Consider the following 115,343-nt stretch of genomic DNA (forward strand, 5'->3'; position numbering starts at 1 on the left):
GGTACACCAGCTGCAAAAATGAAAGATAATGTACCGATGGAAGTAAAGAAAGAACGTCTTCAACGCTTAAATACACTAGTAAATACGTTGGCAATTGAAAAGAATAGTCGTTACAAAGGTCAAATTGTAGAAGTGTTAGTTGATGGGGAAAGTAAAAATAATCCGGAAGTACTTGCAGGTTATACTCGTACGAATAAACTTGTAAACTTCGTCGCTTCAAAATCTTTAATTGGTCAGCTTGTGAAAGTAAAAATAACGGAAGCAAAAACTTGGTCTCTTAACGGGGAATTAGTTGAAGAGCCGATTGAGGTGAAATAATAGATGAAAGTATATTCGAAAGATGACATTGTTGAACAAGCGAAAGAATTAGCAAAAATGATTTCTGAAACAGAAGAAGTTGATTTTTTTAAGAAAGCAGAGGCGCAAATTCATAAAAATGAAAATGTAAAGCGCGCAATCGATGAAATTAAAGCACTGCAAAAACAAGCAGTAAACTTGCAACATTACGGGAAATGGGAAGCTTTAAAAAAGGTAGAAGCTGAAATTGATGCATTGCAAGATAAGTTAGACAGTATTCCAGTCGTACAACAATTTAAATCTTCACAAACATACGTAAATGACTTATTACAGTTAGTTGCTAGTACAATTTCTAACAACGTAACAGATGAAATATTAATTTCAACTGGTGGTGATGTACTAAAGGGTGAAACTGGCGCAGCGGTAGAAAGTAAAAAAGGAAATTGTGGTTGTTAAAGAGATGTCATATTGACATCTCTTTTTTTGTGGATTAAACGTAAGGTCTTCTCAAAAAAAGAATGACACATTCCGCTATTGTCACGCATATGATTAAGTGAATAGTGATTGAGGAGGGTTACGAATGTCCGAATTTAGAGAGATTATTACAAAAGCAGTGGTTGGAAAAGGACGTAAGTATACAAAGTCAACGCATACATGTGAATCGAATAATGAGCCAACAAGTATTTTAGGGTGCTGGGTAATTAACCACTCGTACGAAGCAAGAAAGAATGGAAAACATGTGGAAATTGAAGGTTTCTATGATGTGAACACTTGGTATTCATTTGATGGAAATACAAAGACTGAAGTTGTAACAGAACGTGTGAACTACACGGACGAAGTAAGTATTGGTTATCGTGATAAAAACTTTTCTGGTGACGATTTAGAAATTATTGCTCGTGTTATTCAGCCGCCAAATTGTTTAGAAGCACTTGTATCACCAAATGGTAATAAAATTGTTGTAACTGTAGAACGTGAATTTGTAACAGAAGTAGTTGGAGAAACGAAAATTTGTGTAAGTGTAAATCCTGAAGGCTGCGTAGAATCAGATGATGATTTCCAAATTGCTGATGATGAATTTGAAGAATTAGATCCGAACTTTATCGTTGATGCAGAAGAAGAGTAATAGAAAGCTAGGGAGAAGTTCTTCCTAGCTTTTTACTTTATATAAGTGGCGCTGAATGAACATGATTCTTTATGAAATATGTTATAATGAAGAAAGACTCCTGAAATAGGAGATAAGAGTGTCCGTGAAATGCGACATATATGAAAATAGATTATCATGTAAGAATTATGGAGGAAAAGTATGACTCAATATACGCCTATGATACAGCAATATTTAAAGGTTAAGGCAGATTATCAAGATGCCTTTTTATTTTTTCGCTTAGGCGATTTTTATGAAATGTTCTTTGAGGATGCTGTTAAAGCAGCCCATGAACTTGAAATTACATTAACGAGCCGAGATGGCGGTAGTAGTGAACGTATACCAATGTGCGGTGTACCATATCATGCGGCTAAAAACTATATTGAACAACTTGTTGAAAAAGGATATAAAGTAGCTGTTTGTGAGCAAGTAGAAGATCCGAAAACAGCTAAAGGTGTAGTACGTCGTGAAGTAGTACAATTAATTACGCCAGGAACGATGATGGAAGGGCGTACAATTGATGAGAAAGAAAACAACTTCTTAGCCGCATTAACACATTTTGAAGATGGATCATATGCATTAGCTTGTAACGACTTAACGACTGGACAAAATACAGTAACGTTACTGACTGGTTCAGTAGAAGATATTTTATTAGAAGTGTATGCAACTGGTTCGAAAGAAATTGTTGTTGATTCTTCATTTTCTAAAGATGAACTAAACAAGTTAACTGAAACATTGAAAATGACGATTTCGTATGAAGATGCAACGGCAATTCCGGAAGGATTAGAACATCTTGTGAAAAATGTTTCACAAGCAAAATTAATTAAAGCAGTTGGACGTTTATTTAACTATGTAATAAGAACGCAAAAACGTTCTTTAGATCATTTGCAACCAGTAGAAATTTATTATACGAATCAATTTATGAAAATTGATGTACATTCAAAGCGAAATTTAGAACTGACAGAAACACTTCGGACGAAAGAAAAAACAGGATCACTATTATGGTTATTGGACAAGACGAAAACAGCTATGGGTGGTCGTATGTTAAAACAGTGGATGGAACGTCCACTTATACAGAAAGAAAGAATTGAAGAGCGTTTAGAAATGGTTGAAACGTTTGTAAATGATTACTTCTTACGTGAAGATTTAAAAGAAAAGTTAAAAGAAGTATATGATTTAGAACGCTTAGCAGGAAAAGTTGCATTTGGTAACGTAAATGCAAGAGACTTATTACAATTAAGACGTTCATTACTTCAAGTGCCAGCTATTTTAGAAGCAATTAGTTTGTTAGATAACGCTTATGCATCGAGATTAATTCAAGGTGCAGATCCATGTGAAAGCTTAACAGAATTACTAGGAAGAAGTATTCAAGAAAACCCACCGCTTTCAATTAAAGATGGAGATATTATTAAAGATGGTTATAATGACAAGCTTGATCAATATCGTTACGTGAGTAAAAACGGGAAAACGTGGATTGCTGAGCTTGAAAAAAGAGAACGTGATATTACTGGAATTAAATCGTTAAAAATCGGATACAACCGTATTTTCGGTTACTACATTGAAGTAACGAAAGCGAATCTTGCAGCACTTCCAGAAGGTCGCTATGAACGTAAACAGACGCTTGCTAATGCTGAACGTTTCATTACAGATGAACTGAAAGAAAAAGAAACGTTAATCTTGGAAGCTGAAGAAAAAATCGTACAGCTAGAATACGATTTATTTACAGCACTTCGTGAAGAAGTAAAAGTATTTATTCCGAAATTACAACATTTAGCGAAAGTAATTAGTGAATTAGACGTACTGCAAAGTTTTGCGACAGTTAGTGAAGAAGAACAGTTTGTAAAACCTGTACTGACAACGAAGCGCGAAATCTTTATTAAAGATGGTCGTCATCCTGTCGTTGAAAAAGTATTGAACGGGAAATTGTATGTACCGAATGATTGTATTATGCCAGAGAATATGGATGTCTTTTTAATTACAGGGCCGAACATGTCTGGTAAAAGTACGTATATGAGACAATTAGCACTTGTAACGGTTATGTCGCAAATCGGTTGTTTCGTACCAGCAACAGAAGCAGTATTACCTGTATTTGATCAAATCTTTACGAGAATTGGTGCAGCGGATGATTTAATATCAGGTCAAAGTACATTTATGGTCGAAATGTTAGAAGCGAAAAATGCAATTGCAAACGCATCAGAAAGAAGTTTAATTTTATTCGATGAAATTGGACGCGGTACATCTACCTATGATGGTATGGCACTTGCACAAGCAATTATTGAACATATTCATGACCAAATTGGTGCAAAAACGTTATTCTCTACGCATTATCACGAATTAACGGTGTTAGAAGAGAGTTTAGATCAACTGAAAAATGTACACGTTTCAGCAATTGAAGAGAATGGAAAAGTAGTATTCCTTCATAAAATTCAAGACGGGGCAGCAGATAAAAGTTACGGAATTCACGTTGCGCAACTTGCAGAGCTTCCAGATAGCTTAATCGCCCGCGCGAAAGAAGTGTTAGCACAGCTAGAAGGACAGGAAGAAATTATTATTCCAAAACGAGTAGAAGTGAAAGTACAAGAAGCTGCTCCAGAACCTGTAGTTGTAAAAGAGGAAATAGCAGAAATACAGGAAACGAAAGTAGAGACTGAAGAAGAATCGCAACTATCTTTCTTTGGAGGAGAACAGTCTTCGAAGAAACAAGACAAACCTCTGCTAGATCAAAAAGAAACAGCAGTATTGGCGCAAATTAAAAAAATCGATTTACTTGATATGACACCTTTAGAAGCGATGAACGAATTGTATCGCTTACAGAAAAAGTTAAAGAAAGGATGAGTAAGTAGATGGGGAAAATTCGCAAACTCGATGACCAACTCTCTAACTTAATTGCGGCAGGGGAAGTAGTAGAGCGCCCTGCTTCAGTCGTAAAAGAACTTGTGGAAAATTCTATCGATGCGAATAGTACATCTATTGAAATCCACTTAGAAGAAGCTGGGTTATCGAAAATTCGTATCATTGATAACGGTGATGGTATTGCAGAAGAAGACTGTATCGTCGCTTTTGAACGCCATGCGACGAGTAAAATTAAAGATGAAAACGATCTGTTTCGCATAAGAACACTCGGTTTCCGCGGTGAGGCATTGCCGAGTATTGCCTCTGTTAGTGAATTAGAATTAATTACTAGCACAGGTGATGCGCCTGGTACACACCTCATAATTAAAGGTGGAGACATTATAAAGCAAGAGAAGACTGCGAGCCGAAAAGGAACAGATATTACAGTACAAAACTTATTCTTTAATACACCAGCGCGTCTTAAATATATGAAAACCATTCATACGGAGCTCGGGAATATTACAGATATCGTGTATCGTATTGCAATGTCACATCCAGAAGTATCGTTAAAACTGTTTCATAATGAAAAGAAATTGCTTCATACATCAGGTAACGGTGATGTAAGACAAGTACTTGCATCGATTTACAGTATTCAAGTTGCGAAGAAGCTTGTTCCAATTGAAGCTGAATCTTTAGACTTTACAATTAAAGGCTATGTAACATTACCAGAAGTAACGAGAGCATCTCGTAATTATATGTCAACGATCGTAAATGGTCGTTACGTTCGAAACTTTGTACTAATGAAAGCAATTCAGCAAGGATACCATACATTACTGCCAGTCGGCCGGTATCCAATTGGCTTCTTATCGATTGAAATGGATCCAATGCTAGTTGACGTTAACGTACATCCAGCGAAGTTAGAGGTTCGTTTTAGTAAAGAACAAGAATTGCTAAAGCTGATCGAAGAAACATTGCAAGCTGCATTTAAAAAAATACAGCTCATTCCAGATGCAGGCGTAACAACGAAGAAAAAAGAAAAAGACGAAAGTGTGCAAGAACAGTTCCAGTTTGAGCATGCGAAGCCGAAAGAACCATCTATGCCGGACATTGTTTTACCAACTGGCATGGATGCAAAACAAGAAGAACCGCAGGCTGTGAAACAGCCACCACAACTGTGGCAACCGCCGAAACAAGAATGGCAACCACCACAGTCGCTCATAAGAGAAGAACAAAGTTGGCAACCATCCACTAAACCGATAATCGAAGAACCAATTCAAGAAGAGAAATCGTGGGACAGTAATGAAGAGGATTTTGAACTAGAGGAATTAGAAGAAGAAGTTCGGGAAATAAAAGAGATTGAAATGAACGGGAATGACTTACCACCACTTTATCCAATTGGACAAATGCATGGAACATATATTTTCGCTCAAAATGATAAAGGCTTATATATGATTGACCAGCATGCCGCGCAGGAACGTATTAATTATGAATACTTCCGTGATAAAGTAGGAAGGGTAGCGCAAGAAGTACAAGAGTTACTTGTACCGTACCGTATTGATCTATCTCTTACTGAATTTTTACGTGTCGAAGAACAGTTAGAAGAACTAAAAAAAGTTGGGCTATTTTTAGAACAATTCGGCCATCAATCCTTTATCGTCCGCTCGCATCCAACATGGTTCCCGAAAGGACAAGAAACAGAAATTATCGATGAAATGATGGAGCAAGTTGTTAAACTAAAAAAAGTGGATATTAAAAAGTTACGTGAAGAAGCAGCTATCATGATGAGCTGTAAAGCATCCATTAAAGCGAATCAATATTTAACGAACGATCAAATATTTGCCTTACTGGAAGAATTACGTACAACAACAAACCCATACACATGCCCACACGGAAGACCGATTCTTGTGCATCATTCTACTTATGAGTTGGAGAAGATGTTTAAGAGGGTTATGTAGAGTGAATAAATTATATTTCAAAAGGGAGCAACATTTACTGTTGCTCCCTTTTCATATGTAGATTTAATAGTTAAACGAGAATATGGTGGAGTAATTTTACAGTTTATTTCTTGGTTGTGTTAGCTTAAATTTATCTATGTATAAAAAAGCGCTGTATACAGCACTTTTTAAAATGTGCATGAATTGTATCATTACTAACTAAATAACTATGCATGGCCAAATGTTGCTTCTTATTTGGCTAATTGTTATAAAGGTCTATACAATTACTTATTTTTATTATTATTAATTTTTTCAGTGTATAGAACTTGCTCTTTATAGTGCTTCTTAATTGGGAAGTTATGTGTACCTGTGCCGTTCTTGAATTTTTTATCAATGGGGTTCTTTAGAGGAACTGTTGTAGTTTCAGTAAATTCATATGGGTAATTTATTTTAGATTTATCTTCAAACATGAAAATGCCTCCTTTTAGGATCTCCTAAATTCTTTACTATAACATGATATGCATATAGATATTTTTTGGACTAGTTATTTATATAGGTTAATGGAATTTAATTACATAACTACTGAAACATTTTAAAGGAAAACAATTTGAGAAAGAAATGGTATGAATAGCTGTTGGCTCCTATTGTTGTTTTTTTGTTTGACAGCACAGTGAATTATGTATATAAATTCAGTATAGATTGTTTTTATAATATGGTTTATATGGGATTTTCCTGATAATATAATGTGGAATATTATAGTGTTATTAGGTTATTAGGAACATTTAATGCTGTTTCATAACTGAAAGGGAATTGAAAAAAAACTGAAACTTTTCTCATAAAAATTCAATCTAACTTGAAAAATGAAAGGAAAATGAAATTTTCCAAAAGATATTCTTTGTTAAGATAAAAAGCATACATACAAAAAGTATTGACATATCTTAAAAATGTATTTTCAAGATATAGTGGGGGAAAAGATGAGATTAGAAAAACAATTAATAAAAAAGATGTATTATGAAACATTCCTAATGGAGAATGCAACAAAACCAACTCTTGACGTACTTGGACAAGCTTATGTAAACGAAGAAAAAAATGAGATTTCTGATGGGTCTTATATTCGTTTTGCACAAGGTGAATTTTATTATCGTCATCAAGATTTTGAAGCAGCTATTTTTAAATGGGAGAAGGTTAGTAATGAATTAGCACCATGGGCACAAAAAAATATTGCGGATGCTTATTTCGAACTGAATCAGTTATCATTTGCTGAAAATATTTATACTTCTATTACTACTGATAATAAAATATTGATGACCGAAATTAGACTACAATTACTTTCTCTTTACATTGAGCAAAATAATTTTGACTCAGCTTTCGGTGTTATTAAAGAAGCAGTTTCTTTAAATCCTGATTATCCGAATGTCACAAAAATTGCCCGTTCCTTTTATGAGGAACAGCAAGATTTTGATAGTGCAGTAGAGCTTGCTGTGAATGAGTTAATTCGCATAGAATCGTATCCTTGGTTTGAGGTGTTAAAAGGATATATCGATAAAGGGTTTACTAAACATATTTCACCAGACTATTTTTATGATGCATTAGCTACATTAAATAATGTAGATCAAGTACAATTTACGCAAATGGTTTCATCACTCTGGAACAGTTATAAAAATGAAAAAAATTACTTATTGTGGCTTAACACAATAAATGAATTTTTCTTACATATTGAAATACATTCGTCCGATATATGGAACAAAGTTTCTGCTCTTTACGAAGAAACGTACTTTGCATTAATTCAAGGTCAATATACGCTTAGACAATTAAACGATATCATTCCAAATCTGTTAGCAAATTGGTTAAAGGTAGTCAATCCATCTTATGCTGTATTTCCATCTGCAGCTGTATTGGCATGGGATGAGATTTTCCCTTCCAAAATAGATTCAGCAAATATAGAACATGCGGAAAACTTACTGTCACATTCTATTAATCATGTAAATGGCTTAGATTACAGCTTACACCTTTTTGAATCTATTACACAGTGGGCACAAAAGCAGAATATAGAAATAGGTCACCGATTTAAATGGTTAGTTGACGAGCTCGCAGATTTAAGAACAAATCGTATTTTAGTAACGGGAACTTCAGGGAGCGGAAAAACTACATTTATTAACTCTATATTAGGAGAAAATATATTAGAAAAATCAATTTCAAATGTAGTAGTTTTAAAAAATGATGCTCATATAGAAATAAACGCTATAACAGACTCAGCAATTACAACAACGGAAGATGTCTCTGATTACCATAATATGATGTCTCAGCACTATCAAACATATAGAGATAGAGCGTGTGTTGAATTTAAATTACCATGTAGATTTTTAAATGAAAATAAACTTACATTTGTAGTGACACCTGGCTTTAATAGGAATAACGACACTAGAGATGAGATATTCGAATATTTAAATTCTGTAGACGAATTACTGTTCGTATTGAATGCGGATTCACCTTTTACTGATAAAGAACGTGACATTCTATTAAGTATTCAAGAGCATACGCCAAATTTACAAATTCATTTCTTATTAAATAAAATCGATAACATTTACAGTGAAGCAGAAGTGAAAAGGGTATTACATGATACGGCAACGAGAATAAACACATATTTCCCGTATGCGAGAATTGTCCCTTATTCCTCGTTATATACAAGTAGTCAACAATTAAATGATTTAACTGAGTTTATTCATTTTAACTTTAATCATAAAAATATCGATGCAGAACGTACTGAAAAGTTATTATTTTTCATTCGAAAAACAATTACATATCTTTTGGATAAACGTGTTGAGAAAGAAAATAATCTGGTGGATGCTATTAATTGGAATGAAGATATGCTAGTGAAACTAAACGGTAGCATTAATAACCTTACTACATTTGAGAGGGAAAAAATTCATTTCATTACACAATCATATCGTTCAATGAAGACTGAAATTACAAATGATCTTACTGAAAATATTCCGAAGATATTAAAGAGCTGTTCTAATTTAATTAGTGAAGAAAGTGATTTCGGGCACATGGATACGGAACTAAATAAAGCAATGAATGAAAGAGTGCATAAATATTTAGAACAAACTGTGTTACCTAATCTGGCTCTTTCTATGCAAAATTGGATTGCAACTTCTAATAATGAGCTTCTTCAAAGTCAAACGTATTTAGAAGAACTTAGTGAAGGGCTTAATTCACTATTTGGAGAAAATAGAATACAGTTAGAATGTGACTTTAAAGTACTTGATGACTGGCGCAGAGATACTGACAGGATGACGACTAGAATACAAATGGATGAAGTAAATATTTTACGTCGATTTACGCCAGCACAATTTTTACTGAAAAGTGCCGGTAAATTATTTGGAGTTCTTCCTAAAAATAAATCTATGCTATATAACAAATACAAACAGTATGTAGAAAATGAAGATTATACTGAAGTAACGGCTTCTATTATGAAGAAATTTTTCTTGCAATTTGAGCTGTTTGAAAACACACAAGAGCGAGATATTAATATATTCTTTAGGAATCCATTTAACTCCTTAAAGCAAGCTGTAGAAAACACGCATTTAGAAATACAAGAAAAACAAGAGATATTACATAAGATGAAATCAAATCCTGAAATCTATCACGATTCTATCATGCTCTTTGAATTGAGATTGCGTCAATGTGAAGTGATTTTAAATATAGGTGATGATAATACTTTTGCGGATGTAGTTTTAGAAACAAACGTAGAATAAAAAACCTGATGTGTTATAAGAAAGTAAAAAGGAGCAACTGTAATAAGTTGCTCCTTTTTCATATAGATTATTTTTCTGTTTCTTTAATTTTAGTTTGTACTTCGCCAGTTTTAATTTTATTACTTTCTGAGAAACGTAATAAATCGCCTTCAATAATTTTGTCAGACATTCGTAATTCATTTTGTGCACGTTTAATGAGGGCTTGAGCTTCTTTTTTTGGTAAATCTACAATTTCACCTGTTATACGGTCGTAGAAAGTGTTGTTTTTGTATGCATACTTATCTGTAACGAAGCTACCATCACGTAAAACAACAAAGCCAGTATATTCATCTGAAAACATATCATGGCCAAAACGGATATCATTCGTAGAATCAACACCTAATAAATTTAGAATAGTAGGTTTCATATCGATTTGTCCCGTAGGCTTTGAAATAGTTTGACCTTCTGTTTGTCCAGGAATATGAATATATAAAGGTGTACGTTGTAAATTTAAAGTATCAAATTCTGTTATTTGATCTTTTTCTAAAAACTGTGCCATTGCACGATTATGTTTTTCGGAAATGCCATAATGATCACCGTATAACACAATAATAGAATTATCGTAAAGCCCCTCGGCCTTTAGACGTTCAATAAATTTTTTAATGGATTCGTCTAAGTAACGTGCTGTTACGATGTAACGATCAAATACGCCATTACCAGAGTTGTATGGTTCAATGAATTTTGTATCTTCATCATACGTAAATGGATAATGGTTTGTTAAAGTAAGGAAACGAGCATAGAATGGTTGATTAACAGTTTTTAATATATCTACTGATTGATCAAAGTATTCGATATCTTTTAATCCCCAATTTAAATTTGTTTCTGGCGTGATTTTGTAATCAAGTTCATTATAGTAACGGTCATAACCAAGAGTGGAGTACATAATATTACGATTCCAAAATGTTGCGTTATTCGCATGAAATACAGAAGTGAAATAACCTTGCTGACGTAAAATTTCTGGAGTTGCAGTATAATCATTGTTACCGTGTGTAAAGAATACAGCTCCTCGATTTAATGGATACAACGACGTATCGATTAGAAATTCAGAATCAGATGTTTTCCCTTGACCAGTTTGATGGAAAAAGTTATCAAAGTAATAACTTTCATTTATGAATTCATTTAGGAATGGTGTAACTTCTTGCCCGTTCACTGATGCGCCTATTAAGAAGGTCTGCAAGGATTCAAGAGTGACGACAATTACGTTTTTTCCTTTCGCTGCACCAAACATATTAGGGTTTGGCTCGCTTTGATTTGCTTTTACGTAGTTTTCAGTTTCTTGTAATTTACTACTATCAGCAAGTGCTTTTTGTGACCCAGCTTTTACTTGCAGTGTTAAGTCATATACTTGGTGAGTATATAAGCCTAAATTTTTGACAAGCATGACTCGGTCGAATGATCTTGTTAATAATTCAGGGCGCTCTTTTTCTGCAAGATGTAGATTCGCAAAGAATACACCAATCGTTAAAAGAAAGTATAACAAGCGCGTAGAATGAGTTACACGTTCTGTTTTAAAGACCAATGATTTCTTTTTTAATAAAATAAAGAAGAAAACAATGTCTACGAATGCGAGTATAATTTTGTAGTTTAATATTTCTATAATACTGCCGCCTAATTGGCCAAAGTTTGAGGTTTGTCCAAGTACTGGTAATGTAACGAAATCATTATAAAAATCATAGAACATTACATTTCCAACAAGCACGATTGTTAATAAGAAATTAATACAGAGCGCTATATAATTTCGCTTTTCACCAGTTGCAAATAATGCTAATCCAACAAATGCTAATGATGCGGCTAGAGGGCTAATAAACAAAATGAGCTCTTGCGTCGAAGACTCGATTTTTAAATCAAAACTGAATCGCGTAATAAGATATGTTTTTAACCATACTGCTAAACCCATTATTATAACAAAACTTATATTTTGTATTTGTAAATTTATTTTGTTCTTCATTTTTACACCTTCTTTATATAATTTATTTAACTAAAGTTATATATTATGTTTTTATAACTATTAGAGTGTGATGAACCATTTAGATTTTGTTTTCTAAAGGGAATAATTTGAAGTATTCATATATATAATGGGGTTTTTTAAAGCGTAGTAGCATAAATATAACTCTTTTTGAGAAACGGGCAGAACAAGTCATAGTTGTAGTGAAATTGACTTATAGACATCCTACCATATTAAACACTATGATGATGTTACAAAATATCGAACAAATAAAAGTGAAAATGGATAGAGACTTTTAAAACGGTTGACATTCAATTTATTAGAATTGAATGTCAATCGTTTTAAATATACAGTTATATTACATATGTATTTTGTAAAATCAAAATCTTTTGTCTGTTAATCATTAGCCGTGAAGGGTAGGGGACTTATTAATATACTTTTACTATATAAGTAAAGTGTTTTGAAATTGAAAATATTTGATTGACATCTTAATGATAAAAATTAAATGTCAGATAAGTACTTTCCAACATACAGACCACTTGCAGCTGCTTGAGATAATGAATGCGTAACGCCTGAACAATCTCCAATTAAAAATAGCCCATGTACACTAGTTTCAAAATGATTATTAATTTTTATCGTAGGAGCATAGAACTTTCCATCAATTCCATATAGTAAAGTATGTTGATCGATAGGCTCTTGTATAAATTGTTCTAAACGTAATAAAAATTCTTTTAGCCCTTCAATATATAATTGAGGAATTTCTTGATTCAAATCTCCATAATCTCCCTGTAGTGTAGGTTGTATACGATTATGTTCCATGCTGTTTTCCACCGTAGGTTGTTTCTTTAGTAAGTCCTCTAAGCGCTGTATAACAATCCGATCTCGTCCTTGGTTAATGCCTTGAATAATTGAACTTGCGTATACATTTGCTTCTTTGAGAGTTGGAAAATAGCGAGGAATAAATAAAGTGAAATTTAAGTTAGAAGTGCCAGTTCCTTGCTCTCGAAAATTTTGACCGTCAGGCATAACTAAACCTTCTTCGTACTTTCGAATGATGCGTCCTTTTGGATTCATACAGTAAGTAGTTGCTATGAAATGCTCACCTTGATAAGAAAGTTTTGTTTCAAAAGTATCTTTTAATATAGAGCGTAATTGATGTTCTTTCATTTCTACTCTAATTCCTAAATCTACACGTGTTTGCTCCTGAGAAATATTTAGGGAACTGCACATTTCTTTTAACCAATCGGCTCCAGAGCGCCCAGTTGCTAATACTAGTTGCTTAGTTTGAACTGTTCCTTGATTTGTCTCTATTGTAAAATGATCTTCCTGTTTCAGAATATGTTGTACATCTATATGAAATTGGATCTTTATTTTCGTCAGTAAAAATTCATAGAGCTGCTGAAAAATGTTACTGGAAAGTGTAGTACCAAGATGTCTTACTTCTGTTGTTAGCATTTGTAAACCACACGCTTCAGCTCTCTTAGTGAGACTTGAATTTTCAGTAGAATATTTTGAAACCGAACTTCCACCAAACTGACATAGAATTTCATCTACTTCAGCCATGAGTTGTATAAAACCCTCTTTACCGACTTTTTTCTCAAGTTCTCCGCCAAATCCGTTTGTATAATTAAATTTCCCTTCAGATTTGCCTAAACCACCAAACCCGAAATATTTATCACATGTAGTACAATTGCACACTTTTCCTTCGTCTAAAGGACAATGGCGATCTTCTAGCGCTTTACCTTTATCAAGAATTAAAACTTTTTTGTTACTTTTAGCTAGTGAATAAGCCATAAAAATGCTACTTACTCCAGCGCCGATAATCGTAACATCATACATATTCTTCCACCTGCTAACGAATAGTTTGTTTTTTATTTTTCTAGTGTATAACAATTTTATGAAGTTAAGAAATAGCTTTTATTAATAAAGTGGGAGTTTTTGAACTTGATGCTTTATTAATTTCTACGAGTGGTGGAGTAAATACAAAAATTTTTATTTGAAAGAAAAAATAGTTTGAAAAATAACTATGTCATATGATTAATAACATCTTACATAGAAAAAAACAGACCTTTTAAGTGAAGAGGTCTGTTAATGATTTTAAATCTTATTTAGCAAACACATGGTTACCAATTACTGCTACTGTTTGACGTGTCGTAATCCACTTGTCTGTTGATGTTTTTGGATTGTAGAAATAAAGCCAGTCAGAATGTACTCCATTTGTGGAGATAGCCTCTTCTACAGCCATTTTTGCTTCTGCGCTTGCAGGCTGATTAATTCTTCCATCTGTAACAGGAGTAAATGCATATCCGTATTTAATAGGTTCATAAATAACGCCTGTTATTGTATTTGGAAAACCTTTTGCATTTACACGATTTAGTATAACTTTCGCTACTGCTACTTTTCCTTTATACGATTCGCCACCTGCTTCAGCAGTAACTAAGCGTGCCATTAAGTTTTTTTCTTTTTGTGAAATGGTTGAGTTGATTTTTAAATGTTGTCCTGTATAAAGCTTGTTTCCGACTGTATTGTTCATTTGTTTTATAGATTGGACAGTGACATTGTAACGCCTTGCTATCGTTTCTAATGAATCTCCCGGTTGTACTTGATAAATAATTTGTCCAGAAATGTTCGCTGGCTTGGCGTTTTGAGGAACAGTGATTTCATTTGATTTCACGGACCCTGGAATATGTAACTGTTCGCCAATAAAGGTTTGATCGTTTCCTTTATTATTAGCCTGTTTAATGGATTGTATTGAAACTCCGTATTGTTTACTAATGCCCCAAAGTGTATCGTTCTTTTTTACTGTATGAATGGTAGAAGCTTCAGCTGTGCTTTGACTACATACGAATGTAATTGCAGCTGCAGATAAAGGGATTATATGTTTTAGTTTTAGTAATTTCATTGTAAATCCTCCTAAGAAAAAATTAAGGTGAAACTATTAAGTAATGTAGTTTGAAATGTATATATGCGTAATATATTAATGTAAGTATATTAGCACATATAAAATAAATAATCACTATAAGTTTCATATTCGTGTAGTGTAGAGTCCGAATATGAAATATTGCATATGAAAATACATTGAAGTTCATATTTCTGATTACTATAATCTATTTAGTAGAAAGGGAATACGTTATAGAAATAAAATCATTATAGATTAATATAATAATTAATTATTAATAGGAGGATTAATGCAATGAAAATATTTCAAAAAATGTGTGCGTCAACTGTAATCATTACAGCACTTTTAGGAACAGGAGGTACTATCAATAGTGTACATGCTGATTCTATAGAACAGCAGATTAAATCAGGGATAGAACAAGAAACAGATAAGCAAATCATTGTAAAATTTAAAGCGGATTTGGATTTGCCATATGAAGATGGTATTGAAAAACAAATACAATCTCAAACGAATGATAAAGTAATAAAAGATCTTTTGACAGAATATCCAGATGTAACATTTACTCGTTTATTCACATCTGTAAGCCCGGAACAAATACAAAACCTTGAAGTGAAAGCACCTAATCATGTATCTACAAGTTTATTAAACTACTATATTCTTCAAAATCAAAATAGTGGGTATGAAGAAGAAATAGTAGATAAGTTAAAGGCATCTTCTTTAATAGAAGATGCATATATGAAGAGAAAAGAGAAAATAATGCCACCTGAAGTGCAATCATCAAGTGTAGCTCTTAATCCTAGTAACAATCCTAGATTTAAAAAGCAAGGTTATCTTGAAGCGGCCCCATACGGTATTAATGCGCCTTTCGCCTGGGAAATTCAAGGCGGTAATGGAAATGGTATCACTTTTGTTGATATGGAATACGGATGGCTATTAAATCATGAGGATTTATTACATCAAAATATTGAATTAATGTCTGGAAGAAATATAGATCAGCATGTCGGTCATGGGACGTCTGTACTAGGAATTGTATCCTCTGAGGACAATGAAGTCGGGAATATTGGGATTGCGCCAAAAGCGAAAGCAAAGGTTATCTCTCAAATAAGAGATAACGGACAGTATAATACGGCTGATGCAATATTAAGCGCTGTAAATCAGTTAGAAGCTGGGGATGTTTTATTGTTAGAGGCGCAAGCATCTTTCGATGGATATGGTGATAAATATTTACCTGTTGAAGTACAACCAGATATCTTTGATGCAATTCGTGCTGGTACAGATAAAGGGATTGTAATTATAGAGGCTGGAGCAAATGGGTGGAATGATTTAGACCAGTTCAAAGATAGAAAAGGTAAGCAAGTCTTAAATCGTAATAGTAAAGATTTTAAAGATTCGGGTGCAATTATGGTAGGCGCTGGCTCTTCATCTTTCCCTCATGAACGTATGTGGTTTTCGAATTATGGAAGCCGTATTGATGTGTACGGATGGGGAGAAAATGTAGATACAACTACAGCTGAACAAAGTAGAAGTGCTGTAAATCTTTATACTTCAAGCTTTAGCGGAACATCTAGTGCTTCGCCAATTATTGCTGGGGCAGCGACTTTAGTACAAAGCATTGCTAAAGAAAATTTAGGACAACCATATAGACCTAGTGAACTAAGAGCAATATTAAGCAACCAGAGCACAGGAACAAAATCTAAAGATCCATATGCAGATAAAATTGGTGTTTTACCAGATTTGAAGTCTATACTAGTAAACTTAGGCTATGAACAAAGAAAACCAAACGGTGGGAATGAATTACAAGTAACAGAAAATGAACCAAATAATGAGCCTAGACAGGCAAATAAAGTTAACTTTCATACACCGGTGAAAGGAACGCTACATAATAGTGATAGAGTAGATGTATTTACTTTCCAAATTGACTCGCCGGAAAATATTAATATTTCTTTACTAAATGAACAAAATATCGGAATGACATGGGTACTTCATCATGAATCAGATTTAAATAACTATGTAGCATATGGTGAAAATGAAGGCAATGTAGTTAAAGGAACTTATAATGCAAAGCCAGGTAAATATTATTTATACGTCTATAAATATGAGAATAAAGATGGTTCATACGTATTGAACATAAAATAAGTAAAAGGAACTTCAGATGAAGTTCCTTTAAATTTTTCTAATTTAGTATATGTGAATGATTTTTTAACTTTACTTCTATGCAATATTTCATATTGATGAAATGTTATTTATTTTTTCTGAACTAGCTTATATTATATTCAATAAGTTTGATATAAAAACAGAAAAAGAGAGGGATAATAATGAGCAATAAGAAGTTAATTTTGAAATTATTCATATGTAGTACAATATTTATCACATTTGTATTTGCTTTACATGATAAGCAAGTAGTTGCAGCTAGCTCTGTTAATGAGCTTGAAAATTGGTCGAAATGGATGCAACCTATACCTGATAATATCCCGTTAGCACGAATTTCAATTCCAGGAACACACGATAGTGGGACGTTCAAGTTGCAAAATCCGATTAAGCAAGTATGGGGAATGACGCAAGAATATGATTTTCGCTATCAAATGGACCATGGAGCTCGCATTTTTGATATAAGAGGACGTTTAACAGATGATAATACGATAGTTCTTCATCATGGGCCATTATATCTTTATGTAACACTGCATGAATTCATAAACGAAGCGAAACAATTTTTAAGAGATAATCCGAGTGAAACGATTATTATGTCCTTAAAAAAAGAGTATGAGGATATGAAAGGGGCAGAAGATTCATTTAGTAGTACGTTTGAAAAAAATTATTTTGTTGATCCTATCTTTTTAAAAACAGAAGGAAATATAAAACTTGGAGATGCTCGTGGGAAAATTGTACTACTAAAAAGATATAGTGGTAGTAATGAATCTGGAGGATATAATAATTTTTATTGGCCGGATAATGAGACGTTTACCACAACTGTAAATCAAAATGTAAATGTAACAGTACAAGATAAATATAAAGTGAGTTATGATGAGAAAGTAAAATCTATTAAAGATACAATGAATGAAACGATGAACAATAGTGAGGATTTAAATCATCTATATATAAATTTTACAAGCTTGTCTTCTGGTGGTACAGCATGGAATAGTCCATATTACTATGCCTCTTATATAAATCCTGAAATTGCAAACCATATAAAACAAAAGAATCCTGCGAGAGTAGGCTGGGTAATTCAAGACTACATAAATGAAAAGTGGTCACCATTATTGTATCAAGAAGTTATAAGAGCGAATAAGTCATTAATAAAAGAATAAAGATGATGAGAGTGAGAAGCGATAAAATATATCGCTTCTTTTTATTTTTAAAGTGGATGAGTAAAAAAACACGAAAGTGGTTGGTCCGCTTTTTACAAACATCTATTATGATAAGAGAAGAAAGGTAGTATGTTATCAACGTTTTAAAGAGGAAGGTTTTTATGTAAGTTCTTTAATTAAAATAGATGGGTCTTAGAGAGGTGAAAAGACAATGAGTTTTGCAATTTCACTAGTCGTTATTATTGTAATTGTATCGCTATTTGGGACTGTACTAGTTGCAAGAAACGTGGAGGAGAATTACGGAAAGTCTACAAAGAGAAATGTGAAAAACTTATCAACTATTTATATTATCCTTCTTTTTGTACTACTTGTTGGAGTAACGTGGTATGCAGTAGTGATTTAATAGTTTTTAAAGAAAAAGGTTAATATTGTGTATGATGGAGGAAGATGATTTTGATAAAAAATGAACGTCACGTTTTAATTGTTTTTCCGCATCCAGATGATGAGTCATATTGCGTGGCGGGTACAATTTTAGCTTATGTCCAGCGGAATGTTCCTCTAACTTATGTTTGCTTAACGTTAGGTGAAATGGGGAGAGCGATGGGAAATCCTCCTTTTGCAACACGTGAATCATTATATGCTATAAGAGAGAAAGAACTAAAGAGGGCTACAAATATTTTAGGTATTAAAGATTTACGTATGATGGGATATCGTGATAAGACCCTTGAATTTGAAATTCCTGGAGAGTTAAGACGTGTAATACAAAAATGTGTAGAAGAATTGAATCCTTCATTGGTCATTTCTTTTTATCCGGGATATGCAGTTCATCCAGATCATGATGCAACAGGAGAAGCGGTGGCTGCGGCTTTAGCTACTATTCAGGAAAATAAAAGACCAACGTTTTATGCGGTAGCTTTTTCAAATAATCATGAAGTGGAAATAGGTCCGCCACATTTTAAAAATGAAGTGAAAGAATATGTTCCAAAAAAGCTAGAAGCATTGCAAGCACATGCATCACAGTTTACGACTAAAGTAACAGAACTAAAAAGAGAGTATGAAGATGGTGTACCGGAAACAGTCGAGTGGTTAGAAAGAGAACCGTTTTGGATATATTCATTCAAAGATAAAAATAAGTGATGCTACAGCTGAAGGTGATGAATATGTATTTTGTATATAAGAATCGAAAGGTTTTTTATAATATAGAAGGATCAGGTCCAGTCATATTGTTTTTACATGGGCTTGGAGGAAACGCAAATAATTGGTTATATCAAAGGCAATATTTTAAGGGAAAATGGACAGTGATCTCACTTGATTTACCAGGACATGGAAAATCTGGAGGGCTAGAAATTAACTTTAAAGAATATGTAAATGTTTTGTATGAGTTATGCAATTATTTAAAGTTACAAAAAGTAGTCATTTGTGGACTTTCAAAAGGGGCTAGAGTAGGTGTTGATTTTGCTATCCAATATCCAGAATGTGTTTCTAGCTTAATTATTGTAAATGCATTTCCCTATTTGGAGCCTGAGGATCGAAAGAAGCGGCTTGAAGTATATGATTTGCTTAGCTTACATGATAACGGGAAAAAATGGGCGGATACATTGTTGAAGGCGATGGGAGTAGCGAATAATGAAGTAATTGTCAGGGGATTTTATCAATCTTTACAGTTTATTAATCCGGTGCATATTCAAAGATTATTTGCTGAATTAGTAGATTATGATCAAAGACCATTTCTTTCGAATATTACATGTTCCGCTTTAATTATAAGAGGGGAAAATGATGATTTTGTCCCCGAGAAATATGTAAGAGAGTTTGAAAGCCGTTTGAAAAATACAACTTTTATTGAGTTTAAAAATAGTGGACACTTACCTTATTTAGAAAAGCCAAGTAGCTTTAATATGACAGTAGAAAGATTTTTAAATCATGTAATTAATTAATTAATTAATTAATTAATACTATTATTACAGTCAATACTGTTATTAGTGAGTAAAATATAGTTAGTTTTGAGAGGGGGCAACTATATGGAATGGAAACCAAATCGTGCAGATAAGACACCTGTATATAAACAAATTGCGGATTATATTGAAAGAGGCATTTCTTCAGGCGAATTTCCTTCTGATAGTAAGTTACCTTCTGAGCGTATGTTAGCAAAGAAATTACAGGTGAACCGGAGTACAATAGTAGCTGCGTATGAAGAATTAAAATCACTTGGAGTAGTAGAACGACAAAAGGGAAGCGGAACACGGGTCAATACAGATATATGGGGTGTCTCACATAAACGAATACCGAACTGGGGTAGGTACGTGGAGGATGGATCGTTCTTACCTAACGTACCACTCGTTCAACAAATTCGAACGGAAACACAAAAAGATGATTTAATTAATTTAGCAAGTGGTGAACTGTCACCAGAATTAATTCCAAGTGATAGATTTCGAACAATTTTGTCGGAGAAAACATTTATGGAAAACCTCGGCTATGACCATCCACTTGGAAATGAGATGTTGAGAAAAACAATTGCAGCACATGTTCAGCAATATAAACAAATTGAAGCAGATTCAAGCTCTATTCTTATTACGTCAGGAGCACAACAGGCGCTTAATCTTATCGTTCAATGTTTATTAAAACCTGGCGATGCGATTGCGATTGAAGATCCGTCATATTGTTTTTCGCTTCCAATGTTTAAATCGGCCGGTTTAAACATATTTCATTTACCTGTTGATGAGCATGGAATGAATCCAGATGACTTAATAGATTTGCACAAAAAGCATCGCATTCGTATGGTATTTTTGAATCCAGATTATCAAAATCCAACAGGTACTGTGCTTTCATTAGCGAGACGTAAAAAAATTTTAGAACTGTCTTCTGAGTTCGGTATACCAATTGTAGAAGATGATCCGTATAGTTTAATTTCTTTTAATGGAGAAGTGAACCCGACATTAAAATCAATGGACCAAAATGGAAATGTTCTTTATATAAGTTCATTATCAAAAATTGTTGCATCAGGATTACGTATTGGATGGATAATTGGTCCTACACGTGTAATTGAGCGTTTAGCAGATGCAAAGCAACAAGTTGATTTTGGCCATAGTGTATTTACGCAGTGGGTAGCAAATCAATTTTTAGAATCAAAGGATTTTCATACACATATTACGATACTTCGTGGACAATTGAAGCAAAGAAGAGATGAATTAATTGCAGAGCTTGAAGGAACATTGGGAGACCGAGTTGAATGTTTCGTGCCAGAGGGTGGAATACATGTATGGTGTAAAGTGAAAGGAAAGTTTGATGAATATCACTTATTAGGTGAATCTATACGGAATGGTGTCGCATTTGTTCCGGGCAGTGTTTTAGGTTCGAAAAATGAATATATACGATTTACGTTTGGTAGAGCGAATATAGAACAAATTCAACTTGGAATTAAACGGTTTGCCGACACGCTACATGAGATTTCATAATATGGATGTGTGATAGTGAAATGAGGGAAAGAAATGAAGTACGTGACGCTTTTACTTCAAGTAGGCGTGCTATATGTATTTAGCCTAGTGGGTACGTGGATTCAAGGAGTATTCCATCTATCAATGCCAGGAAGTTTAATAGGGATGTTAATGCTGTTCCTGCTCCTTTCCACTCGCATTTTACCGTTAAAATGGTTTGAGTTAGGTGCGGAAAAGTTAATCGTATTTTTACCGTTATTTTTAATCCCTTCGACAACAGGGCTGATGGAATACGGGTCTTTTCTTTTCAGTAAGGGGAGTATTATATTCCTTTTAGTAGTTGCAAGTACTGTAGTAACTTTGATTGTTTCAGGGTATATAAGTCAATTATTAATAACAACAAAAAAATAAAATCGACAAGGTGCACGATTCAAATGGTCTTAATTATTATTACTGTAGCAATTTATTTCTTGGCGACAAAGCTATATGAAAAATTTACGTTTGCATTTACGTTACCGGTGTTAACAGTTACGGCAATTATGATTTGTTTATTTTTCATTTTTGGTATTTCTCATCATGAGTATAGGGAAAATGGAGGAGACATTCTTTCAAGCTTATTGAGCCCTGCAATTGTAGCATTAGCCATACCTCTATTTAAAGAGCGAAAGATACTTATGAAAAATTTTTTATCGATACTTATTGGAGTAGTGATAGGTATAGTGGCTGTAACGAGTATGAATGTAGTGATTGGCGGAATTTTAAATATAGATAAGGAACTTATATTAACTACTTTACCACAGTTAGCAACGATGCCTATTGCCCTATCATTAGCGGATCAAATTGGTGGTATTCCATCTATGACTTCTAGTTTTGTAGTTGTTGCAGGAATAACAGGCGCTATGATCGGACCAACAGTACTTAAGTTTTTCAGTATAACAAGTACGATTGGAAAAGGAGTTGGAATGGGCTGTGCATCACATATTATCGGTGTGAGCCGTCTCGTGAAGGAAGGCGAGAAAGAGGCGACAATCGGTTCGGTGACGATGATTGTAACTGGAATACTCATTAGTATATTCATACCGTATGGAACGAAATTTATATTTTAAAATGTAATGGAGATGATGAAAATGACAACATGGTTTATAGTTACATTATTTATTTTTGGCGCTCTTAAAGTGCTAGTTTCTAGTATGCCCACTTCTGTTGTAGAATCAATTATTAGTAGATTTGAATTGCATCAAAAGCTTGAGGCGGAAAATACTTCTATATCGATAGATGGAAAAAATATAGAGGGAGAAATGAAACTACAAGTTATTCATGAATTTAATGAGGCTTTGTTTTTAGATAAACATTATTTCCCGCCGCAAGGAGAAGGGACACCAATAGTCATTGATACGAAGAAAGGGAATAAAGAGATTAGATTTTCTCTATATAGCTATGAGGAACATGTTGATGTCATTAAGCAATATAAGAAGAAAGTCGTTGCCTATCGTTTACGCTCTAAAAGCCTTCAAACATTGGCACCAGTAGCAATAACGGAAGAGTATGCTTAAGAAGGGACCTATAATGGTCTCTTTATTTTTTTATCCAATTATATACGTTCCAAATAAAAGAATGAAAAATCATATAACCAAATAAAGAATATGTATGGTTCCAATTCGCGCTATGTACAAATAAACCTAAACTTTCAGCAACCTGTTCAAAAAGGCTAGCACAAATACCGATTGAAATAATAAATAAAATTCTAGAAACTTTAGATAATTTTTTTGAAATGTGTATAAAGATAACTGTTAAAATCGGCAGTACGAACAATGTAAAAGCTATATTAACCGAAAATGTGGATGAGAAGGGCCTAGCCGGAAAGGAATATATTTGTTTATGAACAAAAAAGGCATCTAAGCAAGTTCCAATAATAGAAGAGAGAAAGATTGTAACTACTAATGCTAGAAACTCATTCTTCTTCTCGGAGGAGGACATTTTTCTTTGCGAGAATGGCGAGTTCAATTTTTTCGAGTGTTTTGCAGTAGTCTTCTGTAATTTGTCCATTTATATTTTCCTCCTTATCAACTAAGTAATTTACAACTTGCCAATCGGTAAACCAATCTTCACTGTCAACTTCGTCATGCTTCATATCTCGCCATGCATAGATGAGTGCAGGGCTGTATATGCGATAAGCGCCATTTCGTAACTGGCATTTCTTTATTCGGCGCTTATAAAACTCACGGGAAAAAGATTCATTTACACTTGAAAATAAATGGGGCCAGTAATCTTTCCTTGATCCTGTATGTGGATGGTGTTGAGCCCAGCTTATTATTTGAGATAAAACATGTGTATCTCGAAATAATAATGAGTACAATCTTTTTCCGATTAATATCCGTTCATGTAAGGAAGTGAAATGTTTCATTGTATCACCAAATAGTAATACTTTTTGTTTCTTATCATTTTCGTAGAATGGGAAAAGAATATGATTAAACTGAAAGAAATCAAAGAGTTTAAATCCAATACTATTTAGTACAGTCTTTTTAAATTGTACATTTTGAATCACTCTTTTTTCTAAGTAGTTTTGTTCATTAATAATAGTTGCAATCGCTAAAGTTTTTTTGTTACCTGTTTTCCAAAAATGGTTCCACATCGTTTCCATAAATGTAGAAACATTTAGGTGAGAAAGAAGGTGAAATAACTTTTGTGATCTCTTTACACTTTGTTCGTAAAGTAAAAATTGAGGGTATACATCTTGGAAAATAAGCCAATTCCCTCTTTCTAAAAAAGAAAAAAATATGAATTGATCTTTCTCTGATAAAATTCTCGTATATAAATCCCCCTTTAAATCAGTCATATTCCAACCGCCGTTACGTGATACCATATGTCCAAGCAGTGCCCAATGTATTTCTGGATATTGAATGTAAAATTGGTAGTATGCGCGTGTTCTTGTAACATTATTTTTATTTAGCTGTTCTGTTTGTATTTTTATTTTGTTGATGATGAGTTGTTCTTCTTTCGTTAATTTATACATGGTGTCAGAAGGAATAAGCTTGCTTTTTTGTTTTAATTCATTTTTTACGTCGAATAGGGAGAGAGGCAGTGCTTTGGAAGGTCCGTTATATGTATGATTTGAATTGCTTCGGTCCATTCCGTTACCTCCCTTTTTCATAAATTTAAACATGATTATTGGCTATGAATCATTCTATTTATTTTATTACGAGTATAAGAAATAAATGAGCGGTGTTTTTTTACAAGGAATTTATTTATCATGCAAACAGTATAAAAAATCTTACTGTTGTGAGGTGAAATGAAAAACAGAAACTATGTTTAATAGTTTCTGTTTTTTTATTTTGTCAATTAAATGTAACAAACGACGATTATGATTTGAATCAATTGAAAATAATTCAATAAATATTATTTAAATTGAGATGTTTCGTAGGAGGAAAAAGAATGTTAAATAAAATAATTTTAATTACTGGTGGGACAGGTTCGTGGGGGCATGAACTTATAAAACAACTATTAGAAAAATCACCGAAAGAAATTAGAATTTTTTCAAGAAATGAAACGGTTCAGTTTGAAATGCAGCAAAAGTATATAAATGATGATAGGTTAAAATTTATTATTGGAGATATTCGTGATAAAGATCAACTAGTCTATGCTTGCCAAGGTGTACATTATGTGTTCCATCTTGCAGCTTTAAAACATGTTCCAGTATGTGAGTATTATCCTTATGAAGCTATAAAAACCAATATACATGGTACGCAAAATGTAATTGAAGCCTCTATACAGATGCAAGTTGAAAAAGTTATATATGTTTCAACGGATAAAGCAGCCGATCCATCAAATACGTATGGGATGACAAAAGCAATTGGTGAAAAATTAATGGTTCATGCGAATATACAAACGAAGAAAACAAAATTCATTTGTGTTCGTGGTGGAAATGTTTTAGGAACGAGTGGAAGTGTAGTACCACTTTTTAAACAACAAATTAAAAGATCTTCACAAGTAGGGATTACCGATGCGAATATGACTAGATTTTTCTTAACAGTTGAAGATGCTGTTGGATTGTTATTTAAAGCAGTATATCAAGGTAGAGGCGGGGAAATCTTTGTTATGAAAATGCCGGCATGTAAAATAACAGATTTAGCAGAAATATTAATTGAAGATTCAAAAAAAGAAAATATTAAGGTGAAAGAGGTAGGGATAAGACCGGGTGAAAAATTAAGTGAAATGCTTCTATCTGAGGTAGAGAGTAAAACAAGTATAAGTTTTGATCAAAATTATTTTGTGGTACTACCGACGATTCCTATTGAAGGACTTCAAGAATATTATTCTAGCTATCCGCTAGTGGATGTGAAGAGTTTTAGTTCTCAACAAGACTTGCTTGCAAAACATGAGGTGAAACAAATGCTATTAAAAGGAGGGTTTTTGCGATGAAAAAAAATGCGAGCCTTTTAATAACTGGTGCAAATGGTTTCACAGGACGCCATGCTTGCCACTATTTTTTAGAGCAGGGCTTTCATGTAATTCCTATGTTTCAAAATCGTGCACATAGAGAAAAAATTAGAAATGGTATTACGTGTAATTTAACTAATAAGAGCGAAGTAATGAAGGTAATGAAACAAATAAAGCCAGACTACGTATTGCATTTAGCAGGAAGGAATTCGGTTATAGAATCTTGGACAGCTGCTCTTGAGTATATAGAGATTAATGTAATAGGAACGTTATATTTATTAGAAGCAATTAAGCAAGAAGCCTCGCATTGTAGAACATTAGTTATAGGATCTGCTTTGCAAGCAGATAGTATGAACGAAATAAAAATTTCAAATCCATATAGTTTAAGTAAAACGATGCAAGTCATTATTGCAGAGGCTTGGGGAGGATTAATGGATTCAAATATTATCATTGCAAAGCCCTCAAACTTAATTGGTCCAGGGGAATCGAATGGCATTTGTTCGATTCTCGCAAAGAAAATGATAGATATAGAATCAGGTAGAAGTAAAGCCATTATTGAAGTAAACAGTTTGAAAGATAGTAGAGATTTTCTAGATGTACGTGATGCGATTAAAGCGTATCATGTGTTATTACGAGATGGAATAAATGGAAAACAATATAATATCGGATCAGGAGTAAAACAATCTTTATTAAATGTACTAGAACAATATAAAGAATTAACACAGCTAAATTTTTTTATAGAGGAAACAGGGAAAAGTGGGAGCGACTCAAATGAGAGTTTAGCAATAGAGGAAATAAAAAGGTTAGGTTGGATCCCAGAAATTGAATTTCATCAATCATTAAAAGATGTACTTGAGTATGCGAAGTGTAGTGACATCTGCATGCAATGAAAAACAAAAAAGGGTGTAAGAAATATATGAATGATTATGAAATAATAGATAATCAAAATACGCTATTTCTTTCAATTGTTGATACGTTGGATTGGAGAGATGAAGAAGCGCATGTATTGCGTCTGTATGAGGCAATACATAAATATCAAGCGTATGTAGAAGAAAAAAGGGTTAATCAAATAAAGTCAGCATTAGAGACGGAAACTAGGTATGTGATTCAAATCTTTGCTCAATACGAGTGTAGTGAGTATGGAAATGATTTTTATGAACTCATTAACGATCTTTTACAAGATATAGAGGTGGAGTTAAAGATTTATATAAAAAATAATAAGTTTATTTACATTTAAAAGGTAAAGAGAAAGCTAGATTTTTAATAATAAAGGTGGGTATAAGTTATGAGCAAAACGATTCTTTTTACTGGGGGCGGTACAGCCGGACACGTTATGATTAATATTGTATTAATTCCTAAATTTATAGAGAAAGGCTGGAGAGTCGAGTATATTGGATCCAAAAATGGAATTGAAAAATCATTAGTGCAAAATGTTAAATACAATAGTGTTTCAACGGGAAAGCTTAGGAGATATTGGGATTGGGAGAATTTTAAAGATCCTTTTAAAATTATACGCGGTTGTTTACAAAGTTATAATTTAATTAAGAAAACAAAGCCTGACGTTATCTTTTCAGCAGGAGGATTTGTTTCAGTTCCTGTAGCTATAGGAGCATGGTTAAATCGTGTGCCTATAATTATACGTGAACCAGATAGCACATTAGGGCTTGCCAATAAAATAGCATTACCTTTTGCTACAAAGCTATGCACAACATTTCCTCAGACAGGAGAAAATGTAAGTAATGAGAAGAAGGTTTATGTAGGACCAATTGTAAGGGAAGAAATTGAGAAGGGTAACGTATTACGAGGAAGAAGATATTGTGAATTTCAGCAAGATAAACCAGTATTATTAATTATGGGTGGGAGTCAGGGTGCTAAGTGGATAAATGATATGGTAAGGGAATGTGTAGATACAATACTATTAAACTTTAATATTATTCATATATGTGGTAAAGGGAAGGTAGACCCATCTATTGGCATGGAGGGATATATGCAATTTGAATATATAGGCGACGAGTTGCCGCATATACTAAATATGGCAAGTGTTGTAGTTTCTAGAGCGGGTTCTACTGCTATTTCTGAATTGTTATTTTTGAAGAAACCGATGTTGCTTATCCCGTTAACTAACAGTTCTAGTAGGGGAGATCAAGTTTTAAATGCTGAATATTTTTCACGGCAAGGATATGCGGAAGTTATACTCCAAGACAGAGTAAGTACGAATACATTTATACATGCAGTAAATAAGTTGTATACAAATAAGGAGAAATATATTCAAAACATGAATGGATATAAGAAAACAAATGATGAGGGAATTCATCAAATAATAGATATAATAAATGAAGTGGTGAAGTAATAGAAATGTAAATAGAAAAACAAAAGGAAAGAAGGTATCTTCTTTCCTTTTTGCTATATTTGTTCTAATTAGTTATGTACTATGGGTGAATGCCGTTTTCTAATAGCTCAGTAAATGCATGAATATGGATAGGTTTACTGTAATAATAACCTTGAATAAACTGACATTTATTTTTTTGAAGGAAATTTACGTGCTCTTTCGTTTCTACACCTTCAGCAATGACAGACATTCCTAATGTATTTGCTAATGTGATGATCGTTTTAATAATTTCCATTCCATCATCACATGTTTCAGACATTGTAATAAATTCTCTCGGGATTTTTAACGTATCAATTGGATACAAAGGTAAGTAGGCTAGCGAAGAATAACCTGTACCAAAATCGTCGATAGAAATGTGAATCCCTAAACTTTTTAGTGTACGCAGTTTTATCAATGTTTCTCGCTCATCCATCATTGCAATTCGCTCTGTTAATTCAAGATCAAGAGAGCTTGCTGGTAAACCTGTATTTGTTAAAGTAGAAGAAATAGATTTTACAAAATCCTCTTGTTCAAATTCTTTAGCAGATAAATTTACACCTATTTTTAAATGTGAATATCCGAGTGCGTGCCAACGTTTCATTTGCTTGCAAGCCTGCTCTAATGTCCATTTACCTATTGAAATAATTTGTAGTGTTTCTTCTGCAATCGGAATAAACTCGTATGGAGAAATAATACCTAATTCAGGATGATTCCACCTAATTAAAGCTTCTGCACCGATAATTTTATTAGATTCACTATCAACTTGAGGTTGATACAAAAGGAACAATTCTTCATTTTGTAGTGCGTTTGGTAAATCTTTTTCTAATCGTAATCGTCTTTCAATTTTTTTAGCGATTACATCGTCATAAATAGAGACAGAATTAAGCTCTTTTGCTTTTGCATCATACATTGCAACATTAGCGTTTTTCAGAAGTGTAGCGGTATCGATTCCGGAATGTGGATAAATAGCGATACCGATACTCAGTGATAAAGTTAATTTATGCTCATGTATGATAAATGATTTTTTCATGCATTCAAATAATTGGTTACATAATTGGAATAAGTAATCTTCGTCAGTATAGTTTTCAATTATGATTGTAAATTCATCGCCACCGATTCTTGAAAGATGAGTATGTGATGGAAGACATGATTGGAATCGCTTTGCTACTTCTTCTAAAATGTAATCTCCTGACGAATGTCCAAGTGTATCGTTAATTGCTTTAAAGCGATCTAAATCTAAATATAATAATGCAAACTCGCTTTCTGTTATTTTAGCATTTTTTATAACTCTCTTTAATTTCTTATGGAAAAAGGCACGGTTCCCAATTTTCGTTACAGTGTCATGGAATGCTAAATATTTTATTTCTTCTTGCTGTTTTTTTAGTGCAGTAATATCTTTCACCATAATATAGCTTCCTGAAATTTGTCCGTCTATTATAATAGGAATGATTGTAACGTATAAAAAATAAGTAAAGCCATCTTTATATTGAGAACTAAGTTGTAAGAATGCCGATTCTTGTTGTTTCACTTTTTCTAATGCCAATGCTAGCTTATGCTTATCTTCATCTAAAATGATCGAAAAACAAGTTTCGCCTAGTAACTCATCCGTTGGTGCCCCAAGTAGTACACTCCCAGCCTTATTTACATTTAAGAATGTTCCATTTAAATCAATGGTGAAAATAGGGTCAGGATGATATTCATATAATGATTTAAACTTTTGTTGTTTTTGAGAAAGAGCCTCTGATTTATGAACTAAATCAGACGTCCGTACAGTAACTTTTTCTTCTAGTTGGGCATTAAATGCCTGTAAACGTTTTGTTAAGGAATTGTTTTGCATACGTACGATAGAATGACGAATGAGTACGAAAATAAAAGTAATACAATTCCCTGTAATGAGAGTTGAAGATGATGTTTGTTCTTTTAATGTAAACCCGATTAGTATTGCAACAGCAAGATAGGGAAATACAACTAAAGCTTTTTTTCCTATTATAGGGTTTACAATGAAATAATTTTTATGGCTATTATGATCTTCTGAAATAGAGCCAGCTATTGCAATAAGTAATATAGGTATTCTATATAAAAGACGTAATAATATTATCGTTTCAGTTGATAAGTGGTTATTTAAGTAAAAATAAATATAGTTAAAAGTTGCAGAACTTATTAATACAAAAATAAAGATATAAATTTTCCGTTTGGAATTAAAAATTGTTGGACGGAAAAAGAGACTAACACCTAGCAGTAGAAATAATAAATCTGCAATTGGATATAAAAATGAAAGGAAAACATCTCCTAGTGAAAGAGCGAATATATTTAAATTTGGTTGATTAAATAAATACCATTCTAATGTAAATATGGAAGTAAGCACTATGCATATATCACAAATAAAGAACGCTTTTTCCCATTTATTGCATTCCTTTAAGATTTTATAGCAGAAAGCGATAAGACAGAAAAATAGAAAAAACATGTAAAATACATCAGAAATAGTAAAACGATCTATTGGAATTTCGAAGAAGCTATCTTGATATGTATATACTATTTTCCCTAATAAAAAACTACCAATTGCTATTGTAATACATATCCAAAATGGATTTGAACTGACTTTTTTAGAATATATAGAGTAAATCAGTGATACAAATGTAATAGCTTCGATGATAAGTGAAGCGAAGCGTACATCTGAATTTGAAAAATGAGTAGGGAACAGATAGAAAAACATAAAATAGATTGAATAGCATATTAATGTTCCGATTAATATACATAATTGTAAATTTTTATTTAATTTCAATGAAATCACCTTCTTTAATTATGCACTATGTTCGTTATATCTATACATAATAATATTATTTAAGAATTGTATCAGATTTCCTTATAAAAATCATGTTTATAAGGAAAGTGTTAAAGAGTGTAAGTATTCTTAAGGTTGAAAAAATATTGCGGTTGATAGTATAGACTGTATCAAGACTTTAAATAGAAATTGTATATTTAGTCATCCTTTGAATTGTAAAGTTTTTTTAGTGATTTGTAAGTGGAGATGCAAAATTGCATATAAAATGATGAGTATCTTTTTTGGTGAGCTTTTTATTTTTAATCTAAAAATTAATATTTGTGAAAATGTTGAGAAAAGATATAAAATAAGAACGTGTATTCTTACAGAGTGGAATAGTATTGCCACTAAATAGGGAGGCTTTTTTATGATATATCGAATTAAAGATGCAGAAATATACTATGAAATTGTGGGAGAGGGTAAACCGGTCATTATCATACATGGCTGCGCCCCTGACCATAGGTTAATGATGAAATGTATGGAATCAGTATTTCAGAAATATGAAGGTTATAAGCGAATATATATTGATTTACCTGGAATGGGAAAATCGAATGCTCCAAATTGGATAAATAGTTCAGATCGTATAGTAGAAGTGCTTATCACATTTATTGAGGAAATCATTTCTACTGAAAAATTTTTATTGGTAGGAGAATCATATGGAGGCTATTTAGCCAAAGGTATACTTACAAAGATGTTTGAGAGAGTTAGCGGATTATTATTAGTATGTCCTGTTGTTGTAGCGGAGCCAGAAAAAAGGATTCTTCCAGATAAACAGGTAATTGTACAAGATCAGGAATTTTTAAATACGCTCACTTCCGCAGAAAGAGAGGGGTTTTGTGAGTTAGCTGTAATAGCAAATGAATATACATATAAGCGATTTAAAGAAGAAATTAAGCCTGGGTTAGATGTTGCTAATTATGAATTTATTGAAAGGTTGCAAAAGAATTACTCTCTTGCTATGGATTTTCAGCATGAAAAATATGAAAATCCCGTTCTTTTACTGACTGGAAGACAAGATATATCAGTAGGTTATCAAAATATTATAGAAATTATTGAAGAATATCCAAGGGCAACATTAGCAGTGTTAGATATGGCAGGGCATAATTTACAAATTGAGCAGCCTGAATTATTTGAGAGTTTAGTAGGAGAATGGATTAGACGAACAAATCAGCACAGTTTATAAAGTATTTTAGTATTACCCCTAAGTGTTGAAATGGGATAAATGAACGTGATTTATTAACTTATCTCGCTATTTGCCGGGCAGCCCGATTAGTGAGGGCTGATTAAAGTTTCACTTTATAAAAAATTTTAAGGAGAAATTATGAGCACATATATTTATATGGTTAGACATGGTGAATCACCAAAACTAGAAGGAAATGAAAGAATGCGTGGATTAACTGAGAGGGGACATATGGATGCCCGTGGAGTAACTGACATATTAAAAGCGGAGAGGATTGATACTTTTATTTCCAGTCCTTATAATCGGGCTATGCTAACGATAGAGGAGTCAGCTAATTTCCATGAAAAAGAAATAGTAGTATATGAAAATCTTAAAGAGTGTATGTTTTCAAGTGAGGATCAGGTTATATCAGACAAGGAGGTGTATCCACTTGTACAGAAGATGTTCTCTAATCCGGACTTTGCACGAACGGAAGGAGAGTCATATGCAGATTGCCAGAGAAGAGTAGTGAAAGTATTAAAAGAAATCTTAATGGATTTTCGAGGATGCAAAATTGTAATTGGTACACATGGGCTTGTTATGACATTAATGATGAACTATTTTGATAAACAATATGGTTTTGAATTTTTAATGAATACGTCAAAACCGGATATATATAAGATGGAGTTTAAAGAAGAACAATTAATGAATATAAAGAGATTATGGAAAGCGGAATAAAATTAGTTGCATGGATTTTGTTGTAAAAGTTACTTTTATAGCAAAGTCTTTTTTTGAATAGAAAGCATCTTTATCAACTATTTTTAGAATGTTAAATCAATAAGTAATTATTCAGTATTTGAATAAATTATTGGGAAATTGGTTTAGGGAAACAATTTTAAATGTGTCAAAACTCCAAACGTTGGATTTATATTCAATAGGAGAAAAAGATGTAGAATTTTGTCTTACAGTCCCCGTTTACTTTTCATTTCATTACATATAGGCTTTGTGGTGTAAGGGAGGACATTACCTTTACGCAAAATCTATAAGGAGGTCATTGTAATGAAACAGATTAAAAAGTTTGCGGGAGTTGCTTTAGCGGGGACGATTGGATTAAGTGGACTACTGTTTTTAGAACCAAGTGTAAGCGTTGCGGAAGCACAGCAAGTGAAAGTAGAAAATTTCAATACAATTGATGTAACGATGAATCTAAATGAATTGTATGTATTAAGTGGCAGAAGCATTGATATTCTTTCTGGAGATAAAGAAGCAATTCAGGTAAATAAATACACAATTAGTTTTAATAAACCTGGGAAGTATGTGATTAAAGTAAATGGCTGTATTTATGATGATGTATATACTTTTATTGTAAATGAGTAGTATATATTCTTAAATTGCGAGATAAAAGCAGAAACACCCTATTTGCGATGAGAGTCGTAAATAGGGTGGATTTATTTGTATTAAGCTGTACTTTAAATATGTTCGCTAATTTTCTTTTTGCCATGTAAAGTATGTAAAAGTGTTTGAAACATCTTAAATGATTGCTGAAAGATTGGACTTTGAATAAAGGTGTACAGAAAAGTTACGATGAAAACAGGACCTCCTAGCATAAATCCAATAACTAGTACAATACATTCTACTATGATTCTAGCACGGCTAATAGAAAGTCCTGTTTTGTCTGAAATAGTAAGCATGAATCCATCACGGGGTCCAGCGCCAATCCCAGCCGCAACGTACATACCTCCCCCGATACCTGTAATGGCAATACCAGAAAATAAAATGAGTAAGTTTATCCATAAATAATTACTAGCGTCTGGAAGCATGTTTGATTGTAAGAAAAAGTCCATAATGGGACCGATAAGTAGTGCATTCAAAAATGTCCCCACATTTATATATTTTCGATCTACTAGTAAAGATATTAGAACGAGACATAACCCACATATGACACTCCACGTACCGATGGTCCATCCAAACTTTTGGTAGAGAGCCATATTTAAAACTTCCCAAGGGTGCAAGCCGAGAAATTTAACTTTGACTGCAAGAGCGTTTCCAAGGCCAAAGAAAATTAATCCTAAGAAAAAAAGAAAATAGCGAAAGAGAGTTAGCCTCATCTTTACAACCTCCCATATTTTATAATTATGTATGTTACCTGTTACAGTTTTAATGTACAAATATTATGTCTTTTTATCATTCGTTTAAAAGTGTTAACTATGTAAATGAAATATACATCTTCACAGTCAAAAAAGTTAAAATATTTCGTTTTAAGGATTATAATGGAGGGAGAAACATAAAAGGGAGTGAATGAACTTGAAACAAGAACTTATTGAAAGATTTACGAGATATGTAAAAATTGATACGCAATCAAATGAAGAAAGTCATACAGTACCAACAACACCAGGACAAATTGAGTTTGGTAAGTTATTAGTGGAAGAGCTAAAAGAAATTGGTTTAACAGAAGTAACGATGGATGATAATGGCTATGTAATGGCAACACTTCCAGCTAATACGGACAAGGATGTTCCTGTAATCGGATTTTTAGCCCATTTAGATACGGCAACAGACTTTACAGGGAAAAACGTCAAACCACAAATTCATGAAAATTTTGATGGTAATGCAATTACGTTAAATGAAGAGCTAAATGTTGTGTTAACACCAGAGCAGTTCCCGGAATTACCATCATATAAAGGACATACCATTATTACAACTGATGGTACAACACTTCTAGGAGCAGATGATAAAGCTGGTCTTACAGAAATTATGGTTGCAATGAACCATTTAATACATAATCCGCAAATTAAGCACGGGAAAATAAGAGTAGCATTTACACCGGATGAAGAAATTGGTCGTGGGCCAGCGCATTTTGATGTAGAAGCGTTTGGTGCATCATTCGCTTATACGATGGATGGAGGTCCATTAGGTGGTTTAGAGTATGAAAGTTTTAATGCTGCAGGTGCTAAGTTAACGTTTAACGGAACGAATACACATCCTGGAACAGCGAAAAATAAAATGCGCAATGCTACTAAACTTGCTATGGAGTTTAATGGGTATTTACCAGTAGAAGAGGCGCCAGAATATACAGAAGGCTATGAAGGATTCTATCATTTACTTTCTTTAAATGGTGATGTTGAGCAAAGTAAAGCGTATTATATTATTCGAGACTTTGATCGTGAAAATTTTGAGGCACGTAAAAATAACGTTAAAAATATTGTGAAGACTATGCAAGAAAAATATGGCGAAGATGCAGTCGTTTTAGAAATGAATGATCAATACTATAACATGCTTGAAAAAATTGAACCGGTAAGAGAAATTGTTGATATTGCATATGAAGCAATGAAAAGTTTAGACATTGAACCAAATATTCATCCGATTCGCGGAGGCACAGATGGATCACAATTATCATATATGGGATTACCGACGCCGAATATTTTCACTGGTGGTGAAAACTATCACGGTAAATTTGAGTATGTTTCGGTAGATACTATGGAAAAAGCCGTTCAAGTCATTGTGGAAATTGCAAGACGTTTTGAGGAGCAAGCTTAAAAAAGAACCAAGTAGTACGAATGTGCTACTTGGTTCTTTTAATATAGTACTCGCCACAAATAAAAAGTCGCATAAGACTCCCAATTAGCCCAGTTTGCCGCGAAATCTTTTATTTCATTTTTTGTCGGTTTATTTTCGGAACCTGTTATAAATTTAATTGCATTATGCAGACCAACATCATCAATTGGAAAAGCCGAAGGAAATCTTAAACAACGCATTAAAACATAGTTGGCAGTCCATGGTCCTATACCATGGATAGCAGTTAATTGTTTCTCAGCAACCTTTACATCTTGTGTTTGCAGTAAATCCTCTTTTGATAATTTTCTCTCTGTAATAAGCTTCGCAATACCGATTAAATATTCACATTTTCTAGTCGTCATTTTTAATTGTTGAAGATTTTCTACATGTAGATTTGCAATTGTTTCAGGTGATGGGAATATCCAATGTTTTCTACCGTCCCATTCTACATAACTTCCAAATTGCTCAACTAATCTCCTTTTTAGCGTATAAGCATATGTTAGGTTAATTTGTTGACCGATAATTCCCCAGGAAAGTGCCTCAAATAAGTCTGGAATGCCTAAAGTACGAAGGCCATAATATTGTTCAATTGGTCCTTGAAGGAGTAAATCATGTTTAGCTAATGTATAAAATGGGGCTAAATCAGTAGTTAAATCAAACCATTCTTTTACATAGTTAACTACAGCTTCACGTATCGATTTTTCAGATGTATATGGTTCTTCTAAACAACGTATTTGAATATTTCCATCTGTATTCACACTAATTTCAACTAAAGGATTTACATCTTGAACAGGGATAACTTTATAAATTTTGTTATCTTCAATATGGAACATACATTCATTGTTAGAACGTGATAGATAACGTAAATTTTCTTGGAAACAAAATTCTTTTGGAACTGCTATAGATAATGCGCTATTATATTCTGTTGTCATATGAATTCCACCTGCAACTTTTCTAATGTAAGCAATTTTTTCTTCATTTCTAATCCGCCCCTAAATCCGGTTAGTTTCCCATTCTTCCCAATAACGCGGTGACAAGGAATGGTAATAAGAAGAGGGTTAGCAGCAATAGCAGAAGCAACGGCGCGCACAGCTTTAGGTTTTTGAATTCTTTCAGCAATTTCTGTATAAGAATATGTCTTTCCATAAGGAATTTCACGTACCGTATTCCAAACAGATAATTGAAAATTAGTTCCATAAGCATCGATAGGAAATGTGAAAGTTTCTCGCTTGTTTTCTAAATACTCGATAACTTCTTGCGTATATATTTGCAAGTAATCTGGACTATGGGTCAATATATGTTGGGGCAGTTTTTTTCTAGCCCATATATTTAATTCTTCAAAGTTTTCGTCTTGTGATCCAATGAAACATAGTCCATTTTCAGTTGCAGCAATATGAAATCGCCAATTTTTATGTGTAAGTAGCGTCCAATATATATAATTATTTTTGTAGGAATTCATTATCGTATCCCTCTTTCATTTCGTTCTTTTTTCGATATTCAGTAGGAGTAAATCCGGTTTTCTTTTTAAATAAAGTAGCGAAATACTCTGGGTTTTCTATCCCGACAGCAGTACTAATTTCTTTAATAGATTGATTTGTTTGTAAAAGGTATTCGGTTGCTTTAAGAACCCTGAATTGTTGTATATATTCTATAGGAGTTAACCCTATTATTCTTTTGAAAGTACGTTGTAAATGAAAAGGGCTACCGTGACACATTTCCGCAAGCATGTCGAGAGTTAAGGATTCGTCATAATGCTTTTCGATATAGTCTTTAATTTGTTCTACCCACTCTTCATTAGGTAAAGTGATCCCATTTGGCTTACAACGTTTGCACGGGCGAAAGTTCTCACTTAATGCTTGCTCTGCATGATGAAAAATTCGTACATTGTTTCTATTCGGTATTCTTGATTTGCATGATGGTCTGCAAAAGATTCCAGTTGATTTCACAGCATAAAAGAATTTGCTATCATAGGAAGAATCATTATGAATAATTGCTTGCCAATACTCATTTGTTAATGTAACTCCTTCATTGTGCATAGAACATCACCTCTGAAATTAGTATAACCTGAATAAAGTGCGTATGTATGTATTCATAAATGTAAGAGCAAGATTACAAAGGTGAAAATATTGGATGGCGTTTAGATTATTTTGTTGTTTCGGAACGAATGAAAGACCAAATAACAGAAGCGAAAATTAATAGTGAAGTAATGGGGTCAGACCATTGTCCAGTTGAATTACATATAAATTTCTAAAAAAAAGAAGTATCTCCCTAATATTAGGGAGATACTTCTTTTTTTAATTCAGTTTGTTAAAATTTTTCAAATCATTCTTGAAATAATTTCATATTAAATATATACTTAGTAACGATAATCATTATCAGTGAAAATGATTATCAAGTGATGAAGGCGTAAAAGAATTATAGTCTAGGGGAAGTGAACGGGAATGAGTTCTGGATAAAATTATTAATCTAATGAAATATATATATGGGACAAGGTTCATATAGTTAAATTTTATTGAGAATATAGTTTGAAAATTCGAGAGGAGACATATAAAGATGAACAAGAAATTATTTACTTTAGGGATGGTTACAGTTTTAAGTGTAGGTTTAGCGGCATGTAATAGTGCGGATAAAACTTCAGGCGAGCAAAAACAACAGACAAAAGCTACGGAAACGAAAAAAGATGAAAAACGAAAAATCACATATTTAGGTAAAGAGTATACAGTGCCAGCAAAAGTAGATAAAATTGCGACAGCTAGTTTAGAGTCAATGGAAGATGCGGCAGTACTTGGAATTAAACCAGTTGGTGCCATTACTGTAGGTGGTAAATTACCAAAATATCTTGAAAAAGAGTTAGAAGGTGCTAAATCTGTTGGTGAGAAAATGCAACCCAATTTCGAAACATTACTACAATTAAAACCAGATGTTATTACATCGAGTACGAAATTCCCAGCAGAAACAGCTGAAAAGTTTACGAAAGTAGCTCCTACATTCCCGGTATCACACGTTTCAACAAATTGGGAAGATAACTTAAAGTTAATGGGAGAATTAACTGGTAAAAAAGATAAAGCAGAAAAAATTATTAAGGATTACAATTCGGACGCTGAAAAAGCAAAAGCAAAACTAGGAGATAAGTTAAAAGATAAAAAAGTACTTGTCATAAGACTAAGAGCAAATGAATTATTCCTATATCCAGAAGGAGTATACTTCAACCCTGTAATTTATAAAGATCTTGGACTAACTGCTCCAGAACAATTGAAAACTGTAAAAGCACAAGAGAAAATTTCATTTGAAAAACTTGCTGAACTTAACCCAGATTATATTTTCTTACAATATGAGGCAAGTGAAAATAAAAACCCGAAAGTGTTAGAAGAAATTGAAAGTAATCCAATTTGGCAAAGTATGAATGCTGCGAAGGAAAAGAAAGTATTTGTAAATGTTGTAGATCCAATGGCACAAGGTGGTACAGCTTGGAGTAAAACAGCATTCTTAAAAGAAGCCGTGAAAAATTTATCTAAATAATACAATAAGTAAGGTGCGTTGAATGATATGCAGAAAACAAATGCAGTACCAGTAACTATATTATGTATAGCACCCATACTCATCTTATTTACAATTATACTTTCGATTTTGTATGGGGCAAAAAGTATTGACGCTGAAACAGTGTGGAACGCATTATTTCATTTTGATTCAAGCGATGTAAATCATAATATTATTATTACTTCACGTTTACCAAGGGTAGTTGCAGCTCTTTTAGTCGGAGCATTTCTAGCCATATCAGGAGCACTTATGCAGGGGATGACAAGAAACTATCTTGCATCCCCTTCTATTATGGGTGTGACGGATGGCGCTGCCTTTGTTATTACACTTAGCATGATTTTTCTTCCGGGAATGTCATCAATTGGTATGGTTGTATGTTCAATGATTGGTTCTGCACTAGGAGCCGGTATCGTATTTGGTTTTGGTTCGCTCCTTCAAAATGGCTTATCACCAGTTAGGTTAGCGATTATAGGAACAGTTATTGGAACATTTTTAAGTAGTGTATCGGCTGCAATGGCTTCGTATTTCCAAATTTCTCAAAATGTTAGTTTTTGGTTTAATGCAAAGTTAGATCAAGTAGATCCTAATATCATTAAAATCACGATACCGTTTGGGATAATTGGAATAATTTTAGCATTGTTAATATCAAAATCAATTACCATTCTTTCATTAGGCGAAGAGGTTTCTATTAATTTAGGGCAACGTACAAAACTAGTTAAAGCGATGGCAATTTTATCGGTAATTTTCTTAACAGGAACAGCAGTTGCTTTAGTGGGGAAAGTTGGTTTTGTAGGTTTAATTATTCCGCACATTACGCGCTTTATAATTGGGGTAGATTATAAGTGGATTTTGCCATGTGCAGGTGTTATTGGTGGCGTTTTCTTAGCGTTATGTGACGTTTTGAGTAGATTTGTAAACTATCCATTTGAAACACCTATTGGAGTCGTTACCTCTTTAATTGGAATTCCTTTCTTCCTTTATTTAATCCGTACTAGAGGAGGAGAGAGACATGCTTAAAAGTTCAAGTCAACGTTTCGGAATGACGATGGGGATTATTATATTTTTAATACTATGTGCTATTTATATTAGTTTAACAAATGGTACGTTCGACATTACGATTACAGATGTATTTAAAACACTGTTTAGAATTGATCCAGTACCAGAACATGATTTAGTTATTTTTGAGTTTCGTCTTCCGCGTATCGTAATTGCTGGATTAGTAGGATTAGGCCTTGGTGTTGCAGGTGCTGTTATTCAAGGGATTACGAGAAATGGATTGGCGGACCCAGGTATTTTAGGCGTAAATGCCGGAGCGGGAACAGCGATTGTCATTTTTATGTTTTTCTTTCAAGGACAATTAAAAAGCACAGACTGGGTTTCTATTATGATGATGCCAATGTTTGGTTTAGTAGGCGGATTAGGTGCAGCTATCATCATTTATCTGTTTTCTTGGAAAAACGGTAAATTAGATTCGCAGCGACTTTTATTAACAGGGATTGCAATTGGATCGGGATTTGGAGCTTTTTCTATGTACTTATCACTCAAAATGAAGTCAACTGATTTCGAGATGGCTGCAGTGTGGGTGTCTGGAAGCATATATAGTGCGAACTGGAAGTATATTGTGGCTATGTTACCATGGCTTATTATCTTAATTCCACTTATACAAAAGAAAGCTTATTTATTAGATTTATTCCAATTGGAAGAAACGAGTATTACAAGTTTAGGTGTTTCAGTAGAAAGAGAGAAATCGATTTTATTATTAAGCAGTATCGGGCTTGTGAGTGCATGTGTTGCTGTTTCAGGGAGTATCGGTTTTATTGGCTTAATGGCACCGCATATAGCGAAAAGACTTGTCGGTATTCAACATAAGTATATAATTCCTACGTGCGGCGTAATCGGAATGTTTCTTGTAATTGCCTCAGACTTTATTGCAAAAACAGTTTTCACACCTGTAGAGTTACCAGTTGGAATCGTTATTTCTATTGTCGGTGTACCGTATTTCTTATATTTACTTTATAAGGCGAAAGCGTAAGAGGAGGAATAAAAGTGAGTATTTTAAGTGCAAAAAATTTAGAAACAAGTTATGAAAAGCTTACAGTGTTTCGCGATTTAAATGTGGAAATACAAGAAGGAAAAGTAACGACAATTATAGGGCCAAACGGTTGCGGTAAATCGACATTGTTAAAAACAATGGGAAGAATTTTAAAACAAAAAAGCGGAAAAGTATACTTGCAAGGGCAAGATTTACATACAATTTCAACGAAAGAAATTGCGAAGCAGTTAGCTTTACTCCCGCAAACTCCAATTGCACCAGGTGAACTTAAAGTGGAAGAATTAATTTCTTATGGACGCTATCCACATCGAAATAACGTAAATAAGTTAACCACAAAAGATAAAGAAATGATTGATTGGGCATTAAATATAACGAAAACTTCTGAATTTCGAACGAGACAAATTGCAAATTTATCAGGTGGTCAAAGACAAAAGGTATGGCTAGCGATGGCATTAGCACAAGAGACAGAAGTGTTGCTATTAGATGAGCCAACTACATACCTTGATATGTCTCATCAATTAGATGTATTACAAATTGTGGAGAAGTTAAATAAAGAACATAATTGTACGGTTGTTATGGTATTACATGATATTAACCATGCAGCAAGATTTTCAGATGAAATTATTGCAATGAAGGAAGGAGAAATTGTTACAACTGGTAGCCCGGAAGAAATCATTACAAATGAAGTGTTAAAAGAAGTATTTCATATTGATGCACGTGTCATGATTGATCCGTATAACGGGGCTCCTGTTTGTTTCGGTTATGATAGCGTTGTATCTGAAGAAGAAAAAATCGAAATATATGTAACAAGTTAAAAAAGAGGGGGAATAGGGTGAATACTACAGTTGAAAAACAGCAGATTATAACATCTAATACAGAGCAGTGGAAAATGTATTCAAAATTAGAAGGTAAGGAATATCAAATTCATATTTCAAAGCCGAGGCAACCAGCACCGGATTCAGGATATCCTGTCATTTACGTATTAGATGGCAATGCCTTTTTTCAAACATTTCATGAAGCAGTTAAAATACAATCAGTAAGAGCGGAAAAAACCGGTGTTTCACCAGCTATTATAGTAGGAGTGGGTTATCCAATTGAAGGCGCATTTTCAGGGGAAGAAAGGTGCTATGATTTTACGCCTAGCGTAATTTCAAAAGATGCCCCTTTAAAACCAGACGGTAAACCGTGGCCTAAAACAGGAGGAGCACATAATTTCTATACTTTTATTGAAGAAGAACTGAAACCACAAATTGAAAAGAATTTTGAGATTGATAAAAGTAAGCAAACGTTATTTGGACATTCTTTAGGTGGACTATTTGCTCTTTATATACTATTTACAAACTTAAATGCTTTTCAAAATTATTTTATTAGTAGTCCATCTATATGGTGGAATAATAAATCCGTACTTGAAAAAGAAGAGAACCTTATACATGAATTAAACAATGCTAAGTTTGAAACAGGAGTGTTCCTTACAGTTGGGTCACTAGAACGAGAGCATATGGTTGTAGGTGCAAATGAATTATCAGAGCGCCTTCTCCAAGTAAACCACGATAAACTTAAATTTAAGTTTTATGAAGCTGAAGGGGAGAATCATGCATCTGTTGTGCCGACGTCTTTAAGTAAAGGATTGAGGTTTATTAGTTACGTATAGGAAAAAAGGTTATGGATAAAACATTCCATAACCTTTTTTAATATGTAGAATTGTCCTTTTCGAAAGTTTTGTTTCAACTTTTCGTCTAAAGAGACAAAAAGTTGTCACAAATCGGTCACAATTAGCATAAACATAAAATAGACGAAATGAACTTATTTCCAAAAAGGCTTGGTTTATTTCAATCATGATTCGTAGAGTTGAAAAAGCATGGATTAAAAGTTCACTATATTCCCAAGGAGGTAGATCGTATGAAAACAATTCTTGCTATCGCTGGACTTATTTGGGTTTTATCGCATGGCATCCCAATTTATGAAGGAGAACAAATTCGCAGTGCTCTGAATAAAAATTTTAATGAATATCATATCATTAATCGGCAAGATAATGTTGTGACAGTTCGAGTGAATGATTGTTTTCATACGGTAACCGTTGAAGGAACTTCAGTAGTGAATGATACAAAAGTATGTGATCAGCAATAATTATATATGGAAAGAAAAATTCTAGGGTTAAATATCTGAAAATTAAAATTAAAAAATTATAGACGAAGAATAAGCGGGGGCGGTTAATCCCCGCTTATTCTTGTTTCACTTTATTGAATTTTGATGAGAGATATAATGATTTTGTGACAAAAAGGAAAGGGTATACTGAAAATTGAGATTAAGAAGCTAAGGAGTTGTTAAGAATAATCATAAAGTGTAAATATACTCTTATGGGGTATCATGCGTAGATATTTAATGCTATAATTGGTATACTCATAAAAAACAATTGTTTTATTGAATGAAGAGAAACTTTAAGAAGGTGATAATATGGATCATAAAGAGCATGAAGCAGTAACACATAGATCAGAAAAAGAAAAAGAACAGATTATAAATAGATTAAAGAGAATTGAAGGACAGGTCCGCGGTATTCAAAATATGATTGAAAATGATCGTTATTGCGTGGATATTTTAGTGCAAATTTCAGCGATTAATGCAGCGATGAAAAAAGTAGGAATGGGTGTATTAAAAAACCATACAAGTCATTGTGTTTCAGGTGCTATTAAAGATGGCAATGGTGACGAAGCAATTGAAGAATTAATGACTGTATTTGAACGTTTTTCAAAAGCGTAAAAACAAGCTAGTATGTCACTGGCTTGTTTTTTTGTTTACCTTCATAATAAGATCTCGGCGTATTGATATGAAAAAGTGTGTGTAAAATAAACTTTTAGAAAATAATTGAAAAATCATGATATAAAACCATTGATTACCTTAGGGGGGTATGGTAAGATGTAATTGTGATTAACAAACAATGAATAAACAAGAGGAGGATTTTAAATGGAACAGTTAACATTACAGGTTGAAGGTATGTCTTGTGGACATTGTGTAAATGCTATCGAAAGCAGTGTGAAAGAGCTAAACGGTGTTGAACAAGTGAAGGTTCAATTAGCAGAAGGAACTGTTGAAGTTACTATCGACTCGTCTGCCGTAACATTAAAAGATATCGTTGCTGTAATCGAAGACCAAGGATACGATGTTCAATAATTATTTTTAGATATGGAAATAAATCGTACTTTAAATGAAGTACGATTTATTTTGCTAATCATTATACCTCATAAGGGTATATAGAGGTGAGAGACATGAATGAAAAAAAAGAGGCCAATCTTCAAATATCGGGAATGACATGTGCGGCATGTGCAAATAGAATTGAAAAAGGTCTAAAAAAAGTAGAAGGTGTTCATGAGGCAAATGTAAATTTTGCACTTGAAAAAACAAAAATAATGTACGATCCAACTAAAACAAATCCGCAACAGTTTAAAGAAAAAGTTGAATCGTTAGGATATGGAATTGTAAGTGATAAAGCTGAATTTACTGTTTCAGGAATGACATGTGCAGCATGTGCAAATAGAGTTGAAAAGCGTTTAAATAAGTTAGATGGTGTGAACAAAGCGACAGTAAATTTTGCTTTAGAATCAGCTACAGTAGACTTTAATCCTGATGAAGTTAATGTAAATGAAATGAAGAGTACGATTACGAAGCTAGGATATAAATTAGAAGTGAAACCAGATGATCAAGATGCATCAACTGATCATCGATTACAAGAAATTGAAAGACAAAAGAAGAAGTTTATTATTTCGTTTATTTTATCTTTCCCATTATTGTGGGCAATGGTTAGTCATTTCTCATTTACGTCGTTTATTTATTTACCAGATATGTTAATGAACCCTTGGGTGCAACTAGCACTTGCAACTCCTGTTCAATTTATCATTGGTGGACAGTTTTATGTTGGAGCTTATAAAGCGTTACGTAATAAAAGTGCGAATATGGATGTTCTCGTGGCGCTTGGAACGTCGGCCGCGTATTTCTATAGTGTATATTTAAGTATTCAATCTATTGGTTCTTCGAAACATATGACAGATTTATATTTTGAAACGAGTGCGGTACTTATTACATTAATTATTTTAGGTAAATTATTTGAAGCGAAAGCAAAAGGGCGCTCATCAGAAGCAATTAAAAAATTGATGGGTTTACAAGCGAAGACAGCTACAGTTGTGCGAGATGGAACAGAAATAAAAATTTTGATTGAAGAAGTAGTAGCTGGTGATATCGTCTATGTAAAGCCTGGTGAAAAAATACCAGTAGATGGTGAGATTGTAGAAGGAAAGTCAGCAATTGATGAATCGATGTTAACGGGTGAAAGTATTCCTGTTGATAAGTCAATTGGGGATGTAGTAATAGGTTCGACAATAAATAAAAATGGATTTTTAAAAGTGAAAGCAACTAAGGTAGGAAGAGATACTGCATTAGCTCAAATTATTAAAGTAGTAGAAGAGGCACAAGGTTCAAAAGCTCCTATTCAAAGGGTAGCAGATCAAATTTCAGGTATTTTCGTACCGGTTGTAGTTGTGATTGCGATTATCACATTTGCAGTATGGATGATATTTGTTACACCTGGTGATTTTGGCGGAGCACTTGAGAAAATGATAGCAGTACTTGTTATTGCTTGTCCATGTGCATTAGGTCTTGCAACGCCTACATCTATTATGGCAGGATCAGGAAGATCGGCTGAGTATGGTATTTTATTTAAAGGTGGAGAGCATTTAGAAGCAACGCACCGATTAGATACGGTTATTTTAGATAAAACGGGTACAGTGACAAATGGGAAGCCGGTATTAACAGATGTAATTGTAGCAGATGGATTCAATGAAAATGAACTGCTTAGATTAGTAGGGGCAGCAGAAAGAAATTCTGAACATCCGCTTGCAGAAGCGATTGTAGAAGGAATTAAAGAAAAGAAAATTGATATCCCAAGTTCAGAAACGTTTGAAGCGATTCCGGGATTTGGTATCCAATCAGTTGTAGAAGGAAAACACTTATTAATTGGTACACGTCGATTAATGAAGAAATTCAATATTGATATTGAAGAAGTTTCTAAATCAATGGAAGCGCTAGAACGAGAAGGAAAAACAGCAATGCTTATTGCAATCGATAAAGAATATGCTGGTATAGTTGCCGTTGCAGATACTGTGAAAGATACTTCAAAAGCAGCTATCGCAAGACTGAAAAAAATGGGTCTAGACGTTGTGATGATTACAGGAGATAATACACAAACTGCTCAGGCAATTGCAAAGCAAGTTGGTATTGATCACGTAATTGCAGAAGTATTGCCAGAAGGAAAAGCAGAAGAAGTGAAAAAACTGCAAGCAAATGGTAAGAAAGTAGCGATGGTTGGAGACGGGATAAATGATGCTCCTGCTCTTGCTACAGCGAACATTGGTATGGCAATTGGAACGGGAACGGATGTAGCGATGGAAGCAGCGGATATAACGTTAATCCGTGGTGACTTAAATAGTATTGCTGATGCGATATTTATGAGTAAAATGACGATAAGAAATATTAAACAAAATTTATTCTGGGCATTAGCTTATAACGCGTTAGGAATTCCAATTGCGGCATTAGGTTTCTTAGCCCCTTGGGTTGCTGGAGCAGCGATGGCATTTAGTTCTGTATCCGTTGTATTAAATGCATTACGATTACAAAGAGTTAAATTAAAATCTTAAAAAGCTACATTAAGTAATTGAATAGAATTAAAAAACAATACTTGAATAAGTATTGTTTTTTTGTTCGTATAGAAATTAAAACGATATAATAAAGCAGAAATATAGAATCGTATGTAGTAGAAAAGTTAAGAGGTAGTTTGGTAAGGAGACTTATATATGTTAAAAGATATTATAATTAGAACATTCCAGAAAAAAGATTTAGATCAAGTATTACAATTGTTTTATGAAACAGTTCATACGGTTAATGCAAAAGATTATAATGAGTTACAGCTACAGGCGTGGGCACCGGAGCGACTAGATAGAGAAAATTGGTTACAGTCTTTAGAAAAGAATATTAGCTATGTAGCCGATCATAAAGGTATGATTGTGGGGTTTGGGGATTATAACGATGATCGTTACGTAGATCGTTTATTTACGCATAAAGATTATCAAGGGAAAAGAGTCGCTTCATACATACTACAGAAGTTAGAAAAAGAAGCAGTGAACTTGGGACATAGGGAGATATATACAGAGGCGAGCATTACCGCAAAACCTTTTTTTGAAAGTAAAGATTTTATTTGCATAAAAGAACAAAAGAAACAGCATAATGGTCAGATTTTTATTAATTATGTTATGAAAAAATATCCTTCTCATTTATGAGAAGGATATTTTTCATTATTTTACAGCTTCTTTTAGTTCTTTACCAGCTTTGAAAGCAGGTACTTTAGAAGCTGCGATTTGCATTTCTTCACCAGTTTGTGGGTTACGGCCTGTACGAGCAGCTCTTTCGCGAACTTCGAATGTACCGAATCCGATAAGTTGTACTTTTTCACCAGCAGCTAAAGTGTTAGTGATTGATTCTACTACAGTTTGTACAACTACAGTAGCTTCTTTTTGAGAAATCTCAGCATTTTGTGCTACGTTTTTAATTAATTCTGTTTTGTTCATGTTTTTCACCTCATATGTAAATAATGCTATTTAAGTTGTTATTATAACGTATAAAACATTCGAGAACAAGTGTACGTACATATATTCGCAAAAAAAATGAAATTTGTAATATTTTTAGGGTTCTTTATAGACATTCTATTTAAGCCGACAGAGATTTGTTCTTCATTTCAGTCTTCTCTTGATAAGAAGATAGTTTCTTATTATAAGATATGAAGTAAGGTAGTGCTACAAATAACATACCTCCTACTAAATTTCCAAAGAAAACAAAAATAAAGTTTGGAAAATATTCAGCCCAAGTGAAATGACCGGCAAAAATTGCGGCTGGGATGACAAACATATTTGCTACAACGTGTTGAAATCCAATCGCAACAAAAGTCATAACTGGGAACCAAATACCGATAATCTTTCCGATAAATTCTTTACTTCCCATACTGAGCCAAACAGCTAAACAAACGAGCCAATTACATCCGATTGCAGAAATAAATGCTTGCAATGGTGTATCTTGTAGTTTCACTTGAGCGATAGAAATAGTTTTCGCTAAAAAAGCTCCTTCAGTTAAGCCAACGATATGACCGAAAAAATAGGCTACAAATACAGCTCCTATGAAATTGCTAAATGTAACAATAACTAAATTTCGTATGAAATAAAATAAAGTAATTTTCTTTTGGAGCCAGGCCATAGAAACTGTCATCATGTTACCAGTTACTAGTTCACCGCCTGCAAGAATAACGAGAATAAGACCAACAGGGAATACAGCAGCGCCTAGAAAACTAGAAAATGATCCCCAATATTTTGGCATTGTCCCAATAACATGAATATCGAGTAAATACCCTAATGCGATAAAAGCACCGCCAAAAAAACCGAGAATTAGCATAGGGAGTAATGATAAATGAGCTTTTTTCCTTCCGGAATTCGCAGCAAGTTCCGTAATTTCTTCTGGTGTAAATACAGACATGAATAACCCCTCCGTAATAAAATGATGGAATGAATAGAAAAAATTTCGAAAATCTATGTATTATAAAAATATGTTATGACTTCTGTATAAAATTGTCAAAGTGAATAGAGAGGGAATTACATATTGATAACATTGTTCATGTTGTCACATGAATGTAACAATAAGGATTTAAAGTGTTTCTAGAGGTGAAAACATGAATACGAATCATGTAAAAAAAGAACGAAAAAAATCAATCGTAAAGATATTTATTATTAGTTTTATAAGTATATTAATGATACCAGTAAGTTTGTATTATTATGCGACAGAAATAGAACGAAAACTAGTAACAGTTACGTGGAATGAAATAGAAGCTTCTGCAATTCCTAAAGAATTTAATAATAAAAAAATGTTACAGTTTTCAGATGTACATTTAGGGCCAGAGTTTACATTGAAGCAACTTGAACATTTGGTGGAGAAGATGAATGAATTACATCCAGATATAGTAGTTTTTACCGGAGATTTAATAGATAAATTTGGTTCTTATAGTGCAGAAAGAGAGGAAGCGAAGGCTATTTTGCAGAAAATTTATGCTCCCTTAGGGAAATATGCTGTGTTTGGGAATCATGATAGGGGCGGGGGCGGTAGTTTATTTTACAAAAGATATATGGAGGAAGCTGGTTTTTCTGTATTAGTAAATGAAGTGCAGAAAATTAAAGTGGAAAACGGCAAATATATTACAATATCAGGTTTGGATGATTTTCTATTAGGGAAGCCGAAAATAGATTCAACTTTAAAAAACTTGAAACAAAATGATTTTAACATGTTATTAGTACATGAGCCGGATGTTGTAACCAAAATAAATCGTTACCCAGTTAATCTTCAACTGTCAGGACATAGTCACGGAGGACAAGTCCAAATCCCTTTTGTAGGTCCGTTAATTACTACCAAACTAGCTGAGAGCTATGTTGAAGGTATGTATGAAGTGGAGGGGAAGAGTAAGCAGTTATATTTATATGTAAATCGTGGTATTGGGACTACTAGGATGCCTGTTAGATTTTGTAGTGTACCTGAACTTTCAGTTTTTGTGTTGAAGCAAAAGAGTGACTAGAATATTTAACAATACGATTCCAAGGAACGTGCGATGTTGGGCGATGGAAAACAGTTTCTTGAAACTTTAGATGTGACAAAGTAGTTTTCATAAATAAAAAACAACAATAGGACCTATAAAGGGTCCTATTGCTGTTTTTATCCTGCATTGATTGCCCATAAATGTCCGATTGATGGGGGCTAATTATAGTTTTACTTTGTTATTTTTGCAAGGAAAGACCATCAAAATATGTTCTATAGTTATTTGAGAATTCGAAGTTGTTTTTTGCATCCCAATTAATAGACCAAGACATTAGGCCGCGGAATGCAGGATAGCCACTCTGGTTAGAAAGTTTATACTTTCCTCCGAACGGAACTCCTTTAATGATATAATTTAAAGCTTTTTTCATTTCAGTTGGCGAAATGTATCCACCACTTGGAGCTGCCGCTGGTGCTGCTGGAAGCCCAATCATGACTTGATCTGAACGAAGAGCTGGGAAAATGTTATTTGCATTACCACCTACAGGAAAACCATGTAAGAGCATATCTGCCATAGCGACCTCGTAGTCTGCAGTACCTTGATTGTAGTTATTACCGTCCATTCCAATCCCGCTACCAGCGTTGTAGTGTTGAACATGAATGTATGTTAGTTTATCTTTCACTCCGTAAATAATTGGTAAATATGCACCCCATATGCTTCCATATGCGCTATAACCGCCTTGAACATAAGCTGTTTCAGGAGCCATGCTTAATAGAAAATCTGGACCATAATGATCTGAGATTGTTCGAATAGCTGATATAAGATTTACGATTTGGGGAGTAGTTGGATTTTTGAAATTAGTATCATTTCCGTTTAAGTAAATACCTGATTCAAGGTCAATATCTATTCCATCAAAACCGTATTTATCGATTAGAGACTGTATGGAATTAATAAAACGATCCTTAGCGGCATTGTCAGGAAGTAAAACGACTCCATTTTGTCCACCTATTGAAAGAACTACTTTCTTTCCTTTACTTTTTAAATAAGAAATATCTGATTTGAAGTCTGCATCTGTACCATACACAGGAGAAAATTCAACAGTGGAACGATCACCACCAGTTTCACCAAAAGATACATTGATTACATCCCATTTTGGTGAAACGTCTTTTAATTTAATAATGCCAGTACCGTTATCAAAGTTATGCCAATATCCAACGAGTAATTTTGAACCTAAATTGTTTGCTGCTTGTGCTTGGAAAGGGGATAGCGGTAGAAGTAAGAACATTACTAAAATACAACAAAAAAATTTGAACTTGTTTAACATATCAACACTCCTATACAAAAAGTTGTCTAGATGTATAATCTTGTTTATTTAATAATATCTGAAAATTCTTTCTTTTGTAAGGGGACTATAATTTTCTCAACAATTGTGTATGGGAAAGTATTAAACCTAATGTAATAATTTTTGAAGAAGGTTGAATTGTAATTGTTAAATTCAGAATATTTTGATATATTTTAACGTATAGAACAAAATCTTTCGCACAGTACTCTTACATAAGTTTCAAAATTTAGTTTGGAAGGGGATGTACAAGATTTGGATAAAAATCTAAAGAAAGACCTCAAAATACGCCACATTACAATGATTTCAATTGGCGGCGTAATAGGGGCTGGTTTGTTTGTTGGAAGTGGTGCAGTTGTACATTCGGCAGGACCAGGTTCTATCGTTTCATATGCATTAGCAGGACTTCTAGTCATTTTCGTCATGAGAATGCTAGGAGAAATGGCAGCTGTTAATCCGACAAGTGGTTCATTTGCAACGTATGCAAGAGAAGCGATTGGTCCTTGGGCGGGTTATACAATAGGCTGGTTATACTGGTTTTTTTGGGTAATTGTTATTGCAATAGAAGCCACAGCAGGTGCTGGTATTATCCAATATTGGATTCCACAAATACCGCTTTGGTTATTAAGTTTAATATTAACAATTTTATTAACGCTGACGAACGTTTTTTCGGTGAAATCATTTGGAGAGTTTGAATATTGGTTTTCTTTTATTAAAGTAATAAGTATTGTTTTGTTCCTTTGTCTAGGTCTTGCTGTTATTTTAGGATTTGTTCCAGGAACAGAAGCACCCGGCACTTCGAATTTAATTGGACAAGGTGGATTTATGCCAAACGGTATAAGTTCGGTCCTGCTTGGAATTACTGTTGTTATATTTTCATTTATGGGATCAGAGATTGTAGCAGTAGCCGCAGGTGAATCTGCAGAACCTGTAAAAGCAGTAAAAACAGCAACAAACAGTGTGATTTGGCGTATTCTTGTATTTTTTATTGGGTCTATAGCGGTAGTTGTTACGCTACTGCCATGGAATTCAGCAAACATATTAAAAAGTCCATTTGTAGCTGTACTTGAACATATAGGAATACCAGCGGCAGCACAAATTATGAATTTTATCGTTTTAACAGCTGTACTTTCTTGCTTAAATTCAGGCTTATATACAAATTCAAGAATGCTTTTTTCAATGGCAGAAAGAGGAGATGCTCCAAAGTCATTTTTAAAATTGAACAGTAGTGGTGTTCCCGTTCGAGCGGTTTTATTTGGAACTTTCTTCGCTTATATTGGAGTTGTGTTTAGTTACATTTCTCCAGATAAAGTCTTTTTGTTTTTAGTGAATGCATCTGGCGGGATTGCGTTACTAGTTTATCTCGTTATTGCAGTTTCGCATTTAAAGATGCGTAAAAAAATGGGGAAAGTAGAACAACAAAATTTGAAAGTGAAAATGTGGCTTTTTCCGTATGTAACGTATGTTACAATTGCTGCTATTATAGCAGTTTTAGTTGCGATGTTCGCAATTGATACTTTACGTTCACAAGCATTTTTAACAATGTTTGTTACTGTTCTTATCATACTTTCTTATTTTATTTTTAATAGAAATAAAAATATCACAGTTTTGCATCCTAAAAGTAAGAATGAGGAATCTGTTTGATTCTAATTTTCTTATTTTCGAAGAGAGTTACACCCAATCATTGCTATAAAAGAATCATATATAATCATAGAAACAAGTAATTACTATTGTCATAGTGAATATAAACTTTTTTCTTGACTTTTTATACGAAGGCGAGCAAAATGGTAAAAAAGGAAGGGGGGATGATGATGGAAGAGTACGTATTAGAGCTGTATAACCTGTTATATACGACAGAATGGCAAGATATTGTTTCGTTTCTAGGAATCGTATTTTGCATGAAAATTGTAATTGTATATATGGAAGAGCAAGGTATGTTCTATTCCTTCTCATCTCCGTTCGATGTGCAGCGCGAGCCGTTGCTAAACTATGCCAATGTGAATTACGAACAATTTCCTTTTGTAGTTTTCTTTATGATTCGATTTATTACAGCAATTGTAAGGAAAAAGGAAAGTGACGATGAAGAGTGCCACTCAACTTGTAATATAGCGAATGTTTTTTAAGCTAAATACAAGGAGGAGATTTATATGTGGTTTCGATTTCTTATGATTGGTTTCTTTTCATTAACAGCAATTTCATTAATGGGATATCAAGTGTCTGAAATTTTTCAAGCATATAGCGATACATTTTTTAACAAAAACTAATCGCATTGCTATTTGAATAATAAAGCGATAAAATCCTTCTTAAGAAGTTTTATTAAGAAGGATTTTTTTCTTTGTCTTGTCTTGCTGTGTCAAACTATTGTCACATTTACACTGTGAATAATATGTTAAAATAGTGAGGTTATGTATACATACTTGAAGGAAGAGGGAGTGACCATTTTGGTGGATCAATCAACAAATCAGAAAAGCTATGCTCCTATTGTGATAACGCTTTCTGTAATTGTAAATGCGATTATTTTATTTTTGTTCTTTGGACCTGTTGGCTATGAAGGAGAAGTACATTTTGATGTAACGATTTTACCAATGTTAAACGCGATTTTTAATAGCTTTACGTTCGTATTTTTATTAGCAGCGTTATTCTCTATTATTAAAAAGAATGTGAAAATGCATCGTGGTTTTATCCTTGCAGCATTTACGACAACTTTACTATTTTGTGTGTCGTATTTATCGTATCATTACTTAGCACCGGCAACACATTTTGGCGGAGAAGGATTCATTAAATATGTGTATTTCATCATTTTAATTACACATATTATCCTAGCAGCAATTATCGTACCACTTGCATTGTTTGCGCTTGTATTTGGTTTTACAAATCAATTAACACGTCACCGTAAAATTGTACGTTGGACGATGCCGATTTGGTTATATGTAAGTTTATCTGGTGTTATTGTTTACTTAATGATCTCACCTTATTACCAATAAAAAAATCTCAGCCTGTAGGCTGGGATTTTTTTATTAAGCAAATATTTTTGTGAAATGAAAAAAATATGGTATACAAAAGTATAGTTGCTTTTCATATAGAAGGGATGGTAAAGAAATATGCAAAATTTTGTATTTCGTAATCCAACGAAACTTATTTTCGGTAAAGGTCAATTAGAACAGTTAAAAACTGAAATTCCACAGTTCGGTAAAAAAGTTCTTCTCGTATACGGGGGAGGCAGCATTAAAAGAAACGGTATTTATGATAATGTAATTTCTATTTTAAAGGATATTAATGCAGAAGTATTTGAATTAACAGGTGTTGAACCGAATCCACGTGTATCAACTGTAAAGAAAGGGATTCAAATTTGTAAAGAGAATGGTGTTGAATTTATTTTAGCAGTTGGTGGAGGAAGTGTAATCGACTGTACGAAGGCAATTGCAGCTGGTAGTAAGTACGATGGAGATGTATGGGATATTGTAACGAAAAAAACATTTGCTAATGAGGCATTACCATTTGGTACTGTACTTACTCTTGCAGCAACAGGATCTGAAATGAATGCAGGCTCGGTAATTACAAACTGGGAAACGAATGAAAAGTATGGATGGGGTAGCCCGGTTACTTTCCCGCAGTTTTCGATTTTAGATCCAGTTCATACTACTTCTGTACCGAAAGATCAAACAATTTACGGTATGGTAGATATTATGTCGCACGTATTAGAACAATATTTCCATCATGGAACGAATACAGAACTACAAGATCGTTATTGTGAAGCTGTTTTAAAAACAGTAATTGAGACAGCTCCTAAGCTTTTAAGTGATTTAGAAAATTATGAGCATAGAGAAACTATTTTATATTGTGGTACTATGGCGTTAAACGGCATTTTAGCAATGGGAGTAAAAGGAGATTGGGCGACTCATAATATTGAGCATGCAGTTTCTGCTGTTCATGATATACCACACGGGGGTGGCCTTGCGATTTTATTCCCGAACTGGATGAAGCATGTTGTAGAGGAAAATGTAAGTCGTTTTAAACAGTTTGCTATTCGAGTATTCAATGTAGAAACAGATGGAAAGACTGATCGAGAAATTGCGTTAGAAGGAATTCAGGCGTTACGTCAATTTTGGACTTCAATTGAGGCGCCAGTAACATTATCTGATTACGCTATTGGAGAAAATGAAATTGATTTAATGGCGGATAAAGCGATGGCGTATGGTGAATTTGGTAACTTTAAAAAATTAAATAAAGATGATGTTTTAAGTATATATAAAGCTTCTTTATAAGTGAATTTAGAAAAGAAACCTATTTGATTGTTTGATCGAATAGGTTTCTTTTTGCTGTTTATAAACGTTTTTGGATGTTTTTGATTATTTTTGATTGTTTACGGTTGATTTTTGTGACCGTTTTCATTATACTGTAATCAAAGAAGAGGTGAATAAAATGTTAACTCCTGAACGTCATCAAATGATATTGCAACTTGTAAAAGAACAGAAAGTTGTAAAATTACAGCAATTAGTTGAAAGAACAGAAAGCTCTGAATCGACAATTCGCCGTGATTTAGCGCAATTGGAAAAGCAAAGGTTATTAAAAAGAGTTCATGGTGGTGCCGCTGTTTTAACAGGAAAAGGGCAAGAACCAACGATGGTTGAAAAATCATCCAAAAACATTCAAATAAAACAACAAATTGCTAAGTATGCGGCTAGCGTTATTGAACAAGGTGATTGTATTTATTTAGATGCAGGAAGTACAACATTTGAAATGATTCCATTTTTAATAAATAAAGATGTTACTGTCGTTACGAATGGACTTATGCATATTGAAGCTTTAGTTGAAAATAATATTCGTGCGTATTTACTAGGCGGAATGATGAAGAGTAGGACGAAAGCTTTAATCGGTGCTATGGCACAGGAAAGTATGCAGAAGTATCGTTTTGATAAATGTTTTTTAGGTGCAAATGGTGTACATGAACAGCTTGGCTTTACAACGCCAGATCCAGAAGAAGCGCTCTTAAAACAAATGGCATTAACATTAGCAAACGAAGGATATTTCTTAATTGATGAAAGTAAGTTTTCAGAAGTTGCATTTGCGAAAATTGCAAATGTTGAAGAAGCAAATATTATTACAAACCATTTAGAAATTGATTTAGAAAAATATAAACAACAAACCAATGTAATTGAGGCTGATAAACAATGATCTATACAGTTACTTTAAACCCATCTATTGATTATGTAGTGCAAGTTTCTTCTTTTGATTTAGGAACAATAAATCGAGCGGAGAAAGATATGAAGTTTCCTGGAGGAAAAGGAATTAATGTTTCTCGTGTTCTTCAGCGTTTAGGTGTTAAAAATATAGCACTTGGATTTACTGGTGGATTTACTGGTCAATTTATTAAAGAGGTATTACAGACGGAAGGTGTAACAACAAACTTCGTCCAAGTAGATGAAGATACTCGCATTAATGTGAAAATAAAAGGGGAAGAAGAAACAGAATTAAATGGCCAAGGTCCTATTGTAACAAAAGAGCAGTTCGAACAGTTAATGAAAAAAATTGAGAGTATGCAACCTGGAGATTGTGTTGTACTTGCTGGGAGTGTACCGGTCTCTATTCCAAGTACCTTTTACGAATCAATTGCTGCGTTTGGAGCTGAAAAAGGTATTCGTGTAGTAGTAGATGCAAGTGGAAGCGCACTGCAACATGTAATTAAAAATAAGCCATTTTTAATTAAGCCAAACCATCATGAACTTGGTGAGTTGTTTGGAGTGGAGCTTTCAACAGTAGAGGACGTTTTACCTTATGGAAGAAAATTAATTGAACAAGGTGTAAAACACGTTATCGTATCGATGGCTGGAGAGGGAGCTTTATTATTTACGGCAGAAGGTATATATGAAGCGACTGTTCCAAGAGGTGTTGTAATTAATTCAGTTGGGGCCGGAGATTCTCTTGTTGCAGGGTTTGTAGGCAAATATGAACAGACAAAAGATATTGAAAAGGCATTTCAATACGGCGTTGCAACAGGGAGTGCAACAGCATTTTCAGCTGATTTATGTAAGAAGGAAAAAGTAGAAGAATTATTGTCGCAAGTAATTGTAGCTAAGCGATAGGGGGAAGCAACATATGAAAATTACAGAACTATTAAAAAGGGATACAGTCATTATGGATTTGACAGCTTCAAATAAAGAAGCTGTCATAGATGAATTAGTTGAGAAATTAAACGGGGCAAATCGTTTAAATAGTAAAACGGAATTTAAAGAAGCTATTTTAAAGCGGGAGTCCCAAAGTACGACTGGAATAGGGGAAGGTATTGCAATACCTCATGCGAAGACAAAGGCTGTTAAACAACCATCGATTTGTTTTGGTAGAAGTGTAAGCGGTATCAATTATGAGTCGCTTGACGGACAGCCAGCACACTTATTCTTTATGATTGCTGCAAGTGAAGGAGCGAATAATACTCATTTAGAAACGTTGTCTCGTTTATCGACATTATTAATGGATGAAGGATTTCGCAAGCAACTATTAGAAGCAAAGGATGAAAGTGAGCTTCTTCAACTATTTGATGAAAAAGAGAATGAAAAAGAAGAAGAGACTGAAGTCGCAAAACCAGAAGGAAATGAACCGTACGTACTTGCTGTTACAGCTTGTCCAACTGGAATCGCTCACACATATATGGCAGCGGATAGCTTAAAAGCAAAAGCGACAGAGTTAGGAATAGCGATTAAAGTTGAAACAAACGGATCAACAGGTATTAAAAACGGTTTAACGAAAGAGGATATTGAACGTGCAACAGCTATTATTGTTGCGGCGGATAAACAAGTAGAAATGAATCGTTTTGCTGGTAAACATGTCATTCAAGTGCCAGTTGCTGATGGGATTCGAAAAACGGAAAATCTGCTTAAGCGAGCTGTCAAACAAGATGCACCAATCTTTAAAGGTGTAAAAGAGGACGGGAAATCAGAAAGTATTGAGGGAGAAAAAGGATTAGGAATTTATAAGCATTTAATGAGCGGTGTAAGTAATATGCTTCCATTCGTTGTTGGCGGCGGGATTTTAATAGCGCTAGCGTTTTCGTTTGGTGGTATAAAGGCGGAAGGTCCTTTAGCTGAATTATTCATGTCAATTGGTGGAGGAAAAACAGGTGCGTTTTTATTCCTTGTACCAATTTTAGCTGGATTTATTGCAAGTTCTATTGCTGATCGTCCTGGTTTTATGCCTGGTGTTGTAGGTGGATTTTTAGCGGCGAATGCGAATGCTGGATTTTTAGGTGGGTTAATTGCTGGTTTCTTAGCTGGATATGTTGTTTTAGGGTTGAAAAGATTATTTTCAGGACTACCAGTACAATTAGAAGGAATTAAACCTGTATTGTTATATCCAGTCTTTGGATTATTGATTACAGGAGTTGTAATGCAAAAAGTAGTAATTCCGCCTGTAGTAGCATTAAATGAAATGTTGACAGGGTGGTTAAATGGTTTAAACGGTACGAATGCTATATTACTAGGTCTTATTTTAGGTGGTATGATGGCAATTGATATGGGGGGGCCAATTAATAAAGCGGCATTTACGTTTGGTATTGCTGCAATAGAAGCACAGAATTTTGGAGTGCACTCAGCAGTTATGGCTGGTGGGATGGTACCGCCACTTGCGATTGCATTCGCAACTACATTCTTTAAATCAAAGTTTACAGAAGCGGAACGTAAATCTGGTTTAACCAATTATATTATGGGAGCATCGTTCATTACAGAAGGTGCGATTCCGTTTGCTGCTGCAGATCCGGTTCGAGTAATCGTAAGTTGTGTTGTTGGTTCAAGTATTGCAGGTGCGTTATCTATGTTATTCCAAATTACATTACCGGCACCGCATGGTGGATTATTTGTAATAGCGTTAGTAAATAAACCGTTACTATATATTTTCTCTATATTAATTGGAACAATTGTTTCGGCTGTTATGCTAGGTGTTTGGAAAAAGAAAGTTCAATAACAAATAAAAAGAGAGCAGTTTTTAGTAGCTGCTCTCTTTTTATTACAAAAAAATAGGTTAACAATTGAATATTGATGTTTTTTGGTAAAAGATGTAACGAATTGTGAATTTTTTGTAACAAAAAAGTAACACTGTAATTTTTTCTGGAAAAAAGTTCTTGTGCTCGTATATGAAAAATATATGAAAACCACTGGAGATTGTATGAGGAATACATTTTATTAATATGGAAATTTATGTTACAACTCGTTAATCGTATATTACGAATGCTTTGTAATTGTGTGATTTCTAAAAATTCTAAAAATCTGTTGCTATAATGAAAATACGAAAACAAAGCAAATGGAGGCTATTCATGAAAAAATTATTAGGTATAGCAACAGCAGCAGTTTTTGGTCTTGGGATTTTTGCGGGTTCTGCTAAAGCGGAAACAATTGTAACAACAGACGTATTAAATGTTAGAGAAAACCCAAATGTAGAGTCAAAGCTTGTAGGTAAAGTGTTCAGTGGGAATACACTAGATGTTATAAATACAGAAAATGGATGGACAAAAATTAAGTTGAACGGTAAGGAAGCGTTTGTAAGTGCCGATTTTACAAAGAGCACATATTATGTAACGGCGGGCGTATTAAATGTTCGTGCTGGAGCGAATACTGATTCTGAAATTTTAGGTAAACTTAATAAAAATGATGTGATTGAAACGACGAATCAAGTTCAAAATGAATGGTTACAATTCGACTACAATGGAAAAGTTGGATATGTTCACGTGCCATTTTTAACAGGAACAGCACCTGTAATCGAAAAGAAAGAGGTTGTAGCTCAAGAAGAAGCGCCAGCTAGAACAAATACGCCAGTTAAAAATAATACAGTAGTTAAGAATAAAGAGTCTGTTAAGAGTAACGATTCTATTAAGAATGTAGAATCAAGTAAACCTGTGGTAAAAGAAAAACCGGCTGCAAAACCAGTTGCAAAATCTACTGAAACAAGTGCGCCTACTGGTGGTCGTGAAATTACAGTAGAAGCGACGGCATATACAGCAGATCCGAGTGAGAATGGTTCGTATGGTGGTCGTGTATTAACTGCAATGGGGCATGATTTAACAGCAAATCCAAATATGAAAGTAATTGCTGTTGATCCGAAAGTAATTCCGCTTGGATCAAAAGTATGGGTAGAAGGATATGGAGAAGCGATTGCTGGAGACACCGGTGGTGCGATTAAAGGAAATCGTATTGATGTATTAGTCGGTTCAGATGGTAGTGCTAATAGCTGGGGGCGCAAATCTGTAAAAGTGAAAGTTATACAATAGGTTATCGATATTAATATAAAAAGCGGTTGCTTGAAACTATGTAAGCAGCCGCTTTTTATGGATTATTGAAATGGATAAATAGTTTTACCTGTGATAATTTTATATGCACTGCAAAATTGCGTTTGTATATATTCTGTATTTTTATTTTCTGGATGTAATGTTGTTTCATGGAGAGTAGAATGAAAAGCCCGTAGTAAACAATTTAGGGCGAAGTATAATTCCTCTTGTGAACAATTTTGTTCTTTTGTAGAAGTGGCTAAAATGAGGTCTTTTGTCAAAGATGAAAAATTGATGGTGGATTGTTTCATAGTTAACTCATCCTCTCGAAACTATTTTTATCATGTATATGCAGAATTGGACAAACTATGTTCTTTTTTCTGTGTAATTTCATGTACCGAAATGAAAGAACTTGCAATCATGCCGTTAAAATTGGTAAGATTGGGTATAATCAATAGATGGAGTATATTACATAAAGAGAGTTGAATGATATGGGAGAAGTGCAACGTGAAAAAGTTGCTGTCATCATTGGACCAACTGCTGTTGGAAAGACGAAGTTAAGTATCGATCTTGCCAAAGCGTTGAACGGTGAAATTATTAGTGGTGATTCCATGCAGATCTATCGAACGATGGATATTGGAACTGCAAAGGTAACAAAAGCAGAGATGGACGGAATTCCACATTATATGATCGATATAAAAAATCCGGAAGATTCATTTTCTGTCGCGGAATTTCAAGAACGTGTTCGCAAGCATATTCGAGAAATTACAGAACGTGGTAAATTACCAATTATAGTTGGTGGGACCGGTCTTTATATACAATCTGTTTTATTCGATTATCAGTTTACAGATGATGCTGGTGATGTGATATACCGAGAGCAAATGGAAAAGTTAGCTTTAGAACGCGGTGTGGAATATGTACATAAAAAATTGCAAGAAGTAGATCCAGAAAGTGCGGAGCGTATTCATGCAAATAATGTACGACGTGTCATTCGGGCATTAGAAATTTTCCACACGTCGGGTGAAAAAATGAGTGAACAAATTGAGAAACAAGAAAAAGAGTTACTCTATGATGTTTCATTAATTGGCTTGACAATGGATCGAGAAATGCTATACGATCGCATTAACTTACGAGTGGATTTGATGATGGAACAAGGCCTATTAGAGGAAGTAGAAGGGCTGTATAATAGAGGGATACGAGATTGTCAATCTATTCAAGCGATTGGATATAAAGAAATCTATGATTATTTTGAGAATCGAGTCTCTTTAGAAGATGCGGTATCACAATTAAAGACGAATTCGCGTCGTTATGCAAAGCGTCAATTAACGTGGTTCCGTAATAAAATGGATGTCACGTGGTTTGATGTTACAAACGGTGAAAAAACGTCAGAAATTTTACGATACATAGAAGGAAAGTTACAAGTAAAGTCGAATAATAGTAAGTAGAGAAAAAGAGGAGGATTCGACATGAAGCAATCAATCAATATTCAAGATCAGTTTTTAAATCAACTCCGTAAAGAAAATACGTTTGTTACGCTGTACTTATTAAATGGTTTCCAGCTTCGTGGACTAATTAAAGGATTTGATAATTTTACAGTCCTGCTGGAAACAGAAGGTAAGCAACAGCTTATTTATAAACATGCAATTTCTACATTTGTACCACAAAAAAATGTTTCAATTGAATTAGAATAGTAATGAATTATTGTACATAACAAAAAAGAGCGAGTTTCCTCGCTCTTTTTTTATTTGTCATAAACAATATATAGTGAAATTTAAGCGATTCTAAATACAGTAAGGCGGATGTTAGTATTTCCTGTCGCAGGGATCGTAATCTCATTAAGAGTAGATTGGACAGAGATTCTTGCACCAGCTGCTAATGTTTCTATTGTAGTAAATGAAAGTGAGTCGCCTATTAAATTTGAAGAGAAATTATCAGTTGCGACTGCTCCATTAATTGAAATTCCTACTCCGAGTGGAGCGCATCCTGGCGCAGTTGTAGAAATGGATACGCTAATTACATAAATACCACCGTTAATAACAGTAACTGTATCTGTGCCGTTGAAGATAATATTGTTTATGTTAATTGCAGTACTAAAAATAAAGTTATTAAATTGCAGTACTGTTTGCTGAATATTGTTTGTTACAACAATTGTTGCTATAGGGAAGCTAGGTCCAGTTGGCCCAGTAGGTCCAGTAACTCCTATGCCAGTAGCGCCGGTAGCACCCGTTGGTCCTTGAATGCCTTGAGGCCCGGTAGAGCCTGTGTTACCTTGAACACCTTGAGGTCCAGTGGCACCGGTAACGCCAGTAGCACCCGTAGCACCCGTGTTACCTTGAACACCCTGAGGTCCAGTAGCACCAGTAGCACCTGTGTTACCTTGAACACCCTGAGGTCCAGTGGCACCAGTAGCACCTGTGTTACCTTGAACACCTTGAGGTCCAGTAGCACCAGTAGCACCTGTGTTACCTTGAACACCTTGAGGTCCAGTAGCACCGGTAGCACCTGTGTTACCTTGAACACCTTGAGGTCCAGTAGCACCAGTAGCACCTGTGTTACCTTGAACACCTTGAGGTCCAGTAGGTCCAGGAGGCCCGCCAGAAGGTCCAGTAGGTCCGGTAACTCCTATACCAGTAGCGCCAGTGGCACCCGTGTTACCTTGAGGTCCAGTAGCACCAGTAGCGCCGGTAGCACCTGTGTTACCTTGAACACCCTGAGGTCCAGTAGCACCAGTAGCGCCGGTAGCACCTGTGTTACCTTGAACACCCTGAGGTCCAGTAGCACCAGTAGCGCCGGTAGCACCTGTGTTACCTTGAACACCTTGAGGTCCAGTAGCACCAGTAGCGCCGGTAGCACCTGTGTTACCTTGAACACCTTGAGGTCCAGTAGCACCAGTAGCGCCGGTAGCACCTGTGTTACCTTGAACACCCTGAGGCCCAGTAGCACCAGTAGCGCCGGTAGCACCTGTGTTACCTTGAACACCTTGAGGTCCAGTAGCGCCAGTAGCGCCGGTAGCACCCGTGTTACCTTGAACACCCTGAGGTCCAGTAGCACCAGTAGCGCCGGTAGCACCTGTGTTACCTTGAACACCCTGAGGTCCAGTGGCACCAGTAGCACCTGTGTTACCTTGAACACCCTGAGGTCCAGTAGCACCAGTAGCGCCAGTAGCACCTGTGTTACCTTGAACACCTTGAGGTCCAGTAGCACCAGTAGCGCCGGTAGCACCTGTGTTACCTTGAACACCCTGAGGTCCAGTGGCACCAGTAGCGCCGGTAGCACCTGTGTTACCTTGAACACCCTGAGGTCCAGTGGCACCAGTAGCGCCGGTAGCACCTGTGTTACCTTGAACACCTTGAGGTCCAGTAGCGCCAGTAGCGCCCGTGTTACCTCGAGGTCCAGTGGCACCAGTAGCACCTGTGTTACCTTGAGGTCCAGTAGCGCCAGTAGCACCCGTGTTACCTCGAGGTCCAGTGGCACCAGTAGCACCTGTGTTACCTTGAGGTCCAGTAGCGCCAGTAGCACCTGTGTTACCTTGAGGTCCAGTAGCGCCAGTAGCACCCGTGTTACCTCGAGGTCCAGTGGCACCAGTAGCACCTGTGTTACCTTGAGGTCCAGTAGCGCCAGTAGCACCCGTGTTACCTCGAGGCCCAGTGGCACCAGTAGCACCTGTGTTACCTTGAGGTCCAGTAGCGCCAGTAGCGCCCGTGTTACCTTGAGGTCCAGTGGCGCCAGTAGCGCCTGTGTTACCTCGGGGCCCAGTGGCACCGGTAGGTCCAGTAGCGCCCGTGTTACCTTGAGGTCCAGTGGCACCAGTAGCGCCCGTGTTACCTCGAGGCCCAGTGGCACCGGTAGGTCCAGTAGCGCCCGTGTTACCTCGAGGCCCAGTGGCACCGGTAGGTCCAGTAGCGCCCGTGTTACCTCGAGGCCCAGTGGCACCGGTAGCGCCAGTAGCGCCCGTGTTACCTCGAGGCCCAGTGGCACCGGTAGCGCCAGTAGCGCCCGTGTTACCTCGAGGCCCAGTGGCACCAGTAGCGCCTGCTGGTCCAGTAGGTCCGGTAGGTCCTTGAATGAACGAAGCAGAATTAACTAGAGCAGTTTGTAATGCTGCTATTAATTTAAGGAGCTCTTGAAGTGTGCAAGGGTCAATTCGGAATAATTTTGTAATGTATAGTAAATAGTTAATGAGATTTTGAAGCTCAATAAATACAGCGCTTGCTACAAAGGTTGGATTTCTTAATATAGTTATTAAGTTTTTAATAATAGCTAACCCTTGTGCTTTCAGGGAGGAAGTAGCGTCTAGTGAACAAATAAATTTACTCAGTAGGTTCAATGTATCGATTAGATCTTCAATATTTTGGGGAGATGGATTTGCGAAAAGTTTTGGGATTATTTTTGTTAAATCAATAATAATCGCACGAAATGTTCTAAGTTGAGCTTTAGTAATTGGGATTGATGGAGTATTTGGAATTCGTCCGGCGCTACTTGGAAAGCATGGTTTGGAGAATTTGTTTTGATTGTCGTTATAACGAGACATTAAATCTCTCCTTTCTCACGAAAATGTGAACGAAACTCATCATAGTAGATGCAGAAATTAGTTAAATGGTCATAATAAAATCGTTTGTTTAAAGAAAAAATAGAAAAAACGCCTTACAATAAGGCGTTTTTTCTATTTTCTGCGTATTGATAATATCGCTTTAATGAAATTTTTGATTTGAATCCAGCGAGTTTTATAATTTCTGATTCAGGAGTTTCTTTTTTTATTAAGTTTAAAATATAGGTGTTACGAAAATGTTGTCCTGAAATTCCTTTACGTAAATTGGCTCTAGCCACTTCGAGGCGAATCATTTTTTGTATAGCAATTTCCGTTAATGCCTTTGGTGCATCATTTTCATATACCCACCTGTATGTTCCACGGTTAAAATCGAATGCGACAAATAATGGATCATCACTATGGTATTTAGGACGAACTGGTTCCGGGATGCTTTTGTAATAATTATATAGTTGTTTTTTGTCTTCTTTTGCTAATGTAATTGTTCTTTCTACACCTGCGGTTGCTGGGATTGATAATGTGTTAGTTTCAAAGTGAACGTGATGCATTGTTAATGCTGTAAGTTCTTGTAAGGATAAACCGTAGTCAATCAATAGATTTAAAATAGCAATATTGCGATCCATTAATAAAGGGCGCACAGGAAGTTGTTTTTCTGAAAGTCCTTCTAATGAAGTGACTATATACTTTAACCTTTTTTCTTCATCAGGTGAAATGAAATCTTCGTTACGAAGTGTACGGTCTGGTTGAATAGAAATTTCCATATTTTTCAATGGGTTAGGAATGTTTAGAAAATGATGCATTCTATTTAGTACAATAAATACACGATGCATCGTTTTTTCTGAGTAATGTCGATTCGTTTTTAAATCGGAAAAGTAATCTTCGTAGTCTTTTGTACAAAGTGTAGCCCATATATTACTGGAAGGGAGCTTTTTGTTTTTTTCTAACCAATGTCCGAAGTCTTCAACGTCATAAACATAACGTTTAATAGTTGAGGGTTTTCGGCCTTTATTCAATAAAAAAATAGAAAAGGCTTGTATTGTATCATGGAATTCCGTTGTCTCCATAGTCCCACCACCTTAATTATTTCTTATATTATAGCAAACTTTTCTGAAAATAGGCATTTACAAGGGGGACAGGAATAATAATATTTGGTGAGTGGATAAAATGAGGTGATTGTATGGAACAATCGATGCGAAAGAAAAACAACAATCAAATTAATATTGTGTTAAACCATCGAAAGAAAATTTCTTTGCCAGCCGCAGAAAATAAAACGGTAATTTCAAATGAAACTACAATTAAACATGAAATGCTGCAGAGAATTGAAGAAGAGATGGGGAAGCTTGTTGGGATGGATGATATAAAAAAGATAATAAAAGAAATATATGCTTGGATTTATGTGAATAAAAAAAGACAAGAGAAGGGATTGAAGTCTGAGAAGCAAGTGCTTCATATGCTGTTTAAAGGGAATCCGGGTACAGGGAAGACAACTGTTGCTAGAATGATAGGAAAATTGCTGTTTGAGATGAATATTCTATCGAAAGGCCACTTGGTTGAAGCTGAACGTGCTGATCTTGTAGGAGAGTACATCGGCCATACAGCTCAAAAAACAAGAGACTTAATAAAAAAAGCAATGGGAGGTATTTTGTTTATTGATGAGGCGTATTCTTTAGCTCGAGGAGGAGAGAAGGACTTTGGAAAAGAAGCAATTGATACGCTTGTAAAACATATGGAAGATAAACAACATGGTTTTGTATTGATTTTAGCTGGATATTCAAGAGAGATGAATCACTTTCTTTCATTAAATCCAGGGCTGCAATCTCGTTTTCCATTTATTATTGAATTTGCGGATTACTCGGTAAATCAGCTATTGGAAATTGGAAAGAGAATGTATGAAGATCGTGAATATCAGTTATCAAAAGAAGCTGAATGGAAATTTAGGGATCATTTACATGCGGTGAAGTATTCGTCGCAAATTACATCGTTTAGTAATGGGCGGTATGTACGGAATATTGTTGAAAAATCAATTCGTACACAGGCGATGCGGTTGTTGCAAGAAGATACGTATGATAAAAATGATTTAATTGGAATATCGAGTATGGATTTGATGCTCGAAGAGGAGACGCACAGTACATAAACTGTGCGTCTATTTTTGTGTATAAGTTCGTTTACTCTTTTTTTGCTTTTTCTTGGTGCGCTTTATGGAAGCGTTCCATTTTAGCGCTCTTTTCGTGTGCTGAATTAGGATCGTGTCCAAATTGGTTTACTGAACTTTTTTGAGCTCCTTTATTAACGTGGTTTGTCATTTGTATTCACCTCACTTTAAAAATTAGTATAAACATTATATAAAGAAAAAATCGTTAGAAAAGAAAAACCTCTTTACGATATGTAAAGAGGTTAGATTGCTATTTATGGATTGAACGTTCTTTCGTTTCGATACGTCTGTGTGGTAAATGCCATTTGTAATGAATAGAAACCATGCGGAAGCAAACAATTAAAATGAATAAAATGTAAAGAGCCCAATCGCTAACAATAATTTGAGCGCCAATTAAAAAACCTGCTAAAATTGTCCAAAAGGCATATACTTCAGCTCGAAGAACGAGAGGTTTCCTGCGGGCTAAAAGATCGCGAATGATACCGCCGCCAATACCAGTTAAAACAGCTGCTACAATTGTGGCGCTAATTGGTAAATTTAATTTTTGGGCATATAATGCTCCTTGTACAGCAAATGCTGATAAGCCGATAGCGTCAGTGATATTTTCCCACTTTTTCCAATGTCTAATTAACTTATTTGGAAAAAGAAAAATAATAGTCATTGATAAAAGTGCGATTTGGAATAACATGTCTTGTTGCCAAAACGCGACAATCGGATAACCGATTAATAAATTACGAAGGGCACCTCCCCCAAATGCGGTTGCCATTCCTAAAATATACACCCCGAAAATATCATAATCCTCTTCCATTGCAACAATGGCTCCGCTTAGTGCGAAAGCGATTGTGCCTATGATGCTAAAAATCTCCCATGCCATGAATTTTCTCCCCCGCTAACTAGATGAAATGTGCTTCCTCTGCTATTATATTAGAAGGTTTAAATTTCGAAAAGGATGAGTGAACATATTTGATGGAAGAAAAAGAAAAAGTCATATTAGTAGGCTGTCAATTGCCACAAGATGATGATGAAAAATTTATGCATTCCATGAAAGAGCTTGCATCACTAGCGAAGACTGCACGAGCAGAATTGTTAGTGTCAACAACGCAAAAACGACCAAAGTTTCATCCGGCAACTTACATAGGTAAAGGGAAATTAGAAGAGCTTACAATGTTAACTGAAGAATTAGAGCCGGATGTTATTGTATTTAATAATGAATTAACGCCGAGTCAAATTCGGAATTTATCCTCAGTATTAAATGCGAGAGTAATTGATCGAACGCAACTAATACTGGATATTTTTGCGCAACGTGCGAAGTCGAGGGAAGGTAAGCTTCAAGTAGAATTAGCTCAGTTGCAATATACAATGCCGCGTCTTATGGGGCAAGGATTGTCCTTATCGCGTCTTGGTGGTGGTATTGGAACGAGAGGACCAGGTGAGACGAAATTAGAGACGGATCGTCGTCATATTCGATCCCGTATTGATGAAATAAAGAAACAACTTGCAGTTGTTGTGGAACATCGAAAAAGATATCGTGAGAGAAGAAAAGATAATAAAGTATTTCAAGTTTCGTTAATAGGGTATACAAATGCAGGGAAATCGACACTGTTTAATAGATTAACGGAAGCTGATACGTTTGAAGAAAACCTTCTGTTTGCAACATTAGACCCAACGACGAGGAAGATGCCGTTACCTTCTGGTTATACAGTATTACTAACTGATACTGTTGGTTTTATACAAGATTTACCCACTTCATTAATCGCTGCTTTTCGTTCGACACTAGAAGAAGCGGGGGAAGCAGATGTCATTTTACATGTAGTTGATTCCGCGGATCCTAACTACATAGGGCATGAAAAAACAGTAAAACGATTATTATCAGAACTTGAAATTAACCATATTCCTATTATTACGTTATATAATAAAAAAGATGAATTACATCAAAACTTTATTCCGTTTCCGAAAAGTGATTTCTTAATGACTAGTGCTTTTGAAGAAAGTGATTTATTGCGTATAAAAGAAGCGATAGAAACGAAGATGAAGAAAGAAATGGATTGTTATCGAGTGGAAATCCCTCCGAGTGAAGGTAAGTTGTTAACGCTTTTAAAGACGGAAACTCTATTAGCAAAGATGGAGTTTCTAGAAGATAAATTTGTATATGATTGTGCAGGGTATATTTTTACTCATTCATCGCTTAATGTGCAATTAAAGAGATTTTTAGTGGAAGAAGGAGAAAATAAAAATGTTTGATCGTTTGAAAAATGGAGAAAAAATTGCTCCAATTGTAAAAGAAGTAGAGAGTCAGATTACAGAAGTACATAAACGTGCGGATGAAGTGATTGAAAGCAATCAGTTTCGTGTATTAGAAAGTTTTCGGAAACATAAAATTAGTGACTCGCATTTTATCCCGACAACAGGTTATGGTTATGATGATATTGGCCGTGATACGTTAGAAAAAGTGTATGCTGATGTATTTGGGGCGGAAGCTGGACTTGTTCGTCCGCAAATTATTTCAGGTACTCACGCTATTTCTACAGCGTTATTTGGTATTTTACGCCCGGGAGATGAGTTATTGTATATCACTGGGAAACCGTATGATACGTTAGAGGAAATTGTTGGTGTACGTGGGAAAGGTGTAGGTTCATTTAAAGAATATAATATCGGTTACAATGCAGTTCCGCTAACTAGTGCTGGGCTTGTTGATTTTGAGGCTGTTGCAGCGGCGATTCATAATAATACGAAAATGATCGGTATTCAGCGTTCGAAAGGTTATGCTACTCGTCCATCGTTTACTATTTCTCAAATTAAAGAGATGATCGCGTTTGTTAAAGAAATTAAACCTGATGTTGTTGTGTTTGTAGATAACTGTTATGGCGAGTTTATTGAAGAGCAAGAGCCATGTCATGTTGGTGCAGATTTAATGGCGGGTTCGCTTATTAAAAACCCGGGCGGCGGAATTGTTAAAACTGGTGGTTATATTGTCGGGAAAGAACAGTATGTTGAAGCGTGTGCATATCGTTTAACGTCTCCGGGAATTGGTGCGGAAGCTGGAGCGTCTTTATACAGTCTGCAAGAAATGTATCAAGGGTTCTTCTTAGCGCCACATGTTGCAGGACAAGCGCTGAAAGGTGCAATTTTTACAGCTGCGTTTTTAGAAAAGTTAGGAATGAACACGTCACCAGCGTGGAATGCGCCAAGAACAGACTTAATTCAATCGGTTCAATTTGATGATAAAGACCGTATGATTGCCTTCTGCCAAGCGATTCAATATGCATCTCCAATTAATTCGCATTTTACTCCGTATGCAAACTATATGCCAGGTTATGAAGATGATGTAATCATGGCGGCGGGAACGTTTATTCAAGGTGCAAGTATTGAATTGTCTGCTGATGGTCCAATTAGACCACCGTATGTTGCGTATGTGCAAGGTGGCTTAACGTATTCGCATGTTAAAATTGCGATTTGTTCTGCGATTGACGAATTGATTGAAAAGAATTTATTAATAATTTCTTAATGGGAAGCTGTCGATTTTGGCAGCTTTTTTCGTATAAAAGTAATGATTTATGCGATTAGAAAAAAGAATGAAAAAATTCATAAAAAAATTATAAAAAATCATGTAAGAAAAGCTAACATCTATTGACACTAAACATAACATGGTATAAAATGAGAAGCAGTTAAGGCGAAGGAGGAACTGAAAAATGAAAGAAGATAGACGTTCTGCCCCGCTGTTTCCTATTGGTATTGTTATGGATTTAACACAATTGTCTGCACGTCAAATTCGCTACTATGAAGAGCATAATCTTGTTTCTCCAACCCGTACAAAGGGGAATCGTAGATTATTTTCATTTAACGATGTAGATAAGTTGTTAGAAATTAAAGATTTGTTAGATCAAGGCCTGAATATGGCTGGTATTAAACAAGTGTTACTAATGAAAGAAAATCAAACAGAAGCAGTGAAAGTAAAAGAAGAAACGAAAGAAATTTCAAAAACTGAGCTTCGCAAAATACTTCGAGATGAACTACAACATACAGGTAGATTCAATCGAACTTCATTGCGACAAGGTGACATTTCAAGATTTTTTCACTAAAGATAACTGATTCTGAAGGCGATTAGAGGGACTAAGGAGGAATTTATAATGTCTAGATACACAAAAGAAGATATTTTCCGTTTGGCGAAAGAAGAGAATGTAAAGTATATCCGTTTACAATTTACGGACCTTTTAGGGGTAATTAAAAACGTAGAGATTCCAGTGAGACAATTAACGAAAGCTCTTGATAACAAAATGATGTTTGATGGATCTTCGATTGAAGGTTTCGTACGTATTGAAGAGTCTGATATGTATTTATATCCTGATTTAGACACTTGGGTAATTTTCCCTTGGACAGCTGAAAAAGGTAAAGTAGCTCGACTAATCTGTGATATTTACAATGCAGATGGCACTCCATTTGATGGAGACCCACGTAACAACTTAAAACGTGTGTTAAAAGAAATGGAAGCTTTAGGATTTTCAGACTTCAATCTTGGACCAGAGCCAGAATTCTTCCTATTTAAGGTTGATGAAAAAGGAAATCCAACATTAGAACTAAACGATAACGGTGGATACTTCGACCTTGCGCCGATGGATCTAGGGGAAAACTGTCGTCGTGATATCGTTCTTGAACTTGAAGAAATGGGATTTGAAATTGAAGCATCTCACCATGAGGTTGCTCCAGGACAGCACGAAATTGACTTTAAATATGCAAATGCAATTCGCTCATGTGATGACATTCAAACATTCAAACTTGTTGTAAAAACAATTGCTCGTAAACATGGTTTACACGCAACGTTTATGCCAAAACCACTATACGGTGTGAACGGTTCAGGTATGCACTGTAACTTATCATTATTTAAAAATGGTGAGAACGTATTCTTTGATGCAAACGGTGACTTACAATTAAGTGATGATGCTCGTCACTTCATCGCAGGTATTTTAAAACATGCACCAGCATTTACAGCGATAGCAAACCCAACTGTAAACTCATATAAACGTCTAGTACCTGGATATGAAGCGCCTTGTTACGTAGCATGGTCTGCACAAAACCGTAGTCCGTTAGTACGTATCCCTGCATCTCGTGGTATTAGTACACGCGTAGAAGTGCGTAGTGTTGACCCAGCTGCAAACCCATATTTAGTAATGGCTACATTATTAGCTGCAGGTCTTGATGGAATTAAAAACAAATTAACTCCACCAGCAGCAGTAGATCGTAACATCTATGTAATGACAAAAGAAGAGCGCGAAGAAGCAGGTATCGTTGACTTACCAGCAACATTAGCGCAAGCATTAGTTACATTACAATCTAATGAAGTAGTATGCGGTGCACTAGGAGAACACTTACTTGAGCACTTCATCGAAGCGAAAGAGATTGAGTGGGATATCTTTAGAACACAAGTTCACCAATGGGAACGCGATCAATATATGTCTCTATACTAAGAGGCTTGAACCCTTGATACAACTCGTATCAAGGGTTTTTTAATTCCCTATTATTACAATTTTATGTGGTTGCAAAATGAAAAATAGCCACATAAAAGCCAATAATTAATAACAAGTAGTGATATCATAGAAAAACATTATCAGATAAACGTAAGTTTTATATAATTTATGAACTAAAAAAGCCTTGATACTACGGTATCAGGGCTTTTTTAGTGAAGTTATTGGATATATTAACTACTAGATAATGGATTGTTTTTGGTTATTTTAAATCATGTTACTAAGAAAATCTTTTCAAAAGAATTGATTTTATCTTTTTTAAATCACTTGTGCTATAACTTAATAATTCTTTACTGCCTGTACAACGCGACCAATTATTTTTACATCTTCAGCTGAAAGGTCGTAAGTTTTTGGTTCGTGGATAGGGTCATTACTCAATGGTATTAAAGTAATGATGCTTCCGGATTTTGAAATCTTTTTCACGGTAGCATCATAACCATTGACTTTTACAACAGCAATTTGTCCGTTTTCAACATAAGGAGTTTCCTCTACTAAAACATAAGAACCATCAGGGAATTCGAGATTCATGCTAGTGCCTTTTACAGTAAGATAAAAATACTTTTTACGTTTGTTTAAAAATGTACTCAGCATGGGTAAATAGCCTTCGATATTTTCTTCAGCGAATATTGGTGTACCAGCTGCTACAGAACCAATGATAGGAATATGAAGAATGTTTGATTGATCGTTTTGGATGGTTTCATAAATAGAAACTTCTTCTTTAACAGTATTGTCCTCTTGAGTTGCGAGTCTTTCTAAATCATCAGTAGTAATTCCTAATCCCTTACAAACTTTTATGACATTATCAACAGACGCTTTACCAATCCCTCTTGATAACATGGATTGCAGTGTTGTGGGGGGGAGACCTATTTTTTCGGCGAAGGCTCTTTTGCTATAGCCAGCTTCTTTTATTAAGCGTGTTACAACCTCTGCTTTTTTCATTACTTTCACCATCTTTCTTATTAAAATGTATACGATATTGCGTATTTCTGTATATATCATAACCTAACTAAAATTGTTAGTAAATAGAAAAATATACGAAATTGAGTATTTAAATACGTTTTTTTGTTGACTAAATACGAAACTGAGTTTATATTTAAATGGAAATGAACGCAATATCGTACAAAAAACAGGTGGTGAGTCAATGTATCCGAATTTGCGTGCAGAGATGGCGAGAAAAAGAATTATGATTACACAAATTTCTTCGCATCTGAAACTTCGCCACGCAACAGTGAGCGACAAAATAAATGGTAAATTTCGTTTTTATTATGATGAAGCTTTTGAAATTAAGAAAACTTTTTTTCCAGAACATAGTTTGGAATATCTTTTTGAATTTGAAGAAAATGAAGCGAATTGAAATCGGAGGAAATTTACTTAAAATGTAACCCTATAATCGAATTATTGAATGATGATTTAATAAGAGGGTTCATATCAAAGTATTTAATTTAAATTCCGATAACTAGTTAATTTGTAAAAAGAAAGTAAAGAATTATGCGTAGTGCGAAATTATCTCAATGCAATAAAGATAGTCCAAAATTAGTAGTGAGGAGGAGATGAGGATGGGGCAATTAATTGACTCATCAGTACATAGTTCATTAGTATTTGAAGTTAATGGCAAAGTAGTAACGGATAGTTTGATAATTGCGAAGATATTCAAAAAAAATCACTTCGACGTTTTGAAGGAAGTTCGAAAACAAATTGTATATGTAGGTGAAGAGTTTGGAGGAGAAAATTTTCACGAGTCCACTTATTTTAATTCAAAGAATAGGCGAATCCCTAAATATGATTTAACAGAAGAAGCATTCACGTTACTTGTTATGGGATATACCAGTAGAGAAGCGGTTGGAATGAAAATCAAATTTATGAAAGAGTTCAAACGAATGAAGCAATATATACAAAATCAACAAAATGTGCCAAAGGATCCAATGGGGGTTTTAAAGTTAACATTTGCTGCGTTAGAAGGACATACTCAGGAGATACAAGAGATAAAGTCTGAGGTGAAGGGTTTGCGAGAAAATACGCCGCTTTATGCTATCGAGTGTGAAGAGATAACAAGGGCTGTAAAAAGGTTAGGTGTTATGTTATTGGGAGGTAAAAATTCAAATTCTTATCAGGATATCGGTCTTAGAAGGAAGTTATATAGAGATATTTATAGTCAGTTACATCGGGAATTTGGTGTGAATAGTTATAAAGCTATTAAACGTTATCATTTGGATAGAGCAATACAAATGATTAATGAAGAATATTCAATTCCAACTGTTTTAAATGAAGAAATTACAGTTAAAAACTCACAAATAAATATGGCAGACATTCAGTAGGAGGAAAGAACATGCAAAGAAAGATTTTAGTAATTACTAGCAGTTTAGCAGGGTTACCAACTGTCAGTGAATTTAAAACAAAAGAAGATGCAAAAGAGCAGGTTAGAAAGCTTATTCAAAAAGGAATGAGTCAAAATGTGATTCGTATAACACAAGAAATTCCAATGAATATCGAAATCCAAGTGGATGTTGAACTTGAGGAATAAGAGAGGTTTAGAAGAAAATAGATATGGATAGCATGATTGTTTTGAATGAATGCATAAGAAAAGAATCCGTTGCAGCGGATTCTATAAGAAAAAATATCTCTAGATAAGTATAACATTGAATACCGTTTTTGAGAATTGATGAGGTGGCTAGTATGGGGATTATTCGAGTGAAAAAAGATAGTAATTATTCCGTTATAAATAATACTGGTTTAAAAGATGAAAGGTTGTCATGGAAAGCGAAAGGAATCTTAGCCTATGCGCTTACATTACCAGACGATTGGACTTTTCATATTAGCGAATTAGCTCGACATGCTAAGGATGGAGAAGATTCGCTCCGTACAGGTTTTAAGGAATTAAAAGAATTAGGTTATGTAAAACGTTATCCTATTCGTGATGGGAATACGAAAAAAATTACAAGGTGGGATACGGAAATTTACGAAACGCCACAAAGGAACATGCCACAAATGGAAAACCAAGATGTGGTAAAGCCATATGAGGAAAATCAGAAACTACTAAATACTAATAGACTAAATACTAATAAACGAAATAATAATGATGATATGGATAAATTAGAATCTCGTGTATTCATCAATGAGAGGGTTAAAGTAAGTTGTAACTTTATTAAGGGGATGGGCATTCCGTTAAGTGAAATTGCAATTGCAGAGTTGGGGAGTTTTTGTAATTTGTTTAGTGGGGAGTTAATTCAGCATGCAATTAATAAAGCCGTTGATGAGAATGCGCCAAGATGGAACTACATTAAGGCTATATTGAGGAATTGGAAGGAGCAAGAAGTTAAAACATTAGTTGATGTGGCCATACTAGATAGACGTTTCGAAATGAGCAAGAAAAAGAAATATAACGGGACAGGTAGGAAGTATTCAAATAGAAAAGAGATTGTACCCGATTGGTTATATAAAGATGATGAATCAACAAATCTAGAAGAGGAAAGAAAAACCGTGCAGTCTACTGATGAAGAGCGTGAGAGATTACAAGAAGTGTTAAATAAATATAGGTCATAAGAAAAAATGCTAGATGATTTACAAGTAATAAAGATTGAAAAGGCTAATAAGCATATTCATGCTATTAAATTAGTATTAAGAGACTTTGTAAAAAGAACGGAAGTGGGTGAATCAGTAAGTGTTCGAATGGCTCAAAGATTATAAGAAGTTAGAAGAAGAAATTGCTTATTTAGAATACAACTTAGATAAATCAAAAGCCGAATTGAAGCGTTGGATTAGCGGTGATTTGCAAAATGTAAGATTAACCGCTGAATCGGAAGGGGCTAAGGTAGAAGGGCGGATTGAAGCAATTGAATATGAATTAGCTCATAAAATGAATGAAGAGTATGATTTAAAGCTTTTGATTAATAAGTTTACAGGACTGGATCATCAAATACTTAAAATGAAATATGTTGATGGAATGACTTTAGAGCAAATTGCGTTTGAATTACATTATAGTACAGGCTATATACGCCGAAAACATGCTGAAATAAGGAAGATTGTCAAGTTTTTAGATGGATTTTAGTGTTACCTTTTTGTAGGATACATGTAGTGTACAGAAAGTATTGAAAAAGTGATTTATAGTAGTAATATAAGATTTCGACGAAAGAGCAACTATTTTTATGGTTGCTCTTTTTGTTGTGAAAGAAGGTGAGTAATATGAAGTGATTTGATGGATTAATAGGTCTTTAGCTTCTAGTTATATTTAGTAAAGTAGTAGTTTTACAGGCGAAAATAATAGAAAAATGAGGAGATGTTTAATGATGAGTTTATTAGCTGCTTCAGTCAAAACAAAGAATTTGCCACAACAGGTATTACGTTGGCAATCAATGGTAGAAAGCGAATGTTCTGCACAAGGTGTACCTGAGTTAGTTCCTTACGTGCTTGGAATTATTATGGTGGAAAGTGGAGGGAATTCTGAAACGACACCTGATATTATGCAGTCTAGTGAATCACAAGGATGGGCAATGAATACAATTAAAAACCCGAAAGATTCAATTTATTACGGAGTGAAGCATTTAAAGGGTGCTTTTGATGATGCGAAGAAAAATGGCATTACAGATTTAAGTGCCATTGTTCAATCGTATAATTTTGGACGAGCTTACCTTCGCTGGTTAGCTTCTAACAATAAACAGCATTCATTACCGGTGGCAGATCTGTATTCTAAAACGGTTGTTGCGCCATCACTTGGAAATACGACCGGTGCTATGGTGAAATATAGTAACCCTATCGCTGTTGCCTACAATGGTGGTTATCGATATAAAAACGGGGGGAATTTCTTCTACTCTGAAATTGTTAAACAATATGTAGATTTTGATGGAGGAACTGGTGGCGGTGACAATAAGCCGTTACAACCAAAAGGACTGGGAATTGCAACGTCTAAATACCCAGAAGGATGGGGCATCAATTTATATAGTGGTCCTGGAAAAGATGCTTGGTTTACAGGTCATGTCATTAATACAAAAATGCCATATTTAATTATAGATGCTGCTTGGTATGGCGGGAATGAAAATATGCTTTGCTTAGGTTGGGAAGCCTGGGCAAAAGAAGAACACTTTGAAGTGCAGTGGTTCCACGCTTACTCAAAATATCCAGCAGGTTATGGTATTAACACATATGATGGTCCAAATGGAAATTATAAAGGAAATGTGGATGGATCTTATCCATATGGTGTTTTTGCGAGAAAAGATGGTTACATTGATATTGGACAAAACACATGGGTAAAAGAAGAACATTTTAATGTAAGGTAATAACAAAGTTTTTTATTATTTGATTTTAAATTATAAATTTTAATATATAGAAAAAATATAAAAGGGTGCTTTTTTAAGTGCCTTTTTATATTACGTATGAATAGAAAGGAAGATTATTATGGCAAAATTTATTTATCCAACAGATACAACGAGAGTAACAAGTGGATTTCGGGGGAGCAGACCAGATCATCATGGGATAGATCTTGCTGAATCGGGCTATCATCCAATTTATGCAGCAGCTAGCGGACGAGTTAGTCGTTCTTATATTTCATCCAGTTATGGTGAATGTATTATGATTGTGCACACTATTGATGGGGTTACATGGGAAACAGTATATGCCCATATGCGTAGCGGTTCTCGAACAGTAAAAGAAGGTGATTATGTTACACAAGGACAAACTATTGGGGTTATGGGGAACACAGGGGATTCTAGTGGTCAACACTTGCATTTTGAATTGCATAAAGGGTCTTGGAACATCAATAAGAGTAATGCTGTGAATCCATTAGACTACTTAGGAAAAGGAGACGGTGGTGGTACAACTGAACCTTCTGATAAACCGCTACAACCAAAAGGGCTGGGAATTGCAACGTCTAAATACCCAGAAGGATGGGGCATCAATTTATATAGTGGTCCTGGAAAAGATGCTTGGTTTACAGGTCATGTCATTAATACAAAAATGCCATATTTAATTATAGATGCTGCTTGGTATGGCGGGAATGAAAATATGTTATGTCTAGGTTGGGAAGCCTGGGCAAAAGAAGAACACTTTGAAGTGCAGTGGTTCTATGCTTACTCAAAATATCCAGCAGGTTATGGTATTAACACATATGATGGTCCAAATGGAAATTATAAAGGAAATGTGGATGGATCTTATCCATATGGTGTTTTTGCGAGAAAAGATGGTTACATTGATATTGGACAAAACACATGGGTAAAAGAAGAGCATTTTAATGTAAGATAATATCTTTAAATCAGCATGTATTAAGTAGGATGAAAAAACTTGTTATCATACCTCTTGAGATGAGAGTAATATCTGTAAAATGCTGGGCGGAATATAGAGTGCGATTTTTGAAAGAGCAACTGATGTAAAAAGTTGCTCTTTTTCTTTTTTTGAATGTGAGGACCATAACCCATTATATAGAATATGGCCTGTCTGAGGATTTAGTTTCTAGATGTACTTAATAATTCAGTGGAATTTTAAATGATAAAAAATAAAAAAGGAGATAATCAGTAATGGAAATTAGAAAAAAATTAGTGGATCCAAGTAAATATGGTATAAAGTGTCCCAATACAATGACACCAGAATTCATCACAGTACATAATACGTACAATGATGCATCAGCAGAAAATGAGATATCGTATATGATTGGGAATAATAATTCAGTGTCGTTTCATGTTGCAGTAGATGACAAAGAAGCAGTACAAGGTATTCTGTTTGATCGTAATGCTTGGCATGCAGGTGATGGTAACGGAAATGGTAATCGTAAATCTATCGGAGTGGAAATTTGCTATTCTCTAAGCGGTGGGGATAGATATTACAAGGCGGAGGATAATGCAGCAATTGTTATTGCTCAGTTAATGAAACAATTCAATATACCGATTAGTAATGTACGTACACATAAATCGTGGAGTGGAAAGCATTGCCCACATCGAATGCTCGATGAAGGAAGAGTGGATCAATTCATTGAGAAGATAAACAAAGCATTTAATGAAGATAACAATAAACCACTACAACCAAAAGGGCTGGGAATTGCAACGTCTAAATACCCAGAAGGATGGGGCATCAATTTATATAGTGGTCCTGGAAAAGATGCTTGGTTCACAGGTCATGTCATTAATACAAAAATGCCATATTTAATTATAGATGCTGCTTGGTATGGTGGGAATGAAAATATGTTATGTCTAGGTTGGGAAGCGTGGGCGAAAGAAGAACACTTTGAAGTAGAGTGGTTCCATGCTTACTCAAAATATCCCGCAGGTTATGGCATTAACACATATGATGGTCCAAATGGAAATTATAAAGGAAATGTGGATGGATCTTATCCATATGGGATTTTTGCAAGAAAAGATGGTTATATCGATATTGGGCAAAACACATGGGTAAAAGAAGAACATTTTAATGTGAGATAAGGATATGAGAGTAGGATCACTCGTATGATTCTCTTTAATTTTTGAAAAGGAGATGAGAACGATGGAAGAACAAATCTTCAATTCAATGATTCAACAAGGAGCATTCGCAGCTTTATTTGTATGGATGCTGTTTACTACGCAAAAAAAGAATGAACAGCGCGAAGAACAATATCAAAAAGTTATTGAAAAAAATCAACAGGTCATTGAAGAACAAGCAAAAGCATTTAGTTCGTTGTCGAAGGATTTATCAGATGTTAAGCGAAAAATCTTGGGGAACGATGATGAGAAATAAAATATGGTATTAAAGTATTTGTCGCATATGCAGGTTCTCATTAGCTATAGTGAATAAGTTTGTGGTGGATTTTTCAAGAGGAAAGAGTGAATGAAGTCTAATATTAATGTAAATGAAATGAAACTTTGAATGCTGCTTAGTTATAACATAGTTTTATTCAGAATTTTGTTAGTTCATTTTCTAAATTTAGGGAATAAATATAGTTTAGTACCTTGCAATAAACAATACTAAGTGGTATATTATGGATAAAACAGGTACCGTGTATTGAACAGTACTAAGATAGGAAAGGAGGATGGCACTTGAACGTTCAATTTAAAAAAGGTGTGCTTGAACTTTGTGTATTAGCACTTGTAAAACGTAAAGATAGTTACGGTTATGAACTTGTTCAGCAAATTTCTAATAAATTTTTAATATCGGAAGGATCAGTATACCCTTTATTACGTCGTTTGACGAAAGAAGGGTATTTTCAAACGTATTTAAAGGAATCTACGGAAGGGCCACCTCGTAAATATTATCAATTAACAGAGCAAGGGGAGACGCAATTTCATTTGTTAGTAACAGAATGGCGTGATTTTGCGAAAGGGGTACAAGAAATTATTGAAGGGGTGGAATGGGATGAGTAAAGAAGGGTTTCTTAAAGAATTATCAAGTTATCTTAGAAAGTTACCAGAGGAAGAGAGGCAAGATATTTTATTGGATTATGAAGAGCACTTTCAGTTTGGACTAGAAGAGGGGAAAACTGAATCGGAAATAATACAGGGCCTTGGTTCTCCGAAAGTAATCGCGAAAGAATTACTTGCGATGTATCGCTTCGATGAAATGAAAAAAAATCCATCGACTTCAAATGTGACAAGAGCTGTTATGGCAGCGATTGGACTTAGTTTGTTTAATTTTATTATTGTGTTAGGCCCGTTAGTCGCAATTATTGCTTTTATATTTTCTTTTTGGATCGGTGGTATTGCTAGTGTAGTAACACCACTTTTCGTTATTGGAAAAGTATTTATGGGTACTTTTATATGGTTGGATCTTTTCGTTAGTATAACGTTTGTTGGAGTAGGTTTATTGTTATGTATTATCGCTTTTTATAGTACAAAGTGGTTTAAGAGATTGTGTGTACGATATGTAATATGGAACTTCAAAATGATAAAAGGAGAGTAAATGATGAAAAAACTATTTTTAATCGCTATCGCTTGTATCGTTATTGGAGTAATAGGAATTTCCCAAACATATGAAAAAGCAGTACAAACTGCTGAAAAAGGCGATAAAGAAAATGTAATTAAAAACAAAACATTAAAAAATATAGAAGTTAAGTTAGATGCCGGGGATATTATTGTTCAAAAATCTCCTGACTCTTCTTTTTATGTAAAGCAATCGGGAGATGTACGTAAACAAGAGATTCGTATCGCAGAAGATGGTGACACATTAAAAATTATTGGGGAAAGAGAAAAAGGTGCTTCATTTGATTTTTCTTTTTACGATTTTAGGTTTCAAACGTCTAAATTGACTCTACTTGTGCCCGAACGCTCTTACCAAGATGTAAAAGTAAATTCATCTGCTGGACAAATCGAAATGAGTGATGTGAAAAGTGATAGCGTAAGTGTTAGAACACTTGCTGGAGAAGTAGAGTTGAAACAAGTAACGGCTAAGAATGTGGAGGGATCGACAAAAGCTGGTGAGGTGAACTTTAAGAAGGTATTAGGGAAAGTGACCGCAAAAACAACAAGTGGGGAAATAAATATTCAAGATCATGATTCTAAATATAATCTAGAAGCAAGTTCAACTGCGGGAGATATAGATATTACTTTATCGGAAAAACCACAAGATGCGGTAATTACTGGGCAAAGTGCTGCGGGAGATGTAACGATTTTTAATGAAGAAAATAAAAATGTAACAATTGGAAATGGTAGTAAAAAGATTAGCGGTAAAACGGCTGCGGGAGATGTGACGATTGAAACTCGTTAATAAGAAATAGAATGCATGGAAATCTATCAAAATACAAAAAGAAGATAATTACCGTATATAAATAAGGTAATTATCTTCTTTTTGTTATTTTTAATGTAAATCACGATATACGCCAATTACTTTCCCGATAACTGACACTTGTTTTAAAATGATAGGTTCTAATGAAGAGTTTTCTGGTTGTAGACGGAAATGGTCTTTTTCTTTATAGAAACGTTTAACTGTTGCTTCGTTATCCTCTGTTAAAGCGACTACAATTTCACCATTATATGCAGACTGCTGTTGGCGAACAACAACTAAATCTCCATCGAAAATACCAGCTTCAATCATACTATCTCCAGAAATACGTAACATGAACACTTGGTCTGCTCCAGCAACAATACTAGCTGGAAGTGGGAAATGTTCTTCTACGCTTTCGACCGCTGTAATTGGTAAACCAGCAGTGACTTTTCCGACAATTGGAACTTGAATAACAGATTGTGTTTCCGTATCCATTCGGTCTTCACCTAAAATTTCAATGGCACGTGGTTTTGTTGGATCGCGTCGAATGTATCCTTTTTCTTCTAATCGTGATAAATGTCCGTGCACTGTAGAACTAGAAGCGAGGCCGACTGCTTGACCAATTTCACGTACGGAAGGTGGATATCCTTTTTCTTGTACTTTTAGCTTAATAAAGTCGAGAATGTCTTGCTGGCGTTTCGTTAACTTTTCCATGTTTTCTAACACCTCGTTTTCTTTCATTTTTCTTATTAATAAGTATAACATGTGAAAAAACATTCTACAAACATAAGTTCGAACAAATGGCGGATTTATGTTACACTATAGGGAAATAATAGGGAGAAAGAGGGGTTCAAAATGAATGCAATTATTTATGCACGTGTGAGTACAACGAAAGAAGCGCAAGAAACATCATTATTACGTCAAAAAGATGAATTATTGCATTTAGCTGAGCGCTATCAAATGAATGTTACTAAGGTGATTGAAGAGCAGGCTAGTGGATATACAATTGAACGTGACGGTATATTAGAGGTGTTGGATACAATTCGAGACGAACAAATTGATGTGTTACTTATACAAGATGAAACGCGTCTTGGTAGAGGAAATGCGAAGATCGCGTTAATGCATTGTTTACATAAAGAAGGCATAAAAGTATATACGCATACACATAATGGTGAATTACAATTGTCGGATTCTGATTCAATGGTATTAGATATTATTGGTATTGTTGAAGAATATCAAAGAAAGATTCATAATTTGAAAATTAAACGAGGTATGCAACGTGCAGTAGAAAAAGGTTATCGTCCAGAAAAAAATTTAAAAAATCGTCATTTAAGTGTAGGAAGAGAGAAAAAAGAAGTGCCAATTGAGGAAATTGTACGTTTGCGAAAAAGTGAACTCACGTTTGAAGAAATTGCAGCAACATTACGTGGATTTGGTCATAATGTTTCAAAGGCGACTGTACATCGTAGATATGTAGAGTATACGAAGCAATTACTTGATAAAGAAGAGTAACTATTGTATGATAATAATCAGTTTTGATTAGAAGGGGGATTCGAGATGATTAATCACGAACTCGTTGAACGCATTAACTTCTTAGCGAAAAAAGCAAAAGCTGAAGGTTTAACTGAAGAAGAGCAACGTGAGCGTCAATCGCTACGTGAACAATATTTAAAAGGATTTCGTCAAAATATGTTAAACGAACTTAAAGGTATTAAAGTTGTTAACGAAGAAGGTACAGATGTTACACCGACGAAATTAAAAGCTTTAAAAAAGCAAGATAATGCAAGATTAAATTAAAAGATGGGCGAAGCCCATCTTTTTTATATGTAAAAATCGTTATTTAATAACTTTCCAGTTGTTATTAACTGTTGCTTCTATCGTTTTATGTTCCAATATATAATTAGCGATAAGTTCAGACATATCTGTGGGGATATCTTTTACTACCGGTTTGTTTTGAAACATAAAGAAATTTCCCCCGCCACTTGCACGATAATTATTCATTACAACGTCATATTCTTCATTCATATTAAGAGGAGCACTGTTATGCTGTAAAGATTCTACTCTTTCACCAATTGGTTTTGAAATGTTTAATACGTATGAAATCCCTTCCCACATATCATAATTATAATGTTGTGGCTTTGGTTCTATGTAGGTAGGACTTACGGTGATGGATCCATCTGTTTTTAATGTGAAATAAGAAGCAGAGAGTTCAAGAGCATTTTTTATGTCCGCTCCAGTTAGTCTAATTACTTTTAATGTGTTCGGATAAATATAATTAGAAACGATGTCACGCATTGTTACATGTTCCGGGAAACCTGGAGATGTATTATGGAACAAACTTGTACAAGAAATTGATACATTAGCTATATCCATCTGTATTTTATTTATGAATTCGATAAAAGGATGATCATGCAAACGAGTTTGCATAGCATCTGAAATTTGCATATCCCCCTGAATGATTCCAATAGGTTGATCAAGCCACTTTTGTGTTTTCTCTTCGTAATCGGCTACCAATGAAAGTACATCTTGGTCAGCCTCAACTCCTTGTACAGATAATAATTCAGAAGAACTCTCTTTTTTAACCCATTTATGTTTTGTTTTTTCGAATGTTATTTTTACTTTTCCAACTGAGTTTCCATTACATCCGGTCTGTAAAATTGTTACACCGTTAGCCATTGTGTGAGCAATTTCCCGGTGCTGGTGGCCTGTTAATAAAATATCTATGTCTTCAATTTCATGGCACATTGCATATCCTTGGTTTTCTCCTGTTAAAACTTCAGTCGGTACCCCGGTTTGTAAATCTCGTTCAACTCCCCCGTGATACGCTACGACTAGTAAATCTGGTTTCTCATGTTTGCGAATGTAAGAAACCCACTTTTTCGTTGTTTCTAATGCATCTTCAAATTGTAAGTCTTTAATGTGATGGGGTTGTTCCCAATTGGTAATGTAGTGCGTTGTCACCCCTAAAATAGCAATTTTTATATTGGATTCAATCTGTTTGATTATATAAGGTTTTCCGAAATAAGGCTTCTTTATGTTTTTATCTAAAATGTTTGCTGATAGGTACGGGAAGTTCGCAGTAGTCACAGCGTTATTTAATATACCCATCCCGTAATTAAACTCATGATTGCCGATAATTGCAGCGTCATACTGTAAGTAATTCGCTAATAAGGACATTGGGTTTTTTTTGTTTTTTTCGTATGTAACATAATGATAAGTAAATGGTGTTCCTTGAATAAAGTCGCCATTATCAATTAAAAGAACGTTTGTATTTTGGGAACGTTCTTTTTTTATAAGAGTAGAAATTTTAGCTAAACCAAGTTCTGCTGGGGAGTTATCTTGGTAGTGAATAGGATAAACAGTGCCATGTATATCGCTTGTTAATAAGATGTTTAAAGTTACAGTTTGATTTTGTTCCAATATGACTCACCTTTTCTATTGTTATCTTCCAATTCATCATATCAAATATGTGAAGAGAATTTTAATGTGAGTGTATAGAATGTGTAAAGATTCTGTAAATAATCAATTATTTGTAAAAATATGTGATATATTTCTTCATGTTTATGAAAGGTTATTTTATAACAATGAAAAATGGAGGCATTAATATGTTGAAAAAAGTTTTTGCAATGAGCACAACAGTTGTACTAGCAGCGGGATTATTAAGTGGCTGTGGAACGAAGGAATCAAGTGCAAGTAAAAATGAAGATACGAAAAAAGGGTATGTACCGAAGACTTTAAATGTTCAATTTGTTCCTTCTCAAAATGCAGATACGTTAGAGGCGAAGGCAAAACCGCTTGAGAAGCTATTAAGTGATAAGTTAAATATTCCAGTAAAAGTTAGTATTTCAACGAACTACAATACAATTGTAGAAGCGATGGCATCTAAACAAGTAGATGTAGGATTTTTACCGCCAACAGCGTACGTATTAGCACATGAAAAGAAGGCTGCAAATGTAATTTTACAAGCACAACGTTTTGGAGTAGAGGATGAAACAGGAGCTCCTACAAAAGATTTAGTAGATTATTATAAATCTGAGTTTGTTGTTAAAAAAGACTCTAATATAAATAGTGTAAAAGATTTAAAAGGTAAAAAGATTGGTTATCAAGATGTAACATCATCAGCAGGGTATGTATGGCCTGCAGCTGTTCTATTAAAAGAGGGAATTGATCCGTTAAAAGATGTGAAACCTGTTACATTAAAAGGTCACGATCAGTCGCTTATTGCTCTTTTAAATGGTGACGTAGATGCAGCTGTTGTATTCCAAGATGCTCGTAATATTGTAAAAAAAGATTATCCGAATATATTCGAGCAAACGAAAATAGTGAAATTTACGGAGAAAATTCCAAACGATACGATTTCGGTACGTTCTGATTTAGATGAAGAGTGGAGCAAGAAATTACAGGATGCTTTCATTGAAATTGGAAAAAATGAGGAAGGTCACAAAATCATTAAAGAAGTATATTCACATGAAGGATATGTTAAATCTGATGATAGTAAATTTGACATCGTTCGTGAATATGGGAAGAAAGTAAAAACGCAATAATACATATGGAAATGGCAGCTAGCTGAAAGGGAATGTTTTCAGTTAGTTTGCCGTTTTGAATACATAGAAGGTAGGTAAGATGTGTGATAGAATTTCGAAATGTCTCCAAAGTGTATCCAAATGGTACAAAAGGATTGAATAATATAAACTTGAAAATTCAAAAAGGTGAGTTTGTTGTAATGGTAGGGCTGTCCGGAGCTGGAAAGTCTACACTTCTAAAATCGGTAAATCGTCTTCATGAGATTACAGAAGGCGAAATCATGATTGAATGTGAGTCTATTACTGCTGCAAAAGGAAAAGATTTACGACGTATGCGCCGGGATATTGGTATGATCTTTCAAAGTTTTAACCTTGTAAAGCGATCAACAGTATTGAAGAATGTATTAGCTGGCCGTGTTGGATATCATTCGACATTGCGTACAACGTTAGGTTTGTTTCCGAAAGAGGATGTGGAGCTCGCATTTCAAGCGTTAAAAAGAGTGAATATTTTAGAAAAAGCATATGCACGTGCTGATGAATTATCAGGAGGACAACAACAACGTGTATCGATAGCTAGAGCATTGGCGCAAGAAGCAAAAATCATATTGGCAGATGAACCTGTTGCGTCGTTAGATCCGCTAACAACAAAGCAAGTATTAGATGATTTAAAGAAAATTAATGAAGATTTTGGAATTACAACAATTGTAAACTTACATTCTATTGCTTTAGCTAGGCAATATGCGACGCGTATTATTGGATTACATGCAGGCGAAATTGTTTTTGATGGTTTAGTAGAAGCAGCAACGGATGAAAAGTTTGCTGAAATTTATGGTGACGTAGCACAGAAAAGTGAATTGTTAGAGGTGGCAGTTAAATGAATGATGTGACGATATATTCGAAGTCGATACCGAAGCCGCCGAGTAAGTTAAAACATATGTTAACGTTTATTCTATTCATTTTACTGTTGTGGGGAAGTAGTATACAGGTCGACGCATCATTTTCAAAGCTAGTAGTTGGTTTTCCTAATATAATGGATTTGTTAAAAGAAATGGTGCCGCCAGATTGGAGTTATTTTCAAGTTATTACAACAGCAATGTTAGATACAATACGTATGGCGATTATTGGGACGACTTTAGGAGCGATTTTAGCTATTCCACTTGCACTGTTTGCGGCAAGTAATGTGTTTACTAGTACATTTTTATACAGTCCAGCTCGATTGATTTTAAATTTTATTCGAACGATACCAGATTTATTATTAGCGGCAATTTTCGTAGCTATTTTTGGAATAGGACCACTTCCGGGTATTTTAGCTCTTACTTTTTTCTCAATTGGGCTCGTGGCGAAATTGTTGTATGAATCAATTGAATCAATTGACCCTGGCCCACTAGAAGCGATGACAGCTGTAGGGGCTAATAAGGTGCAATGGATTGTTTATGGAGTCATTCCACAAGTAAAAGCACACTTTGTTTCCTATGTACTATATACATTTGAGGTGAATGTACGGGCAGCGGCTGTCCTAGGTTTAGTAGGAGCAGGTGGTATTGGACTATATTATGATCGTACACTTGGATTTTTACAATATCAACAAACTGCATCTATTATCATCTATACTCTTGTTGTTGTATTGGTAATTGATTATGTAAGTACATTGTTGCGGGAGAAATTATAATGAGTAAAACGACGATAATCGTACCAAAACCGAAGAAACCGAGTGTGTATCGCTCGTTTATTTTTATAGCACTTACATTTGTTTATATATGGGCTTTTTCAGGAGTACCGCTAGAGGGAATAAAGGAAACGGCGGGAGAAATTACAAAAGCAATTATGACAGGGATATTGAGTCCAGACTGGTCGTATGTATCTTTGCCAGATGGTGAAGATTTATTACATGGATTAATTGATACGTTGGCAATTGCGATATTAGGTACATTTATTTCTGCATTTTTATCTGTTCCGTTTGCCTTTTGGGCGGCAACGAATATGAGTAGTGGAAAATTAACTTCAGGATCTGGGAAAATTGTACTTAGTTTTGTTCGTACGTTTCCTGAATTAGTTATGGCTCTTTTATTTATAAAAGCTGTTGGTCCAGGCTCTTTTGCAGGAGTATTAGCCTTAGGATTGCATTCTATTGGAATGTTAGGAAAACTATATTCAGAAGGAATTGAAAACATAGATAAAGGACCGACGGAAGCGTTACTAGCAACAGGAGCAAATCGTTTTCAAATACTTTGGTATGCGGTGTTACCGCAAGTGTTACCAGATTTTCTATCGTATACGTTATACAGATTTGAAATTAATGTACGATCCGCTGCAATTTTAGGGGTTATTGGAGCAGGAGGGATTGGTACACCTTTAATTTTTGCGCTGAGTTCACGGAATTGGTCTCGTGTTGGTATTATTTTATTAGGTATTATTTTAATGGTAATTATAATTGATTTGATTTCAAGCTCGATTCGGAAACGGATTGTTTAACTTATTTGAAAAGCATCGAAGTTAGATGCTTTTTTATGTTTTTAAAAACTTATTTAAAAAAGTAAGTATAGAAGGAATTTGTATAAATATACAGATAATTACCTTTCTTTTTAAAATAAAAATAATGAAAAAGTATGTCATATTGAATGCCCATACATTCCCGGAAACATTGATTTTTTTATAAAAAATCAAAAAAATATCAACATATTTGTCGATACATGTTGTATAATCTTGCGTGGGAAGCTATCATATAAATGTATAAAACGTTTACTAATATAAGCGAAGGGAAGAATAGCATGTCACATTCAATCGAACAACTTTCTATCAACACGATTCGCACATTATCCATCGATGCGATTGAAAAAGCAAACTCTGGTCACCCAGGAATGCCAATGGGTGCAGCACCAATGGCTTATACATTATGGACTCAATTTATGAAACACAATCCAAATAACCCAACGTGGTTTAACCGTGATCGTTTCGTATTATCTGCAGGTCATGGTTCAATGTTATTATACAGTCTACTTCACCTATCTGGTTATGATGTAACAATGGATGACTTAAAGAACTTCCGTCAATGGGGAAGCAAAACTCCAGGACATCCTGAGTACGGTCATACAGCTGGTGTAGATGCAACGACTGGTCCACTTGGACAAGGTATTGCAACTGCTGTAGGTATGGCAATGGCTGAAAGACATTTAGCTGCTAAATATAACCGTGATGCGTATAATGTAGTAGATCATTATACATACGCTATTTGTGGTGATGGAGATTTAATGGAGGGCGTTTCTGCTGAAGCATCTTCATTAGCTGCTCATTTACAATTAGGTCGTCTTGTTGTGCTTTACGATTCAAACGATATTTCATTAGATGGCGATTTAAATCGTTCATTCTCTGAAAGTGTAGAAGATCGTTACAAAGCATACGGATGGCAAGTAATCCGTGTTGAGGATGGAAACGATATTGAAGCAATCGCGAAAGCAATTGAAGAAGCGAAAGCTGACGAAAAACGCCCAACGCTAATTGAAGTAAGAACGACAATTGGTTTCGGTTCTCCAAACAAATCAGGAAAATCAGCTTCACATGGTTCTCCACTTGGTGTAGAAGAAACAAAATTAACGAAAGAAGCATATGCTTGGACTGCTGAGCGAGACTTCCACGTAGCAGAAGAAGTATATGACAACTTCCGTAAAACAGTACAAGATGTTGGTGAAACTGCGCAAGCTGAGTGGAACACGATGCTAGGTGAATATGCACAAGCATACCCAGAATTAGCAAACGAATTCCAAGCAGCAATGAACGGTCAACTTCCAGAAGGTTGGGAGCAAAACTTACCGACTTATGAATTAGGATCAAAAGCAGCAACTCGTAATTCTTCTGGTGCTGTAATTAATGCAATTGCAGAGTCTGTACCATCATTCTTCGGTGGATCTGCTGACCTTGCTGGTTCTAACAAAACATACATGAATAACGAAAAAGACTTTACAAGAGATGATTACAGCGGTAAAAACATTTGGTACGGTGTACGTGAGTTCGCAATGGGTGCAGCAATGAACGGTATTGCACTACATGGTGGTTTAAAAACTTACGGTGGTACGTTCTTCGTATTCTCTGATTACTTACGTCCAGCAATTCGCCTTGCAGCATTAATGCAATTGCCAGTAACGTATGTATTCACACATGACAGTATCGCTGTTGGTGAAGATGGTCCAACACATGAACCAATCGAGCAATTAGCAGCGCTTCGTGCAATGCCAAACGTTTCTGTTATTCGTCCTGCTGATGGTAACGAATCTGTTGCAGCTTGGAGACTAGCTTTAGAATCTACAAATAAACCAACTGCTTTAGTATTAACTCGTCAAGACCTTCCAACATTAGAAGGTGCAAAAGATGATACGTATGAAAAAGTAGCAAAAGGTGCATATGTAGTTTCTGCAAGCAAGAAAGAAACGGCTGATGTAATCTTACTTGCAACTGGATCTGAAGTAAGCCTAGCTGTTGAAGCTCAAAAAGCATTAGCAGTAGACGGCGTTGACGCAGCTGTTGTCAGCATGCCATCTATGGATCGCTTCGAAGCTCAAACTGCAGAGTACAAAGAATCTGTATTACCAAAAGCAGTAACAAAACGTTTCGCAATCGAAATGGGTGCTACATTCGGATGGCACCGTTACGTAGGTCTTGAAGGAGATGTGTTAGGTATCGATACATTCGGTGCTTCTGCTCCTGGTGAGAAGATTATGGAAGAGTATGGATTTACTGTAGAGAACGTTGTTCGTAAAGTAAAAGAAATGCTTTAATGATTTCAGAAAAATCTCTCCGGCATGGAGAGGTTTTTCTATGTAAATGAGTTTTTTCGACAGAAAAAGTTTTTTATCTCTCCGCAGTCAGACAATCATTGCAAATTTTCTTATATATAATGAAGAGAAAAGGTTGTCCAGATTGGGAGTGGAAAAATGAAAACGTATGAATTGTATTTAATTCAAGAGGATATTGCGAAAGCTTATTTTGGTCGTGAATATTTGTTTTTTGATTTATTTGCTCGATTTTCAGAATCTGGGTCCCTTTCGGAGAAAAAAGTGTTATATAAGCAAATGATGTATATAACGATGCCATTGCAAGTAATGAAAATTCATCATAAATTAGAACAAGCTTTGCGCGTTCTTGGTAAATATGATAGAACACATCATACACATACACTTTATACGGGAGCGGAGTACGGCGAAATAATGGTGAAACCGCACTATATTCGTATGAATACCTCTGGAAATGTCTCTATGGAAACGACGTTCTTTGAGGTGTTAAGAAAGTGTGAATTAACATTTTTAGCTATGGATTATGAAAATACAAAGTACGGATGGCTGAATCCTCTAAAACAAGTACGAACATATGTGTAAAAAATGTCGAATTGTATCTTGTCTTATTGAAAAGGTTTTAGTACACTGTAAGGTAGACAACATGAAGGAGGAAAATATATGCCAATTTGGTTAGGTATTCTAGTGGGCGTAGTAGCACTAGTAGCAGGCGTGGCGTTAGGATTTTTCATTGCCCGCAAATACATGATGAATTACTTACAAAAAAATCCACCAATTAACGAACAAATGTTAAAAATGATGATGATGCAAATGGGACAAAAACCTTCCCAAAAGAAAATCAATCAAATGATGAGCGCAATGAACAAGCAACAAATGAAATAAGCGCTAAAAGACACTCGCTAAGAGTGTCTTTCTTTTTGTTAGTTATAGTTTTTAAAACTTTTAAAAATTCTGTATTTTTGGTAAACTGAAAACATCGCTCATTTTAAGGGAGGAGGAAAAAAATGAAAGTGTTTATGAATTTAGCATGGTTTTTTAAACAAGAAAAACGAGCGTACATAACTGGAATTATTTTATTGTTTGGCGTTGCACTTTTAGAACTTGTAGCACCAAAAGTAATTGGAATCGTTGTAGATGAAATTAATGATGGAACATTGACGACCGATAAGTTACTAAAATGGGTTGTACTATTAGTAATTGTAGGTATTACGATGTACATATTACGTTACATATGGCGTATTATGATTTTCGGGTCTTCATTAAAATTAGCTCGCCAATTACGAAAAAATTTGTATGAACATTTTACAAAGATGAGTCCATCTTTCTATCAGTCAAATCGAACAGGTGATTTAATGGCACATGCGACCAATGATATTCAAGCGATCCAGCAAACTGCTGGAGCAGGTGTTTTGACGCTTGTTGACTCATTAGCTGTCGGAGGATGTGTACTCGTAGCGATGGGTTTTACAATTAGTTGGAAGTTAACATTATTAAGTTTAATTCCAATGCCGATTGTAGCTATTTCGACAAATTATTATGGAACTTTATTACATAAAAGGTTTCATAAAGCACAGCAATCGTTTTCGGAAATCAATGATAAAGTGCAAGAGAGTATGAGTGGAATGAAAGTGATTCGCTCGCTTGGACAAGAGAAAGAAGATTTACAGGCGTTTCGAAGAAAATCAGAAGATGTTGTACATAAAAATGTGTTAGTTGCACGTATTGATTCGTTATTTGATCCGACAATCTCTCTTATCGTTGGATTTTCTTTTTTAATCGCAGTATGTTACGGATCAGTATTAGTTGTAAGAGGTGAATTAACAGTAGGTGATCTCGTTACATTTACGACATATTTAGGTACCCTCGTTTGGCCAATGTTAGCGTTTGGATGGTTATTCAATATTATGGAGCGTGGGCGTGCTTCATATGACCGTGTAGAAAAAATTCTTTCACAAAAATCAGATGTAGTAAATAGCGAAAATGCTGTACATACAATAGCGAGCGGTAATGTTTCGTTTGCCGTTGATTCATTTTCGTATAAGAAAAATGAATTGTTACATTTAAACGATATTCACTTTGATTTGAAGAAGGGCGAAACGCTAGGAGTTGTAGGACGTACAGGCGCAGGGAAAACGACTTTATTAAAATGTTTAATCCGTGAGTATGATCATTTTAATGGTGAATTAAAAATTGGGGAGCGAGATATTCGAGATATAACACTTCATGGTGTCCGTTCTGCCATTTCATACGTGCCGCAAGATCATTTTTTATTTTCAGCAAGTATTGGTGAGAATATTGCCTTTGGAAAGGCGGATGCTACATATAATGAAATTACCAAAGCTGCAGAGATTGCTTGTATTCATAATGACATCCTCCAATTTTCAGAAGGATATGAAACAGTAGTAGGGGAAAGAGGTGTTTCGTTATCTGGTGGTCAAAAACAGCGAATCTCTATTGCTCGTGCTTTATTAACAAATGCTGAAATTTTAATTTTGGATGATTGTTTATCAGCGGTAGATGCAAAAACAGAAGAGACGATTTTAAGTGCCTTAAAGAGGGAGAGAGCAGGGAAAACGACGATTATTACTGCACACCGATTAAGTGCAATTCAGCATGCCAATCTTATTCTTGTTGTTGATGAAGGTAGAATTGTACAAAGAGGTACACATGAGGAATTAATGAAGGAAAACGGCTGGTATAAGGAAATGTATGAAAGCCAGCAATTAGAAGCTTTAGTCGAGAAAGGAGGCGTATGATGGTAGAGAAGAAGCGAAGTGATTTAAGTAGATTGCTTTCCTATATGAAGCCATATAAAGGGTTACTATCTTTAGCATTTATCTTTTTAGTTGGTGCGACAGTAACGGAAATGATGGGTCCTTTTTTAATTAAACAATTCCTCGATGAACACCTAGTACCGCGGGATTTTGAACGATCAGCGCTCGTTACTTTATTTGTAATTTACATAGTTGCTCATTTATTAAAAGTACTATTTACGTATTTAAATCTATTGTACTTTCAGAACATTGCTTTTAAGATTGTTCAAGATATGCGAGTTGAAGTATATGAACATGTTCAAAAGCTGTCATTAAGTTTCTTTGATCGTACGCCGATTGGTACACTTGTATCGCGTATAACAAATGATACGGAAGCGATTAAAGATTTTTATGTCAGTGTATTATCAACATTTGTAAAAAATGTAGTCTTTTTAGTAGGTATTTTAGTAGCGATGTTTTTATTAGATGTAAAATTAGCGCTATTTTCTCTCGTATTAATTCCGATAATGTTTGCGATTATGGTATTATATCGCCGGAAAAGTGCAGCTTTTTATTTAGAAGTACGTAATCAACTAAGCGTGTTAAATGCAAAGTTGAACGAGTCCATACAAGGAATGAATATTGTTCAAGTGTTCAGACAAGAAAAACGTATGAGAAAAGAGTTTGAAGAAGTGAATAATAAACATTATAGTGCAGGGCGACGTACTTTGAAGTTAGACGCATTACTTTTACGACCAGCTACGGATTTAGTACATATTGTAGCTATTGCGTTAGTACTAGGTTTATTTGGGATTGATGCTTTAAAGAGTCCTGTTGAAGTAGGAGTTTTATATGCTTTTGTTAACTATATACATCGTTTCTTCCAACCTGTAAATGAGATGATGATGAAATTGTCCTTCTTCCAACAGGCACTTGTTTCGTCATCACGTGTATTTCATTTAATGGACGAGAAAGATTTAGCACCGGTTCAAAAAGGCAATGAGAATCCTCAAATCGTGGATGGAGATATTGAATTTAAAAATGTTACTTTTTCATATGATGGAAAGCGTGACGTTTTAAAAAATGTATCATTTCACGTGAAACAAGGGCAAACGGTTGCTTTTGTTGGGCATACTGGTAGCGGAAAAAGTACGATTATGAATTTGTTAATGCGATTTTATAATATTAAGTCAGGAAATATTGTAATAGACGGTGTAGATTTAGAAAAATTTGAAGAACGAGAAATTAGAAAGAAAATAGGACTCGTATTGCAAGATGCATTTTTATTTGCTGGAAATGTAAAGCAAAATATTCGTATGTATAATGAAGAAATTACGGATGAAGAAGTAAAAGAAGCTGCTCGATTTGTGCAAGCGAATACGTTTATTGAAAAGTTACCAAAACAGTATGAAACAGAAGTAGTAGAAAGAGGTGCAGCATTTTCAAGCGGTCAACGACAATTAATTGCTTTTGCTAGAACGATAGCAACGAATCCGAAAGTATTAGTATTAGATGAAGCAACAGCTAATATCGATACAGAAACAGAAGAGGCTATTCAAACAGCGTTGCAACAAATGCGAAAAGGTAGAACGACGATAGCCATTGCGCATAGGTTATCTACAATTCAAGATGCGGATCAAATTTTTGTGATGCATGATGGAGAGATAATAGAGAGAGGGACACATCAAGAATTATTAAGTGAGCAAGGTTTGTATTATAATATGTATTTGCTACAAAATAAAGTGAGTTTGCAAAAGGCCTTGTAATACAAGGTCTTTTTTATTTTGTATACAAAATATGTTTACTCTTTGTTTCTATAGCATAAATGTCGTGTCCTCTTATGAAACTTGTACATATTGTATGTATACGAAGTAAAAAAATGATAGGAGATTTTATATGCAAAACAGATCAAGTTCAAATGTTACGTTTATTGATGTGTCTCATTGGGAAGGGAATATTGATTGGAATGCAGTGAAGGCATCTGGAATTCCAGCAGCGTATGCAAAAGCGACAGAAGGTGTAAACTACATTGATCCTACTTTTACTAAGAATGTACAAGCAGCACGAAATGCGAATGTATTAATTGGTGCATACCATTTTGCACGCCCAGAACAAAATGATGCAATTTCAGAGGCAAAATATTTTGTGAGTATATTACAAAATAACCAGACAGACTTAATGCCAGTTCTGGATTTAGAATCACCAACAGATCCGAGTAACAGTAATTTAACTGGTAACGCTATATCGAATTGGGCAAGAAGTTTCATAAATTATGTGAAACAGGCTACTGGAAAAGATGTAATGTTATATACAGGAGTTTGGTATATTAATGAGTTCGGAATTAGCGGATTAAGTGATATACCGCTTTGGATTGCTAAATACTCGAGTACACCGCCTGCTGATGCTGGTGGATGGACAGCGTGGACAGCGTGGCAGTACACAGATTCTGGACAAATTTCAGGCGTAGGAAATTGTGATGTATCAGCTGCAGTTTCATTAGAAGCTTTAAAAGGGAATGGAGCAAGTGGTGGAGGTAATGTTTCCCCGCCTAATAATGCAACTCCAGTGTACGGGGTTGCTATAATTAATGGAGATCATGTGAATTTGAGAAGTGGACCATCTTTGCAGTCTAGTGTAATTCGCCAATTGAATCGTGGCGAAACATATGAAGTTTGGGGAGAACAAGATGGATGGCTTTGTTTAGGGACAAATCAGTGGGTATATAATGATCCGAGTTATATTCAGTATAAACATTATGTGGCGACTATTACTGGTGATAATGTAAATTTGCGTGATGCTCCATCATTAAATGGAAATGTTATAAGACAGTTACATCATGGTGAATCGTATCGAGTATGGAGCAAGCAAGATGGATGGCTTTGCTTAGGGACAAATCAATGGATATACTACGATCCAAGTTATATTCAGTATGGTGTACAATAGAGTGAAAATAAAAGGTGCCCCGTCAGAGGTGCCTTTTATTAAAAATATACAACTTTTACAAAGTCTATATCGAAACCATAGTATACTATAATAGATATATTTATAAAAAAATAATCGAAAATGAAATAAAGGGGTAAAAATATGAATTATGTGCTAATAGGTGCGGTTTTAATATTATTAGCTGTAGTATTTGTGCTGTTTTATAAAAATAAACAGTTAGAATCAGAGAGTCAGCAAGTAGAATTTGAAAAGAAACAAGCGATTGAAACGTATAAAAATGAAATTGCAGCTACGGTGATAGAGCATAAAGAACAACAAAATAATTTAAAAAATATGGAACAGAAAAAATACAATGATTTACAAGTAAGTGCAAATAGAGAAATTGAAAATATGCGTATGATGAAAAATCAATTAGCTGTGCAGCATAGTAAAGAACGTAGTGAAATGCAAAACAAACATAATAACGAAATACATATGTTTCAAAAACTAATTGCAAATCTACGAGAATATACTAAAAACGGCGCTGAAATGAATACGTACGAAACATTACATTATATGAAACGAGGATTCATAGAGCAAGGCACCATATTAGATGCTGAAATTCAAATCATGCCGAATGTTTTTATTAAAAATAATAGTGAAATAAACGATAATCGAATCCATCATCTCATCTTGTGCAAAACTGGTATTTATCTACTTGAGACGAAAGAATGGGAAGAGAAATTAATTCATGGTTTAACGAAAGAAAATGCGGGTATATATTCATTTATGATTGATGAAATGGGTAAGTATCAACAAGAAGTTGAAAAAGAAGAGACATTTGAATATATAGTAGGTAAAGATTCGTCAACTATACAAGTGAAAAATGAAGGGAATCCAGTATATAGGGCGAAGAAACTATCTCAAATTTTATACAGTGGTTTGAAAGAAATGCAGGCTAATAGTATAAAAGAAAAAGTAAAACCAGTTGTATATTTTTATAATAAAGATGGAAAAGAAATAGTAGACCTTTCTAGTGAGGAAACACCTAGATTAAAAGATCGGGAGCAAATTGTAACGTTCTTTAGAAATGAAATATTAGCAGGGGAAGTAGTATATACAGTGCAAGAATTAGAACAGATTCAAGAAATGATTAGCCGGATGAATTATATAGTGAGTTAAAAGGGGAGATCTTTCTGAACGCTATGCTACGTGGCATTTTGTATGTCTCTTTTTGTTTATATATAGTAATGTACATTGTATTTATATTCGTCATTGATATGGTCCATATACCCTTAAGTGTAAGGAGCATTTTTGTAGTATTCATACCATTTGTTTTATTAGTCATGATTCAAAGGGCTATTTTATATGTTTCTAAAAATCGTAATGAAGAAAAGAAGCAAATGTTGGGGGGGTTAATAGTAGCACTCATACCATTAATAGTGTGCAATGTACAACTAAGTGTAAATGAATATACATCAAAGTTTAATCAAAATAGATGGTTAAATCATGCAGATAAGCGGGTACATATGGTAGATGATCTATTACAAAAATATAAATTAATAGGGAAATCAAATGAAGAAATTACACAATTGTTAGGAGCCCCAACGGAAACGAGAAGTGGGGAAGAAGGAGTTATCACTTTGTATTATCTTGGGACTGAACGTGGCTTTATTCCAATAGATAGCGAACAGCTTATTTTACAATTTGATAGAGATGGTAAAGTCATGGAATATACGGTGCATAAAGATTAAAGAAACGTGGAGGGAAGCTATATGTTATAGCTTCTTTTTTATTTTTCAATATGTCAAGGAAGGGGGAGAAGGTTTTTGAGTGGAATAAGGAATGAAAGCGGAGGTGATGCATATATATAGATGCATTGGGCGATTATTCGCCCGATTGGTGAGGGTTAATAATCAATAAGTACGGACAAAAACCCCACTGATGAAAGTTTCACTTTATCATATTGTATAAATGAAAAGGAGGTAAGACGGTGAAAGCAATCCCGACTGATGTCCTGAGTAAAGAATTGATGGAAAGAGAAGGAGTTATATCTATTACAGTAAAGGAATTTGAAAAAATAGAAGTAGCTGGAGTAGTAGTAGCTGGTCCAGCGGTTATTTTGATTAATCAAGATTAAGTACATATCATTGAAATAAAAAGCATCCATCTAGGATGCTTTTTATTTGTATGTAAGGATAAATATGATGGATAATTGTGTTACTGGAGGGAAAGTCTGTGGCAATTATTATAACAATGTTAGTAATGGGTATTTTATTAGGATTTGTTGGAGCTGGAGGAGCTGGGTTTATTATCGCGATACTCACTTTAGTATTTCATATTCCTATTCATGTTGCTCTTGCAACATCTTTAACTGCAATGGCGTTTACGACATTATCAGGTGTTGTCAGTCATTACCGTGAAGGTAATGTAGCACTTATTATAGGCGGGATTGTTGGGGGATTTGGCGCAATTGGCTCTTATATTGGTTCTAAATTTGGTTCACTTATACCAGCACATCTTCTTCATTGGTTTACAGCTGGGATGTTATTTTTATCGGCGATTTTTATGTTTATTAAATTAATTATGTTCCAAAACAAAGAACAGTCATCTTTATATAAGCATAAAGAGTTTTCCATGAACTACTTGTTGAAATGTATATGCCTTGGATTAGTTACTGGAATGATGGCTGGTTCATTTGGGATTGGTTCTGCACCGTTTATTCAGCTTGGATTAATGGTTCTATTGGGATTAACGATTCAGCAATCTGTAGGGACAACAATGCTTGTTATATTACCGATTGCAATTGGAGGCGGTCTAGGATATAGTTCGGAAGGATATTTAGATTATATATTGTTATTGCAAGTATTAATTGGGACCATGTTAGGGGCATATATTGGCGCGAAGTTTACAAATTATGCACCGCGAATGCTTTTGAGGTTTTCGATGATTATGACACCGGTTTTAGCTGGATGTATGCTATTGATGGAATAAGGTGAAATTATAATAAGTAGGGGGTTACTGCTTACAAATAGCGGGATAAAATTAATATAGCAAACTATTAATATATTTTACGAATGAATTATGTAGGTAATTCATATTTCCCATATAAAAGGATTTGTTTTAATATTATGAGTGTAAAGTTCGAGTATTCGAAGTACTACTTGAATTATATCCCTATCCCTTTTCTAAAAATGCGAACAAGTTTTGCCCTATTCTATTCAATAGTTAATTGCATAGAAATATATTGTTCGATGACCATTATGGAACGTACATAATGGGAAAATCCCGATCCTTAAAGAGGATGCCCCTAATCTTCATGTGAAAATATGATCGGATAAGAAAGCTGACCAATTTATGGTCGGCTTTCTTTTTGTTCAAAAACAATTTTTTCTTTAATTTCTGTTTGTAATAATACAGTTTTTCCGAAGCGACGTTTGCATTCCGCACGCACTTTTTCAATGGCTAGTAGCTGAGTAGTCGCGGGAACTGTGACAATAGCTTGGCGAGCCTTTCGATTTTCTTCACAAAAGACACATTCCACAACATAATTAGAAATCATATTTTCATCCTTCCAGTTTTAATTTCTAAAAAGGATTGTCTATGAAGTTGATGTAATTTTTCGTCATTGTTTTATTATTTTCCTCTTTTTTTCAAGGGGAAAATAAAAAAGAGGGCGAATTTTAGTAGGGGAGGGATGTTTATGGAGAGATGGATAGGTAGTGCAGCGGTATGTGTAAATGAAAGAAATGAAGTTTTAATGGTACTGCAGGGCAAAGAGGGAGAAGAAAAAAGATGGTCTGTCCCAAGTGGAGGACTTGAAAAGGGAGAGACACTAGAAGAATGTTGTATCAGGGAAGTTTGGGAAGAAACAGGTTACAATGTGGAAGTGGTAAATAAAATATATGAAAAAGAGGGTATTACATACGGTGTTCCAGTGTATGTCCATTATTATTTTGTTAAACAAATAGGCGGTAATATGAAAATCCAAGATCCTGATGAGTTAATACATGAAATTGCTTGGAAAGGGATACATGAAGTTGAACAATTGTGTTTAGCTTTTCCAGAGGATTATGAATTGCTGTGCCAATATATAGATAAAGAAGCGAGTATGTAAATACTTGCTTCTTTAATGTATCCAAGACAAGAAAAGCGGAACGATAACTAAACTAGCGCCTGCTGTTAAAAGCATGGATAAACTTGCAATTGTTCCTTCCACAGGACCGATTTCGAATGCTTTTGATGTACCGGTTCCATTTGCGCTCGTTCCTAACATAATACCTTTTGCGATTGCTGTTTTAATACGGCAAATACGTATGAGAGAAGGACCGAGCAATGCTCCTGTTAAGGCAGTTAAAACGACAAATACAGCAGTTAATTGTGACATACCACCAATCATTTCTGAAATAGCCATTGCGATTGGTGTTGTTACGATATGTGGCGCTAAACTATGTTCTAGTGATGAATCAATTTGAAAATAATTTGCTAGTAGTGCTGAAGTAATGACTGATAAAAACGAACCGACAATGACATTAAGTAAGATAGCCATTCCATGTTTCTTTAATAAATCAAAATATTTATAGATTGGCCATGCAAAAGCAACTGTTGCGGGCTTTAATAATTCAGTTAACCAGTGACCACCAGATTCATATGTTTCATAAGGTGTATCTAATCCGAGCAATAAAGCAATTAAAATAATGGGACAGACGAGAAGAGGAGAAAGTAGACTCCAATTCCAACGTTGATACATTTTTTTTGATATCCAATATGTGAATAGTGTTAATAGTAAACAAAGAAATCCGATCATTGCGTTGATCCTTTCCGCTTTAGTAGCAATTCTGTTAAAAGTCCTGTAACTAAGGTAACGCAAAGAGTGCTAATCATAATAATTAAAATGAGATCGATTCCATATTGTGTTAGTGTATCTCTGTAACGTATGACAGCGACTGCAGAAGGGATGAAAAATAAAATAAGTTCTTTTAATAAAAAATCTGCTCCGTCCTGTATCCATTCTTTTTTAACTAGGTTAAATTTTAATGAAATTAATAATAAAAAAATACCGATTATACTTCCTGGAACTGGGAGGTGTGCCTGTTTTGCAATCCATTCACCTGTCCAAGCGAAACAAAATAGTAATAAAATTTGTCCGCTTAACTTCCACCATTTCATACAGTAACCACCTCTTTCTTTTTTTACATAAAAATTGTAAAAAAGAATTAACAATTTCTACTATACGTTCATTCAAAATATTTGTCTAATATATAAATTATATGTTATTAATATATTAGACATATTAATCGAAAGTGAAAAGGGTGTCCAAAAATGGAATTACGGCATTTGCAATATTTTGTTGTTGTGGCAGAAGAGTTACACTTTGGACGGGCAGCTGCTCGTTTACAAATGACACAACCACCACTTAGTCAACAAATACAGCAATTAGAAAAAGAAATGGGAGTTACATTATTTTCAAGAACGAAAAGAAAGGTTGAACTAACAGAAGCAGGAGAAATGTTTTTAAAAGAAGTAAAAAAAGCGTTTGAACAAATTGAAAAAGCAGTAGAAGTTGCACAAAGTGCGCAAAGGGGAGAAGTAGGATCACTTTCAATTGGTTTTGTAGGTGCGGCGATATATGATATTTTACCATCAATTGTTAGGGAATATAGAAAGAAATTTCCGAGAGTGTCTGTTGCATTACATGAATTGTCAACACCAGATCAAGTTCATGCACTTCATGATAACCGTATTGATATTGGCTTTTTACGTCCACCAATTCCAACACAATTATTAGAATTAGAGCCAATTCAAAGGTTATCTTGCACCTTATGTTTACCAAAGGCACATCCACTTGCAGAGAAAGATGAAATACATATAGAAGATTTACGAGATGAGCCGTTTGTATTTATTACGAGACCAGTATGGCCAGCTTTGTATGATACAATTTTATCTCTTTGCAGAGAAGTTGGATTTAGTCCACGTATTGTACAAGAAGCAACAGAGTATCAAACAGTTATGGGGCTTGTAGCAGCAGGGATTGGAATTACAGTAATACCCGTATCGGCAAATAAGTTATATAAAACAGAAGTTGTATATAAAGAATTATATGATTCTAATTTTGTGGCAGAAATGTCAGTGGCTTACAAAAAAATGAATAGTAATCCAGAGCTACTAGAGTTTTTAAAAATTGCAAGAGAGAAGAAAAGAATAGAAGTAGAAGATGAGTAATAGTAGTAACAGAAAATGGAGTTAATTCAGATTTATAAAAGTACACCTTGTTAAACAATAAAGCGGAAATGCAACTTAAGTTGCATTTCCGCTTTATTGTTCTTTTTTTAGCTCGATACTAAATAGATAAACGTGTTCATTTTCTTTTAAGAGTAAATCAATACCTTTGTCTTCGTCAATTGTAGGGACGCTTACAGTTTCTTTACTTGTTTGGATTACAGCAGCTAAAATTGTTTTTTGATTGTATTTTAAATTTTTTATAGATTGGATTGTAGTAGTTGCGGAGCTATTTACGCTTGTTGGTGCTTCTTCATGAACAAGCGTTGAATCACCTTCAATATTCATATACCACTGCCTTTTTTCTTGTATATCTTTATCGAATTGGAAATGTGGTGGTAAAAAAGAAAGCTTTACTTTCTTTTTTGAAAAATGTGAGGTAGCTATATTAGCAATTTCTTTTGTTTTTTTACCATTGTTATAATAATCAATTGTAGCATTTATTTCATCTTTATCATGTTTAAGCGTAACGTTATAAAACATGCTATTTCCTTCTTGAAAAGGAGTCATTTGTAAAATAGAAGCTTGCTCTTTTGTTAATTTGTATGGCTCAACAATGGCAACTTCATTGTTTTTTATTTGGCTACAACTTGGGAGTAATAATAAACACAAGATTGATAGTAATTTTATACGCATACAATCTCCTCCTTTTTACAATTATATTCTAAATGTGATTTTTTATCATTTCGTTTTCTAGGACTAAAGACTTAGAAGAAATTCCGATTGTAGTGCGATGTTTAAAATGTCATATTTTTATACACTAGTAGTATAGAATGCGTATGTAATAAGGTAGGGGAAGAATTTTATGTCTTTATGTAGGTTAGCGAGAAAAAATATTAGAACATTTGCTACCAAAAGGATAAAACAATTTATGTGGATTGCTATGAGTACTATGATTTTGTTTTTTATGATATCGCTACAATTTAATGAAGTAGTTGCTGGGGAATTAGGGACTACGCTTTTATTTCAAATGTGTTTTTACACGTTGTTTATCGTAGTCATTTTCATATGTACGTTTATTACATATAAAATGACTTATTCTCTTCTGCAAGTGAGGAAAGAAGAAGTTAAATCTTATGTAGCAGAGAATAGGAAGAGAAATGATGTACTATGTTTATTATGTCAGGAGCAATTATTCCTTTATGGAGCAGCGTTTGTTTTTGGATTAGTTAATGGGATGTTATTTTTAAAATTATTTACGATTATCTTTATAAGAATAGCAGGAATACAAGGGATAAATAGTGCACCGATTACAATATATGCAATAGTAGTAGTGAGTATAATTATGATTGTTATCCTTCTATTATCGATGGTGCAATGTTTTCGATTTGTTCAAAGTTTACAAGATAAAAATTCGTTGCATTTCAAGAAAAAGGCATGAGAAATCATGCCTTTTTCCATTTTACACATAAAAATAATCATGTTACAGTGAAAAGACCTGACAAAGAATGGGAAGGAAAGGTTGTATAGAATGACAAATGAACAATCAATTGTAAAAGTCGATCGGTTAACGAAGCGAATCGGATCAAAGACACTTGTACAAAATATTAGTTTTGAAGTGAAAAAAGGCGAGGTTGTCGGTTTACTCGGACCAAACGGTGCTGGAAAAACGACTTTAATGAGAATGATGGTTGGTATGATTCGTATGACAGAAGGTGAAGTATGGATTGATGGTCAATCTGTGAAACAGCAATTCGAAAAAACAGCTGCGAAAATTGGAGCGGTAATTGAGACACCTGAATTTTATCCTTTTTTGAGCGGCTATGAAAATTTAACATATTTCGGACGAATGAATGGTAATGTGACCGAAGAACGTATCGATGAAGTAGTGAAATTGTTAGGGATGGGACAAGTAATTGATCGCAAAGTAAAAGCGTATTCCCTCGGCATGAGACAACGTTTAGGAATCGCTCAGGCACTTATTCACGATCCAGACGTGTTGATACTAGATGAACCGACAAATGGATTAGACCCTAGTGGAATACATGAAATGAGAATGTACATAAAAAAAATTGCACATGAACAAGGAAAAGCTGTACTTGTATCAAGTCACTTACTTTCAGAAGTTGAATTAATGTGTGACAGAGTTATCATTATTCAGCACGGGGAATATGTGGCTACGCAAAATATTCAGCATAGCCAAAGCGAAGAGATGGAGACGATCCGTATACGTGTAGATGATGCGAATAAAGCAGCAGAAATATTAGGGCATGATGTTTTAGTAAAAGATAATGAATTACTTATTAATGTAAAAGATGAAGAAATCCCAAATGTTATTCGTACATTGCTTGAGAAAAATATTCAAGTGTATCGTGTATATGAAGAAAGAAAAACGTTAGAAGAGCAATTTTTAGAATTAACAGGGGGAAAAGATATTGTTTAATTTAGTATATAACGAACTGTATAAAATATTTAAGCGGAAGCGAACGATTATTCCATTTGCAGTTATTGCAGTATTAATAATCGGATTAGGATGGGTTACGGTAAAGTATTTTGAACCGGAAACAAAAGGATGGAAAGTAGATTATACAGAACGAACTGTAGAAATTGAGAAAAAGCTTGGCATGAAAAAAGAAGCTATTTTAGCAGAAAAATCAGGGGATGAGCTTGTAAAAGAATACCAGCTTAAGATGAAGCATTTAGATACGGATACAGCACCGGCAAGCAGTTCTCCACTTTCTTTCATGAGAGATACAGGTTTTATCGTATTTCCAATTTTGCTCCCATTTATCCTCGTGTATGCAAGTACAATTTTTGCGAATGAATATAGCTGGGGAACATATAAATTTTTAACGATACGACCAGCGAGTCGCTTTAAAATTTTAACAGCAAAATTTTTAGCAATCGTTATATTTGCAGCTTTATTATTTATATTTAATATGATCTTCTCCGCTTTATGTGGACTTGTTATTTATAAATTCCAACAGCCTGCATGGAGTGAGTTTATTTTCCAAGATGGAAATATAATAAAACAAAACATTTTTGTAGAAGCAAGTAAATATTATGTTTTATCGTGGTTACCAACGGTTGTGTACGCATCGTTTGCATTTATGATTTCTGTGTTAACGAGATCTAGTGGAGGTGCAATTGGTATTTCACTATTCCTTGCTTTATCAGGCAATATTGCGTTATTAGCAGCCACTAGATATAACTGGGCGAAATATTTATTGCCAGCAAACACAGATTTATATAGTATTTCAAAGAACGGAAGTTTTATTGATGGAGTAACATTCCCGTTTGCATCATGTATGTTGCTACTTTATTTGTTCGTATTTTTATGTATTTCATATACTGTGTTTTTAAAACGTGATTTAACTTAATAAGAAAAGCCGTTCAGGGTGCTGAGATGCACTTTGAACGGCTTTTTTTATGAGAATTGTTTAAGTGCTCTTTCGGCTAGTAAAGCAAAGTATTCTGCACTTATAGGCAGTGCCTCTTCATTAATTGTAAAAGCAGGATGATGCCATTCATGTGTACCGCTCGTTCCCATAAAGACGAATGAACCTGGTATTTCCTGTTGGTAAAATGAGAAATCTTCTCCAGCCATTGATAGACTAGGCGAGATGATATTAAGATTCATCTTTGTGGCAACTTGAGTAGATAAGTCTGTAAGAGCTTTATCGTTGTGAACAGCAGGAGGACCTGAATAAAAACGGAATTTCGTTTTTACACCTAATGCATCAGATACACCTTTAATAATACGCTCCATGAGTGCTGGAATCTTTTCACGTGTTTCAGCTTGGAACGTGCGAATCGTTCCTTCTAACGTAGCTTTTTCAGGAATCACGTTCCACGTATTTCCTGCGTGAATATTTGTAACACTAACAACCGCATTATGAGATGAACTTATATTTCGGCTTACAATTGTTTGCAGTGCCATCACAATTTGAGAGGATGCGACAATAGGATCTACGCCAGCATCTGGTACAGCCGCGTGTGTACCAACTCCGTGAATTTCAATTTCAAATCGATCAACTCCAGCCATCAGTGGACCATCTTTAATGCCAATTGTACCTACTGGTAAATCAGGTTTATTATGCATGCCGAAAATCGCTTGCACATTACGTAAATGTCCAGCATCAATAACTTTGCAAGCGCCATTACTACTTTCTTCAGCTGGTTGGAATATGAAGCGAACCGTTCCATTTAGGGAAGATTCTCTTTCTTTTAATAAGAAAGCAGTACCTAAAATGGCAGCTGTATGAAAATCGTGTCCACAAGCATGCATTTTCCCTCGTACTTTAGATGCATAGGACAAATGTGTTTCTTCTTGAATAGGAAGGGCATCAATATCAGCACGAACTGCTACAATTGGTCCGTTTTTATTACCAGACACTTCAGCGATAATTCCTGTTTCTAAATTGGAGTCAATAATAGTAATGTTTTTTTCTTCTAACCAATTTTTTATTGCTTTTGTTGTTTCGAACTCTTCATATGATAGTTCTGGATACTCATGTAAATGTCGACGGATGGAAATAAGTTTTTCTTTTAGTTGATTTGAAATAGATACCATGTAGTATGCCTTCTTTCTTCAGCAAAATATTTATCATAAGTATACAACAATAAAAGAGAGGATTCTCAAATGAAAATCCTCTCTCGTTTATCCCGTATTAATGGGCAGTCCGATTGGTTCAACTAATTAAAGTTTCACTTTATGCTGCGACTTTTTTATGCGTATGATGTTTACGATAACGTCCACGCATTGCGTATGCAATTTGCGGGATTGCAATCCCGATTAAAATAAGTGATACACCGAACCATTGTGAAGATAGTACAGCCTCTTTTAAAACGAATACTGACATAATTGTTGTAACTGGTAGTTCCGCTGCACCAAGAATAGTTGCTAAGCCAGAACCGATTTTTGGAATACCGATTGTAAAGGCAATAGATGGAATTACGATACTAAATGTTCCTAATCCTAAACCGTATTTCCAAAGACCTTGAGAAATGGCACCATTAAAAATAAATGTTGGTGGGAATACAATCATGACTAAAGTTAAAGCACCAGTCATTAAGAGAACACCGCGCGGTAATGAAGGTACTTCAACAGCAACTTTTCCGCTCACGAAAATGTATGTTGCGAATGTAACTGCAGATAATAAACCTAAAATGATCCCAGTCGTATCGAAAGCACCTACTGATTGTTCAAGTAAACCACTTGATAAAAATGTCCCTACAAGTAAGAAAATAACAGAAATAACTTTTTCTCTTGAAGGTAATGTTTTTGTTGCGACTGCTTCAATGATAATTCCGATCCAAACAAATTGGAATAAAAGAATAATTGCAATAGAAGCTGGTACAGTTTTTAATGAAGCATAATAAAAAATTCCGGTAAAACTTGCAGATGTTCCTGCAACGAATAAAAGTAATGCTTGCTTTAAAGGAACGCGATGTCTAGAAAATAGAAGTGTAATAGCAAGCAAAATAATCCAACCGAACAAATATTGGCTGCCAATTACCTCTCCAAGTGAAAATCCTTCTGCATATGCAAGCTTAACAAAAATAGCTAAAATTCCATAACTACACGCTCCTAATAAAACTAAAAGAGAATAACGAAGCATGAAAAATTCCTCCCATCTATATGAAGTTGTTCCGTATCGAAAATATATAACTAGAGGGAAGTATACAAAATTAGAAATAAAGGGTCAAATGAAAGAAAAGTATGACATTTTATAGAATAATAATAAAAGTATGATATTTATGCATAATCTTGAAATTATTAATAGTAGAAGTATTATAAAATCAACTTTGCATTGTATAGAGCTAGCATTTGAAAAAAATATTTTTTAAACCAATATGTATATAGACGTACTAGTAACGTGCTAATTATTTGAGAAACTATGTTACCTTTGTTATGGTAGTGACAATTAAAGGAGTTTCATAATCCATTTGAGTTTTTTCTATATAATAGAAGGAAATGAAAACGTTTTATTAGAAACTGTGAGGAAGTACGGTTTTTCTTATTGCCACGTTGTAAAAGTGATTTCACGAATTGTTCATAGTATTTTTATGTGTTTTTGTTACAATATTTAGGGAGAGGAGTGGAATGATGCAAGATATTAGTATTTTTTTAGCGTTTGGCGCCGGGTTCTTATCATTTATTTCCCCATGTTGCTTACCGCTTTATCCGGCATTTTTATCGTACATAACAGGTATGTCGGTTTCTGAATTGAAAGAAGAAAATGCAATGCTTCGCAAAAGAAGTATGATACATACAGCGTTTTTCTTACTTGGATTTTCAATTATATTTATTGCAATTGGATTTGGTACAAGTTTTATTGGAGGAATCTTTACTGACTATAAAGATTTAATCAGACAGTTAGGTGGTATATTTATCATCGTGTTCGGCTTAATTATTGTCGGGGTGTTTAAGCCGAAATTTTTAATGCAAGACCGTAAATTTACATTTAAAAATCGTCCAAGTGGCTATTTTGGATCAGTACTAATTGGATTAGCCTTTGCAGCAGGGTGGACGCCATGTACCGGACCAATTCTAGTGTCTGTAATTGGATTAGCAGCAACAAACCCAGAATCAGCAATGATTTACATGATTGCTTACATACTTGGATTTGCTATCCCGTTTTTCGTACTGTCATTCTTTATTACGAAAATGTCTTGGATTAAAAGAAATAGTATGGCCTTCATGAAAGTCGGAGGATATATTATGATTGTTATGGGGGTCTTCCTATACTTTAACTGGATGACGAAAATTATCGTATATTTCTCAAGTTTATTTGGTGGTTTTACCGGTTTTTAGTATTATTCTGCGAAAATGTTGGAAATACTAACGGAAAAGCATATAATGAAAGTATATTTTGCATATAGCCACAAAAAAGGATGAGAAAATATGAACATAGTTCTTTTATCAAGTATCGTTGCTGTTTGTATGGCTGTCGGTGCGATGTTTATTCGTTTAAAAGCAGCTAAGAAACCTGCAACATTGAAAAAAATTATACTTCCGCCATTTTTTATGAGCACGGGAGCATTGATGTATGTTTTTCCTGAATTTCGATTAACTCCAGCGGAAATGTTAGAAGCAATTGGCGTCGGTTTGTTTTTCTCTATTTTTCTTATTAAAACATCTAAATTTGAAATTAGAGGACAAGAGATTTATTTGAAGCGTTCAAAAGCCTTTGTTTTTATATTAATTGGATTACTTGTAGTGCGGATTGTATTTAAAACATACTTAAGCCAATCTCTTGATTTAGGACAACTTAGTGGCATGTTCTTTTTACTTGCGTTCGCGATGATTGTGTCATGGAGAATTGCAATGTATCGTTCCTTTACGAAATTACAGAAGGAAATGGAAAAAGAAGATGGTTTTTATAATGAAAAAGATATGAAGCTAACTTAAAAACTGTATATGTACCAAATAAAAAGACAGCGTCAAAGGCGCTGTCTTTTTTATCGAAAATAATATGAAGTTACTTTGCGAGTAAAGATTGATAGTTAGAATAATCAATCTTTTTTTCTTGTAGTTTTTTAATTAAAAATTTATGATCACGCTTTGGTGTGGCAATGATATATCCTTTAATAATTAAGTCTTGTGTAATTTGAGAGGCATTTTCTTGTAATGCTAGTTCACCGATTTTTCCAGCGATCTTTGATTTTGCAACATCGCGAAATAGTTCTGGAACAGGGCTTACAAGCTCTTCTAACAATTGTTTTTGTTCGTCAGCCCATAAATGTCTCGTTTTATTTATGTAGTGTTCTTCCCAATCCAAAATGGACATGCCGTCTTCTTTTGGTAATCGTTTTAAAAATTTTCTGAACATAAAGTATCCACCAATAGACATAAGCCCTAATAAAATAACCGTCCATAATACAATGAACCAACTGAACCATCCTTCGAGCAAGCATATCCCCCCTTAATGATAGCGGTTTTCTTTTATTCATATTATATACAGTGAGATTCATAGAAAGCAAGAACGCTTGGTCATTTTGACCAAGCGTTATAGTTTAAACGAAGTATAGTTGTTCAACACATAAATTATTATTATCGTCTTCAACATACTCAATAATAAGTGTGCCAACTTTACGATCTTTATCTTCAGTTGTGAAAATAGAGTAAGAAGTAAAACGTGTTTTTGATAGGCCACTTATATGTGTAGGTAAAGAAATGTAGTCGTTATCGCGGAAGAATTCCATCAGTTCAATATCCTCAAATTCTTTTCGGTCAACTTGTTTGTTTGTATAGCGGCGTTGAAGTTGTTTTAAAGACTCATTCCAAGAAATTGCTTTTGTATCGTATACCATTGTCTTATCTCCTTACTGTATGTAATCATTAAGAACATACGTTCTAAACTAGTATACTCTTTTTATTAGAAAAGGGAAAGCAAAAAATAATGTAAGCTTGGATTTCCAAGCTTACATTATTGATGCGTCCGTCATAATCTCTATTTTTTATTATAAGTTACATAAGAATAAGAAACAAGATGATATATATTTTGTTGATAGTTTTCAAGATTCTGTATATTATAGTTTTACTAAAGCGCAAGGGAATGAGAGGAATGGCATATGTAATTTCACTCCAAGGACCGATGGTAAGCGGAAAAACGACATTGGCTAAAAGGTTAGAGCGATGTGGGTTTTCAGTTATATATGAAAATCCTTATCCAATTGTAGAAAAGCGAAAGCGATTAAAGTTGGATATGAATTCAAAAGAAGGGTTTATAGCAAATCAAAAAATGTTTATAGAAGCTAAAATAAAAGATTTTCAAAATGCAAAAGGTTCAGTCGTGATTTTTGATCGTGGGCCAGAAGACATCGAATTTTATACACTTTTTTACCCAATGGTTATAGGGAAAGAGTGGGATATAGAAATTGAATTGAAAGATGAATTATATAAATTAAGAGAATGCCGTTCGGATGCTATTTTTTATTTGGATGTATCGGAAAGTAATTTATATGATAGAAAAAATAATGATAGAACAAGAAACAGAAGTACATTTGAGGAGCAATTTAAATTAGTAGAAACTGAAAAAGACTGGTATAAACAATTTCCTGTAACTTATGTGGACACGAATAGATTAATAGTGGACGATTTAGAGGTATATTTTATGGATTGGTTAAAGGAGAGAGGGCTATGAAAAAAATATTTTTATTTGTATACCCAACATTTGCAGAGTTTGAAATAACAGTAGCAACGGCATTGCTGAAAAATAAATATGAAATCATTACAGCGGGCTTAACGAATGAATTGGTTATAAGTGAAACTGGGTTGCAAGTGCAGCCACATATAGAAGTAAGTGAAGTACGTGTAGATGAGTATGAGGGGATACTTATTCCAGGTGGAGAAGAAGTACAGTTGGAAGATGCAAAACCTCTTTTTTCAATCATTCGTCAATTTCATGAACAAGAAAAATTAGTGGCGGCAATTTGTGCTGGACCGTATGCGCTAGCAAAAGCAGGGTTATTTAAAGAGATTTCTTATACTGCGACTATAGATTATCAAAAATTCGATTGTTTTCCAGTAGAAAATTTCGTGTATGAAGAAGTTGTGCAACACTCAAATATTATTACAGCACAAGGGCATGCATTTGTACCATTTGGAATAGCAATTGCCTCTTATTTTGGAGTGGCAGACGAACATAATACAGATTTTTATTGTGGTAAAGGTAATGTAGTAATGGAGAAACTTTTACGAGAAAACGTGTAAAAGCTAGCAAACGCTAGCTTTTTTCTTTTTTACACCGATAAATTACTAACGTTTTTGGATCGCGCCATATACCGTTATGGAGCGATAATTCCTTGTTGATTTCTTCTGTTAGCCATTCTTTCATCTCGGCTTGAAGATACATATTATCGGGTATATTTAGCGATGGAAACATGCTGGAAATATAGTTTACTATTGGGGTAGCATGATGAAAAACGAGCGCATTATGAATAACTGTTTCTTCAACCGTTGGAAAAGCAGATGCTACTATCTCTTTACCATTTTCTAAACAAAACGGAGAGACTGCTGGTGATGTTTTCGGTAGATCAAATGCGTCAAGCATGTTGTTACACATTTCAACTATACGAGGTAATGAAACTTTAGAATTTGTTGTAGCTAAAAGTGTTCCGCCAGGACGAATGACTTTATAAAAGCCTTGAATTGTTTTTTCAACATCTTTCACATGGTATAACATATGTCTTGCAATTATTAGGTCATAACAATTTGTTTCGAAAGGAAGTTTACTAGCATCCCCTCGTTTCCATTCTATTAAGTTATTTATTTTAACAGCTTCAGCAAGCATAGCTTCGGATTGATCAAACCCGGTTAATGGGCCTTTATGACCATTTGTTTGTAAAAGGGAAAGAAATTTTCCACTAGCGCACCCAACCTCTAATATGTTTTCATCCCCTTGAAGGTGTAAATGTTCAATGACGATCTTATCTAAATCTACGTGTTTTTCTTCGTAATGTGTATGTGTGTCGATGCGTGTTTGTAAATGGTTGCTAACGTTATATTGACGTTTTACATCATTCGTTTTGTCACATTCCACCTTTGTGCAAAATTGTTGGATTGCATGTGTTAATACATCTGTTTTCTTTAAACCTTCGTAATGGAGTGCTGATTCAAACCTTTCAAGTAATTTCTCTTCAATTCGAAAATGAATATCTTTTCGTTTTGTCACTGAAATTTCGCCCCTTTGCATCTGTTAGTGAGACTATAGCACGTCTGGAAATTTTGTGTAAATCATTTGTGTACACAAAATTAGGGGGATGAAAAAAATGTTTGAATATGATTTTAAACTATTGACGATTTAACCGTTTTCATATATTCTTAAATTAAGTAATATTCAAATAATTCAAAAGAAATGAGAGAGTCACATGCTTCTTCAAGGAACACATCGAATTGGTCGTATGGCCATGCTGTTGGCACTTGCGGATGAGAATGAAAGTCCTGTATTATCCATTCCAAAAGGTTGGAAGTATTGTACGGGGAAAGTGGGTTCGATGAATTCGCAAAAGGTTGTCGCAGCAATGGAAACAGCGGCTAAAAGCAACCAAGTTATTGAAACAGACGTTTACAGAGAAACACATGCACTTTATCATGCAATTATGGAAGCTTTGTACGGAGTGACGAGAGGTCAAATTCAGTTAGCAGACGTTCTTCGTACAGTAGGACTTCGTTTTGCGATTGTGCGCGGTACACCATACGACGGAAAAAAAGAAGGCGAATGGGTTGCTGTTGCATTATATGGAACGATTGGTGCACCTGTAAAAGGATCTGAGCATGAGGCGATTGGTTTAGGAATTAATCACATATGATTTGCCCATAGTCTATTAGTTAGAAGGGGGCCTTACTTTTTTAGGACAGCAGTCTGTCTTAAAAAGATAAGGTCCCCTTTTGCCTTTTTAAGGAGGAAAAATGATGATTACGTTAACAGGACATACATTGACAGTTGAAGAAATGAAGAGGTTATTACTGGAAGGAGAAGGTGTAACAGCTTGTCCAACTAGTATGCAAAAGGTAGCGGAGTGCCGTGAAGTAGTTGAGAAAATTGTAGAGGACGGA

At 34.6% G+C, this 115,343-nt stretch carries 120 protein-coding genes and 1 pseudogene (2 of these 121 only partly in view); 90 read left to right on the forward strand and 31 right to left on the reverse strand.

Annotated elements, in window-relative coordinates; all coding sequences use genetic code 11:
* From miaB to mutL, 5 genes are all read left to right on the forward strand, one after another.
* Positions 1-318, forward strand: partial view of a tRNA (N6-isopentenyl adenosine(37)-C2)-methylthiotransferase MiaB gene (gene miaB, locus ACZDYH_RS04545; RefSeq protein WP_001005378.1) — the 3' end only. Its footprint begins 1,212 nt before the window's first position; 318 of the gene's 1,530 nt are visible here — the last part of the coding sequence; its start codon lies beyond the left edge, outside the window; it ends in the stop codon at positions 316-318.
* A 3-nt stretch (positions 319-321) separates the two neighbouring features.
* The gene (locus ACZDYH_RS04550) at positions 322-753 is read left to right on the forward strand and encodes a YlbF/YmcA family competence regulator (RefSeq protein ID WP_000870461.1); all 432 of its coding nucleotides are present in this window, start codon (positions 322-324) and stop codon (positions 751-753) included.
* 124 nt (positions 754-877) lie between these two features.
* Positions 878-1,420 (forward strand): outer spore coat protein CotE, encoded by a 543-nt coding sequence (gene cotE / locus ACZDYH_RS04555; RefSeq protein ID WP_001288799.1) that lies wholly within the window; start codon positions 878-880, stop codon positions 1,418-1,420.
* Between the two features lie 180 nt (positions 1,421-1,600).
* Positions 1,601-4,273 carry a DNA mismatch repair protein MutS gene (mutS, locus tag ACZDYH_RS04560; RefSeq protein ID WP_000196026.1) on the forward strand — a complete coding sequence of 891 codons (2,673 nt, stop codon included), beginning with the start codon at positions 1,601-1,603 and terminating at the stop codon, positions 4,271-4,273.
* Between the two features lie 8 nt (positions 4,274-4,281).
* Positions 4,282-6,225 carry a DNA mismatch repair endonuclease MutL gene (gene mutL, locus ACZDYH_RS04565; RefSeq protein ID WP_000516465.1) on the forward strand — a complete coding sequence of 648 codons (1,944 nt, stop codon included), beginning with the start codon at positions 4,282-4,284 and terminating at the stop codon, positions 6,223-6,225.
* Between the two features lie 263 nt (positions 6,226-6,488).
* Here the strand turns inward: mutL and ACZDYH_RS04570 are convergent, their stop codons facing one another.
* On the reverse strand, positions 6,489-6,674 hold the full coding sequence (locus tag ACZDYH_RS04570) for a hypothetical protein (protein ID WP_000461138.1): 186 nt from the start codon (positions 6,672-6,674) through the stop codon (positions 6,489-6,491).
* A 504-nt stretch (positions 6,675-7,178) separates the two neighbouring features.
* Here ACZDYH_RS04570 and ACZDYH_RS04575 point away from each other — a divergent pair.
* Complete coding sequence (locus ACZDYH_RS04575) at positions 7,179-9,962, forward strand: dynamin family protein (protein WP_434712604.1); 2,784 nt, start codon at positions 7,179-7,181, stop codon at positions 9,960-9,962.
* A 67-nt stretch (positions 9,963-10,029) separates the two neighbouring features.
* Here the strand turns inward: ACZDYH_RS04575 and ACZDYH_RS04580 are convergent, their stop codons facing one another.
* From ACZDYH_RS04580 to ACZDYH_RS04590, 3 genes are all read right to left on the reverse strand, one after another.
* Positions 10,030-11,949, reverse strand: coding sequence for an LTA synthase family protein (locus ACZDYH_RS04580; RefSeq protein ID WP_006922163.1), 1,920 nt, complete (start codon positions 11,947-11,949; stop codon positions 10,030-10,032).
* Between the two features lie 498 nt (positions 11,950-12,447).
* Positions 12,448-13,785 carry an NAD(P)/FAD-dependent oxidoreductase gene (locus ACZDYH_RS04585; RefSeq protein ID WP_000272403.1) on the reverse strand — a complete coding sequence of 446 codons (1,338 nt, stop codon included), beginning with the start codon at positions 13,783-13,785 and terminating at the stop codon, positions 12,448-12,450.
* A gap of 265 nt (positions 13,786-14,050) precedes the next feature.
* On the reverse strand, positions 14,051-14,848 hold the full coding sequence (locus tag ACZDYH_RS04590; RefSeq protein WP_016123271.1) for a cell wall hydrolase: 798 nt from the start codon (positions 14,846-14,848) through the stop codon (positions 14,051-14,053).
* A 291-nt stretch (positions 14,849-15,139) separates the two neighbouring features.
* Between ACZDYH_RS04590 and ACZDYH_RS04595 the strand changes: the two genes are divergently transcribed.
* The 9 genes from ACZDYH_RS04595 to ACZDYH_RS04635 all read left to right on the forward strand — a co-directional run bounded on the left by ACZDYH_RS04595 (position 15,140) and on the right by ACZDYH_RS04635 (position 23,134).
* Positions 15,140-16,981, forward strand: a complete 1,842-nt coding sequence (locus ACZDYH_RS04595) for a S8 family peptidase (protein WP_016123270.1) — start codon at positions 15,140-15,142, stop codon at positions 16,979-16,981.
* A 179-nt stretch (positions 16,982-17,160) separates the two neighbouring features.
* Positions 17,161-18,150, forward strand: a complete 990-nt coding sequence (gene plcA / locus ACZDYH_RS04600; RefSeq protein ID WP_000066288.1) for a phosphatidylinositol diacylglycerol-lyase — start codon at positions 17,161-17,163, stop codon at positions 18,148-18,150.
* Between the two features lie 211 nt (positions 18,151-18,361).
* Positions 18,362-18,553 carry a hypothetical protein gene (locus ACZDYH_RS04605; RefSeq protein ID WP_000006467.1) on the forward strand — a complete coding sequence of 64 codons (192 nt, stop codon included), beginning with the start codon at positions 18,362-18,364 and terminating at the stop codon, positions 18,551-18,553.
* Positions 18,554-18,606: 53 nt separating this feature from the next.
* Entirely contained in the window at positions 18,607-19,287 is a 681-nt protein-coding gene (gene bshB2 / locus ACZDYH_RS04610) for a bacillithiol biosynthesis deacetylase BshB2 (protein WP_042867561.1), read from the forward strand.
* Positions 19,288-19,310: 23 nt separating this feature from the next.
* A complete protein-coding gene (locus ACZDYH_RS04615; RefSeq protein ID WP_042867390.1) occupies positions 19,311-20,084 on the forward strand; it encodes an alpha/beta fold hydrolase in 774 nt (257 codons plus the stop codon).
* Between the two features lie 84 nt (positions 20,085-20,168).
* Positions 20,169-21,602, forward strand: coding sequence for a MocR-like pyridoxine biosynthesis transcription factor PdxR (gene pdxR, locus ACZDYH_RS04620; RefSeq protein ID WP_016123267.1), 1,434 nt, complete (start codon positions 20,169-20,171; stop codon positions 21,600-21,602).
* A 33-nt stretch (positions 21,603-21,635) separates the two neighbouring features.
* On the forward strand, positions 21,636-21,992 hold the full coding sequence (locus tag ACZDYH_RS04625) for a CidA/LrgA family holin-like protein (RefSeq protein ID WP_000878492.1): 357 nt from the start codon (positions 21,636-21,638) through the stop codon (positions 21,990-21,992).
* 23 nt (positions 21,993-22,015) lie between these two features.
* Positions 22,016-22,687 (forward strand): LrgB family protein, encoded by a 672-nt coding sequence (locus tag ACZDYH_RS04630; RefSeq protein ID WP_006922209.1) that lies wholly within the window; start codon positions 22,016-22,018, stop codon positions 22,685-22,687.
* Between the two features lie 21 nt (positions 22,688-22,708).
* Positions 22,709-23,134, forward strand: coding sequence for a YfmQ family protein (locus ACZDYH_RS04635; RefSeq protein WP_016123265.1), 426 nt, complete (start codon positions 22,709-22,711; stop codon positions 23,132-23,134).
* Positions 23,135-23,156: 22 nt separating this feature from the next.
* Here ACZDYH_RS04635 and ACZDYH_RS04640 read toward each other — a convergent pair whose 3' ends face one another.
* Both ACZDYH_RS04640 and ACZDYH_RS04645 read right to left on the reverse strand, forming a co-directional pair.
* Complete coding sequence (locus ACZDYH_RS04640; protein ID WP_033692454.1) at positions 23,157-23,558, reverse strand: CBO0543 family protein; 402 nt, start codon at positions 23,556-23,558, stop codon at positions 23,157-23,159.
* Entirely contained in the window at positions 23,533-24,711 is a 1,179-nt protein-coding gene (locus ACZDYH_RS04645; RefSeq protein ID WP_149215318.1) for a DUF2515 domain-containing protein, read from the reverse strand. The genes ACZDYH_RS04640 and ACZDYH_RS04645 overlap by 26 nt, the downstream gene beginning before the upstream one ends.
* Positions 24,712-25,013: 302 nt before the next feature.
* Between ACZDYH_RS04645 and ACZDYH_RS04650 the strand changes: the two genes are divergently transcribed.
* From ACZDYH_RS04650 to ACZDYH_RS04665, 4 genes are read left to right on the forward strand one after another with little or no spacing between them, the layout of a single operon-like run.
* Entirely contained in the window at positions 25,014-26,000 is a 987-nt protein-coding gene (locus tag ACZDYH_RS04650; protein WP_016123264.1) for a UDP-N-acetylglucosamine 4,6-dehydratase family protein, read from the forward strand.
* Positions 25,997-26,908 carry an SDR family oxidoreductase gene (locus ACZDYH_RS04655; protein WP_000739075.1) on the forward strand — a complete coding sequence of 304 codons (912 nt, stop codon included), beginning with the start codon at positions 25,997-25,999 and terminating at the stop codon, positions 26,906-26,908. The genes ACZDYH_RS04650 and ACZDYH_RS04655 overlap by 4 nt, the downstream gene beginning before the upstream one ends.
* Positions 26,905-27,255 (forward strand): DUF6572 domain-containing protein, encoded by a 351-nt coding sequence (locus tag ACZDYH_RS04660; RefSeq protein ID WP_015055176.1) that lies wholly within the window; start codon positions 26,905-26,907, stop codon positions 27,253-27,255. Before ACZDYH_RS04655 ends, ACZDYH_RS04660 begins: the two co-directional genes overlap by 4 nt.
* A gap of 48 nt (positions 27,256-27,303) precedes the next feature.
* Positions 27,304-28,368, forward strand: a complete 1,065-nt coding sequence (locus ACZDYH_RS04665) for an undecaprenyldiphospho-muramoylpentapeptide beta-N-acetylglucosaminyltransferase (protein WP_000047564.1) — start codon at positions 27,304-27,306, stop codon at positions 28,366-28,368.
* Between the two features lie 79 nt (positions 28,369-28,447).
* Here ACZDYH_RS04665 and ACZDYH_RS04670 read toward each other — a convergent pair whose 3' ends face one another.
* A complete protein-coding gene (locus ACZDYH_RS04670) occupies positions 28,448-31,168 on the reverse strand; it encodes a sensor domain-containing protein (RefSeq protein WP_141435867.1) in 2,721 nt (906 codons plus the stop codon).
* A gap of 406 nt (positions 31,169-31,574) precedes the next feature.
* Between ACZDYH_RS04670 and ACZDYH_RS04675 the strand changes: the two genes are divergently transcribed.
* The 3 genes from ACZDYH_RS04675 to ACZDYH_RS04685 all read left to right on the forward strand — a co-directional run bounded on the left by ACZDYH_RS04675 (position 31,575) and on the right by ACZDYH_RS04685 (position 33,743).
* Positions 31,575-32,390, forward strand: a complete 816-nt coding sequence (locus ACZDYH_RS04675; protein ID WP_065485007.1) for an alpha/beta fold hydrolase — start codon at positions 31,575-31,577, stop codon at positions 32,388-32,390.
* A gap of 138 nt (positions 32,391-32,528) precedes the next feature.
* On the forward strand, positions 32,529-33,104 hold the full coding sequence (locus ACZDYH_RS04680; protein ID WP_097920683.1) for a histidine phosphatase family protein: 576 nt from the start codon (positions 32,529-32,531) through the stop codon (positions 33,102-33,104).
* A 321-nt stretch (positions 33,105-33,425) separates the two neighbouring features.
* The gene (locus tag ACZDYH_RS04685) at positions 33,426-33,743 is read left to right on the forward strand and encodes a hypothetical protein (RefSeq protein ID WP_368968766.1); all 318 of its coding nucleotides are present in this window, start codon (positions 33,426-33,428) and stop codon (positions 33,741-33,743) included.
* A 92-nt stretch (positions 33,744-33,835) separates the two neighbouring features.
* Here the strand turns inward: ACZDYH_RS04685 and ACZDYH_RS04690 are convergent, their stop codons facing one another.
* A complete protein-coding gene (locus ACZDYH_RS04690) occupies positions 33,836-34,474 on the reverse strand; it encodes a YczE/YyaS/YitT family protein (RefSeq protein ID WP_001241256.1) in 639 nt (212 codons plus the stop codon).
* A 196-nt stretch (positions 34,475-34,670) separates the two neighbouring features.
* Here ACZDYH_RS04690 and pepT point away from each other — a divergent pair, with 196 nt between their 5' ends.
* Positions 34,671-35,903 carry a peptidase T gene (pepT, locus tag ACZDYH_RS04695; protein ID WP_000807014.1) on the forward strand — a complete coding sequence of 411 codons (1,233 nt, stop codon included), beginning with the start codon at positions 34,671-34,673 and terminating at the stop codon, positions 35,901-35,903.
* A 38-nt stretch (positions 35,904-35,941) separates the two neighbouring features.
* Here the strand turns inward: pepT and ACZDYH_RS04700 are convergent, their stop codons facing one another.
* Genes ACZDYH_RS04700 through ACZDYH_RS04710 form a run of 3 tightly spaced genes read right to left on the reverse strand, consistent with a single transcriptional unit; the run spans position 35,942 to position 37,957 of the window.
* On the reverse strand, positions 35,942-36,853 hold the full coding sequence (locus ACZDYH_RS04700; RefSeq protein WP_023522808.1) for a DNA glycosylase: 912 nt from the start codon (positions 36,851-36,853) through the stop codon (positions 35,942-35,944).
* Positions 36,850-37,380 carry a methylated-DNA--[protein]-cysteine S-methyltransferase gene (locus ACZDYH_RS04705; RefSeq protein ID WP_001089840.1) on the reverse strand — a complete coding sequence of 177 codons (531 nt, stop codon included), beginning with the start codon at positions 37,378-37,380 and terminating at the stop codon, positions 36,850-36,852. The genes ACZDYH_RS04700 and ACZDYH_RS04705 overlap by 4 nt, the downstream gene beginning before the upstream one ends.
* Positions 37,361-37,957 (reverse strand): bifunctional transcriptional activator/DNA repair enzyme AdaA, encoded by a 597-nt coding sequence (locus tag ACZDYH_RS04710; RefSeq protein ID WP_016123262.1) that lies wholly within the window; start codon positions 37,955-37,957, stop codon positions 37,361-37,363. Before ACZDYH_RS04710 ends, ACZDYH_RS04705 begins: the two co-directional genes overlap by 20 nt.
* Before the next feature lie 77 nt (positions 37,958-38,034).
* Here ACZDYH_RS04710 and ACZDYH_RS04715 point away from each other — a divergent pair.
* The 11 genes and pseudogenes from ACZDYH_RS04715 to ACZDYH_RS04765 form a co-directional block, all read left to right on the forward strand.
* Positions 38,035-38,172 (forward strand): annotated as a pseudogene (locus ACZDYH_RS04715) (exodeoxyribonuclease III); the annotation flags it as partial.
* A gap of 302 nt (positions 38,173-38,474) precedes the next feature.
* Positions 38,475-39,440 (forward strand): iron-hydroxamate ABC transporter substrate-binding protein, encoded by a 966-nt coding sequence (locus ACZDYH_RS04720; protein ID WP_001035506.1) that lies wholly within the window; start codon positions 38,475-38,477, stop codon positions 39,438-39,440.
* 27 nt (positions 39,441-39,467) lie between these two features.
* Positions 39,468-40,475: a FecCD family ABC transporter permease gene (locus tag ACZDYH_RS04725; RefSeq protein WP_001173042.1), complete on the forward strand. Its 1,008-nt coding sequence runs from the start codon at positions 39,468-39,470 to the stop codon at positions 40,473-40,475.
* Positions 40,468-41,490: a FecCD family ABC transporter permease gene (locus ACZDYH_RS04730; RefSeq protein ID WP_000920450.1), complete on the forward strand. Its 1,023-nt coding sequence runs from the start codon at positions 40,468-40,470 to the stop codon at positions 41,488-41,490. Before ACZDYH_RS04725 ends, ACZDYH_RS04730 begins: the two co-directional genes overlap by 8 nt.
* Before the next feature lie 14 nt (positions 41,491-41,504).
* Positions 41,505-42,326, forward strand: coding sequence for an ABC transporter ATP-binding protein (locus ACZDYH_RS04735; protein WP_000025772.1), 822 nt, complete (start codon positions 41,505-41,507; stop codon positions 42,324-42,326).
* 17 nt (positions 42,327-42,343) lie between these two features.
* Complete coding sequence (locus ACZDYH_RS04740) at positions 42,344-43,162, forward strand: alpha/beta hydrolase (protein WP_001098702.1); 819 nt, start codon at positions 42,344-42,346, stop codon at positions 43,160-43,162.
* A gap of 248 nt (positions 43,163-43,410) precedes the next feature.
* Complete coding sequence (locus ACZDYH_RS04745) at positions 43,411-43,638, forward strand: hypothetical protein (RefSeq protein WP_000849104.1); 228 nt, start codon at positions 43,411-43,413, stop codon at positions 43,636-43,638.
* Between the two features lie 327 nt (positions 43,639-43,965).
* Positions 43,966-44,268: a metal-sensing transcriptional repressor gene (locus ACZDYH_RS04750; protein WP_000349636.1), complete on the forward strand. Its 303-nt coding sequence runs from the start codon at positions 43,966-43,968 to the stop codon at positions 44,266-44,268.
* Positions 44,269-44,472: 204 nt separating this feature from the next.
* Positions 44,473-44,679: a copper chaperone CopZ gene (gene copZ / locus ACZDYH_RS04755; RefSeq protein ID WP_000436973.1), complete on the forward strand. Its 207-nt coding sequence runs from the start codon at positions 44,473-44,475 to the stop codon at positions 44,677-44,679.
* A 95-nt stretch (positions 44,680-44,774) separates the two neighbouring features.
* Complete coding sequence (locus ACZDYH_RS04760; RefSeq protein ID WP_046392960.1) at positions 44,775-47,195, forward strand: heavy metal translocating P-type ATPase; 2,421 nt, start codon at positions 44,775-44,777, stop codon at positions 47,193-47,195.
* Between the two features lie 156 nt (positions 47,196-47,351).
* Positions 47,352-47,834 carry a GNAT family N-acetyltransferase gene (locus ACZDYH_RS04765; protein ID WP_434712594.1) on the forward strand — a complete coding sequence of 161 codons (483 nt, stop codon included), beginning with the start codon at positions 47,352-47,354 and terminating at the stop codon, positions 47,832-47,834.
* A gap of 15 nt (positions 47,835-47,849) precedes the next feature.
* On the opposite strand, the gene ACZDYH_RS04770 is transcribed toward ACZDYH_RS04765, so the two are convergent.
* On the reverse strand, positions 47,850-48,122 hold the full coding sequence (locus tag ACZDYH_RS04770) for an HU family DNA-binding protein (protein WP_001043904.1): 273 nt from the start codon (positions 48,120-48,122) through the stop codon (positions 47,850-47,852).
* 139 nt (positions 48,123-48,261) lie between these two features.
* Positions 48,262-49,077 (reverse strand): formate/nitrite transporter family protein, encoded by an 816-nt coding sequence (locus ACZDYH_RS04775; protein ID WP_016123260.1) that lies wholly within the window; start codon positions 49,075-49,077, stop codon positions 48,262-48,264.
* Positions 49,078-49,270: 193 nt separating this feature from the next.
* On the opposite strand from ACZDYH_RS04775, the gene ACZDYH_RS04780 reads away from it, so the two are divergent.
* Positions 49,271-50,164, forward strand: a complete 894-nt coding sequence (locus ACZDYH_RS04780; RefSeq protein ID WP_166694714.1) for a metallophosphoesterase — start codon at positions 49,271-49,273, stop codon at positions 50,162-50,164.
* A 199-nt stretch (positions 50,165-50,363) separates the two neighbouring features.
* On the opposite strand, the gene ACZDYH_RS04785 is transcribed toward ACZDYH_RS04780, so the two are convergent.
* On the reverse strand, positions 50,364-51,446 hold the full coding sequence (locus tag ACZDYH_RS04785; protein WP_000932436.1) for a chitinase: 1,083 nt from the start codon (positions 51,444-51,446) through the stop codon (positions 50,364-50,366).
* Positions 51,447-51,716: 270 nt separating this feature from the next.
* Between ACZDYH_RS04785 and gabP the strand changes: the two genes are divergently transcribed.
* From gabP to entD, 8 genes are all read left to right on the forward strand, one after another.
* Positions 51,717-53,105, forward strand: coding sequence for a GABA permease (gene gabP / locus ACZDYH_RS04790; protein ID WP_166694713.1), 1,389 nt, complete (start codon positions 51,717-51,719; stop codon positions 53,103-53,105).
* Between the two features lie 140 nt (positions 53,106-53,245).
* Positions 53,246-53,584 carry a hypothetical protein gene (locus ACZDYH_RS04795; protein ID WP_002026213.1) on the forward strand — a complete coding sequence of 113 codons (339 nt, stop codon included), beginning with the start codon at positions 53,246-53,248 and terminating at the stop codon, positions 53,582-53,584.
* 318 nt (positions 53,585-53,902) lie between these two features.
* Positions 53,903-54,445, forward strand: a complete 543-nt coding sequence (locus tag ACZDYH_RS04800; protein WP_000228315.1) for a DUF420 domain-containing protein — start codon at positions 53,903-53,905, stop codon at positions 54,443-54,445.
* A gap of 117 nt (positions 54,446-54,562) precedes the next feature.
* The gene (locus ACZDYH_RS04805; RefSeq protein WP_025708990.1) at positions 54,563-55,726 is read left to right on the forward strand and encodes an iron-containing alcohol dehydrogenase; all 1,164 of its coding nucleotides are present in this window, start codon (positions 54,563-54,565) and stop codon (positions 55,724-55,726) included.
* 157 nt (positions 55,727-55,883) lie between these two features.
* Entirely contained in the window at positions 55,884-56,636 is a 753-nt protein-coding gene (locus ACZDYH_RS04810) for a DeoR/GlpR family DNA-binding transcription regulator (RefSeq protein ID WP_016123256.1), read from the forward strand.
* Complete coding sequence (gene pfkB, locus ACZDYH_RS04815; RefSeq protein ID WP_006922254.1) at positions 56,633-57,544, forward strand: 1-phosphofructokinase; 912 nt, start codon at positions 56,633-56,635, stop codon at positions 57,542-57,544. Before ACZDYH_RS04810 ends, pfkB begins: the two co-directional genes overlap by 4 nt.
* A 13-nt stretch (positions 57,545-57,557) precedes the next feature.
* Positions 57,558-59,414 (forward strand): PTS fructose transporter subunit IIABC, encoded by a 1,857-nt coding sequence (locus ACZDYH_RS04820; protein WP_006922259.1) that lies wholly within the window; start codon positions 57,558-57,560, stop codon positions 59,412-59,414.
* 349 nt (positions 59,415-59,763) lie between these two features.
* Positions 59,764-60,714: a cell wall-binding protein EntD gene (gene entD / locus ACZDYH_RS04825; RefSeq protein WP_000734610.1), complete on the forward strand. Its 951-nt coding sequence runs from the start codon at positions 59,764-59,766 to the stop codon at positions 60,712-60,714.
* 62 nt (positions 60,715-60,776) lie between these two features.
* On the opposite strand, the gene ACZDYH_RS04830 is transcribed toward entD, so the two are convergent.
* Positions 60,777-61,022 (reverse strand): hypothetical protein, encoded by a 246-nt coding sequence (locus ACZDYH_RS04830; RefSeq protein ID WP_000814429.1) that lies wholly within the window; start codon positions 61,020-61,022, stop codon positions 60,777-60,779.
* Positions 61,023-61,202: 180 nt separating this feature from the next.
* Here ACZDYH_RS04830 and miaA point away from each other — a divergent pair, with 180 nt between their 5' ends.
* Together miaA and hfq are read left to right on the forward strand one after the other, a co-directional pair.
* Entirely contained in the window at positions 61,203-62,156 is a 954-nt protein-coding gene (gene miaA / locus ACZDYH_RS04835; RefSeq protein WP_000504928.1) for a tRNA (adenosine(37)-N6)-dimethylallyltransferase MiaA, read from the forward strand.
* 21 nt (positions 62,157-62,177) lie between these two features.
* On the forward strand, positions 62,178-62,402 hold the full coding sequence (gene hfq, locus ACZDYH_RS04840; protein WP_000813896.1) for an RNA chaperone Hfq: 225 nt from the start codon (positions 62,178-62,180) through the stop codon (positions 62,400-62,402).
* Positions 62,403-62,482: 80 nt separating this feature from the next.
* Here the strand turns inward: hfq and ACZDYH_RS04845 are convergent, their stop codons facing one another.
* Together ACZDYH_RS04845 and ACZDYH_RS04850 are read right to left on the reverse strand one after the other, a co-directional pair.
* A complete protein-coding gene (locus ACZDYH_RS04845) occupies positions 62,483-65,242 on the reverse strand; it encodes a Gly-Xaa-Xaa repeat protein (RefSeq protein ID WP_474885784.1) in 2,760 nt (919 codons plus the stop codon).
* Positions 65,243-65,355: 113 nt separating this feature from the next.
* Positions 65,356-66,321 (reverse strand): tyrosine-type recombinase/integrase, encoded by a 966-nt coding sequence (locus ACZDYH_RS04850; RefSeq protein WP_000450326.1) that lies wholly within the window; start codon positions 66,319-66,321, stop codon positions 65,356-65,358.
* A 113-nt stretch (positions 66,322-66,434) separates the two neighbouring features.
* Here ACZDYH_RS04850 and spoVK point away from each other — a divergent pair, with 113 nt between their 5' ends.
* Positions 66,435-67,391: a stage V sporulation protein K gene (spoVK, locus tag ACZDYH_RS04855; protein ID WP_000438177.1), complete on the forward strand. Its 957-nt coding sequence runs from the start codon at positions 66,435-66,437 to the stop codon at positions 67,389-67,391.
* Between the two features lie 31 nt (positions 67,392-67,422).
* Here spoVK and ACZDYH_RS04860 read toward each other — a convergent pair whose 3' ends face one another.
* Both ACZDYH_RS04860 and ACZDYH_RS04865 read right to left on the reverse strand, forming a co-directional pair.
* Positions 67,423-67,560 carry a hypothetical protein gene (locus ACZDYH_RS04860; RefSeq protein ID WP_000181505.1) on the reverse strand — a complete coding sequence of 46 codons (138 nt, stop codon included), beginning with the start codon at positions 67,558-67,560 and terminating at the stop codon, positions 67,423-67,425.
* 99 nt (positions 67,561-67,659) lie between these two features.
* Entirely contained in the window at positions 67,660-68,283 is a 624-nt protein-coding gene (locus ACZDYH_RS04865; RefSeq protein WP_000312266.1) for a trimeric intracellular cation channel family protein, read from the reverse strand.
* A 92-nt stretch (positions 68,284-68,375) separates the two neighbouring features.
* On the opposite strand from ACZDYH_RS04865, the gene hflX reads away from it, so the two are divergent.
* From hflX to glnA, 4 genes are all read left to right on the forward strand, one after another.
* Positions 68,376-69,650 (forward strand): GTPase HflX, encoded by a 1,275-nt coding sequence (gene hflX, locus ACZDYH_RS04870; RefSeq protein WP_000391407.1) that lies wholly within the window; start codon positions 68,376-68,378, stop codon positions 69,648-69,650.
* Positions 69,643-70,914: a methionine gamma-lyase family protein gene (locus tag ACZDYH_RS04875; RefSeq protein ID WP_000460304.1), complete on the forward strand. Its 1,272-nt coding sequence runs from the start codon at positions 69,643-69,645 to the stop codon at positions 70,912-70,914. The genes hflX and ACZDYH_RS04875 overlap by 8 nt, the downstream gene beginning before the upstream one ends.
* A gap of 184 nt (positions 70,915-71,098) precedes the next feature.
* Complete coding sequence (glnR, locus tag ACZDYH_RS04880; protein WP_000656783.1) at positions 71,099-71,488, forward strand: transcriptional repressor GlnR; 390 nt, start codon at positions 71,099-71,101, stop codon at positions 71,486-71,488.
* A gap of 48 nt (positions 71,489-71,536) precedes the next feature.
* Positions 71,537-72,871, forward strand: coding sequence for a type I glutamate--ammonia ligase (glnA, locus tag ACZDYH_RS04885; protein WP_000092763.1), 1,335 nt, complete (start codon positions 71,537-71,539; stop codon positions 72,869-72,871).
* A gap of 336 nt (positions 72,872-73,207) precedes the next feature.
* Here the strand turns inward: glnA and ACZDYH_RS04890 are convergent, their stop codons facing one another.
* On the reverse strand, positions 73,208-73,867 hold the full coding sequence (locus tag ACZDYH_RS04890; RefSeq protein ID WP_033692152.1) for a LexA family protein: 660 nt from the start codon (positions 73,865-73,867) through the stop codon (positions 73,208-73,210).
* A 202-nt stretch (positions 73,868-74,069) separates the two neighbouring features.
* Between ACZDYH_RS04890 and ACZDYH_RS04895 the strand changes: the two genes are divergently transcribed.
* From ACZDYH_RS04895 to ACZDYH_RS04950, 12 genes are all read left to right on the forward strand, one after another.
* Positions 74,070-74,282 (forward strand): hypothetical protein, encoded by a 213-nt coding sequence (locus ACZDYH_RS04895; protein WP_000283431.1) that lies wholly within the window; start codon positions 74,070-74,072, stop codon positions 74,280-74,282.
* 202 nt (positions 74,283-74,484) lie between these two features.
* Positions 74,485-75,243: a phage regulatory protein gene (locus tag ACZDYH_RS04900; RefSeq protein WP_006920058.1), complete on the forward strand. Its 759-nt coding sequence runs from the start codon at positions 74,485-74,487 to the stop codon at positions 75,241-75,243.
* 11 nt (positions 75,244-75,254) lie between these two features.
* Positions 75,255-75,449 carry a hypothetical protein gene (locus ACZDYH_RS04905; RefSeq protein WP_001189065.1) on the forward strand — a complete coding sequence of 65 codons (195 nt, stop codon included), beginning with the start codon at positions 75,255-75,257 and terminating at the stop codon, positions 75,447-75,449.
* 152 nt (positions 75,450-75,601) lie between these two features.
* Complete coding sequence (locus tag ACZDYH_RS04910) at positions 75,602-76,468, forward strand: DnaD domain protein (protein ID WP_088363552.1); 867 nt, start codon at positions 75,602-75,604, stop codon at positions 76,466-76,468.
* Positions 76,469-76,586: 118 nt separating this feature from the next.
* Positions 76,587-76,973, forward strand: coding sequence for a DUF1492 domain-containing protein (locus ACZDYH_RS04915; RefSeq protein WP_000464425.1), 387 nt, complete (start codon positions 76,587-76,589; stop codon positions 76,971-76,973).
* A gap of 238 nt (positions 76,974-77,211) precedes the next feature.
* Entirely contained in the window at positions 77,212-78,198 is a 987-nt protein-coding gene (locus tag ACZDYH_RS04920; RefSeq protein WP_033692154.1) for a lysozyme family protein, read from the forward strand.
* 118 nt (positions 78,199-78,316) lie between these two features.
* Complete coding sequence (locus ACZDYH_RS04925; RefSeq protein ID WP_088363553.1) at positions 78,317-79,159, forward strand: M23 family metallopeptidase; 843 nt, start codon at positions 78,317-78,319, stop codon at positions 79,157-79,159.
* Between the two features lie 272 nt (positions 79,160-79,431).
* Positions 79,432-80,328: a peptidoglycan recognition protein family protein gene (locus tag ACZDYH_RS04930; RefSeq protein WP_016123244.1), complete on the forward strand. Its 897-nt coding sequence runs from the start codon at positions 79,432-79,434 to the stop codon at positions 80,326-80,328.
* Positions 80,329-80,389: 61 nt separating this feature from the next.
* Complete coding sequence (locus ACZDYH_RS04935) at positions 80,390-80,620, forward strand: BhlA/UviB family holin-like peptide (RefSeq protein WP_000392444.1); 231 nt, start codon at positions 80,390-80,392, stop codon at positions 80,618-80,620.
* A 299-nt stretch (positions 80,621-80,919) separates the two neighbouring features.
* Positions 80,920-81,243, forward strand: coding sequence for a PadR family transcriptional regulator (locus tag ACZDYH_RS04940; RefSeq protein ID WP_001102628.1), 324 nt, complete (start codon positions 80,920-80,922; stop codon positions 81,241-81,243).
* Positions 81,236-81,778, forward strand: coding sequence for a DUF1700 domain-containing protein (locus ACZDYH_RS04945; RefSeq protein ID WP_000031384.1), 543 nt, complete (start codon positions 81,236-81,238; stop codon positions 81,776-81,778). Before ACZDYH_RS04940 ends, ACZDYH_RS04945 begins: the two co-directional genes overlap by 8 nt.
* Positions 81,779-82,582 carry a DUF4097 family beta strand repeat-containing protein gene (locus ACZDYH_RS04950; RefSeq protein ID WP_006920048.1) on the forward strand — a complete coding sequence of 268 codons (804 nt, stop codon included), beginning with the start codon at positions 81,779-81,781 and terminating at the stop codon, positions 82,580-82,582.
* Positions 82,583-82,672: 90 nt separating this feature from the next.
* Here ACZDYH_RS04950 and lexA read toward each other — a convergent pair whose 3' ends face one another.
* Positions 82,673-83,293 (reverse strand): transcriptional repressor LexA, encoded by a 621-nt coding sequence (gene lexA / locus ACZDYH_RS04955; protein ID WP_000413738.1) that lies wholly within the window; start codon positions 83,291-83,293, stop codon positions 82,673-82,675.
* A gap of 141 nt (positions 83,294-83,434) precedes the next feature.
* Between lexA and ACZDYH_RS04960 the strand changes: the two genes are divergently transcribed.
* Together ACZDYH_RS04960 and ACZDYH_RS04965 are read left to right on the forward strand one after the other, a co-directional pair.
* Complete coding sequence (locus ACZDYH_RS04960) at positions 83,435-84,091, forward strand: YneB family resolvase-like protein (RefSeq protein WP_000991469.1); 657 nt, start codon at positions 83,435-83,437, stop codon at positions 84,089-84,091.
* A 45-nt stretch (positions 84,092-84,136) separates the two neighbouring features.
* On the forward strand, positions 84,137-84,376 hold the full coding sequence (locus tag ACZDYH_RS04965; protein ID WP_000607016.1) for a DUF896 domain-containing protein: 240 nt from the start codon (positions 84,137-84,139) through the stop codon (positions 84,374-84,376).
* 39 nt (positions 84,377-84,415) lie between these two features.
* Here the strand turns inward: ACZDYH_RS04965 and ACZDYH_RS04970 are convergent, their stop codons facing one another.
* Positions 84,416-85,999: a bifunctional metallophosphatase/5'-nucleotidase gene (locus ACZDYH_RS04970; protein WP_368970346.1), complete on the reverse strand. Its 1,584-nt coding sequence runs from the start codon at positions 85,997-85,999 to the stop codon at positions 84,416-84,418.
* A gap of 185 nt (positions 86,000-86,184) precedes the next feature.
* On the opposite strand from ACZDYH_RS04970, the gene ACZDYH_RS04975 reads away from it, so the two are divergent.
* The 14 genes from ACZDYH_RS04975 to ACZDYH_RS05040 all read left to right on the forward strand — a co-directional run bounded on the left by ACZDYH_RS04975 (position 86,185) and on the right by ACZDYH_RS05040 (position 100,555).
* Positions 86,185-87,123 (forward strand): phosphate/phosphite/phosphonate ABC transporter substrate-binding protein, encoded by a 939-nt coding sequence (locus ACZDYH_RS04975; RefSeq protein ID WP_000915065.1) that lies wholly within the window; start codon positions 86,185-86,187, stop codon positions 87,121-87,123.
* Between the two features lie 83 nt (positions 87,124-87,206).
* Entirely contained in the window at positions 87,207-87,980 is a 774-nt protein-coding gene (gene phnC / locus ACZDYH_RS04980) for a phosphonate ABC transporter ATP-binding protein (RefSeq protein WP_000569245.1), read from the forward strand.
* Positions 87,977-88,771: a phosphonate ABC transporter, permease protein PhnE gene (gene phnE / locus ACZDYH_RS04985; RefSeq protein ID WP_001000763.1), complete on the forward strand. Its 795-nt coding sequence runs from the start codon at positions 87,977-87,979 to the stop codon at positions 88,769-88,771. Before phnC ends, phnE (ACZDYH_RS04985) begins: the two co-directional genes overlap by 4 nt.
* The gene (gene phnE, locus ACZDYH_RS04990) at positions 88,771-89,574 is read left to right on the forward strand and encodes a phosphonate ABC transporter, permease protein PhnE (RefSeq protein WP_000047893.1); all 804 of its coding nucleotides are present in this window, start codon (positions 88,771-88,773) and stop codon (positions 89,572-89,574) included. Before phnE (ACZDYH_RS04985) ends, phnE (ACZDYH_RS04990) begins: the two co-directional genes overlap by 1 nt.
* 296 nt (positions 89,575-89,870) lie before the next feature.
* Positions 89,871-91,871: a transketolase gene (tkt, locus tag ACZDYH_RS04995; protein WP_434712577.1), complete on the forward strand. Its 2,001-nt coding sequence runs from the start codon at positions 89,871-89,873 to the stop codon at positions 91,869-91,871.
* 156 nt (positions 91,872-92,027) lie between these two features.
* Positions 92,028-92,468, forward strand: coding sequence for a sporulation inhibitor of replication protein SirA (gene sirA, locus ACZDYH_RS05000; protein ID WP_000860645.1), 441 nt, complete (start codon positions 92,028-92,030; stop codon positions 92,466-92,468).
* Between the two features lie 78 nt (positions 92,469-92,546).
* Positions 92,547-92,768, forward strand: coding sequence for a YneF family protein (locus tag ACZDYH_RS05005; protein WP_001123317.1), 222 nt, complete (start codon positions 92,547-92,549; stop codon positions 92,766-92,768).
* A 122-nt stretch (positions 92,769-92,890) separates the two neighbouring features.
* Complete coding sequence (locus ACZDYH_RS05010) at positions 92,891-94,642, forward strand: ABC transporter ATP-binding protein (protein ID WP_006920021.1); 1,752 nt, start codon at positions 92,891-92,893, stop codon at positions 94,640-94,642.
* The gene (locus ACZDYH_RS05015) at positions 94,642-96,405 is read left to right on the forward strand and encodes an ABC transporter ATP-binding protein (protein ID WP_006920020.1); all 1,764 of its coding nucleotides are present in this window, start codon (positions 94,642-94,644) and stop codon (positions 96,403-96,405) included. Before ACZDYH_RS05010 ends, ACZDYH_RS05015 begins: the two co-directional genes overlap by 1 nt.
* A gap of 130 nt (positions 96,406-96,535) precedes the next feature.
* Entirely contained in the window at positions 96,536-97,582 is a 1,047-nt protein-coding gene (locus ACZDYH_RS05020) for a GH25 family lysozyme (RefSeq protein ID WP_044306944.1), read from the forward strand.
* Positions 97,583-97,723: 141 nt separating this feature from the next.
* Complete coding sequence (locus tag ACZDYH_RS05025) at positions 97,724-98,743, forward strand: NERD domain-containing protein (protein ID WP_434712574.1); 1,020 nt, start codon at positions 97,724-97,726, stop codon at positions 98,741-98,743.
* Between the two features lie 23 nt (positions 98,744-98,766).
* Positions 98,767-99,315, forward strand: coding sequence for a hypothetical protein (locus ACZDYH_RS05030; protein ID WP_098906050.1), 549 nt, complete (start codon positions 98,767-98,769; stop codon positions 99,313-99,315).
* 239 nt (positions 99,316-99,554) lie between these two features.
* Entirely contained in the window at positions 99,555-99,701 is a 147-nt protein-coding gene (locus ACZDYH_RS05035; RefSeq protein WP_000644411.1) for a BC1881 family protein, read from the forward strand.
* Positions 99,702-99,799: 98 nt separating this feature from the next.
* Positions 99,800-100,555 carry a sulfite exporter TauE/SafE family protein gene (locus tag ACZDYH_RS05040; RefSeq protein ID WP_000974659.1) on the forward strand — a complete coding sequence of 252 codons (756 nt, stop codon included), beginning with the start codon at positions 99,800-99,802 and terminating at the stop codon, positions 100,553-100,555.
* Between the two features lie 361 nt (positions 100,556-100,916).
* On the opposite strand, the gene ACZDYH_RS05045 is transcribed toward ACZDYH_RS05040, so the two are convergent.
* Positions 100,917-101,123: a DUF3903 domain-containing protein gene (locus tag ACZDYH_RS05045; protein ID WP_000625222.1), complete on the reverse strand. Its 207-nt coding sequence runs from the start codon at positions 101,121-101,123 to the stop codon at positions 100,917-100,919.
* 141 nt (positions 101,124-101,264) lie between these two features.
* Between ACZDYH_RS05045 and ACZDYH_RS05050 the strand changes: the two genes are divergently transcribed.
* Positions 101,265-101,678 carry an NUDIX hydrolase gene (locus ACZDYH_RS05050; protein ID WP_000442982.1) on the forward strand — a complete coding sequence of 138 codons (414 nt, stop codon included), beginning with the start codon at positions 101,265-101,267 and terminating at the stop codon, positions 101,676-101,678.
* Positions 101,679-101,690: 12 nt separating this feature from the next.
* On the opposite strand, the gene ACZDYH_RS05055 is transcribed toward ACZDYH_RS05050, so the two are convergent.
* Together ACZDYH_RS05055 and ACZDYH_RS05060 are read right to left on the reverse strand one after the other, a co-directional pair.
* A complete protein-coding gene (locus tag ACZDYH_RS05055; RefSeq protein ID WP_000578954.1) occupies positions 101,691-102,368 on the reverse strand; it encodes an LrgB family protein in 678 nt (225 codons plus the stop codon).
* A complete protein-coding gene (locus ACZDYH_RS05060) occupies positions 102,365-102,730 on the reverse strand; it encodes a CidA/LrgA family holin-like protein (RefSeq protein ID WP_000872365.1) in 366 nt (121 codons plus the stop codon). The genes ACZDYH_RS05055 and ACZDYH_RS05060 overlap by 4 nt, the downstream gene beginning before the upstream one ends.
* Before the next feature lie 153 nt (positions 102,731-102,883).
* On the opposite strand from ACZDYH_RS05060, the gene alsR reads away from it, so the two are divergent.
* Positions 102,884-103,783, forward strand: a complete 900-nt coding sequence (alsR, locus tag ACZDYH_RS05065; protein ID WP_000423234.1) for an acetoin biosynthesis transcriptional regulator AlsR — start codon at positions 102,884-102,886, stop codon at positions 103,781-103,783.
* 93 nt (positions 103,784-103,876) lie between these two features.
* Here alsR and ACZDYH_RS05070 read toward each other — a convergent pair whose 3' ends face one another.
* Entirely contained in the window at positions 103,877-104,476 is a 600-nt protein-coding gene (locus tag ACZDYH_RS05070; RefSeq protein WP_001220599.1) for a hypothetical protein, read from the reverse strand.
* 169 nt (positions 104,477-104,645) lie between these two features.
* Here ACZDYH_RS05070 and ACZDYH_RS05075 point away from each other — a divergent pair, with 169 nt between their 5' ends.
* From ACZDYH_RS05075 to ACZDYH_RS05085, 3 genes are all read left to right on the forward strand, one after another.
* Entirely contained in the window at positions 104,646-105,221 is a 576-nt protein-coding gene (locus ACZDYH_RS05075; protein ID WP_000050608.1) for an FtsX-like permease family protein, read from the forward strand.
* Between the two features lie 90 nt (positions 105,222-105,311).
* Positions 105,312-106,223: an ABC transporter ATP-binding protein gene (locus tag ACZDYH_RS05080; RefSeq protein ID WP_000180622.1), complete on the forward strand. Its 912-nt coding sequence runs from the start codon at positions 105,312-105,314 to the stop codon at positions 106,221-106,223.
* Positions 106,216-107,160, forward strand: coding sequence for an ABC transporter permease (locus ACZDYH_RS05085; RefSeq protein ID WP_000482759.1), 945 nt, complete (start codon positions 106,216-106,218; stop codon positions 107,158-107,160). The genes ACZDYH_RS05080 and ACZDYH_RS05085 overlap by 8 nt, the downstream gene beginning before the upstream one ends.
* 47 nt (positions 107,161-107,207) lie before the next feature.
* On the opposite strand, the gene ACZDYH_RS05090 is transcribed toward ACZDYH_RS05085, so the two are convergent.
* Positions 107,208-108,353 carry a M20 peptidase aminoacylase family protein gene (locus ACZDYH_RS05090; protein ID WP_000253675.1) on the reverse strand — a complete coding sequence of 382 codons (1,146 nt, stop codon included), beginning with the start codon at positions 108,351-108,353 and terminating at the stop codon, positions 107,208-107,210.
* 139 nt (positions 108,354-108,492) lie between these two features.
* On the reverse strand, positions 108,493-109,401 hold the full coding sequence (locus ACZDYH_RS05095) for an EamA family transporter (protein WP_434712568.1): 909 nt from the start codon (positions 109,399-109,401) through the stop codon (positions 108,493-108,495).
* A gap of 322 nt (positions 109,402-109,723) precedes the next feature.
* Here ACZDYH_RS05095 and ACZDYH_RS05100 point away from each other — a divergent pair, with 322 nt between their 5' ends.
* The 3 genes from ACZDYH_RS05100 to ACZDYH_RS05110 all read left to right on the forward strand — a co-directional run bounded on the left by ACZDYH_RS05100 (position 109,724) and on the right by ACZDYH_RS05110 (position 111,194).
* Complete coding sequence (locus tag ACZDYH_RS05100) at positions 109,724-109,873, forward strand: peptidase T (protein WP_071732505.1); 150 nt, start codon at positions 109,724-109,726, stop codon at positions 109,871-109,873.
* A 16-nt stretch (positions 109,874-109,889) separates the two neighbouring features.
* Positions 109,890-110,597: a cytochrome c-type biogenesis protein CcdA gene (ccdA, locus tag ACZDYH_RS05105; protein ID WP_001152676.1), complete on the forward strand. Its 708-nt coding sequence runs from the start codon at positions 109,890-109,892 to the stop codon at positions 110,595-110,597.
* A 90-nt stretch (positions 110,598-110,687) separates the two neighbouring features.
* The gene (locus ACZDYH_RS05110) at positions 110,688-111,194 is read left to right on the forward strand and encodes a CcdC family protein (protein ID WP_001028439.1); all 507 of its coding nucleotides are present in this window, start codon (positions 110,688-110,690) and stop codon (positions 111,192-111,194) included.
* 70 nt (positions 111,195-111,264) lie between these two features.
* On the opposite strand, the gene ACZDYH_RS05115 is transcribed toward ACZDYH_RS05110, so the two are convergent.
* Together ACZDYH_RS05115 and ACZDYH_RS05120 are read right to left on the reverse strand one after the other, a co-directional pair.
* Positions 111,265-111,696 (reverse strand): DUF2621 domain-containing protein, encoded by a 432-nt coding sequence (locus ACZDYH_RS05115; protein WP_000889371.1) that lies wholly within the window; start codon positions 111,694-111,696, stop codon positions 111,265-111,267.
* A gap of 103 nt (positions 111,697-111,799) precedes the next feature.
* Entirely contained in the window at positions 111,800-112,096 is a 297-nt protein-coding gene (locus ACZDYH_RS05120; RefSeq protein ID WP_000262400.1) for a hypothetical protein, read from the reverse strand.
* Between the two features lie 254 nt (positions 112,097-112,350).
* Here ACZDYH_RS05120 and ACZDYH_RS05125 point away from each other — a divergent pair, with 254 nt between their 5' ends.
* Both ACZDYH_RS05125 and ACZDYH_RS05130 read left to right on the forward strand, forming a co-directional pair.
* Positions 112,351-112,929: an AAA family ATPase gene (locus ACZDYH_RS05125; RefSeq protein WP_434712565.1), complete on the forward strand. Its 579-nt coding sequence runs from the start codon at positions 112,351-112,353 to the stop codon at positions 112,927-112,929.
* On the forward strand, positions 112,926-113,498 hold the full coding sequence (locus ACZDYH_RS05130; protein ID WP_474885808.1) for a DJ-1/PfpI family protein: 573 nt from the start codon (positions 112,926-112,928) through the stop codon (positions 113,496-113,498). Before ACZDYH_RS05125 ends, ACZDYH_RS05130 begins: the two co-directional genes overlap by 4 nt.
* 13 nt (positions 113,499-113,511) lie before the next feature.
* On the opposite strand, the gene ACZDYH_RS05135 is transcribed toward ACZDYH_RS05130, so the two are convergent.
* Positions 113,512-114,459: a class I SAM-dependent methyltransferase gene (locus ACZDYH_RS05135; protein WP_434712563.1), complete on the reverse strand. Its 948-nt coding sequence runs from the start codon at positions 114,457-114,459 to the stop codon at positions 113,512-113,514.
* A 196-nt stretch (positions 114,460-114,655) separates the two neighbouring features.
* On the opposite strand from ACZDYH_RS05135, the gene hutP reads away from it, so the two are divergent.
* Entirely contained in the window at positions 114,656-115,096 is a 441-nt protein-coding gene (gene hutP / locus ACZDYH_RS05140; RefSeq protein ID WP_000926516.1) for a hut operon transcriptional regulator HutP, read from the forward strand.
* A 103-nt stretch (positions 115,097-115,199) separates the two neighbouring features.
* Positions 115,200-115,343, forward strand: the 5' end (the start) of a protein-coding gene (hutH, locus tag ACZDYH_RS05145; protein ID WP_000631872.1) for a histidine ammonia-lyase. The gene runs 1,374 nt beyond the window's last position; 144 of the gene's 1,518 nt are visible here — the first part of the coding sequence; it begins with the start codon at positions 115,200-115,202; the stop codon falls past the right edge of the window.

The organism is Bacillus sp. EB V-12 (assembly GCF_056158125.1).

What these genes read in the sequence shown, in the direction of transcription:
- ACZDYH_RS04930 (WP_016123244.1), top strand. Translation starts at nt 79,432, where the DNA reads ATGGAAATTAGAAAAAAATTAGTGGATCCAAGTAAATATGGTATAAAG.
- ACZDYH_RS04900 (WP_006920058.1), top strand. Translation starts at nt 74,485, where the DNA reads ATGGGGCAATTAATTGACTCATCAGTACATAGTTCATTAGTATTTGAA.
- phnE (WP_000047893.1), top strand. Translation starts at nt 88,771, where the DNA reads ATGAGTAAAACGACGATAATCGTACCAAAACCGAAGAAACCGAGTGTG.
- ACZDYH_RS04725 (WP_001173042.1), top strand. Translation starts at nt 39,468, where the DNA reads ATGCAGAAAACAAATGCAGTACCAGTAACTATATTATGTATAGCACCC.
- ACZDYH_RS05060 (WP_000872365.1), bottom strand. Translation starts at nt 102,730, where the DNA reads ATGAAATGGTGGAAGTTAAGCGGACAAATTTTATTACTATTTTGTTTC.
- ACZDYH_RS04905 (WP_001189065.1), top strand. Translation starts at nt 75,255, where the DNA reads ATGCAAAGAAAGATTTTAGTAATTACTAGCAGTTTAGCAGGGTTACCA.
- ACZDYH_RS05120 (WP_000262400.1), bottom strand. Translation starts at nt 112,096, where the DNA reads ATGGTATACGATACAAAAGCAATTTCTTGGAATGAGTCTTTAAAACAA.
- ACZDYH_RS04605 (WP_000006467.1), top strand. Translation starts at nt 18,362, where the DNA reads ATGAGTTTTGCAATTTCACTAGTCGTTATTATTGTAATTGTATCGCTA.
- ACZDYH_RS04770 (WP_001043904.1), bottom strand. Translation starts at nt 48,122, where the DNA reads ATGAACAAAACAGAATTAATTAAAAACGTAGCACAAAATGCTGAGATT.
- ACZDYH_RS05050 (WP_000442982.1), top strand. Translation starts at nt 101,265, where the DNA reads ATGGAGAGATGGATAGGTAGTGCAGCGGTATGTGTAAATGAAAGAAAT.
- lexA (WP_000413738.1), bottom strand. Translation starts at nt 83,293, where the DNA reads ATGGAAAAGTTAACGAAACGCCAGCAAGACATTCTCGACTTTATTAAG.
- ACZDYH_RS04595 (WP_016123270.1), top strand. Translation starts at nt 15,140, where the DNA reads ATGAAAATATTTCAAAAAATGTGTGCGTCAACTGTAATCATTACAGCA.
- ACZDYH_RS04945 (WP_000031384.1), top strand. Translation starts at nt 81,236, where the DNA reads ATGAGTAAAGAAGGGTTTCTTAAAGAATTATCAAGTTATCTTAGAAAG.
- ACZDYH_RS04650 (WP_016123264.1), top strand. Translation starts at nt 25,014, where the DNA reads ATGTTAAATAAAATAATTTTAATTACTGGTGGGACAGGTTCGTGGGGG.
- ACZDYH_RS04640 (WP_033692454.1), bottom strand. Translation starts at nt 23,558, where the DNA reads ATGTCCTCCTCCGAGAAGAAGAATGAGTTTCTAGCATTAGTAGTTACA.
- sirA (WP_000860645.1), top strand. Translation starts at nt 92,028, where the DNA reads ATGAAAACGTATGAATTGTATTTAATTCAAGAGGATATTGCGAAAGCT.
- glnA (WP_000092763.1), top strand. Translation starts at nt 71,537, where the DNA reads ATGTCTAGATACACAAAAGAAGATATTTTCCGTTTGGCGAAAGAAGAG.
- ACZDYH_RS04575 (WP_434712604.1), top strand. Translation starts at nt 7,179, where the DNA reads ATGAGATTAGAAAAACAATTAATAAAAAAGATGTATTATGAAACATTC.
- plcA (WP_000066288.1), top strand. Translation starts at nt 17,161, where the DNA reads ATGAGCAATAAGAAGTTAATTTTGAAATTATTCATATGTAGTACAATA.
- ACZDYH_RS04920 (WP_033692154.1), top strand. Translation starts at nt 77,212, where the DNA reads ATGAGTTTATTAGCTGCTTCAGTCAAAACAAAGAATTTGCCACAACAG.
- ACZDYH_RS04965 (WP_000607016.1), top strand. Translation starts at nt 84,137, where the DNA reads ATGATTAATCACGAACTCGTTGAACGCATTAACTTCTTAGCGAAAAAA.
- ACZDYH_RS05055 (WP_000578954.1), bottom strand. Translation starts at nt 102,368, where the DNA reads ATGATCGGATTTCTTTGTTTACTATTAACACTATTCACATATTGGATA.
- ACZDYH_RS04630 (WP_006922209.1), top strand. Translation starts at nt 22,016, where the DNA reads ATGGTCTTAATTATTATTACTGTAGCAATTTATTTCTTGGCGACAAAG.
- ACZDYH_RS04665 (WP_000047564.1), top strand. Translation starts at nt 27,304, where the DNA reads ATGAGCAAAACGATTCTTTTTACTGGGGGCGGTACAGCCGGACACGTT.
- ACZDYH_RS04680 (WP_097920683.1), top strand. Translation starts at nt 32,529, where the DNA reads ATGAGCACATATATTTATATGGTTAGACATGGTGAATCACCAAAACTA.
- ACZDYH_RS04860 (WP_000181505.1), bottom strand. Translation starts at nt 67,560, where the DNA reads ATGACAAACCACGTTAATAAAGGAGCTCAAAAAAGTTCAGTAAACCAA.
- ACZDYH_RS05080 (WP_000180622.1), top strand. Translation starts at nt 105,312, where the DNA reads ATGACAAATGAACAATCAATTGTAAAAGTCGATCGGTTAACGAAGCGA.
- ACZDYH_RS04890 (WP_033692152.1), bottom strand. Translation starts at nt 73,867, where the DNA reads ATGAAAAAAGCAGAGGTTGTAACACGCTTAATAAAAGAAGCTGGCTAT.
- ACZDYH_RS04780 (WP_166694714.1), top strand. Translation starts at nt 49,271, where the DNA reads ATGAATACGAATCATGTAAAAAAAGAACGAAAAAAATCAATCGTAAAG.
- ACZDYH_RS04910 (WP_088363552.1), top strand. Translation starts at nt 75,602, where the DNA reads ATGGGGATTATTCGAGTGAAAAAAGATAGTAATTATTCCGTTATAAAT.
- ACZDYH_RS04745 (WP_000849104.1), top strand. Translation starts at nt 43,411, where the DNA reads ATGAAAACAATTCTTGCTATCGCTGGACTTATTTGGGTTTTATCGCAT.
- ACZDYH_RS04710 (WP_016123262.1), bottom strand. Translation starts at nt 37,957, where the DNA reads ATGCACAATGAAGGAGTTACATTAACAAATGAGTATTGGCAAGCAATT.
- pdxR (WP_016123267.1), top strand. Translation starts at nt 20,169, where the DNA reads ATGGAATGGAAACCAAATCGTGCAGATAAGACACCTGTATATAAACAA.
- cotE (WP_001288799.1), top strand. Translation starts at nt 878, where the DNA reads ATGTCCGAATTTAGAGAGATTATTACAAAAGCAGTGGTTGGAAAAGGA.
- ACZDYH_RS05095 (WP_434712568.1), bottom strand. Translation starts at nt 109,401, where the DNA reads ATGCTTCGTTATTCTCTTTTAGTTTTATTAGGAGCGTGTAGTTATGGA.
- ACZDYH_RS05045 (WP_000625222.1), bottom strand. Translation starts at nt 101,123, where the DNA reads ATGATTTCTAATTATGTTGTGGAATGTGTCTTTTGTGAAGAAAATCGA.
- ACZDYH_RS04925 (WP_088363553.1), top strand. Translation starts at nt 78,317, where the DNA reads ATGGCAAAATTTATTTATCCAACAGATACAACGAGAGTAACAAGTGGA.
- entD (WP_000734610.1), top strand. Translation starts at nt 59,764, where the DNA reads ATGAAAAAATTATTAGGTATAGCAACAGCAGCAGTTTTTGGTCTTGGG.
- ACZDYH_RS04685 (WP_368968766.1), top strand. Translation starts at nt 33,426, where the DNA reads ATGAAACAGATTAAAAAGTTTGCGGGAGTTGCTTTAGCGGGGACGATT.
- ACZDYH_RS04765 (WP_434712594.1), top strand. Translation starts at nt 47,352, where the DNA reads ATGTTAAAAGATATTATAATTAGAACATTCCAGAAAAAAGATTTAGAT.
- ACZDYH_RS04875 (WP_000460304.1), top strand. Translation starts at nt 69,643, where the DNA reads ATGTTTGATCGTTTGAAAAATGGAGAAAAAATTGCTCCAATTGTAAAA.
- ACZDYH_RS05015 (WP_006920020.1), top strand. Translation starts at nt 94,642, where the DNA reads ATGGTAGAGAAGAAGCGAAGTGATTTAAGTAGATTGCTTTCCTATATG.
- ACZDYH_RS04975 (WP_000915065.1), top strand. Translation starts at nt 86,185, where the DNA reads ATGTTGAAAAAAGTTTTTGCAATGAGCACAACAGTTGTACTAGCAGCG.
- mutL (WP_000516465.1), top strand. Translation starts at nt 4,282, where the DNA reads ATGGGGAAAATTCGCAAACTCGATGACCAACTCTCTAACTTAATTGCG.
- ccdA (WP_001152676.1), top strand. Translation starts at nt 109,890, where the DNA reads ATGCAAGATATTAGTATTTTTTTAGCGTTTGGCGCCGGGTTCTTATCA.
- ACZDYH_RS05020 (WP_044306944.1), top strand. Translation starts at nt 96,536, where the DNA reads ATGCAAAACAGATCAAGTTCAAATGTTACGTTTATTGATGTGTCTCAT.
- ACZDYH_RS04850 (WP_000450326.1), bottom strand. Translation starts at nt 66,321, where the DNA reads ATGGAGACAACGGAATTCCATGATACAATACAAGCCTTTTCTATTTTT.
- ACZDYH_RS04570 (WP_000461138.1), bottom strand. Translation starts at nt 6,674, where the DNA reads ATGTTTGAAGATAAATCTAAAATAAATTACCCATATGAATTTACTGAA.
- ACZDYH_RS04845 (WP_474885784.1), bottom strand. Translation starts at nt 65,242, where the DNA reads ATGTCTCGTTATAACGACAATCAAAACAAATTCTCCAAACCATGCTTT.
- copZ (WP_000436973.1), top strand. Translation starts at nt 44,473, where the DNA reads ATGGAACAGTTAACATTACAGGTTGAAGGTATGTCTTGTGGACATTGT.
- ACZDYH_RS04805 (WP_025708990.1), top strand. Translation starts at nt 54,563, where the DNA reads ATGCAAAATTTTGTATTTCGTAATCCAACGAAACTTATTTTCGGTAAA.
- mutS (WP_000196026.1), top strand. Translation starts at nt 1,601, where the DNA reads ATGACTCAATATACGCCTATGATACAGCAATATTTAAAGGTTAAGGCA.
- ACZDYH_RS05110 (WP_001028439.1), top strand. Translation starts at nt 110,688, where the DNA reads ATGAACATAGTTCTTTTATCAAGTATCGTTGCTGTTTGTATGGCTGTC.
- ACZDYH_RS04580 (WP_006922163.1), bottom strand. Translation starts at nt 11,949, where the DNA reads ATGAAGAACAAAATAAATTTACAAATACAAAATATAAGTTTTGTTATA.
- ACZDYH_RS04775 (WP_016123260.1), bottom strand. Translation starts at nt 49,077, where the DNA reads ATGTCTGTATTTACACCAGAAGAAATTACGGAACTTGCTGCGAATTCC.
- ACZDYH_RS05005 (WP_001123317.1), top strand. Translation starts at nt 92,547, where the DNA reads ATGCCAATTTGGTTAGGTATTCTAGTGGGCGTAGTAGCACTAGTAGCA.
- ACZDYH_RS05070 (WP_001220599.1), bottom strand. Translation starts at nt 104,476, where the DNA reads ATGCGTATAAAATTACTATCAATCTTGTGTTTATTATTACTCCCAAGT.
- hfq (WP_000813896.1), top strand. Translation starts at nt 62,178, where the DNA reads ATGAAGCAATCAATCAATATTCAAGATCAGTTTTTAAATCAACTCCGT.
- hflX (WP_000391407.1), top strand. Translation starts at nt 68,376, where the DNA reads ATGGAAGAAAAAGAAAAAGTCATATTAGTAGGCTGTCAATTGCCACAA.
- ACZDYH_RS04590 (WP_016123271.1), bottom strand. Translation starts at nt 14,848, where the DNA reads ATGAAATTACTAAAACTAAAACATATAATCCCTTTATCTGCAGCTGCA.
- ACZDYH_RS04960 (WP_000991469.1), top strand. Translation starts at nt 83,435, where the DNA reads ATGAATGCAATTATTTATGCACGTGTGAGTACAACGAAAGAAGCGCAA.
- ACZDYH_RS04760 (WP_046392960.1), top strand. Translation starts at nt 44,775, where the DNA reads ATGAATGAAAAAAAAGAGGCCAATCTTCAAATATCGGGAATGACATGT.
- ACZDYH_RS04675 (WP_065485007.1), top strand. Translation starts at nt 31,575, where the DNA reads ATGATATATCGAATTAAAGATGCAGAAATATACTATGAAATTGTGGGA.
- ACZDYH_RS04625 (WP_000878492.1), top strand. Translation starts at nt 21,636, where the DNA reads ATGAAGTACGTGACGCTTTTACTTCAAGTAGGCGTGCTATATGTATTT.
- ACZDYH_RS04635 (WP_016123265.1), top strand. Translation starts at nt 22,709, where the DNA reads ATGACAACATGGTTTATAGTTACATTATTTATTTTTGGCGCTCTTAAA.
- spoVK (WP_000438177.1), top strand. Translation starts at nt 66,435, where the DNA reads ATGGAACAATCGATGCGAAAGAAAAACAACAATCAAATTAATATTGTG.
- ACZDYH_RS05130 (WP_474885808.1), top strand. Translation starts at nt 112,926, where the DNA reads ATGAAAAAAATATTTTTATTTGTATACCCAACATTTGCAGAGTTTGAA.
- hutP (WP_000926516.1), top strand. Translation starts at nt 114,656, where the DNA reads ATGCTTCTTCAAGGAACACATCGAATTGGTCGTATGGCCATGCTGTTG.
- ACZDYH_RS05010 (WP_006920021.1), top strand. Translation starts at nt 92,891, where the DNA reads ATGAAAGTGTTTATGAATTTAGCATGGTTTTTTAAACAAGAAAAACGA.
- ACZDYH_RS05125 (WP_434712565.1), top strand. Translation starts at nt 112,351, where the DNA reads ATGGCATATGTAATTTCACTCCAAGGACCGATGGTAAGCGGAAAAACG.
- ACZDYH_RS04865 (WP_000312266.1), bottom strand. Translation starts at nt 68,283, where the DNA reads ATGGCATGGGAGATTTTTAGCATCATAGGCACAATCGCTTTCGCACTA.
- ACZDYH_RS04615 (WP_042867390.1), top strand. Translation starts at nt 19,311, where the DNA reads ATGTATTTTGTATATAAGAATCGAAAGGTTTTTTATAATATAGAAGGA.
- ACZDYH_RS04935 (WP_000392444.1), top strand. Translation starts at nt 80,390, where the DNA reads ATGGAAGAACAAATCTTCAATTCAATGATTCAACAAGGAGCATTCGCA.
- glnR (WP_000656783.1), top strand. Translation starts at nt 71,099, where the DNA reads ATGAAAGAAGATAGACGTTCTGCCCCGCTGTTTCCTATTGGTATTGTT.
- pfkB (WP_006922254.1), top strand. Translation starts at nt 56,633, where the DNA reads ATGATCTATACAGTTACTTTAAACCCATCTATTGATTATGTAGTGCAA.
- ACZDYH_RS04795 (WP_002026213.1), top strand. Translation starts at nt 53,246, where the DNA reads ATGGTAAAAAAGGAAGGGGGGATGATGATGGAAGAGTACGTATTAGAG.
- ACZDYH_RS05090 (WP_000253675.1), bottom strand. Translation starts at nt 108,353, where the DNA reads ATGGTATCTATTTCAAATCAACTAAAAGAAAAACTTATTTCCATCCGT.
- ACZDYH_RS04645 (WP_149215318.1), bottom strand. Translation starts at nt 24,711, where the DNA reads ATGGACCGAAGCAATTCAAATCATACATATAACGGACCTTCCAAAGCA.
- ACZDYH_RS04550 (WP_000870461.1), top strand. Translation starts at nt 322, where the DNA reads ATGAAAGTATATTCGAAAGATGACATTGTTGAACAAGCGAAAGAATTA.
- ACZDYH_RS04730 (WP_000920450.1), top strand. Translation starts at nt 40,468, where the DNA reads ATGCTTAAAAGTTCAAGTCAACGTTTCGGAATGACGATGGGGATTATT.
- ACZDYH_RS04720 (WP_001035506.1), top strand. Translation starts at nt 38,475, where the DNA reads ATGAACAAGAAATTATTTACTTTAGGGATGGTTACAGTTTTAAGTGTA.
- ACZDYH_RS04690 (WP_001241256.1), bottom strand. Translation starts at nt 34,474, where the DNA reads ATGAGGCTAACTCTCTTTCGCTATTTTCTTTTTTTCTTAGGATTAATT.
- ACZDYH_RS05030 (WP_098906050.1), top strand. Translation starts at nt 98,767, where the DNA reads ATGCTACGTGGCATTTTGTATGTCTCTTTTTGTTTATATATAGTAATG.
- ACZDYH_RS04700 (WP_023522808.1), bottom strand. Translation starts at nt 36,853, where the DNA reads ATGACAACAGAATATAATAGCGCATTATCTATAGCAGTTCCAAAAGAA.
- ACZDYH_RS04585 (WP_000272403.1), bottom strand. Translation starts at nt 13,785, where the DNA reads ATGTATGATGTTACGATTATCGGCGCTGGAGTAAGTAGCATTTTTATG.
- ACZDYH_RS04950 (WP_006920048.1), top strand. Translation starts at nt 81,779, where the DNA reads ATGATGAAAAAACTATTTTTAATCGCTATCGCTTGTATCGTTATTGGA.
- ACZDYH_RS04895 (WP_000283431.1), top strand. Translation starts at nt 74,070, where the DNA reads ATGTATCCGAATTTGCGTGCAGAGATGGCGAGAAAAAGAATTATGATT.
- ACZDYH_RS04820 (WP_006922259.1), top strand. Translation starts at nt 57,558, where the DNA reads ATGAAAATTACAGAACTATTAAAAAGGGATACAGTCATTATGGATTTG.
- phnE (WP_001000763.1), top strand. Translation starts at nt 87,977, where the DNA reads ATGAATGATGTGACGATATATTCGAAGTCGATACCGAAGCCGCCGAGT.
- tkt (WP_434712577.1), top strand. Translation starts at nt 89,871, where the DNA reads ATGTCACATTCAATCGAACAACTTTCTATCAACACGATTCGCACATTA.
- ACZDYH_RS05025 (WP_434712574.1), top strand. Translation starts at nt 97,724, where the DNA reads ATGAATTATGTGCTAATAGGTGCGGTTTTAATATTATTAGCTGTAGTA.
- ACZDYH_RS05075 (WP_000050608.1), top strand. Translation starts at nt 104,646, where the DNA reads ATGTCTTTATGTAGGTTAGCGAGAAAAAATATTAGAACATTTGCTACC.
- miaA (WP_000504928.1), top strand. Translation starts at nt 61,203, where the DNA reads ATGGGAGAAGTGCAACGTGAAAAAGTTGCTGTCATCATTGGACCAACT.
- ACZDYH_RS04810 (WP_016123256.1), top strand. Translation starts at nt 55,884, where the DNA reads ATGTTAACTCCTGAACGTCATCAAATGATATTGCAACTTGTAAAAGAA.
- ACZDYH_RS04785 (WP_000932436.1), bottom strand. Translation starts at nt 51,446, where the DNA reads ATGTTAAACAAGTTCAAATTTTTTTGTTGTATTTTAGTAATGTTCTTA.
- ACZDYH_RS04705 (WP_001089840.1), bottom strand. Translation starts at nt 37,380, where the DNA reads ATGAATTCCTACAAAAATAATTATATATATTGGACGCTACTTACACAT.
- ACZDYH_RS04830 (WP_000814429.1), bottom strand. Translation starts at nt 61,022, where the DNA reads ATGAAACAATCCACCATCAATTTTTCATCTTTGACAAAAGACCTCATT.
- ACZDYH_RS04660 (WP_015055176.1), top strand. Translation starts at nt 26,905, where the DNA reads ATGAAAAACAAAAAAGGGTGTAAGAAATATATGAATGATTATGAAATA.
- ACZDYH_RS04750 (WP_000349636.1), top strand. Translation starts at nt 43,966, where the DNA reads ATGGATCATAAAGAGCATGAAGCAGTAACACATAGATCAGAAAAAGAA.
- ACZDYH_RS04655 (WP_000739075.1), top strand. Translation starts at nt 25,997, where the DNA reads ATGAAAAAAAATGCGAGCCTTTTAATAACTGGTGCAAATGGTTTCACA.
- alsR (WP_000423234.1), top strand. Translation starts at nt 102,884, where the DNA reads ATGGAATTACGGCATTTGCAATATTTTGTTGTTGTGGCAGAAGAGTTA.